Below are 100,665 nucleotides of genomic sequence, written 5' to 3'. Positions count from 1 at the left end.
CCGGCAGCAGGCTGCGCCGGAGGCTGCGGCCGTTAGCGAGGCTAGGCGCGCAACCCGTTTGCCGCAGCGCTGGTCCGAGATTATTCGCGCCAGCACTTACGAACCCATCGTGGTCGAACGCCATCGCTTACTGCCCGAAAGAACTAAAGAGTGCGACATGAACACCAAGCGCATTGTGGAAGCTATTTTATTTGCCGCCAACCGACCCATGACGATCCGGCAGATTCAGGAAACCTTTCCGGAACTGGAAAAACCCGATACCTTGTCGGTGCAAATGGCCTTGGACGACATTGCCCGTGACTATGCCGATCGGCCCATTGGTTTGCGGCAATTGGCCAGCGGTTACCGGTTTCAGGTGCGCGAAGGTCTGTCGCCTTACGTCACCCGCTTGTTCGAGGAAAAACCCGCTCGTTATTCGCGGGCGCTGCTCGAAACCCTGGCCATCATCGCCTACCGTCAGCCGGTGACGCGCGGCGAAATCGAGGATATTCGCGGCGTCAGCGTCAGCAGTTCCATCATTCAAACCCTATTGGAGCGCGAGTGGATTCGCGTCATCGCCCATAAGGAAGTCCCGGGCCGGCCGGCTTTGTTCGGCACCACCAAACAATTTCTGGATTATTTCAATTTAACCTCATTGAGCGAATTACCGACGCTGGAAGAAATCGTCAATTTCGATTTCGGCAACTCGCCTCAACCGCAACCCGAGCAGGACCACAGTGAAAGACCGCAAACCGCCGAGATCGAACAACCCGTCAGCCCCGCAGGACAAACGGACTCAGAAACCGCAGGCTCGGAAACCGAGTTCGACGCCCAAACCGAAGCCGGCCTCGGCGCCGAAAACCTCACCCTCCACTAAAGCCGCGCCCGCCGGCGGCGAGCGCATCCAGAAACTGCTGGCTCGGGCCGGTGTGGGTTCGCGCCGGGAAATCGAGCGCTGGATAGAAGAAGGCAAACTCACCGTCAACGGCAATCCGGTGCAACCGGGCTATCACTTAAAGCCTGACGATCATTTGCAAATCAATGGCAGGGTTGTCAAATGGGAAAAATACGCCGAGCAACCGACCCGCGTATTGGTGTACCACAAGCCGGTCGGCGAACTGGTCACCCGCCGCGACCCGGAAGGCCGCCCGGTAATCTTTACCCAATTGCCGCGCTTGCAAGTCGGCCGCTGGATCGCGGTCGGTCGCCTGGACATCAATACTTCCGGCTTGATTTTAGTCACCAATAACGGCGAACTGGCCAACCGCTTGATGCACCCTTCGCGGGAAGTGGAACGCGAATACGCGGTGCGGATATTGGGAGAAGTCGACGACGCGATGCTGGCCCGCCTGAAACAAGGCGTGGAACTGGAGGACGGCCCGGCGCATTTCGAAGACGTCAGCTTTTACGCTGGCGAAGGTGCCAACAAATGGTTTTACGCCACCGTGAAGCAGGGGCGTAATCGTTTGGTGCGGCGTTTATGGGAATCGCAAGGCGTCAAAGTCAGCCGCTTGATTCGGGTTCGTTATGGCGATGTCGGCTTGCCGGAGCGGGTTAGGGCGCATTCGTTTTATGAGCTTGAGGCTAAGGAATTGCAGGGGTTGATGGAGTTTGTGGGGTTGTGACAGTTTAAGATTTGAAAATTCTTATGAGCGCATAATTCATGTACTCATCTAATATCAAGGCTGATTGCCTATATCCAAAGGAGGAACCTTGAGTACATTTGTTGCCTTTTGTGAGAATGCATCATGTGGTGCAATTTTCCCTGTTACAAATATCATCGGTGGATCTGGGACTGTAGCAAAAATTGAGATGACGGGGTGTCGCTCAGGTTCATGTCCCAGTTGCGGTAGTTGGGGGCAAATACCGGATGGGGTTTATACCTATTCTAATAATGTCGTACAGTTTTTAACTGGTCCCCAAGAGTCATTGACAGCTTTGCGAAAAATAGAAGCCTTACTGAGGAGTTTTCGTAATCAACCCCTGACAAGGGATGAGGTACTGAACCAAGTTCGAGCGATTGCTCCACAGGTCGCCGGAGTGATGGAGACCGCTCCTACAGTAGGTGTGACACAGCAATGGATTCAAATACTTATAGCCTTTGTGACACTCGCGATTGCAATTCAAACGACATACTTTAAAGCCGATAGCGATAAGATTGAGAAGAAATTTATTGAACATCTTTTGCAAGAAAATAGGGAGTTACAAAGTTCGAAGCAAGGAGTTTTGAATTCCCAGCCTTATCGCAGAAGCACGCCAAAAATATCGAAAAACTCAAAATGTACTTGTGGTAGCGGAAAGAAATACAAGCGTTGTTGTGGAGCCTAGTTTCATAGGGTTAGCGCGTATTTTGTGCCCACGTTGAATTTCTGGTTGCATAAACAATGATTCGCTACCGCGAAGCTTAATTAAATGCCGGTTCTCGCACCGGCGGGCGAGATACTTTCTTTTGCGCCGCCAAAAGAAAGTATCCAAAGAAAAAGCGGCCCGGATGCCGCTTCTTCCCTGCGTTCCTCGCTTTTGCTAGGGGTTGCCGAAAGGGGCTTCCTGCCCCTCCGGGCTATTCCTATCAAAAGCTCCGGTACTCGGCGCGGCATACGGGATAAAACCGTCCCCAAATTTATATTGCGTAGGCTGGGTAGAAGCGATAGCGGAAACCCAGCTTGAACGCCTTCCAGCGTCAAGGGCATCTGATTTCGAACAAAAAACCCGGAAAAAACCAGGGCGCCGGTTATTTCGACATGGGCGGCTAGAGAGGAAAGTGGGGTTTTAAAGATACGTAACGCTATGGCGGTGAGCTTAAAATGTATTCCGCATCTGCAATCGTTACAATTGTCAGCAGATTGTTCGGCAATTTACTCGGAGGGCCCGGAACTATCTGGCGCCGATTGCTTTGCCGTTCGCCGTTTTTTTCTGACAGCATAGAAGTAAGTCATGCCGGAAATGGTGCCGCAGACTGTTGCTAATTTATCCATGATAGGCGCCACGGTTACGATCAGCGGTTCGTCCACCAATCCCAACCAGACGCCAAAAGCCGTAAGGCCCGTCGGTGTGGCAATGGTTGCCGCGACAGCGGATAGGCCGGCGATGATGCCCGTCGCCATGGCGATATGTTCTACCCTGGCGGCAACAACTTCGTGATTCATATGGATTGCGGGCGTTTATGGTGGATTAGTCTTACCCGGATTTACCGGCGGCTAAGTAGAAAATTGCCAGCATTTTAGTGAGTTTCGACGGACTTGTCAGCGGGTGGGGGTAGCGAATGTTGGTGAAGATTTTCGGCAATCGCTGGTGTTATCGGACTGAGGTTTTTTTGCCGGGCGGCGTGCGTTTCGCACTTAAAAAATAGCGTTTGACATTTTCTCCAACCGGGAGTAATACGGTGCCTAGCAGGGGTGAGCCCGCATGTTCATTCCGAAGCCTGCCGCAGGCCTGCGGTGTATTAAGGGAGTTTAGATTGCTATGTCTTCCCTATCTGTATCCAGTGTTAATCAATCCGGCTTTCAACAGTTGAGCGCGCTGACGGCCAAGAGAAATGCGGATCAGGCCGAGCAAATGGCGCAAGCGTTGCGAAAGCAGGCGGATGCCGTGCAAGCGCAGGCCGACCAATACGCAGCCAAAGCTCAGGATCTCGATTCTCAAGCCAGTAAAGCACAGGTCAACTCCGATGCCGCACACTTGAGATTGAATCTGTCCAACGCTTTTCAAGAAGCGGGCACACAGTTAACTAACACCATTCAGAACGCCGAGGTAAGACCGTCTACCTATTCGCAAGTAGTGGCGGGTATAAGCACATCGTCCGCGACCGATGACAATAAGGCCGTGGGGACCACTATAGACATCGTTGCTTAGCCTGTTTATCTTCTGGGACAGATAAGCCGTATGAGTTAGTCAAAAAATTGTAAGCGAGGTGACATCATGTTGTCGTCAATCAATAGTACCAACCTGGATAAATCCCAAAGTCTGCTCCAAACCAACATCCAGCGCCTTAGTTCCGCGAAGCGGGTCAATTCGGCCGCCGACAATCCGGCTGGGCTGGCAATTGCCGACGCGATAAGCAGCCGCTTGGGTGGTCAAAATCAAGCAATCGGCAATATCAGCAACGGTCTGTCGCTCACGGAAACAGCCGGTAGCGCGTTAACTCAGGTAACCGACAATCTGCAACGCATCCGCGAATTGACGGTGCAAGCCGGTAATGGCTCTTTGTCGGCCTCTGATAGGCAAAGTATTCAGGACGAGATAAACGGATTGGGCAAAAGCATCGATGGGATTGCCGGCAACACCCAGTTCAACGATCAAAAACTGTTGGACGGCAGTTTCTCCGGCCAATTGCAAATCGGCCCCAATGCCGGAGATACGCTCGGCTTAAGCTTGGGGAATGTATCCAGCGCCGCTTTGGGTGTGTCGGGATTGGATGTATCCAGCGCGACGAATGCGGCCAATGCGCTGGATACGATAGACAGCGCGATTAACAATGTCGGGAATGAGCAGAGTACTTTGGCGAGCACCGCTGCGGGCTTGAATTCAAACCTAGCCAATCTGAACAGCAGCTACCAGAATCTGGCCGAAACTCGCAGCCGAATTCAAGATACCGACTACGCGCAAACGGCTGCCGACTTGAACAAGGCAAAAGTGCAAAACCAGGTGGCTAACTATGCGCTTAAGCTATATCAAGACAATCAAAAAGCGGCATCGGCGCTGTTAACGGGCGTCTAACTAAGGCCGGGCGGAGCGCCGGTTTTTGATTTGCTGGATATCTCCGCCAGAACCGAATGCATGAGATTTAAAAGGCAGTTACGTATTCGGCACGCTTAGTTCTACTTTGTCAGATTTGCCCTAGGCCGTCATGTCCGCCGGGAGCGGACATCTAGTATCAGGGATGGTAGGCTCAAATCCGTCCATGGGGCCTGGATTCCGGCAATCCGTGCCGGAATGACGATGCTCTTGTTGCATTCTGACAAGGTAGAATTAGGGAAATGCTGATTAAATCGTCGTCGCCGCGAAATTGGCAATCCAACACTTTGAATTTTCCGGGGTTCCCGTTTTCACCGGACCGACGAAGATCAATAAATGAGCGCCACGCTGGCTGCGAATCATAAAACACCATTTGGGTTTAGCTTTTCAGCAATCGCTTACGCAACTTGAGCGGTTTTATTCGGATTGGGAAAAGGGCAAAGCGCCGCACCAGCCATTTTCTGAATTCTTCCAGCAGCAACATGCCGAGCACGAACGGCAAGGTAAACAGCCAAACAGTGGTGTCTATCGGCGCGGTGCCGAGCAGCTCGTTGCCCCATGGCGTGTAGACAATCGCCAGAATCAACGCAATTTCCAGAACAATGCCGGACAGGATTAGTTTATTGTCCAGGAACGATGTGGCTAACAGGCCGCGTTGCCGCTGTTTGCAGATAAAGACATTGACGATCTGCATCATGATGATGGCGGTCAGGCAGGCGGTAGTGGCTTGCAGGTAGAGCGGGTTATGGCGGGACAATATATCGCCATAGTCCCAGCCGCCGCGATGCAACACGAAGAAAAAGGCGGCCATCGCCGCGACGGCTTCCAGCAGCCCGAGAAAGCCGTAAGCTCTGGCCAACAAGCGCCAGTCGATCAAGGTTTCCTTGTAAGAGCGCGGGGGTTTGTTCATTGCTGATGCATCAGGTTTTTCCACGCCCAGGCCCAGAGCCGGCAGCATGTCAGTGCCCAAATCCACCGCCAGAATCTGGATGATGGTCAGCGGCAGCGGAATTTTGAATAACACAAAGGCCAGGTAAGGAATCAGTTCCGGAATATTGGAGCTGAGGATATAGGTGAGGAATTTACGGATGTTGTCGAACACCGCGCGGCCTTCCTCAATGGCGGCGACGATGCTGGCGAAGTTGTCGTCCAGCAAAATCATGTCGGCCGCTTCCTTGGCCACGTCGGTGCCGGCGATGCCCATGGCGATGCCAATGTCGGCTTTTTTCAAGGCAGGTGCATCGTTGACGCCGTCGCCGGTCACCGCGACCACATGCTTCTTGCGTTGCAAGGCATCGACGATGTGCATTTTCTGGTCGGCGCCGACCCTGGCGAAAATGATTTCCGGCGCATCCAATGCTACCTGCAACTGGCTGGGCGTGAGTTTTTTCAGTCTGTCGCCGGTAATCACCTTGGGATTGTCGGATTGCACCAGTTTGATCTGCCGGGCAATCGCCACGGCGGTATGCGGGTGGTCGCCGGTGATCATGATGACTTTAATACCGGCGATATGGCATTGGGCAATGGCATCCGCCACTTCCGGACGGGCTGGGTCTTCCAAACCTACCAGGCCGCTGAAAATCAAGGCTTGTTCCGGCTGGCCTTCGACTGAGTCCGATAACGGCCGATAGGCAAAGGCCAACACGCGTAAACCCTGGTCTGCCATGGTTTTTAGCGCATTCAACAGCTGTTGACGGCCGGCGTCGTCTAGCGTTTCTATTTTGTCGCGAATCAAAATGTGCTGGCACAGCGGCAGCACCATCTCCAACGCGCCTTTGCAAAACAACATCTTGCCTGATGGCGTGTTGTGGATGGTGGACATGCGCTTGCGGTCGGTATCGAACGGCACTTCGCCAATTTTCGGGTAATCGACGCGCATACCTTGCTCGTACGCCATGGACACCAGTGCCACTTCCATCGGGTCGCCCAGTAAATTCTTGCCTTCTACCCGCTTCAGGTTATGAGATAAAGCGGCATTCGCCAGAAAAGCGCTGTGATGTTGCAGGCTATCGCTGCCCAATTGCTCGGGTTGCCAGTAATTGTTGTCAAGAAACAGTTGCTTAACCGCCATACGGTTTTGCGTTAGCGTACCGGTCTTGTCGGTGCAAATGACTGTTGTGGAACCCAAGGTTTCCACCGACGGCAGATTGCGGATCAGCGCATTGCGCTTGGCCATGCGCTGGGTCGCCATCGCCAGCGACAGCGTGACTGTGGGTAGCAGGCCTTCCGGGACGTTGGCGACGATGATGCCGATCGCAAACATAAAGTTTTCCCAAAACGTCAGGCCGATGATTTGGCCTATACCGAAAAACACCACGCCCAACAGCAGGGCCAGCAAAGCCACAAATCGGCTCAGCCGGCTGATTTGCAATTGCAAAGGCGACTGGTTTTTCACGGTGGTTTTTAGGGTGTGGGCGATTTTGCCGAACTCGGTATGCATACCGGTAGCAAACACCAGCGCCTTGCCTTCGCCGGACACCACCGAGGTGCCGGCCAGTAGAATATTCCGGCTTTGACTAATGTCCTCAATGTCCGATGCTTGTGCGTCGCGGCCCTTGGGCAGCGATTCGCCGGTGATGGTGGCGTTATTGACACGTAGGTTAAACGCTTCTAGCAATCGGCAGTCGGCCGGCACGTTATCGCCTTCCTGCAATACCAGCAAATCGCCAGGCACCAGTTCGTCGGCAAATACCAAACTCAGCTCGCCGTCGCGGATCACTTTGACTTGATGCGGCAGCAACTTTTGCAAGGCTGCAATCGCCTGTTCGGCCTGATGCCGCTGCCAGAAGGAGAAACAGCCATTGATTGCAATCACACCGAGCACGGCATAACCCAAGGTCGCCATACCTTCGCCGGGTTGCTGAGATTCGGCGAAAAATGCCAATCCTGCCGCCAGCCATAAAATCAAGGCAAAAAAGTGCAGGAATTCTTGGACAAACGCTAGTAGTGCGGAGGTCTTTTGGCTTTCTTCGATACGGTTAAAACCGAACTCATGCAGGCGGCCTTCAATAGCGGCATCGGCCAGGCCGTCCATGCTGGAGCCTAAACTGTCCAGGGCTTCTGCGGGGGTGAGATGATGGATTTTCATGATTGCGGAAGAACGAAAAGCCGGGGTTTGCAGTGTAAACCCATTGAATGGACTCGGCGAAGGCTAGGCTTAATTTTTCCGGAAATTACGGACGACGGGGTTCTCTACGCATGCGCGATTGAGCGATGTAGTCGAGTTGCGGGCTATAATCCGCCCACTTGATTTAACCGGTCGCCAACCAGCAAGACGGAGATATTTTTGACTGAAACAATTGATAAAAACATGGTAATGCGCTGCGTGGCCTACCATAAAGGCGTGGGCATTGGCGACGTCACCATAGAAGACATTAGCGAAGTTTTACTCAAAGACGACACCTTTATTTGGCTGGGCTTGCGCGAGGCTAACACCGAGATTTTGAGAAAAATTCAGTTGGAATTCGGCTTGCACGAATTGGCGATCGAAGATGCCTGTGCCGCGCACCAACGGCCGAAGATCGAGGAATATGGCGATTCGCTGTTTATCGTGCTGCATACTGCGGAATTGATCGAGAAAAAAGTGGAATTCGGCGAGACCCATATTTTTATGGGGCCGCGTTTTGTGGTCACCGTACGCCACGGAGCATCGCAGAGTCTGAGCAAGGTGCGCGAGCGCTGTCAGGCCATGCCGCACCAACTCAGCAAGGGACCGGGCTTTGCCTTGTACTCGATTATGGATTTCATCGTCGATAATTACATGGTGGCGATTGCAGGCTTGCAAGACCGCTTCGATGTGTTGGAATCGGCGATATTTCAATATCGGCCCAGCCGGCAAACCATGGAAGACCTATACGAATTAAAGCGCGAGTTATTGCTGTTGGAAGGCGCTATCAATCCGGTGATAGACATTTGCAACGAATTGATGCGCTTTCATGGCGGCCTGATACACAAGGATGTCAGAGTGTATTTTCGCGACATTGCCGATCATATCAAACGCGTCGATCAGGCTATCCATGGCATGCGCGAGATGCTGCTGGCGGCGATGCAAGTGCATTTGACCTTCGAAACCGTGCGCCAAAATGAAGTAGTCAAACGTCTGGCCGGCTGGGGGGCGATTTTGGCGATACCGACCATGGTATTCAGTTTGTACGGTATGAACTTCCGGCACATGCCGGAGCTGGATTGGGTGTACAGCTACCCCTTAGTCGTTGGCAGCGTGGTCCTGTGCAGCCTGGCCTTGTATTTACGTTTGAAGCGGTCCGGGTGGTTGTGACCGGTCTGTTGTTAACCCAGCCCTTAAATTACCTGTGGCCGTGATTCCCGCAAAAGCGGGAATCTAGAATTATTAAAGAGCTGATCCCGCCTGCAACTGCTTCAGCATTTCCGCGACGCGTTTGGCATCCAATGCGGGATCTACATCGTCATCGATACGCCGTATGGTTAAATTGGGATCGACTATAAAGGTCCAGCGTTTGGCCATATTCAATATCGGCATTTTTACGCCGTAGGCTTCGCTGACCTTGGCATCCTGATCGGACAACAGCGAGAATGTGAGTTTATGTTGCTGATGAAACGCCAACAGATTCTTAACGTCATCGGTGCTAATCCCGTAAACCTCGGCATTTTGCTCGCGGATCAGTTTGATGGCGTCGCGAAAAGCGCAGGCTTGCGTGGTACAGCCGGGTGTGCCGGCTTTGGGATAAAAATATAATACCGTCCAACCTTTACCGCGCCGAGCAGCTAAACTTATCGGGTCGCCATCGTGCGCTTGCAATTGAAATAACGGTGCCGATTGACCGACTTGTAAAGGGGCCGCGTTTGCCGTCTGCGAAAACGTCAGCAAGGCGAACAGCATGAAGACCAAGAGTCTGAACGTAAGAGTGAATTTTGGCATACATGATCTCCCTTAAGCGGTATGCGATGATGAAGTGCCGAATGTTTTTGTATTTATTAGCGTCGCAGTATTCCGCAAAAAGCCGGTTACACAATGGTGATACAGACATTCATGGTGATTCGCTTGGATTTGCCCGACATCCATTTTGAACAGATAATTCCAAGGGTTTGGATGTCCGGACCGAAGGCCGGAAAACTTTAGTGGTATGGTTTACCTAAAATATCACTTATATTGCTCGTGGTTTTTGGCCGGTTGCATCTAAGTTTTTTTACAGGCTAGTGTCTATTTTGGAGTCGAATAACGGAATAAGCAAAATGACGCGTCCGTATTACTTTTCCCGGTTTTCTCGAATTTTGTGGCTGAACCTGGCCGTGTTTGTGATTTTCGCAATCGCATTCGCGATTTACGTGCGCGCGGAGAAGCAAATTGATCGCGCCAACGAAATCCGCTTAGAGTCACATTTACTGGCCGACGAGTTTCGGCAATCTTCCAACGATCTCTCCCATGTGGCGCGCAGTTATGTCGCCACCGGCGATCCCATCTTCAAACACTATTTTCAAGACATTATCGACATTCGCGACGGCAAATTGCCCAGGCCCGAAAATTATCACGATATGTATTGGGACTTGGCGATTGCCAATGGTCATGCTGCGCCGCCATCCAGCGGTCAAGCAGTTGCCTTGCTGGAGTTGATGCGACGAGCCGGGTTTTCCGAGCAAGAAATGGCGAAAATGGCCGAAGCCACCGCCGATTCCGCTGCGCTCATTCAAATAGAGCGCGCGGCGATGAACATGATTGATGCGAATCAGTTACTGACCGATGCGATCCGGCATCAGGCCAATCTAATGCTGCACAATGCGGCTTACCATCAGGCCAAAGCGAAAGTCATGCAGTCCATCATTGCAGCCTTCGACTTGATGGACAGTCGCACTCAACAGAGCGTCATTGTCAGAGCGCGTATTGCCTTTTGGTTACGGTTGGTGTTCGTGCTGTTCGGGGTAATGTTAATAATGATGCTCTGGCGAGCCTATCGGACTTTACATGCGATATTGGGCGCTTCGGTCGATGAATTGCACGATCAGATAGTCCGTTTGGGTAGCGGTGATTTCTCCGAAAATATTTCGGTTGGCGAGGGCATGCGCAATAGCGTGTTGGGCTGGCTGGCGGAAACGCAGTCAAGTTTGGCAACTGTTGAAGCCGCTCGCCGCAGTGCCGAGGCAAAAAATCTGCGACTGACACAATTGTATGCTGCGTTAAGTCAATGTAATCAAGCCATCGTTCGCTGTACCAGCGAAGCCGAATTGTTCCCGCAAATCTGCCGCGACGCGGTGGTCTTTGGCGGCATGAAAATGGCCTGGATCGGTATGCTGGACGAAACCAGTCAATCGATTAAGCCGGTTGCCTGTTACGGCAGCGGCATTGAATATCTGGATGGGATTGACATAACGATAGACGAAAATCTGCCGGCCGGACGCGGACCAACCGGGACAGCGGTGAGGGAAGACCGGCCATACTGGTGCCCTGATTTTCAACACGACCCGGCCACCATAGCCTGGCACGCGCGTGGTGCGAAATTCAATTGGCAGGCTTCAGCTGCCTTACCTTTGCATCGAAATGGTAAGCCCGCTGGCGCGTTTATGTTGTACGGCGATGAAATAAATGTGTTTGACGATGCCGCGCGTAATCTGTTGTTGGAAATGGCCATGGACATCGATCATGCCATCGGCGGCTTCGAGCGTGAGGCCGAACGCCGGCAAGCTCAGCAGATGGAAAGTTTGCGGGTGTTTATGCTTGAACGACTCAACGGTAACGTGCAACTGATGGATATTTTGCAGGATGTGGTTACAGAACTTGAAACCTTGCTGGTAGGCAGTCTTTGTTCCATTTTACTCGTAGATGAGGAGCAGCGTTTACGGATAGGCGCCGCGCCTAGTCTCCCGGATTTTTACAATCAGGCGATCGATGGTCTAAAAATAGGCGCCGGGCTTGGATCGTGCGGCAATACCGCATACACCGGGCAAAGAACTATCGCTGAAAATCTTGCCGAGCATCCATATTGGCAGCCTTTTCTGCCGCTGGCCGAACGAGCGGGCTTGGCGGCATGCTGGTCGGAACCCGTACTCTCTGCCGGCAAAAAAGTGCTGGGCACGTTTGCGATCTATCATCGCCATCCCGCTGTTCCTAACAAACATGAATTGCGCTTGCTGGAAATGGTGGCGCATTTCGTAGCCCTGGCTATCGAACGCAAGCAGGCGGAGGAACACATTTATTACTTGGCCAATTACGATTCGCTCACCGGCTTGCCGAATCGCAGTCAATTGGACGATCACTTGAAGTATGCATTGAGTTTGGCCAAACGGAGTAACGGCCACTTAGCGCTAATGTTTCTTGATCTCGATCATTTCAAAAATGTTAACGATACCTTGGGGCATAGCGTCGGCGACGCGCTGTTGGTGGAATTAGCCAATCGGCTCTGTGCGGTGCTGCGCGAGGAAGATACCGTGACGCGTTTGGGCGGCGACGAATTTATTTTCCTGTTACCGGGCACCGATGCCGATGGGGCGGCGAATGTTGCCCAGAAACTGCTTGATGCGATAGCCGAACCTTACCGGATTGAGGACTTCGATTTGACGATGAGCGCATCGATTGGCATAGCCTTGTATCCGGATGATGGCGAGGATTTGGAAAGCCTGTCCAAAAGTGCCGATGTCGCGATGTACCGCGTCAAAACCGATGGCCGGCACGGTTACCGCTTTTTTACGCCGGAAATGCAAGCTCGCGCCCAGCGCAATCTGCAACTCGTCAATGCCTTATGCCATGCCTTGGATCGCCAACAACTGCATGTCTATTATCAACCGCAGGCGGATATTCAGAGTGGACGCGTGATCGGTGCGGAAGCCTTGTTACGCTGGCGGCATCCCGAGTTTGGCATGGTTTCGCCGGCCGAATTTATTCCGGTAGCGGAAGACAGCGGGCTGATACTGCCAATAGGCGAATGGGTGTTGCAAACTGCGGTGCGGCAAGCAAAAACCTGCCTGGAGCAGGGGCTGGGGCCTTTAATCATGGCGGTTAATCTATCTGCGGCTCAATTTAGTCATCCGGCCTTGCCGGAGTTGGTGTCACGCATACTGGAAGAAGAAGGTTTGCCGCCCGAGTATTTGGAGTTGGAATTGACCGAAGGGGTGTCGATGCAAAACCCCGAAGCGGCGGTGGCGGTGATGAATAATTTGCATCAACGCGGGGTGCGCATGTCTATCGACGATTTTGGCACCGGTTATTCGTCGTTAAGTTATCTGAAGAAATTTAAAGTATACAAATTGAAGATCGACCAATCTTTTGTTCGCGACATCAGTACCGATTCGGAGGATAAAGCCATCGTCAGTGCGGTGATCAGTCTGGCCGGCAGCCTGGGTTTGCGGACCATAGCCGAAGGTGTGGAAACGGTCGAGCAGCGGGAGTTTCTGCGCGAACAGGGCTGCCAGGAGATTCAAGGCTATTTATTCGGTAAGCCGATGCCCAGCGACCAATTTGAGCTGTTTTTGCGGCAAAGCCTCGTCGATTCGACTAATGCGTCTTGAAGGATATTTCCGGGCTTGCGGCCGAGTTAAGCGCAGCGGACAAATTGACGAAACAGTCCACTGCGTGCATGCTTGCTTAACGAATGCGGCGCTTGTGATTTGTGATTCCACTCATCTTGGTTTTTCGCCGACTTAACCGGAGCCAGTCCTTGAACGACGTCAATCCTATTTTTAAAAACCTGCCCGATTCGCTGCCGATTTCGCCATTGGCGATACTGATTGTCGTCACCGTGCTGGTAGGCGCGACCATGTCGTTTTACACCATCCCCGCCGAGTCTGAAGGCATTGTGTTGCGCTTTGGCGAGTACATCGAAAAAGTGCCGTCCGGCTTGCATTTTAAACTGCCGTTTGGGGTGGACAGCGTGGTTACCGTGCCGACTCAGCGTCAGCAGAAGCTGGAGTTTGGCTTTGCTACCCCAGGCTTTACCAACCCGGATCAAACCGGCGAAGAGCCGGCGTTGGAAAAAACCATGGTGACCGGCGATCTGAACTCGGCGCTGGTGGAGTGGATCGTGCAATACCGGATCACCGATCCGGAAAAATATCTATTTGTGGTCCGCGATCCCGGGGTGACCTTGCGGGATATTTCCGAGGCGGTGATGCGGGAAGTGGTGGGTGATCGCACCGTTGATGAAATTATTACCATCGGTCGGCAGGAGATTGAGGATACAGTTTTAGCACGTGCCCGCTTACTCGCGGAGCGCTACCAGTTAGGGGTGTCGATCAATCAAGTACAGCTGAAAAACGTCAATCCGCCGGAACCGGTACAGTCCTCGTTTAATGAAGTGAATCGTGCTCAGCAAGACCGAGAGAATGTCATCAACCTGGCGAATGGCGAGTACAACAAAGCAGTGCCGCGCGCGCGTGGCGAAGCGGACCAGAAAATTCGCGCTGCCGAGGGTTATCGCTTCAAGCGGATTAACGAAGCGGAAGGGGATGTGACCGCTTTCAATCAGGTGTTGGAACAATACCTGAAAGCGCCGGACGTGACGCGTGCGCGGATTTATCTGGAAACGATGGGCGAGGTATTACCGCAAGCCCGCCAGCAGATTATCGTCGACGATACTGTGCAGCAAATCTTGCCGATGCTGCCGTTTCCAGGGCAAACTGCGGGAGTGGTGAAATGAGTTTATCCATAAGAACCTGGTTGTTACTTGTCGTCTCGGCGTTTTTGCTGCTGCAATCGGTGTTTACCGTCGATCAAACCGAGCAAGTCATCATCACCCAATTCGGCAAACCGGTCGGCGAGCCGATTACCAGTCCCGGTTTGCATTTCAAGGTCCCATTTACCCAGCAGATCAATAGCTTCGATAAGCGCTATCTGGCCTGGGATGGGCCGATGGTGGAGATGTCCACCAAAGACAAGACTTACGTACAGGTCGACACCTTCGCGCGCTGGCGCATAACCCAGCCGATGCAATATTACTTGCGCTTGCGCGACGAACGCAGCGCGCAATCGCGCTTGGAAGATATTTTGGGCAGCGAAACCCGCACAGCAATCGCTCGTCACGAATTGATTGAAGTGGTGCGCTCGGATAAGGATCGTAAACCTTTACAGGATGAAAGTTTGGGGCCATTAACCGGCGAGGGCACCATCGGCGTATTGCGGCCAATCCGGGTGGGCCGGGCGGCCATCGAAAAAGATGTGTTCGATGCCGCAGCCCCAAAATTGGCTGAATTTGGTATCGAGTTGCTGGATGTACGCTTCAAGCGCATCAATTATAACCATCAGGTGTTGGAACGGATCCATCAGCGGATGATCAGCGAACGCTTGCAAATTGCCCAGCGTTTTCGTTCGGAAGGCGAGGGCGAAGCGGCCAGGATTAACGGTAATCGGGACCGGGATCTCAACGAAATCGAATCCACCGCCTACAAACGTGTGCAAGAAATCCAGGGTGAAGCGGATGCCAAGGCCACCGAAATTTATGCCAAAGCCTATGGACAAAAATCCGAGTCCGCCGAGTTTTACAAGTTCTTGAAGAGCATGGAAACCTATCGAAAAGTGATAGACGGCGACGCCACCATTGTGTTGTCCACCAACAGCGATTTATTTGGTTTGTTGAAGCGGGTGGAGCAAAAGAATCGTTGATAGGCTGAAAATAATGTCGTTGCCGTGATTCCTTAGATCTTAAGTTTTTAAGCAGTTTATCTTTTAATAATTCCACTGAAATATTTTTTATAAATGTCAAAAAATTTTGTTTATCGTCCCGATATAGATGGGCTGCGAGCAGTTGCTGTGTTGCTGGTTGTTTTTTACCATGCTGGGTTTACAACGATAAAAGGTGGTTTTATAGGGGTCGATGTTTTTTTTGTCTTATCCGGTTTTTTGATTACGTTGATATTGGATAGGGAAATTCGATCCGGTGAATTTAGTTTCAAAAAATTTTATCTACGGCGCATCCGGCGTTTATTACCCGCTCTCTTATTTGTGCTAGTAGTCACTAGCGTATTTTGTTTCTATTACTTGGTGCCTGGTGACTTTATTGCTTACGGTAATAGTTTGAGATATACATTGCTATCGTTGAGTAATGTGTATTTTTGGTTAAATACCGGTAGTTATTTCTCTAAAAACGTCGATGAGTTACCTTTGCTGCACACTTGGTCTTTGTCTGTCGAAGAGCAGTTTTACTTTGTGTGGCCGGTTTTTTTACTGGCTATGAGCCGGTTTTTCTCGCGTACTACAACCTGGGTATTATTTATATTAGGTTTTTTTGCCGCATTTGGCATTGCGGATTGGGCCGCTGTGAATAAAGCCAGTGCCGCCTATTATTTCTTGCCCACGCGTGCGTATGAATTAATGCTGGGCGCCGGCTTGGCATTGGCTTGGGATGACTTTCCAAGATTAAATGCACGACAAAACAATCTGCTTTCCTTGGTGGGCTTGAGCATGATAATCGGCACCAGTCTGCTCTTAAATAAGTCCCGGGTATTTCCCGGTGTGAACGCCTTATGGCCTTGTTTGGGCGCGGCGTTATTGATTGCGTCCGGCAAACATCAAGAACAGGCTGGAATTGTAAACAGGATATTGGCGATCAAGCCCGTGGTGGCAATCGGATTAATATCCTATGCCCTGTATTTATGGCACTGGCCAATTTTGGCGCTGATTAATTATCAAGGTATAGAGTTAACTAAGCCGGTAGCTTCGTTTGCGATTGGTGCGTCGGTTATTATGGCAGTGTTAAGTTATTTTTTTATAGAAAAACCATTTAGAACTAAATTAATTTTTTCTTTTGAAAAATCATTCGTTATTTGGTTGTTAATTCCTCTTGTCATGTCGGTTTTTGGCTATCAATATGTGCAAGGCAAGGATGGCTTTAAAGAAAGGTTTGAGAACTTGTTCAACCCGAGCAATAAAGTCCTGCCCGATCTTGAGAAAGCTAACTTGGGTAAGTTGTCGGGTAGTTATCTTGGCGTTAAAAAAGAAAAGTTGGATGGTTTGTTTATCGGCGATTCAATGGCCGGCGCTTATCTTGATTTTGTCAATGTGTTAGCCGTCGATGCACGCTTGTTTATTTATGGCTCTCACTTATCCGGTCTACCGCCTTTTTTCGGACAATTCGATTATCCTCGGGAGGATGCGCTGGAGACTAGAACTCCCGATAAATTGGAACAGAACGAGCTAAGAATTAAAGAGGCAGGAAACTATCGGTTTGTGATTTTGAGTGCGAGCTGGGCAAATGGTTTTCCTTATTTGGGGCACAGCGAAGACGATATAAATCGTACTATCGAATATTATCTTAATAATAAAGTCAAAGTAATTGTATTATGGAAGCCGAATTTTTTCGGCGGTGCACGAATATATAATCAATCGGTAGCGCAATTGATGCGGACTAAAACCTTAGTTGATTTTAAAATAAAAGATCAGCCGACTAAAATCGTTGCGGATTTAAAAGAAAAATACCCGGATATTATTCTTATTAATCCTAACGATGTGCTATGTAGAGACGGGGAGTGCGATGTACAAATCGACGGCACGTTCATTTACAGTGATCAAGCTCATCTAAATAGACTGGGGTCGTTTCTTTTGGGCGAAAAATATCTAAAAATCAACGGCAATCCTTTGTCCGGTCTATAGCACTAGATAGAATGATGTAATCAACACAAGGGGCACAATTCGACTTCCCGGCTATTAAGCAAAAATTAAGCTGTAATCGCCAAACTTTATCGCAAGCAAATAATTGTCTAACAGGAGGTTTGCGATGTTAAAAAGAACAACAGTCATCGTGTTTGGTTTATTGGTGTCGTCGGCTGCATGGGCCGACCATGAGCATTGGGGACACCATCATGGTCACCATCATCACGGGCATTATCGGCCCATGTATCGGGAAGAAGTGATTTATTATCAACCCGCTCCGGTCGTCGAGTATGTGCCGGCTCCCCAGTATTACGCGCCGCCACCTCCACCGCCGACATATTACGGCTACGATCAACGCTCGTCGCAAGGTTTGTTGGGCGGTATGGTCGGCAGTGCGATGGGTTATCACTTGGGCGGTGGCGACCCGATAGCCGCCGGCATTGGCGCCGCCGCCGGGGCTTTGTTGGGTAACGGCATGTACTGAGGATGTCGGGTAGGTCAATATTCCAGTAATTTGAAAAAACTTTTCGGCGCGCCGCAAATCGGACAATCCCAGTCGTCGGGGATGTCCTCCCAGCGGGTGCCGGGCGCGATGCCGCTGTCCGGGTCGCCCTTGGCTTCGTCGTAGATATGTTCGCATTCCATGCAGTGGTATTTTTTGTAATCACTCATCGGATTCTCCCTTGCTGCTAAGCGGCGCAATCGCCGAGAAATCGTTCAAAAGCCGTTACCATCATTGGCAATATGCTCAATAAGCGGTGGTCGGCGTCCAACATATGCAGACGCGCGCGATGTTCGCGGCAGAAGCGCCAGGCGTTTTCCGGCGGTACCACATCGTCTCGCCAGCCATGAAACACCTCGATATTGGCTGTCGTCGGTTGGAACTCGGTCCGCGCATATCCCGGTAAATAGAAGGCCGGCGCGATCAAAAACAACCCCTTCGGCTTGATGATTTCCGCCGCGACGGTCGAGACATAAGCACCCATGCTGGAGCCCACCAACACCAGCGTTTCGTATCCAGACACATTCTGCGCTAGTAGCTGTTGTACCCGCCAGTCCGGATCATTGCTGGCTTGATAATCCGGACTAATGAATTCAAAACCTAGGCGTTTGGTGACCTCCGCCAATGCCGAGGGCTTTTCGCCCCAGGGAATGCTGTCCTTGCCGTGACTGTATATCACCAGTTTGCTCATGATCTTTTTCTCGCTGTCGGAAAGATTATTTTCTGAAAAATAAATTGGCCAATAATGTGATTAGTACGCTGACCACAATCATCGACGTAATCGGTATAAACACGAAGCTGCTTTTACTCTGAATCTTGATATCCCCCGGTAGTTTCCCGAACCAATTGACCAGCCACGGGACATAGTGCAAAACCAGGCCTATCACCAGGATGGCCGAGCCGATAATGATTAGCGCTTTGCTGGGTTCCATTGCTTTTCTCTATAACGTTAATTCCAGAAGTGTTAGGGAACCACTACCACTTGCGCGAAACCGCCGCCCGGCGTGCGGAAATTGGTGGTTTGGCCTTGGTAAAGGCGGGCGCAGACCAATTGAGTTTGGCCTTGATAGACATAATGGCGTAGATCCAGTTTTAACTCGCCGGCATCGAGATGCCGTTCGCTGGGTTTTACGAGGGTCTGTGCCACATAATCGTGTTGCAGAATATCCTCGAAAACGCGCCGGGTCAGTTTGTCGCCCCGATACGCCGCCTTGCTGCCGTAGCCTCTGGCTGGTTTGAAAAATAGCTGTTTGCGCTCGGCCCAAAACCACTCGGCATGTTGCGCATCGACCAGCACAGTGTGAGCGATGCCCTCTTGCAATAGGGTTCGGGTATGCGCATCGACGCCGATTGCTCGCAGAAAGTCGTCGTTGCCCAGCCAGACCAGATTCCTTTTATCGGCATATAGCGCATGATTTCTGGGGTGCGGTGTCAGCACTACCGCACCGGCAAGATAGGCTTCGCGTAAAGTCCGGCATTCCAGCGATTCCAAGCCAAAGTCGGTCAAGCGGTTATAAACCAGATCGATTTGCAGATCGCCGTGCCAGAGTCCGCCATCGTGATAGTTTAAGGCCTGCGGATCGCAGATTACGGTTTGGATTTTATGGTGTTCGAACAGGTGTTTAAACAACAGAAATTCAGGCCACATGTATTGCTGTTGCGGGTCATCGTCGACGATGGCGATGCTGCGCAGCGGCTCCGCATCGCGCTCTGATCGCCATTCCCGGTAAAACATCTCCATGAATAGCGTTTCAGCCCGCTGAGTATCTTGCCTAGGCAACTTGAGTTTGCCGGGCTGCTGATTACCGGCGGTTTCGCAACAGCTGTTTTGCGCCCGAATCAATAACGCGTTAATCATTGCGCCGCCGGCATTGGAATTGATTTCGATCAGTTTCGGGCCGTCAGTGCTCAGATGAAAGTCGTAGCCTAGAAATACGCCGTGGGCTTTGGTTAAAAACCGCGCCGCGTCCGGTGCGTATTTAAGTACCTGTTGTTGATACGCCGGCAGTGCAATCACCCGTTCCAGTGCGGCGATGATCTCCAGTTGTTGGTCCAGGCAAGCTTGATCGATGAACACCGCCGACTCCGCGAACAAATTCGGCCGCTCCTCCGCGATCAGCCGATACAAATCGTCGTTTCCGTCCAGCCTATTCAGTTCGCTGCGCAGCGCTTTGCGATTTAAAGACGAGCAGCGGCAATCGCTATTTAGCTGTTTGGCGTTAGGTGTTTGCTCGGGTTCTGGATGGGGATGCATGAAAAACGATAGGCGTGGATTATGGGTCAAACAGGATTTACGCCCGCTATTCTAGCGCGATACGCTTGCCCACAAATCGGTAAATTCTTATACAGATGTCTGCAAGATCGGCAAAAATAATTTACAAACAGGCGGTTAAGCTTGTTTGTTATCGGTTAGCCGATATGCTGATTGGAATTTTCCGAACAGCTGGATACAAACTTGTTAAACCAGGGCCTGCACGGTATTTTTATGATGGTGGTATCGCTTTTGCAGAAATTACGGCGAATTTATATAGGGCGCAGCAATGATCACTTAACTTAACGGGATTAAGCGCTTTTTATCCGGTGCAGCTAGAACTTGAGCGCGTATTTTGTCAATATGACAACCTTTGTCCGAATTTGAACTTGCAAAAATCATGACGCAGCAAGCCGTATCAAGCAGTACTCAAACAACATGGCGCAACTCTCCACCGTATTTGCTGACGGTACTGGTGCTGCTGTATTTTTTTTCGCAATCCGCAAACAGCCAAAGTCCCGAGCCTGGTGTTAGGCAAGCCATAGAGTCTTTGCTGGCTAGCAAACAGCAGCCTTTGCTGTCGCAAGCGGATTTTTCGCCGTATAGCGACGCGCTGAAACAGTTGTATCGGATGAATGCCAACCAGCCGATTTGGCTGGGCGAAGGTCGTAGCACGAAAAATCGCGAAGACGCTTTGAGCTTGTTAAGCAATGCCAAGGCCGACGGGTTGAACGCGGACGCATACGAAATCGAGCGTTTGCGCGGCTATTTGCAACAGGCCGCTACGCTATCGCAAAGTGCGACGACGGAGTTGGTCTCTTACGACGTGGCCTTGTCGATAGCGCTGGTTCATTACGCGCGTGATCTGCATGTCGGCCGGGTCGATCCGCGTGACTTCGATTATCCCGCACAGTTCGCTGCTAAATCGGCAAGCGATGTCGCTGTGTTGCTTAATCAACATATTCAACAACAAACGCTTGCCGAGCTGCCGACGGCGCTGGCACCCAAATTCAAGCAATATCAGCAGTTAAAGACTTTGTTGGCCGCTTATCGCCAGCAAAATACCGCCGCGCAGATGCCAAAACTGCTTTTGGCGAAATCGCTGCGCCCCGGCGAGCAAGACGCGCAATTGCCCGAGTTGCGCCGACGTTTGCTGGAATTCGGTGAGCTGAAAGCGGAAGACGTCGTAGGCGCCGGCAACACGGAGACAATGTACGACGTAGCGGCGACCGAAGCAGTGAAACGTTTGCAGCAACAGCAGGGTTTAAAAGCCGACGGGGTGATCGGTAAGCAAACCTTGGCCTTATTGAATCAAACGCCGGCCGATAAAATCGCCATGCTTGAATTGGCCATGGAGCGTTTGCGTTGGATGCCGGAGTTGCCAGAAGGACCGAGGATATTTGTGAATATCCCGGCGTTTCAGCTGTGGGCCTTCAATTCTCGCGACGATGAACAGCCCTTAACTATGAAAGTCATCGTCGGCAAAGCTGAAAAGAACCAGACCCCGGTGCTCTGGGAAGAAATGAAATATCTGGAGTTCATGCCGTATTGGAATATTCCGAAAAGTATCATGGACAAGGAAATGCTGCCTAAGCTATTGAGCGATGAAGAGTTTCTGGCCAATCAGGATATAGAATTGGTGGGACGCTATGCCGAAGACGAAGAAGAGGAAAATCAGGACAGTATCGTCGACGAAATCAAGAGCGGCCGCGTGCGCGGCAGGCAGCGCCCCGGCAGTAACAATCCCTTGGGGCGGGTGAAATTTATTTTTCCGAACAAGGCCGATGTGTATTTACACGATACGCCGGGCAAAGCGGCGTTTAACCGGGATCGCCGCGATCTCAGCCACGGCTGCGTTAGAGTGGCGGAGGCTGAAAAGCTGGCGGAATTTGTGCTCGGCGGCCAAAGCGAGTGGGATCAACAAACCATACAGCAAGCCATGGCCGGGCCTAAAACCCAGCGGGTCACGCTGAAAAAATCGATACCTGTGTTGTTTTTTTATACCACTGTTTTTGTGGGCCTCGATGATAAACCGCGATTTTACCCGGACATTTATGGTCAAGATGAACTGTTGCAAACTGCATTGAGTAAGGCGGCCGATCTGAATGCTAAACAGCAGTTAGTCAGTAAAACTGTGAATAGTGCCGGCGGCGGTTAACAGGGTTCAGTTTTGCGAGTTTTGGATTATGCTGTTAGTTGGCGTGTTGATTTTTAGGAGACAGGGATATGGCGCAAGCAAAATTAGCAAACCAAGCTGTTGCCGAGAAAGTTAAGAAGTCGCCGACGCGCAAAGTCAAGAAAGCCAGAATGGCGCCGCCGACCAATGGCGAGATTCTGGTCAAAGGTGTGGTGATGGGTATCGTTATTTCCGGATTGACGCACGCCAGCAAAAGCATCACGCGCGCGCTGATCCGGCATCCGCTCGCCTTGTTCTCAGGTGGTGTGCTGGCGGGTTATCTGGCACATAAACATCGTAAAGACATCATCGTGCTGGGTAGTCGCACCGCCGAGGAAAGCCGGAATTTTGTGCTGAGACAGCGCGAAAACCTCGGCGATTTGATCGCTGAAATCAAGGAAGAAAGCGGAAAGACTAAATAATCACCGGCTCGTTTGGTTTTATTCGACATGTTGTTACACCGCCGGGCGCTCTGATTTACGGACCGGCGAGTTTGCGTTGCCGACGTGCATAAGCAGTAGCACTACCGCAAAATTTTTTTTACGGTAGATTGCTTGCCATCGCAGTAGTCCTGCATTATCGCGTGCAAGTATTATGAAAATTTATCACATCCACCGGCAGCAGCGCTTGGCCCTCAGCCAACAGCAAGCCTGGGCGTTCTTCTCGTCTCCGCACTATCTAAACCAAATCACGCCTGAGTTTTTTCATGTCGATATTAATTCGCCGGTGCCCGAGGACATTTACCCCGGCTTGCTGATCCGTTATCGGATGAAGGCAGTGCTTGGCGTGCCCATGTCCTGGTTATCGGAAGTCAGTCACTGCGACAAGCCGAACCGGTTTGTCTATCAACAGGCCGTAGGACCGTTCGGATTCTGGAGCCATGAAGTGTGCCTAAGTCATTGCGATGGTGGCGTCGTGTTGGAAGACATCGTGTTTTACACGATGCCCTTAGGTTGGCTGGGACAATTGCTGCATGGGTTTATCGGTAAAAAGTTGCAGCGCATATTCGATACGCGCCGCGATTACCTGCAAGCAAAATGGGGCGTTGCCGAGCCGTGACCGATTGAACCGGGATCGGTCAGACAGTTGACATTTTTCATCCGCAGGCATCTAATCAAGGGCCTGCACATTCAACCTGAAGGAGACGAATATGGCTCAAGACAAAGGTTATTTGGATCAGTCCGGCAATCAAGTGGTTGCTATCGTTAAAAATCTGGATCGCGATGTCGAACGCGGCGAAGACACAGTGATGTTGGGTTATGGTTTGGTTTTGTTGGCGCCGGCTTTTGCACCGTTACTGCCGCCCAGCATTCTGTTACCGTTGATGGCTATCACCTTTGCGGTATCGGCCATCACTGCACGTCTGCATTTTTATAAAATGGCCCGCAAGCTCTCGGTATCCTTGGACGAGTTGGAAAGCCGGGATAAACACACGTTTAAACCGATAACCGACGTATTCGATGAGCATCCTCAGCAAACTCTGGCTGTAGCGTTTAACCCCTTGAAAAATTTGCAACGGACCGGGAAGAGCATACTCGGCGGTTTGATGATCAACCCGTTTTGGGGGCCGATTTTTTATATGTTGGGTGTGCAGTTTGTTGAGGACAAGCAGCTGGTGGTGCTTAACAAGGCAGTGATTGAAGTCGAAGACAAAGTGATGCCTATTGTGCTGCGCGACGACTGGACTGAATAAACTAAGGGTTCGCGAATTTTAGGTGGCCGATAAGCTGCCGGGGGAGGATTAATTAGCTTGATTTATGGGTTGGAGGCCTTTGTTTTCGGCGGCAGCCATTGTCCAAAAGTACAGTTATACACAGAAGCTGTGGATAAACTTGTGATCAAATCGTGAGCAAACAAGCCAATCGCCCGTCCCGTTTGGGACATCTTTAAATTGACTAAAAATTAGTCAGTCGTTTTTGACTATGCTTAGAGCATCATAGAAAAACAGCCGCCGGCAGTTGCCCGACGGCTCCCCCGTTTTATCTCCTGAAAAGGTTATTCCATGCAAAAGCAAACTCTCACCATCGACGGCAATCAGGCTGCGGCCACTATTGCCTATAAACTCAATGAAGTGATTGCGATTTATCCCATCACCCCGTCTTCGGCGATGGGCGAATGGGCCGACGAATGGGCGTCTCGCGATCAACCCAACCTTTGGGGCACCGTGCCCCGCGTCGTCGAATTGCAAAGCGAGGCTGGTGCGGCCGGCACCATTCATGGCGCGCTGCAAGCCGGTACCTTGGCAACCACATTCACAGCCTCGCAAGGCCTGTTATTGATGCTGCCGAATATGTACAAAATCGCCGGCGAGCTCAGCCCCACCGTGTTTCATATTGCCGCCCGCTCGCTGGCTTGCCAGGGCTTGTCTATCTTCGGCGATCACAGCGATGTGATGTCGGCGCGGATGACCGGCTACGCCATGTTGTGCTCCAATTCGCCGCAAGAAGTGCAGGATTTGGCACTGGTAGCGCATGCCGTTGCCTTGCAAAGCCGCATACCGTTCATGCATTTTTTCGACGGTTTCCGCACCTCGCACGAGGTTGCCAAAATTGTCGAGATCGACGACGGCGTGATCCGGGCGATGATAGACGACAGCTGGGTTAGCCAGCATCGCGGCCGGGCCCTGACGCCGGATAATCCGGTGCTGCGCGGTACCGCGCAAAATCCGGATGTATATTTCCAGGGCCGGGAATCGGTCAATCCTTACTACGCTGCGTTACCTGAGATTGCCCAACAAACCATGGACCGGCTTGCCGGTTTAACCGGTCGCCAATATCGCTTGTTCGAATACGTTGGCTCGGCGCAAGCAGAGCGAGTGATCGTGATTATGGGGTCCGGCGCTGAGGCGGTGGAAGAGACTCTGGACTATCTGAATCGTCAGGGAGAAGCGGTTGGTCTGTTGAAAGTGCGTTTATTCCGGCCGTTCGCGCCGGAGCGTTTGATAGAAGCCTTGCCGGCCAGCTGCCGAAAAATCGCGGTACTGGATCGCACCAAGGAACCGGGCGCCGATGGTGAGCCTTTATACAAAGATGTTTTGGGTGCAGTGGCGCAAGCCTTCAGCGACGGCGAAAAGTTTACCAGCCTGCCCAAAGTGGTGGGTGGCCGTTACGGCTTGTCGTCCAAGGAGTTTACGCCGGGCATGATCAAGGCGGTTTACGACGAACTGAAAAACGATAAACCGAAGAATCACTTCACGGTGGGGATCAACGACGATGTCAGCCACACCAGCTTAGATTGGAACTCCGCTTACCGCACCGATACCCACGATCAAACCTTTCAAGCTATGTTTTACGGTTTGGGTAGTGACGGCACCGTTGGCGCGAACAAAAACACCATCAAAATCATCGGCGAAGAAACCGATTTATTTGCCCAGGGTTATTTCGTTTACGACTCGAAAAAGTCCGGGGCGATTACCGTGTCGCATCTGCGCTTTGGTCCCAAGCCGATTCGCTCCACCTATTTGATCGGCGAGAACGATGCGCAATTCATCGGCTGTCATCAAACTGTATTTCTGGAACGCTACGACATGCTGGCCAATGCCGCCGACAAAGCGGTGTTTCTATTAAACAGCCCCGCATCACCGGATGAAGTTTGGGAAACCTTGCCGCGCAAGATGCAACAGCAAATGCTGGATAAGAAAATTAGGTTTTATCTGATCGACGGCAACGCGGTTGCGGAAAAGTCCGGCATGGGCAAACGTATCAATACCATCATGCAGACTTGTTTTTTCGCGATTTCCGGCGTGTTGCCGCAGGAACAGGCGATTGCCGCGATTAAACACGCCGTCGAAAAAACCTACGGTAAAAAAGGCCAACGCATCGTCGATCTAAACTTCAAAGCCATCGACGAAACGCTGGCCGGCTTGCGGCATGTGACCTTACCGAAACAGGCCGACAGCGGTTTCGATGTCGCCGCGTTGATCGCCGATAGTGCGCCCGAATTTATCCGCCGCGTCACCGGCGAAATCATCGCCGGCCGTGGTGACGCCTTGCCGGTCAGTGCGATGCCGGTGGACGGCACCTTCCCGACCGGCACCGCCGCTTACGAAAAACGCAATCTGGCGCTGGAGATTCCTGTTTGGGAAACCGATCTGTGTACCCAATGCGGCAAATGCCCGATGGTGTGTCCGCATGCGGCGATTCGCAGCAAAATCGTCGCAAACGACGCGTTGAGTGACGCGCCGGAGACCTTTAAACACGCGGCCATGCTGGGTAAGGACTTTCCGGCTGGTTTGTCGATCAGTTATCAGGTGGCGCCGGAAGATTGCACCGGTTGTGGTTTGTGTGTGGACATCTGCCCAATCCGCGATAAATCCAACGCCAGCCGCAAGGCCTTGAACATGCAACCGCAAGCGCCGCTGCGCGAGCCGGAAAGTCAAAACTGGGATTACTTTTTATCCTTGCCGGAATATGATCGCCGCTTATTAAAAACCAATACCATCAAGGGATCGATGGTGTTGCAGCCATTGTTCGAGTTCTCCGGCGCTTGCGTCGGTTGCGGCGAAACGCCTTACGTCAAACTGGCATCGCAACTGTTCGGCGACCGGATGGTGGTAGCCAACGCCACCGGTTGCTCGTCGATATACGGCGGTAACTTGCCGACCACGCCTTGGACTAAAAACCCTGAGGGCAGGGGGCCGGCCTGGAATAATTCCTTGTTTGAAGACAATGCCGAGTTCGGCTTGGGCATGCGAGTGGCGATCGATAAGCAAGCCGAGCATGCGGCCGAATTATTGGTGTCGCTGCGCGAAACTCTGGGCGGCGAGCTGGTGGATGCCATTCTGCAAGCCGACCAATCCGATGAAGCCGGCCTTTACGAACAACGTCAACGCGTCGCCGAATTGAAACAGCATTTACCCTCGCTGAAACAGCCAGCAGCGCAAGCCTTGCTACCCCTCGCCGATTATCTGTGCAAGAAAAGCGTCTGGATCATCGGCGGCGATGGTTGGGCTTACGACATTGGTTACGGCGGTCTGGACCATGTATTGGCCAGCGGCCGTAACGTTAATATCCTGGTTTTGGATACCGAAGTGTATTCCAACACTGGCGGTCAAACCTCCAAATCCACCCCACTGGGGGCAGTGGCCAAGTTCGCGGCCGGCGGCAAGGCTACCGCGAAAAAAGACCTAGCTTTGCTGGCGATGGATTACGGCAATGTTTACGTTGCCCATGTAGCCTACGCCGGCAAGGACACGCAAACCCTGAATGCCTTCCTGGAAGCGGAAGCGCACAATGGTCCGTCCATTATCATCGCCTACGCGCCTTGTATTGCCCATGGTGTGGATTTATCCAACAACCATAGACAGCAAAATCTGGCGGTGAAAAGCGGGCACTGGCCCTTGTTCAGGTTTAATCCCGGTCGCATCCAGCAAGGCAAGAATCCGATGCAACTGGATTCCGCGGAGCCGTCGGTGCCGCTACGCGAGTTCGTGATGAGTGAAACTCGCTTCAGCATGCTCTGGCAAAGCCATCCCGACCACGCCGAAGCCTTTTTGAAACAGGCGCAGCAGGACGTGAAAAATCGCTACCGCTACTATCAACAATTGGCCGCGCTGGAATGGAGCGATGCCACCAGCGTCGCGGCAGCCAAAGCCGCACTGAAAGCCGATCTTGCCCAGGAGAGCCAACATGGTTGATTTAACGACAAATTATTTGGGCCTGAAACTGGCGCATCCCCTGGTACCTTCGGCGTCACCGCTGAGCAAGGATTTAGACAGCGCCCGGCGTTTGGAAGATGCCGGCGCGGCGGCCATCGTCATGTCTTCCTTGTTTGAAGAAAAAATCGAAGCGGAACAACAACAGATGGAACGATTTTTTTTCGGACAGGGCATCGGTTACGGCGAGGCGGATTCCTTTCATCCGGTGCCGGATCATATTTTGACCTATCAGGAGCAATATCTGGAACATCTGCAACGCTTGAAAAGCAGCTTGCAGATTCCAGTGATTGCCAGCTTGAACGGTATCTCCCAAGGAGGCTGGATCGAATACGGCCAAGCCTTGCAGCAAGCTGGGGCCGACGCTCTGGAACTGAATATCTACCATCTGGCGGCTAACGCGGATGAAAGCAGCGAAACCGTGGAAAACCGCTATCTCGACATTCTGCGCGAGTTGAAAAGCCGGGTGAGCGTGCCGCTGACCTTAAAACTCGGGCCGCAATTCAGCTCGCCGATTCATTTTGCCCAACGCCTGGAAGCAGCCGGTGCCGATGGCATTGCCATATTCAACCGCTTTTACCAGCCGGATATCGATCTGGAAACTCTGGAAGTAGTGCCGAAATTGCAGTTGTCTACCCAAGCCGAAGCCTTGTTGCGCATTCGCTGGACCGCGCTACTGTATGGCCGGGTGAAATTGTCCCTGGCGGTAACCGGCGGTTTTCATCACAGCGCGGATGTGATCAAAGCCCTGTTGGTGGGCGCGGACGTGGTGCATCTGTGCAGCGTACTGCTGGCGCAGGGTGTGGGCAAACTCAGCGAAATTCGCGCGGAACTGGAGCAATGGCTTATCGAGCACGAATACGAGTCCATCAATCAATTGAAAGGTAGCGTCAGCCAGCAACATGCCATCGACCCCAGTGCATATGAGCGCGCCAATTACATTCATGTGTTGGACAGTTACACGCCGTCCGCCGGCGTGTTGAGATAGCCTTAAAGCCGTGCGCGATTTGGACGAACTGTTTGCCGGCTTGGCTAAATCCAAGTTTCGCAGCCAGTTTCGTCTGCACGGCAAGGATCTGGATTATTTGCGCAACAAAGGCCTGGAAACGGTATTAAGCCATGCCCGAGATTTCATCGGCAAACGCCTGGCCGCCGCCGAGCCGCGCAACGACGGCAAACAGACCCCGTTTCGTGGCCATCCGGTATTTGTCGCGCAACACGCCACCGCCTGCTGCTGCCGGGGATGTCTGGAAAAGTGGCATAAAATTCCGCAGGGCAGGGAGTTGAATGATGCAGAACAAGCCTATGTTTGTAAGATCCTGGAGCGGTGGTTTAGCAGCCAAGCCATCGATATGCCAAACTGAATTAGTGTAATTATTCAGCGCGAAGCACATTAATCCCTCTCCAGCGGGAGAGGGTGGGGTGAGGGGGTAAAAGTCAATAAACTATTGTTTTATATACCCTCATCCTAGCCTTCTCCCGGAGGGAGAAGGGACTGTTTCGTCTTTTACGACATCCTCCATCAGGAGAGGAAGTAATTTCTCGGCGATTTGCAGAGTTTTGCGATTTGCTAAATTGTTAAGAATCAGCTAACAACGGCAAATCAACAATCTGCTCGCTTAGACTAAATTCGAGCTTTACCTATAACGATCTTACCATTTCCCCCAGTTCCGCCGGATTACGAGCACACATGTCATGGGTCAAGAAATTCATGCCGCAGTCTATCAGGATGCCGATTTTCAGCGCTTTCGGGAACGCCTATCCACAGAAACAGAACTACTCGGCCGACTAATTAAAGGCCGAGCTTGCTCGGAAGCCGGGCCGGTGGCCGGCTTTGAAATCGAAGCCTGGCTGCTGGACGGCAATATGCGACCGGCAGCGATGAATCAGGTATATCTGCAATCTTTTGCCCATCCCCTGGCCGGACCGGAACTGGCCAAATTCAATATCGAGCTGAACACCCCGCCGTTGCCGTTGACCGGCGATGCGTTCAGCCGTATGCATACCGATTTGCAAAACACCTGGCGCCAAGCCGAACAACATGCCCGGCTGATGGGCTTGAATCTGCTGACGATAGGCACCCTGCCGACCTTGCAGCAAAGCGATCTGCATTTGGGGAACATGTCCGATATGAACCGCTACCGGGCCTTGAATCAAGAAATTTTGCGCTGCCGGGGGCGGCCTATAGTGCTGGATATTTGCGGCCACGAACATTTGAAAGTAGAACACCACGACGTGATGTTGGAGGCTGCCACCACCTCGTTTCAATTGCACATTCAGTGTCCGCTCAGCATTGCTCATCACGTTTATAACGCTTCGATCATTGCCTCGGCGGCGATGGTGGCTTTGGCCGCAAATGCGCCGTTTTTGTTCGGTAAGGATTTGTGGGCGGAAACCCGCATCCCCTTATTCGAGCAGGCTATTGCCACCGGCGGCTACGCCGACGCCGCCGACGGACCTTTGCACCGGGTCAGTTTCGGTTCCGACTTTGCCCGGCAGTCTATCCTGGAATGCTTTGTCGAGAACCAGCAGCATTTCCCGATCCTGTTGCCGGAGTTTTTTGACGACCCGCCGGAAGCGTTTCAACACTTACGCTTGCATAATGGCACAATCTGGCGCTGGAATCGGCCGCTGGTGGGTTTCGATGCTGACGGCGCCCCACATATCCGCATCGAACACCGCACGCCCGCCGCCGGGCCGACCGTGCTGGACATGATCGCCAATGCCGCGTTTTACTTCGGACTGGTTAAAAATTTGGCCGACGAACGCCAAGCGGGTAGGGCGAATTTAACGTTTGCTCAAGCCAAGGATAATTTTTATCAAGCCGCGCGGCATGGTTTGGATAGTCATGTTGTCTGGTTCGGCGAGCACAGATTACGGCTCGGCGCTTTGGTCGAGCAGGAGTTGTTGCCACGTGCCGCCCAGGGATTACAGGCTTTGGGTATTAGTGCCGCCGACCGAGATAATTATCTGGATGTGATTCGTCAGCGCCTCGCCAGCCAGCAAACCGGCAGCGTGTGGCAGCGGCGGTTTATTAAGGAAAATCCGGGCGAATTTACGGAGGTGACGCGGGTTTATTTGCAGCGGCAGCGGAGCGAGGAAGCGGTTGCCGGGTGGGAGATATGAACAATTGCTACATCATTGTTCCTGTGCTCAGGCTTGGGAGCTGGGATTCAACGGTCCGGCGTTCTAATACGTACCGCAGGAGCGGTGCGATATGAATTCCCACACAGGAGCGTGGGAACAATAAAATTTAGTCTTTCCTATGTTCATTCCGCGCAATGTTTTTGATTCTTTGAACAAGTTCGTCAAGCGTAACAGAGCCGAAGGCCCAACGAACCGTATACAGGAGCCATACGGTTGCACCTAATGAAGTAAACATAAAGAATGCCTTCCACGTAGTTTTTTCTATTGACCATACATCCTTGAAGTCACTAGTTAAGAATACAGGTACTAATGCCAACAAAACGCCAAGTGGCACATGCCAACGTCGTTTGGATTCTAGTTTGCTTAAGTGCTCCATGAGAACTAGACGGAGCTTGTCTTCTGTGATTTGGATCAGTGTTAGTTCCGTATTAGTGTGGATTGCGCTAACCGGGATTTGATTTTGCTGAACTTCTCCATGTGAATTCACGCCGCCTCCCTGTTATGCATGAGTTGAAGCGAAAACAGATTTGTCTCCCCTATGCGGTAATTTGCGGCAAGGAAGTCTAATGTTCCACCAACATTTAGGATAGCGAGACGGGCTGGAACTTTTAAGGCGATCCCGATTGAATTTGACCAATTATTGAAAACTAGACGGACGCCATCTGGCGTGGGCAGTATTTCTACGCCCTGTTCAGGACCTATGTCTTTAAATTGAACTGTAATCTTGAGTTTCCAACCATATACGTCGATATCGATTTTAGCTTCCTCGTCTTTTGGGATTTGGAGTTGGGGAAAGTTGGCAATAAGTTCTCGATTTCCAATGGTGATCATGGTTCTCCTCTACAGTTAAATATGCTTCTGGTTAATATTTATCCTGATTAGTAAGAATCTTCATCTAGCGCCAAAAAGACCGTCATTCCGGCAGGGATTGCTGGAATTCAGGCTTCATGGATGATTCAAAGCTTACCATGGCACTGGATACCCGCTTCGATACGGGTATAACGCTCAGCTGAAGATTCTTGCTAATCAGGTATTTAATTGGCGAGGTTGGAATGTTAGAAATAACCCTTCTTATCCCACGCTTTGCTTTTGCCAACTTACGATCAAGCCCGCGTTAATCTGGAGTCTAAATAAGAGATAGAATTAGGCAAAATCAATTCCTGAAGTCAATCATGCAACCGATTCTACCTGTTAACACCGCCTTAAAACAATCTGACAGCCTACCCAAAGATCTACTGGGTATTTCAGTCGAAGCCCTACACACCCTAATTCCCGAACCAGCACTATTCCACCTCCCCGGCAAACGCCCCGAAACCTTATTCGTCTCGGTCCTGCTGCACGGCAACGAATCCACCGGCTTCCTGGCTGTGCAAAAGCTGCTGCAAAAATATCATGGCCAAACCTTGCCGCGTGGCTTGACCTTGTTTTTCGGCAATACCCAGGCCGCCCGCTTTAACCTAAGACGGTTGGACGGTCAGCCGGATTTCAACCGCATCTGGCCCGGCACTGCGTTACCCGAGTCGCCGGAAACCGTTTGGGCGGCGCAGATTTGCCAGATCATGCGCCAGCGCGGCGTATTTGCCAGCGTTGATGTGCACAACAACACTGGTCTGAATCCGCATTACGCCTGCATCAACAAGCTGGATAAGGACTTCCTGCATCTGGGCGCGCTGTTCGGCCGTTTGCTGGTGTATTTCACTCATCCCAAGGGCACGCAGTCCAGCGCGTTTGCCGAGTTTTGTCCGGCGGTGACTTTGGAATGCGGCCGGCCCGGCCAGCCGCACGGTACCGAACACGCCTTTCAGTTTCTGGACAGTTGCCTGCATTTGCACGAGTTTCCGGCCCAGCCGATTGCGAAGCAGGATGTGGATATTTATCACACCGTTGCCCAAGTCACCGTTGCCGAAGAAATCAGTTATAGCTTTAGTGATGCTGCGGTCGACCTGCGTCTTGATCCGGAACTGGAAAGTCTGAATTTCACTGAGATTCCTGCTGGCACCGTGCTGGGCACAACCGATTCCGCGCTGATGCCGTTGATCGCCAAGGACAACGACGGTAAGCCGGTTACCGAACAATTCCTGACGGTTGCCGATGGCCAAGTGCAAATTACTCGGCCGACGATGCCGTCGATGCTAACGCTGGACGAACGGGGCATCCGCCAGGATTGTTTGTGTTATTTGATGGAGCGCTTGGCTGTGGAGACGGGTATTTGAGTTTTCGCTGCGGCGGGAAGCGGTAAAAACCAAAAGTCTGGACGCCGCTTTAGCGAGGATGGTAGATTCGTTCCGCCGCAACGGTTTTCCGAAGGAGAATAATGATGTTGAAGTCACTGGATGTGTTACTGGGTTTATCGGTGGTGATGTTGATCATCAGCATGGCGGTGACCTTAATCAGCCAGGGAATCCTGAATTTATTGGCCAGCCGCGGCCGCAATCTGCGCACCGGCTTGGCGGACTTACTGGAATTGCTGGATGCCAGGTTTTCCAGAGCCGAGGCCGAGGCCATCGCCGCGTTAACGCTGACGCAACGGACTATCGGCGGCCGCTGTCGGTGCCGATTGCCGGACGGGTTACAGTATTTTCAGTATGGTGAAGTGATCCATCGCGAAGAATTCATCAAGATTCTGTTGGATTTGGCGGCTTGCTACGATGTGTCTATCAAAACCGAATTCGAACAGATCAAAGCCAGGCTAGCCAATAAAGCCATCAATGTTGCACAAGCCACGGAAGCACTGGAAACCAAACTATTGGAATATCCGCTGTTTTTTAAGCGCCTAGGTATTGAAAGCTTGCTTGCGAAGATCAAAAAAGAAAAGGCCGAATCCAAAAAGCAGCAGTATCACGAGCTGGAGAAAATCGTTGCCGGGCAAATCGCTTTGCTGGATAAATTGAAATCCGTGCTGCACGACAACGGCATCGAAGATCCGGCCGCTACCTTAAAAAACGCCCGGATGTTGGCGCTGGAGTTTGAAAAATCCAATCCGGAACTGGCGCATAACGTGCGCGAGGCCAACGCCTTATTGCAGGAGGCCTCCAGCGAATTTTTGGCGAAAATTTGTTTGAATTTCGATCATTTGATCGATCGCGTCAGCGTCAGGTTCACCGCCACCACTCGTGTGGTGAGCGTGGTCAGTGCGGCCCTGGTAGCCATCGCGTTGCAGTTGGACACGGTGTATTTGATCAACCGTTTGTCCATGGACGAGCAAATGCGGTCGGCCTTCGTGGAATTGGCGCCCAAACTGACGGAAGATCCGCAAATAAAGGGTGCGGTTCAAGCCTCGCATGAAGAAACTATCGAAGAGGAGGGAGGCGGCGCGGCGACGGAAGAAACCGGTAAAGCCAAGAAAGGCATCGATCAGGAAAAGCAAAAGTATTATCTTAATTTTCTAGCGGAACAGGGCCTGATTAGCCTGCCCGTTGACCGGGAAAACTGGTGCAAGCATTGGAAGCTGGTGAGCATTCCCGGTTTGATCTTGTCGATTTTTCTACTCAGTTTGGGTGGCCCGTTTTGGTATAACGCGCTGAGCAAACTGGTGCAATTGCGCTCCGGCCTGGCACGCAAGGACGATGAGCAGAAGGCTATTCGCCAAACCACGCAGGCGGTGGGTGGCGATCCGCAAAACCCGGATAATCCGTCAGCCTCAAATCCTTTGCAAGGCGAGCGTGGCGATCTGAAGGCGCAGGGTTGAGGAGGCCTTATGGACAAGCAATGGATAGGCTGCGCGCAGGGTAATTTTCGGGCCGGTCGCCCTGCTGGTTTCAAACCGGACATCATTGTGCTGCACTCGGCGGATGGCAGTCTGGCAGAGGCCAGTATGCGCTACAACAAGCCGGGTGCTTTACAGTCCATGCATTACGCCATCGGCAACAACGGCGAGATTTATCAATATGTCCAGGAAGCGGACACCGCCTTTCACGCCGGTTTGGTGGTCAATCCGTCTGCCGGTTTTATCAAGCAAAGACCCAATACCAACCCCAATTTTTTCTCGATTGGCATTGCCCTGGAAGAACCGGTGATCGGCTCATCTAAGGCAACGCAATTGGCAGCGTGCTCGAAATTGATCAGAGAGATTGCCGACCGCTGGAGGATTAACGTCGATGCGGATCATGTGCTGTCGCATAGCGCGATTCGCGCCTCGGTAAATTGTCCCGGTTCCAGTATCGATATTGCCAACCTGATCGCGGCTGCTTTGCCCGATCCGGCAGTCAATTCAGTGGCCGGCAAACAAGTCGGTCTGCTGAGCAGGGCAAATTTGCGCAGCCGCCCCTCTGTCAGCGCGCCGGTAGTGCAAGTCATGGAAGCCAACAGCAAAGTCGAGATCGTCAGCTTTACAGTGGGGGATGTCGTGTCCGGCAACGGCTTTTGGTATCAGGATAAGGATGGTTGTTTTTTCTGGGCAGGCGCCACTGATAGGCCTAATCCGCAGGTGTTGGCAATGCCGAAAGAAAGCGAGGCCAGTACTGATACCATGGTGCTCGGTGACCGACCCGCTGCCGTGGTAACGGGTTTGACGATTAATCATTCCCGGTTTCGCTTGCCGGCAGGGCAGTTTTTTACTGAGACGCCGAAAAAAGATTTAATTGTGTTGCATTTTACAGCCGGCTCATCCGCCAAGTCGGCATTCGATACCTGGATCGGCGATGCCCAACATGTTGCCGCCGCCTATTTGATCGATGTGGACGGCGCAGTGTATGAAGTGTTCGATCCGACGCAGTGGGCTTATCATCTGGGTGTGAAGGGTTTTAACGGCAGGCTGGATCAGCGTTCGATAGCGATAGAAATTGCCAATGTCGGGCCGTTGCGGCCGGCGGCGGATAATCCGGAGGTTTTGAATTGGTGGCCGCCGCGCCGGGGCCAAACCCAGCCATTCGGCAGCAAATACTGCGACAAAACTCAAATAGATAAATACATGCAAACCAGCTATCGGGGCGAGCAGTATTTCGCCACCTTTCCAGCCCAACAGGTGCAGGCGATTCGCTTATTGCTGAACGATTTATGCGGGCGGTTCGCAATCCCTAAGACCTTACCCCCCAAGCCTAAGCAATTTGAGCGCGATCTGGCGTTTTTCCAACACTATTCCGGCATCGCCAGTCATGTGAATTTTCGCACTGACAAATGGGACATAGGCCCGGCCTTCGACTGGGCGGCCTTGGGTATTGCCAATGCGCACGGCACCTGATTCGCGCTTGTAAACTCAGATGCGTGGTTTTCGATAAGGAATTTGTCGCGCGCTATCACAAGGTTATTTTTACAACCGATGCTGCCGTCACAGTTCTGCCCAGCCGCCGGGATGGATGTTCGCTGCGGCTGTTAAGATGGTTTAATTGAGCGGTCAGGCAATTTTTGCCCTGACCGCTATGCTTATTTGGCAATCAATATTGCTTCATCCGCAAATCTCGCAACCCAGGAAATAATATGCCCGAAAAGCCTTTCTGTATTTTTGTAGTGGATGATGATGCTTTATTGCGCTTGGTAATAACCGATCAATTGCAGGGGCATGACTATCAAATCCACGAGTTTACCAATGGCGAGGAATGTTTGGCGGCTATGGATTTGGCCCCCAATCTGATTTTATTGGATATCGAAATGCCGGGCCTCAGCGGTATCGAGGTATGTCGGCAGATTCGGGCCGATGGTAATGACGATGTGCAGGTAATGTTCGTGTCCGCTCACGACGATCTGGAGATTTTGCTGACCGCGTTCGATGCCGGCGGTAACGATTTTATTCCGAAAAACGCCAAAAAAGACGTACTCCTGCGCAAGGTCGATTTGGCAATCGAAGCCGAGCAGCAGAAGCGGCAATTGCAATCGCAACTGTCTTACGCGCAAAAAACCGCATTTACCGCCATGTCCAGTTTGGGCGAAACCGGCACCGTATTGCAGTTTCTGCGCACATCGTTTCAATGCGTTACGTTTCAGCAATTGGGTAATTTGTTGATCGAGACCTTGCAGCAATACAGCCTAAACGGTTTGGTGAAATTGACCGATACCGAGAAGGAATACGACTTTAGTCCGGAAAAAATCTGTACTCCGCTGGAAGAATCCATTCTTACTTATGTGGCTAAGCTGGGCCGGATTTATCAGGCCGGTGATCGCTTGGTGTTTAATTTCCCGCATGTAACGCTATTGGTGACCGGCTTGGATACTGACGATCCGGATGGCATCGGCCGATTACGCGATCATTTGGCGATACTTGCCGAAGGTGCCGGTGCCCGGGTCGAAGCCATGATAAGCGAACAGCAGCGCTTGCGGGAAGCGAATGCCCGCCTGGAAGGTGTGAAAGAACTGACCGATTTATTGATCGAGATCGAGTCCAACCAACAAGCCAATCACGCCCAAATGGTGAATTTGGCCGAGCAGCATAAAATGAACATGGAAAGTGCCTTTATTCATCTGGGCTTAACCGATAGTCAGGAGTTTTTGCTGCACGGTTATGTCGATGAATTGACCACGCAGATGGACAATCTGTTCGAGAACGACAACAGGCTGGCCTTACGTTTGAACAAAATTGTCGAAAAGCAAAAAGCCTTGCTGCTATCGGCCCAAGATAGCCGCTAAGTACCCGCCTGAATCCCTACCGATCTAATAATCGCACCGAGTATTGCCTATGCAAGCTTTGTTTTCGCCCGCTGTGGCGCTGATGAATCGATTAAGTTTCAGCAAGAAGTTTGTGGTGATAGGTTTTCTGTCACTGCTGGCTGTTGTCGTGGTGTTTTACAGCCTTTATCAAAGTCTGAGTCGGGTGATTCTGGATTCCGAGCGCGAGCTGCAAGGACTGGTACAAATCAAACATATTACGCAGACCATGCAATCTGTGCAGCAGCATCGGGGTTTGTCCGCTGCTGTACTTGGCGGCATAGATGGCTTGCGCGAGAAACGCGACCTGTCTGAAGCCAAAGTCGACTCAGCCTTATCCGTTTTGAGGCAAACACTATCGGCGGATTCGTTTACGGTTGCGGCATACACAGACATAAAAAACGATTGGGAACAACTACGGCAAAACGCCGCCACTCAAAACATTCAAGACAGTTATCGTTTACATAGTCGCTTGGTGGAGAAGTTATTAGATTTGGAGGAACTGATTGGCGAAGAATATTTGTTGTTCACCGATTCCAATCTGGATTCCTACCATTTGATTATGTTGGTAACCGAACAAATGCCGAAGGCCTTTGAAGGCATTGCGCAATTGCGCGCGTATGGTATCGGGATACTGACCAAAAAGCAGATTAGCGATCAGGAAAAAATCCAGATTTACCTCATTAAGGACAGAATCGAGACCGGCATTGGGGTCATTGAAGAAACTACGCATGATTTTCAGCGTTACAAACCGGAGTTACACCCTATCTTGACGACTACCCGGGAAAATATCGTCAATGCAGCCAGTCTGATTACTGAGCATGTGATTGCCGATATTGTTCAGGAAAAATTCTCCATTAATCCGGAATACTTTTATTCGACGGTGACTCTAGCCTTGGATACGGCGTACTCGGAGATTTACGACAGCTTTATCCCGGCAGCCGAACAACTGATCAGGGCGAGAGTCGCTGCCGCCAAAACCACGCTGGCACTAAGCATCGGCATCCCCGGCTTTATATTTATGCTGATCATTTATTTTGCGATTGGCGCCCATCTTGCGGTTAGCCGATACGTGGAGAGGCTGGCGAAAACCGCAAAAGCCTTTTCCGCTGGCGATTTTCAGCAAAGAATGTCCTTGACCATGCGCGATGAAATCGGGCAAGTCGCGGAGAGTTTTAACGAAATGGCCGACGGCTTTGCGGCACTGTTGGCCGCAAGGCGCGAGGATGAGATCCGCATCCGCAGCATTGTCGATACTGCTTTGGATGCCTTGGTGCAGATGGACGCCGATGGTTTTATCAATGGTTGGAATCGTCAGGCCGAATTGATATTCGGTTGGCCGGCCGCTGAAGTCTTGGGCCGCTTGTTGCACGATGTGATTATTCCGGAGCGCTACCGGCAGGCCCATCAGCAAGGCATGCGGCGCTATTTGGATACCGGACATGTTTCGGTGTTGAACCAGCGCATAGAAGTGGTGGCGCTGCACCGCGATGGGCATGAGTTCCCGATTGAATTGGCCATTACACCCAATAAATTGGCAAACGCTGTCGAATTCAGCGCCTTTATCAGAGACATTTCCGCGCAAAAACAGGCGATACAGACTTTGCAAGCCAGCGAACAGCGCCATCGCGCCCTGTTCGAATCGTCGCGGGATGCCTTGATGACCCTCAGTGCCAGGCGCGGATTTATCTCGGCTAATACGGCGGCAATCAGTCTGTTTGCTTGCCGGGATGAACAAGAGTTTTTGGCGCAAACGCCGGCCTCATTGTCGCCGGAATACCAGCCGGATGGCCGATCATCCAGCGAATTGGCAAATGAAAAGCTTGAGATGGCTATTGCCGATGGCTCGGTTGTCTTCGAATGGTTGCATAAACGTTTAAACGGCGAGACTTTTTATGCCGAAGTGCAACTCAGCAGGGTAGAAATTGACAGCGAAATTGTTGTGCAGGCTACGGTGCGCGATATTAGCGAAAACAAACGCGCCAAGGCGGCATTAATCACCAGCGAAGCCAGGACCAGGGCGGTACTGCGGACCATGTCCGATGCAGTGGTGTTGATTGATAGCAAAGGCATCATGCTTCTCGTTAACGATGCAATCGGCGATTTGTTCGGCTACGAAGAAGACGAATTATTGGGGCAGAATGTGAAGATGTTGATGCCGGAGCCTTACCATTCCGAGCATGACGGTTATTTGAGCCGGCATCTGGATAACACCAAGGAAAGAGTCATTATCGGCCGGAGGATCGAAGTGGAGGGCAAACGTAAGGATGGGCTACTGGTGCCGATAGAGTTGAGCGTCAATGAATTAATGGATGATTTCGGCAGTACTTACATCGGCGTGATGCGCGACATCAGCCATCGCAAGGCGGTAGAGCAGGCGCACGAAGCCGCGCGTTTGGAGGCAGAACATCTGGTACATATGAAAAGCGAGTTTCTTGCCAATATGAGCCATGAAATTCGTACTCCATTAAATGCGATTATCGGCTTGGCCAAAATTAGCCTGCGCGATAATGCCGGGCGGAACATGCAGGAAAACAGCGTCCGTATTTACGATGCCGGCATGCATTTGCTGAGTGTGGTCAACGACATCCTAGATTTTTCTAAAATTGAGGCCGGCAAGATGACTTTAGACGAGCATCCGTTTCGCCTGGATGCTTTGATTCAAGATGCTATCAGTCTGGTGGATATGCGTGCCAAGGAAAAGCAACTCGACCTGATAGTGCATCGCCCCCAAGATTTGCCGGAATGGGTGAATGGCGACCCCTTGCGATTGAGGCAGATTTTGGTCAATTTATTGTCTAATGCAGTGAAGTTTACCGAGCATGGCTATGTCAGCCTGGACATTTCCCGGCAGAAAGATATGACTGAAATCAGCGTGACGGACAGCGGCATCGGCATGACCGCCGAGCAGATTGGTCGTCTGTTTACCGCTTTTGAGCAAGCGGATAACTCTACCACCCGCAAATTCGGCGGCAGCGGTTTGGGATTGGCGATAAGCCGGGATCTTGCCAACTTGATGGGCGGCGATATTGTCGTCAAAAGCACGCTGGGAGCGGGTAGCAAATTCACACTGAGTGTGCCGCTGCCGGCGACGGATGCCGGTGTCGAGCATTCGGCCGATTATCATCAGGACCACGGTGGACGCTTGCGTGGTTTTAGAATATTGGCTGCGGAAGACGTGGCTTTAAATCGATTGGTGCTGGAGGATTTACTGATCCACGAAGGTGCGCAGGTGACGTTTGCGGAAAACGGCCAACAGGCGCTGGATCGCTTGGAGGAAGCCGGCTATGCCGGTTTCGACGCGGTGTTGATGGATATTCAGATGCCGGTGATGGATGGCTATCAGGCGGCGCGGCGTATTCTGGAAATTGCGCCGGATTTGCCGATCATTGGATTGACTGCTCACGCCATGCCCGAAGAGCGGCAGCGCTGCCTGGAAATGGGGATGCGTGATCGCGTTACTAAACCGATCGATGCCAATGCCCTGGTCGGCGCGTTGCGGCAGCATGTGTCCATCAACAAAGTGTCTGATGAAACTGGTAGTAAGGGCAGTGCCGCAGCGGTACTCGAAATGCCGGAAACGGTAAATGACGCTGTGGCGGAAGTAGCTACCGAAGGCTTGATCAATTGGGCGGCGTTGCAACAACGTTTTGATGGCCGTCAGGCATTTATAGACAAGTTGATCGACAACGCCTTGGATGGCGCGCAGCAAGCTAATGTCGATAAACTAAGACTGGCTGCCGAGCAGGGCGACTATGCCGCCATTAAGTTTGTGGCGCATAACTTGAAGGGCTTTGCCGGTATTTTCGAGATTCAGCAAATACAGAGTTTGGCGCAGCAAGCCGAAGCGGCCGCTAAGGATCAAGCCGATGACGCGATTGAACTAGCCGAGAGTTTGGCCAATACGCTGGAAACTATTCTGGTGGAGTTGCAGAGTAAACGGTCTGTCGCTAGCTAGCATAAATCTACTTATCATTTTTTTGCGGCTGCAAATTCGTCATTCCCGCGCATGCGGGAATCCAGTCAGAAGTTACCATCAGGAAAATCTTTGTCGAAGGAATAGACAATGCCAAGATTAACCGTTCGTCCTCAGCCGCACGCAGGACTTAAGCAGCGATTTATTAACGCTATCCTGATTAGTAAATTGCTTCAGCTAATTCAAAGGTACGTCGCGTAAGTCGTCATTTCGGCAGGGATTGCCGAAATCCAGACTGCATGGATAGCTCGAAGCTCGCCATCCATGGCACTGGCTCTTGTGCCCTTTGGGTATTACGGCGAGCATGACGGACTTTTTTGGTTTAGCTGACGCATCTTGCTAATCAGGAACGCTATTGTGGCTAGACTAGCGGCGAAAAAAATGGCGGGTTTATGCAACCCGCCATCAAAACATCCCTGTCGCTAGGAGGAGGTCTGCCTCTCACTAACAAAAGCCGACGAAATCACCTGGTCGATTTGTCATGTTAATGAACGGAACCTCTAAAATAAAACGATATAATGTGATTTTTATATCGAAAGAATAGATTCTCATCGCAACGTCGAATTACAGTATAGGTTAGTAATAAAATTTTGCTTTGAATCCCGAAATTTTTTTAGGAGCAAGCCTATGAATCTTAATCAATTGGAATTGCTGCGAGTTTTGCAGGAAACCGATTTCAATTTGAGTAAAGCCGCAGAAAAAATGCACGTGGTGCAATCGGCGGTTAGTCGGCAACTCCAGTTGTTTGAAATAGAAGTGGGCTCGCCGCTGTTTGTCAGACAAGGGAAAAAACTCACCGGTCTGACGCCTTTGGGCGAAAAGATCATGGAAGAAGTTGATTTAATCAATCAGGCAAAAAAAAATATCCAACTGATTGCCGACGACTTTCTGGAGAATAGTAACGGTACTTTGCGGATCGCCACCACTCATACCCAGGCCAAATATTTACTACCCGAACCGATAGGTCGGTTTCGGCGCAAATATCCGGGCATTAAAATCTACATGGTGCAATCGTCGCCGGATAATCTGATTAACTTGTTACACCGGCATCAGGCCGACATCGCCATCTGCACCGAAAAACTGGATGAAGACGACAAATTAGTGGTCAAGCCCTGTTATCAATGGCATCACGTCGCCGTGGTTCCACTCGGCAATCCGCTGGCGGAAGGCGAAATAAGCCTGCAACGCTTATCGGCCCAGCCGATTCTGACTTACACCCCAGGCTTTACCGGCCGAACAACCATAGAAAAAGCCTTTTATAACGCGCATTTGCCGCTGGATATTACGTTGGCGGCGGCCGATTCCGACGTGATTAAAACCTATGTGCGCTTGGGAATGGGCGTCGGGATTATTGCCGGCACGGCATACGAAGCAGTCAAGGATAGCGATCTGCTTGCCATAGACCTGTCCGGCTTGATACCCAGTTCCACCACCAAAATTGCGTATCTGAAGCAATTGTACGTACCCAATTACTGCCGTTATTTTATCGACGAATTGCTGGCGGAAGCTGCGCGGAAAAGTCGGGAAAGAGGCGAAGGCTTTGACGCTTGATAATATGGGCGGACGATGACTCCCAGCGCCAGTCCCTGAGGCTTGTGTGCCGCGGATGTGCGTGAGATCAGGTATCGGCCTGAATTATTTAACATAGTTTAATAAAAAGCTGCCCGGTTTGGCTGCTTGCCAGTCTGCTAGTGGCTTGATTGCGCAGAAAATTCTTCGTCCGGCTCTAAATTTGCTGGCAATTTTTGGTTTAAGCCTCGATACGTAAACCATTAAGACGGCATGACTTTTCAAGCCCATCAGTCGCTACAGGAGTTATACGTCAGTTGCCACGGCGAACTGGAGGCCGTGCTATATTCGCGCCTGCGCTGCCGGGAAACCGCCGCCGACATTTGCCAGGAAGCTTTTGTGCGCTTATGTCGTAGCGAGGACTTGAGCGGCGTCGGCAATCTGAAAGCTTATCTGTTTCGCACCGCGCAAAATTTAGTAATCGATCACTATCGCAGTCAGACCGTGCGGAATGCGGCAATAGTCGCATGGCCGGATGACGCGCCGCCCGAAGCCGAAGACTCGCGGTGCGCGGAGACTGTGATTTTGGGAGAGCAGGATTTGGACCGGCTTATCGAGGGTATGAATAGTTTGTCCCCTTTGTGTCAGCGGATTTTTTATCTAAACCGCTTCGAGGGCTTGAAGCAGCGTGAAATTGCCGAAACCCTGAACATCTCCATCCGCACCGTGGAAGAAAATATCAAAAAGGCACTGGTGCATTGCGCTAAAACCCTGGATGAATTCCAATAGCGACTGTGGTTTAGGCCAAGGGCCTCGTCTATGATATATCTCCCCCACCGCTCAAGCAGGAATTGACCATGTCCACCGAACCGATGCCAGACGATGCCGAGCGTTTGCTGGAGCAGGCTTGCGCTTGGTTAAGCCAATTGCATTCCGGTGAGTTTTCTCAGTCTGCGCGGCAAGAACTGAATGCCTGGCGGGCCGCTGACAGCGCTCACGAACAAGCATGGCAACGCGCCGAAAAACTGTGGGCGGGCTTGGGGCAACTGCGTGGTCGCCGCGGCATACCCGGTGCGCAGCCCTTACCGCGCGAGGGAGGTCGGCAGGCGCACGATGCTGATCTACTCGCAAGCAGTCCGGTTGGCGCGGCGGATTCCCGCCTGAGCGGGAATGACGGCCTTCGCAGTCTTAAAGGCCGCGTCACAACCAGAACCCGTCGCCGCAGCAGGTCCCTGAGTGTGGCGGTAGCCTGCTGCGCACTGCTGGCGCTCACGTTGACGATGTTGTATCCACCGGCATTCTGGCGGGCTGATTATCTTACCGGCAAGGGCGAGCAACGCACCATAACCTTGGCAGACGGCTCGCGAGTAATGCTCAACACTGCCACCGCGCTGGCGATTCATTTCGACGATAACGTGCGCCGGGTGGAGTTGTTGTCGGGCGAGGCCTTTTTCGACGTGGCTAAAAATGCGCAAAGACCGTTTGTGGTCAGCAGCGCCGGCAGCGAAGTCCGGGCAATCGGTACCGCTTTCAGCGTCCAGCGCCAGTCTGCGCAAACCCAGGTCGAACTCGTCGAAGGCATCGTCGAAATATTGGATGCCCAGAGGCACCGCGAACGGCTGACCGCCGGCCAATCCGCACTGATCGGCGTCAACAATATCGCCTTGCAAGCCGTAAGCCGGCCGGAAAGCATGGCGCTTTGGCGCGAGGGTTATTTGCAATTCGATGGCTTGCCGCTACACCAAGCCGTCGCGCAAATCAATCAATACCGGCCCGGACGAGTGGTGTTGCTGAATACGGCGCTGGCCGACAAACGGATCAGCGGCCTGTTTCGGCTGGATGCGTTGGATCAAGCGCTTGCCAGTTTAAAAGCTGCCGTGCCGGAGCTGCAGATTGTCAGCGTCACGCCGTATTTGGTCGTGCTGCGCTAGGCGCTGTTACTTCCCCCTTTGAAAAAGGGGGATTGAGGGGGATTTATCTAAAAAATCTCCCCTGGCCCCTCTTTTTCAAAGAGGGGCAATAAAACCATCGAATCCGAGCCTGGGCGACGTTCACTTCCCCCTTTGAAAAAGTACCCACAAGGGGCATACAGGGGATCGAGGGGATTTATCCTAAACTAGTCAAGCAAACACCGCCCCGAATAAATATCACCATCTCAATTTGGCATTGCCAATTTCCCCCGATAAAAAAATTCCCTGATCGCCTGATGTGGGTTTTCAAAAAGTTTCCGTCTTAACTAACACCAGCCTAAATGCTGCCGTGTAACCAGACCGAAACAGGAGAATCCATGTCCAACGCAAAGCATTGCAAACCTTTCTCAGCCGGCAAGGGCCGGCGCCATGCCGCCAAAGCCGCCTTGCTCGCGGCGCTGATCTCGCAAACCGCCCTTGGCGATGCCGCCGGCAACAAACACCATTTCGATATCCCCGCCCAATCGCTGAATCAAGCCTTACTGATGTTCGGCAGGCAAAGCCAGCAACAACTGATGTACGGCACCGACATTGCCGACAACCTGCGCAGCCGCCCAGTGCAAGGCGACTACACCGCCGACGAAGCGATCAGGATTTTATTGGGAGACGCGCCGTTGCAAGGCGTGACGACCGGGGAGGGGGCTATCACCTTGCAGCCGCGGGCGGCGGAACTGCACAACAATCTGGGGCCGCAGACCATGCCGGCGGTGCAAGTGGTTGGCAAGGCGGTTTATGATGCCACCGATCCTTATAATCCGGATTACAGTTTGCCGAACGCTACGACGGCGACGAAGACGGATACGCCGATTATCGAAACACCGTTTTCGGTGCAGGTGGTGCCGAAGCAGGTGATGAAAGATCAACAAGTGGTGCGCATTGATAAAGCCTTGCAAAACGTCAGCGGTGTATTCGCAACGGCTCAAGACGGTCACCAGCAAACCCCGTTCGTGATTCGCGGATTTAGAACCTACGACTACTATCGAGACGGCGTTAGAACCAATCCGTCTTGGTTGACAGATGGCTTTCGCGAAACCGCGAATTTAGAACGCATCGAAGTGTTGAAAGGACCTGCATCAATTTTATACGGCCGCATCGAACCGGGCGGCATGGTGAATGTAGTGACCAAGCAGCCATTAGCCACCCCTTTCTATTCGCTGCAACAGCAATTCGGTTCGTACGATTTTTACCGGACGACAGTTGATGCAACGGGACCGGTTACGCAAGACAAGAGTTGGTTATATCGGATGAACTTCGCCTATGAAGACGCGAATTCGTTTCGGGATTTTGTAAAAAATGATCGCGTATTTTTCGCCCCGAAACTGCAATGGAAGATTAGTGATCAGACCCAGGCAACTTTCGAATTAGAGTATAAACACAGTAATGACACTTACGACAATGGGATTCCCATTGTAAATGGACAAGTTCCAAACCTACCGATCAGCCGGAATTTGAGCGAGCCCGGATCGGGACAACAGGAGTCGGACGCCACTTGGCTGGGCTTCAACTGGTCGCATGCGTTCAATGACAATTGGACCCTGAGCCAAAACTTCAATGCCTATAACTATGCAGCCCCAATGCGGACGCCATTCGTGACATTTTGGGGAGGCTTGACAGACCCATGCACGGCGTCGTCCTGTCAGGTTGCTCGGGGAGCCATGAAGAATAATTGGAGCGGTCAACAGTTTTATACCTCGCTTAATCTGACCGGAAAATTTCAAACCGGCCCGCTTGGTCATACGTTAATGTTGGGCTGGGATTTCATGAACATGGCAGCGGATAGCGGCGATGCGCGGTCCTGGAGTTTGAATGCCTTGGACATTTATCACCCCCTTTATACCGGGATCGACGGGGCTGTGCCGTCGAATGCATCGTTGGACAGATACCAGATCAACGAAGACTGGCACGGCTTGTATTTACAAGATCAAATTAAACTGCCTTACGGGCTACAGATACTCGGCGGGTTTCGTTACGACATGGCGACAATGAGTGATCTTTCAAGCGGTGGTTATAGTGGCAGTAACCAACTGGACGAAACTGCGATCAAACCTCGCGTTGGCTTGCTTTGGCAAGCCCTACCTGAGTTAAGTTTCTATGCAAATTACGTGGAAAATTTTGGTGGGGTTAATCTCTATAGTCGTAACAGGAATGGCGGTGCGCTAAAACCACAAACAGCGGAACAGAAAGAAATTGGCTTGAAATATGAACTCTTCGACAAACGCTTGACAGGCAGTGTCGCCTGGTTCGATTTAACCAAGCAGAATATCCAATCGCCCGATCCCGATCCTTATTATCGAAGCCTCGGTTTTTCAGTAACCACTGGAGAGGTGAATAACGACGGCTTGGAGGTTGACATTGCGGGTGAAGTTTACTCCGGCCTAAAACTGATCGGCAATTATTCGTACACAAACTCGCGCGTTACCAAGGACACTGGCGGTGCGGATGATCGAGGCAACGAGGGGAAACGCTATTTTGGTGTGCCGCGCCACGGCGGGAATCTGTGGGCTACCTATGAGATTCAGGAAGGTGATTTGCAAGGTTGGAAATTCGGAGCCGGATCGAATATTCGCGGCGAAGTCGAAGGCGACAATGCCAACAGTTACCAACTACCGGGTTATGCAACGTTGGCGCTAATGACCGGCTATAGTTGGAAAATGGGACCATCGACCGTAACGGCTCAATTAAACGCGGATAATTTATTGGATAAGCATTACTACAACACATCGAATTCAAACTTTATTATGCCGGCGGCACCTCGGACTTTTTTAGGTACTGTAAAAGTGGAGTTTTAAATTTGACTGAAGTTCTTACCACGTAAGTTACGCTCGCATAGGTTGAGGCAACGCCCCCAATATTCATGGTGTTTGATATTATTGGTAACGTTGATCTTGCATTATCGATGGCTTGCTGGAGATGTTATTGGCTGCGGTCTTTCGCTGTCGCGGTGGGTTGGTGGCGGAACGGTTTTTGACTTGGTTTTCCTGTCGTATCCGCAATCGCTCCCAGTCTTGCCCTATCTGCTTTATGACTCACAGGGATGTGAGGAATGCAGATATTGCAGGAGCAGCCACCGGTCCATGCAGCCGACCCCCATCTTGTTTACAGCAAGTCATTCCTGCCAAGTTCTTGACAGTTGGGCAATGTCGGGCCCGAATGTTCGCGGGGACAGATCGACATCAAGCCTTATAGCCTGCCGGTAAGAGTATTTTGCTATTTGCGAAAGCTTCGTAGGCTTGGGGGTAAACCAAAATACCATGGCTGCAAGGCTTTTAGCCTGATTCGGAATGCTGTAGTAGTTCGCTCCCAAGCTTAAATGCCTGGCGAGGATAGCAAATGACCGCGTGCGCGAACTTAGTTGCCTTGCCCGCAAGGCTTTGAGCTTGATTCGCATGGCTATGGAGGCTAGGGCCCAAGCTCAAACGCCTAGCGAGGATAGCAAAACACCAAGTGCGCAGGCTTAATTGCCTTGCCCGCGAGGCTTTGAGCTCAATTCGTAAGCTTATGCAGGTTCACTCGCAAGCTTCAAAGCCTGGCGAGGATAGCGAAAAACTTTGTGCGCCAGTCTGAATGACTTGCGCACGAGGCTAAAAGCCGAAGCGGAATACCAATGTGCATCGGCGACTAGATCACGTTGCGTAAATCCCTGGCGCCATGAATGACGCGAACTATCGACACGCCATTGGTGAGAGTTCTTTGCAGAATAAGGTATTTGCCCGATATAAATACTGTAGCGCTGGTGTAGTATCAGGACGGTAACTACCGCTCTGGGGATGTCTGCCAGGATCATGAAACCTTGTTCCAAGTCATGAGCCTACGCTCACGCCGTCACGGTGTTTTGATCGGGGTAGAAAACATTGTTAGACGGAAGGTGATCCTGTTGTCAATCGCGCAAAGGCAGGGGGAATGCAACGAGTCCCAGACTTAAAAAGGGTTAACAATTCGCAACTGGTTGTCGATCAACTGATTGTTTTGCATGTCTTCGCTGTAAAGAATCGGGCAGTGGTTTTCCAGCGCGGTGCTGGCAATTAACGCATCGTAATAGGAAAAACAATGTACTTCGCATAACTGTAGGGCTCTTAGCTGAGTGGCTAAAGAGAAGCCAACTACATGGGTGACGCTGGTAATTTCATGGATAGCGCCAATAACAGCATTTTCCTTTAGCTTTAGTTTTTTTAGGCAAATGTTGGAAAATTCATTGATGACTTGCGAGGAAATGATAGATTCGCCTTCAAACAGCATTGAATTGGCGATGTCTGCCTTGTGCGGCTCGCTGTTTGAGTAGGCGTAGATCAAGATATCGGTATCAAGAAAATACCTATCGGGCATTTGCGTCTTCGCGATCAAATTGAAACGAGCGTGTATCGATAGATAGTGCGGAAAGTCGTTTGGCGGGTTTTGTCGAGGTTGAATCCGCTGCTTCCTCTATCGATAATTTGATTTTAAGGTGCTTGGAGGCAAAGGCAGTAAACTGTATGGGAATTTCAATCATCCGGCCTTTTGCATCTGCTTCAAATTCTACGACTTGCATAACTAAAGTCCTCCCGAAGACTATTTGGCGTTAAACTCGATTCTACCAAGGCTGCTTGATGTTACAAACCTCGACGTTGTTGGTCAAATGACTTTGTCTGGTAACGGAAGTAATGTTGTCATGATGGGTGGCAACTGCGCATCAATCCAATGTGCTTCTTACGAATTTACTATACTGGTTTAGAGCTGTTGTGAAGCTGCTACGGATGTTAGGCCCTAACCGAATTGCAGTCAAAGTTTAAAGCTGGCCTTTAAATACAACACTGCCAGCAGTAAATACACCACAAAGCTCAAACCCAACAGCCAGGGCCTGCCTTTGGGTCTGGCCCATGCCGGCAAATGCGGCGGCAGCATTTTGTGGTTGATCAAATAAAGCGCCACCGGAAACATGATGGTGCCGACAAAGCCGATGATGGCGCTGGTGAGGATCAGCGGGCCGGGGGCGTCGAGTTGCATGGTTAGCGAGGTGATGACGGTCAGCAAGCCCAAAAAGATGTAATACCAGCGCCGGGCCGGCAGACGGCGGCTTTTCGGGAACAAGGTCAAGACGATGTCGGTCTGGATGCGGCTCACCGCGTCGGCAGTGGCTAGCCAGGTGTCGGTTAAGAAGGCCGCTGCGACCACTAAAAACAGTAACCGGCCGATTTCGCCCCAACTTACCGCAAAAAACTGGCTTTGCACCACCGCCAATTCGTATTCCTGCGGCAGTAAGCCCTTGGGGAACAGCAGGGCATAAGCCAGCAAACAGGTCATCAGCGTGGTGAACAGGTTGCCGATAATCCCGACCAAAATATCCGCGCTTAAAAAGCGCCGCCAAGTGGACCAGTTTTTCGCGCTTTCTGGCTCGTCAGCCGGTAGAAAGCCATCGCTCAACACCGCTTCTTCCGCGCCGCCCAATCCAGTAATGCGGCCCACCAAGCCGGCCATGCCGGCACCTTTGTCGCGCAACCAGTAGGAATAAAACAAGATCCAGAAGCCGCCGAGGCCGGCAAACGTAATCGCGGTTAATAGTTTGCTGGCGTCGCCGCTGTCCCAAGGGCGGGGCATCTCGCCGACCGGCCCGAGCAGGCCTTGGCTAAACGTCGGCAGGGCCTTGAGTACATCGCTTTGCAGGCAGGCCGACAATAAACCGACCACGGTGACCACCGCGACCAGTTTCATGAAACGTTCTATCAGCGTGTAAACCACGCCGCTGGCCAGAATAGCGGTGACGAACACCGCAATCGAGGCATAGCCCCAAAACAGGCTTTGGCCGCGCTGGGTCCAGTCTGTCGGCCAATGCGTCAGTTCCGCCATCGCGGTGCCGCCAGCCGAGGCAAAGGCGCCGAACCACAAAAACGACACCGTCATCAGTAGCCACAGGAAAATACCGAAGCCGCGATGCAAGCGGATAAATCCGTGGAAGATACTTTCGCCCGTCAACATCGTGTAGCGACCGATTTCCAGGTTCAAGGGATATTGCAGTAAACAGGCCGGCACCAGCAGCCACAAAAAGGTCAGGCCGTATTTGGCAATCATATAGGGCCACCAGATCAGCTCGCCACTGCCTTGCGCCAACGCCATCCACACCACGCCAGGCCCAAGTGCCGCCCACCAGCCGGGGAAAGCGGGGACATTGTGACGGGGGAGGGAGTGCAAGTCGGTGTTGTTCATATTGAAAAAAGCAAGCCGCTGTTGAAAAAGCCGTCATATGCGCAAATTTGCCCGGTTTTGGCAAATCCTCTCCTGATTATAAAAGGTGCTTAAGCCATATCAAGAATCGTCATCTCGGCATGGATTGCCGAGATCCAGGAGCCAAGGATGGCAAGCGTCGAATACATCCATGTAGTCTGGATTCCGGCAATCCATGCCGGAACGACGTTGTTGCTGAAGCAGCTTTATAATCAGGAATCCGCTTAACGATGCACTGATGGTTACAGGTGGGCTCTCGATTTGTGGGAAGGCAGTGTTTTTTAACGTTTCTTGGAAATTTGTTTGGGCGATACGCCAAAATATTTACTAAAAGCCAGACTGAAGTTACTTGCATGTCTGTAACCCACCATCTCCGCCACCAAACTGATAGGTTGCCGAGTTGACGCCAGTGCGCGATAGGCATGCTGCATCCTGATCTCGGTCACTACGCCGTGAGGGGTGTTATTAAAATAATGTTGGAACAGATTTTTTAACTTGAATGGGGTGATGCCTAGGGTTTTTGCCAGGTTTTCCAGCGATGGAGGATCTTGGTAATGCAGTTCGAGGATCTCTCTGGCTTGGTCAGCCATGTGCCGGCTGGCTTGATCGAATCTGGAATAGCCGTATTTTTCAGGTCGGCAGAGTGCGCTAAGTTCGTTAGCCAGTATGGTCATGACATGGCCGTTTAGGGTTAGCGGTGCTAAAGGGGCACTGAGGTCGCAGCCGAGCAATTGCCGGGCAGCAATCACACTTTGACTATGGCTTGGCCGGCAGCTTAAAAGTTGTAAGGCATTTTTCCGGAAGAAACACGCCGATTCATTTTCACCCAAATAGCGGTCCATCCAGCCTTTGCCGATTGAAAAACGCAATTGCTTTATGGGCTTATTCGCTTGGTACTGGCGTTCGCCGCTACTGCTGTCGAAACTGGTAATCGTGGTATTGCCTTCGCTGAATGTCAGCTCATGCTTCTCGCTGTCGATGAAGCGGGTGTGACCGGTTATTCCAAGAGTTACTACCAGACGTGGTTCGCCGAAATCGATTTTGCTGGTGATCACCAGATCGTGCAGCGGTTGATAGGTCGTTTCTATGTAACTTAGGGAGGGATCGAGCTGAAAAATCAGCGATCTACCCACGCCGAGCTGAGCGGGTAAGGATTGATGCCAGCAATGTTGCTGCGGAATGGGCTGCATAGTCAGTTCGTCACTGTTCAACCTTTTGTATCCCGCCTTTTTTGTGTCAGTCATGTCCTGAAGATTCCTTGGCCTGGAGGGATTGCCCACCTCGGTTGGGCATACGACTTACTTTTACAATAATTTGTGACATAACACTAACTTTTATCATAAATCAGTTTGAAATGGCCTGCTTTACCGGACCAATTGAACGGACATGTCTTCATATCTTCTTGTTTTATATGTTTTATTAAGTCTGTGGCATAAGGATTGAGTGTTATTTTTTGGGTCGCCTCCCTATTTAAATCTTAGCTGGTGCGGAATCGGATTCTGCAGGAATGGTTAGGGGGTAATTCACCAATCACAAAATAACTATCAAGATCTTCGAGAGGACACGATGAAAAACCTTAAATATCTATTGCTCGCCGCCACGCTAGGGCTGTCTAGCCAAATTCAAGCCGCGCCAGGTTGTAGTGCCGCGAATTTGAACGGCAGTTATGTTCTATATCAAAACAGCGTAGCTCTGGCTAATCTGCATACCGGACGTTGTGAAATTACTGTTCTGAATGGCGTAGTTGGCGGTTCCTGCGCGTTCACTACCACGCAAAGTGGAGTGATCACGCCGGGTTTCGCCGGCCCGGTCAGCGGCACCGCCACCATGAACACCGATTGCTCGGCCGTCGCGCAATTAGATTTCTCGCCGGCGCCTAATGTCACCGTACAATCATTCTTTGATTTGCAATTTACCCCGGACAAACAATCGTTTATCGGGCAATGGACCAATAATTTCGGCTTGCTGGGCACTTCCGCCGGTACCCGTTTCTCCCCGTTCCTTCCCTCCACGCCCGCGCAATAAGGTTTGCTTATCATGACAACTAATTCTTTAAAGCTGGCCTTGGCAGTCGCTGCCGTGCTATTGACACCCGGCGCTAACGCGGCGGTTTACAATTTTGTGCAAACCGGTTTCGACGACGGGGCGACTATTTCCGGTAGTTTTACCGTCAATGACGCCAATAACTCAGGGCAGATTAACGTGGGAAGCGCGAATTTTGGTATGAATTTCAATGAAATATCGGCATTTTCTTTATCGTTCTCGGGTAACTCTATCGTCGCAGCGTTTACTCACAACTTGGCCGATTTGTCGGCGATGGTTTACAACCTCGGCAGCCCGTATCTGGGTGACGAGATTCATGGTGCTCAACAGGAACTGATCGCAACCAACTACTTCGGCACCACCGGCTTTGATTATTACAGTGGCATGGGTTTTGGCGGTTTCGGCGGCGCGGTATTCGATAAAGCCGCCAATGCGACCTCTTATAGCTACGAATTGGTGTCCGTGACACCGGCCGCCGTGCCGGTGCCTGGCGCGGTCTGGTTGTTTGGATCGGTGCTGGCGGGGTTTGTTGGTATGAAGAAGCGTAAAGCTTGATTGTCAGTTGCAATAAGCCTGTATAGCAAAAACGCCCGCTAAGGGCGTTTTTTTAGTTATTGATCGGTTTGACGAAGTGGATCGCGATCAATTTGCAACTGTCAGGCGGGTTTTTGCAGCTTTTTCAAAATGCTTTTGCTAATGCGCTCTACAAAGTCTTCGGGGTTTTCGTAGTCATGCTCCCGGATAAACTCCACGACCGAGGTCACCAGTTTTTTGGTGTCGGTGATTTCCTGGTGCGATCTGCCGCAACCTTCGCAGTGGGTGCCTTCGGATGTGCATTGGTCGATACAAGGTTGATATTTCATAGAGTGTTCTCGAAGGTTAATGGCTAAATGATGATTATTGTAAGTTGCGGCAGCGAGTTACCGCAAAACTTAACGCCTACTTCGGGTCTTTCGATTCTGACGTTTGGCAAATTGCTGCTGACGCTGCTTTGATAATTTTCGTCATTACAAGGTAACAGATTGAAATTCATCAACTATTCAGTTAAATGACATAGTTCAATAACTTGAATTAAATAATTCTAATATTACAATATAGTTCGCTTTAATTTGTTATAGCTAATTGAGCAGCTGAGGCCTACGGCCTGAGTCGATCTTAAAACTGTTTCATGACTTCAGAGAATTCCAGCTTTTTTGATCGTTTCAAGGGCGGAAAAGCCTTAATGATCGTTGCTCTGAGCAATAGCAAATTGATTTATTTTTGACTTTCGAAAGGCGAACTATGAAAAAAATCTGCGCAGACAATCAGCAAAAGGTCCGGCATGCTCACACTTCAGCAAAAACAGAACTTGGACTGCTTTGCTTGCTGGGCACTGGTGTGCTTTTCGGTTTTACTACGGTGGTTAACGCCGATGAGGAGATCCCGGATACATTGAGCGGCGATGTGGTTTTGGAAAAAATCATCGTCACCGACAAGTTTCCTGGGGTAAAGGCATTAAATGCTTCGGACATGGAAGCGGATATTCTCACCAGCAAACGCGCGGCAGTCAGCGATACCGCCAAACTGCTGGAGGACACGCCGGGGGTGAGTTTATACGGTGCCGGCGGCGTATCCAGTTTGCCGGTGATCCATGGCCTGAACGACGACCGGGTGAAGATCGACATCAACGGCATGACCTTGACTTCGGCTTGCGCCAACCACATGAATCCGCCGTTGTCGTATATCGACCGCAGCAATATCGGCAAGATCACCATCTTGACCGGGGTGACGCCGGTGAGTTTGGGCGGAGACAGCATCGGCGGCACGATTTCGGTACAAACACCCGATCCGGTGTTTGCGGAGCCGGGCAAGGATATTTTGTTGGATGGCAGCGTCTCGTCGTTTTACCGCAGCAACGGCGACGCCTTTGGTGGCAGCATCGCCGCCGGCGTGGCAACGCAAAACGTGCGGCTGGACTACACCGGTTCGCACACCGAAAGCATGAATTACAACGACGGCAACGGCCAGATCGTCAAATCCACCGCTTACGAAAATCAAAACCATTCGGCGGCTTTGTCCTTTAAATCCGATAAACATTTGGTGGTGATCCGTGGCGGGCAGCAGCATATCCCGTTTCAAGGTTTTCCGAATCAGCGGATGGACTTGACCAATAACGACAGCATCTTCGGCAACATCATGCACAAAGGCAGTTTCGATTGGGGTTCGCTGGAGAGCAAATTCTATTTCGAAAGCACGCAGCACAGCATGGATATTGGTGAGGACAAACATAGCCAGTTTCTGGACGGCACCGCCAGCGGCGGCACATTTGCGTCGCCCAACGATCAAATGCCGATGGAAACCCGCGGCCGTAACCTGGGTTATAAACTCCAAGCAGAAATTCCGTTCAATAAGCGCGACACATTTCGTGTCGGCAACGAATATCACAGCAATAAAATCAACGATTACTGGCCGGCGGTACACACCAATACCAGCATTGCCGCCAACAACCTCGATGCGCGCCTTGCTTACTGGATGATGGCCCCTGAAGCCTATCTGAACATCAACAATGGCGAGCGCGACCGGGTAGGATTTTTTGGCGAATGGGAAGCCAATTGGGACGCCAAATGGCGCAGCTTGTTGGGTCTACGCTACGACCACACCACTACCAACACCGGCAACGTCCAGCCATATAACCCCGATTTAATCAACACCGGTCCGGCACGTACGGTGGATAGAGCCGGGGCGATTACCGCCCTAAACGCCGCTAATGCCTTCAATGCCCGCGACCGCGAGCGCAGCAACGACACCTTCGACGTCACTGCCCTAGTGCAATTCACCCCCAATGATATGAGCCAATACGAACTGGGTTACGCGCGGAAAAACCGTGCCCCCAACTTATACGAGCGCTATGTCTGGGGCGCACGCAATATGGATATGGCCATGATAGGCTGGCATGGCGACGGCAACGGCTACGTTGGTAATATGGACTTGACCGAGGAAACCGCACACACCGTCAGCTTGACTGCCGCGTTTCACGAGCCGAAAAACAATCTGTGGGAAATGAATGTCACCCCGTATTTCACCTACGTGAACAACTTCATCGACGCCGACCGCTGCGTTAGCGCCTCGAATGCAGCAGCCAGCGGTTGCAAAGCCACACCGCAAACCGCCACTAACACTTTCGTCTATCTGCAATATGCCAATCACGACGCCAGATTGTGGGGCATGGATGTGTCCGGTCGAGCGCGGATTTATAAAGACCAAACCGTCGGTGAGTTTGCGGCCCATACCACGATGAGTTATGTGCGCGGCGAGCGCATGGACGGCGGCAATCTCTATCACATCATGCCGTTTAACATGAAACTGAGTTTGGATCATCGCCTGAGCACTTGGCAAAGCGCCATAGAAATGCAATTTGTCGACGGCAAGGACGATGTGCAGGCCATCCGCAACGAGACCGAGACTGCGGCTTATATCCTGTTAAATGCCCGAACCGGCTACGAGTGGGGCAAAGTGCGTTTTGATGTGGGTTTGGATAACGTGCTGGATAAGCAGTATTACCACCCCCTGGCTGGCGCGTATTTGGGAGACCGCTACGGCATGAATCCAACTGCGCCGGCCAATGTTACAGTGCCCTGGGGCAGAAATATTGCCGGTATGGGGCGCTCGGCGTTTGTGGGTTTGACGATCAAGTTCTAATGTCGATTGCCAAAATTAGTAAAAATTGGTTGATCAAAGCTATTTCATTGTTGTGTCAAGACCAAGGTAGGTTTTGACACAATGATTGAAAAATGCCGGGTTTTCTGCCTGAACGGGTGACATATCTTGGTGACATAACTTTAGGTTAGGGCAAATATCGGCCAAAAAGCGACATTCAATGCTTTGCGCTCAATGTCGGCTAGATGCAATAAGCTGCCATTCAACGGGGGCATATTGCTTGGATGGTCAAATTTCAACCGGTATCAATATTAAAAAAAAATCAATGAGTTGTACTTTAGTCAAGATCGGCTACTTATCAAGCTGGTGCGATCATGTAAGTGCCATAGCAATATCAGGCACTCGGTAAAAGCCCTAACGCGATTAAACCTTTACGGACCAGTTTCACAGCTTGATGTGGATTTGAAGTGGTGAGAAGCTGAATTGCATCTTCAGTACTTAACCCTGTGTTAAGGGTACTAACAACATCGGAGTTGGCTTTATCTAAATAATTAACCAATTTTTTGAATGCTCGCTCAGACGAGTCTACGTTTGTTGGCAAATTGAAATTTTTGGTTTCATCCAGAAAACGGGCAAAATTCATAGATTTTTCTTTATGCCACTCTAAACCCAATTCCGAGGGATAATTCCCTGAAGAGCGTAGTATTCCGTCAGCTAAAATCTGGGCACCACCACCAAAGCCTCCAAGAATAAACAGCGGTTTATTGTGTTCTAAGGTCACCAGGGCCTCCTCGAATAAACCGGGCATGAAACCAGAAAATCCTTCGACTTTCCCACCCATAATTATTCGAGCTTCTATTGCTGGAATTAGGATTGAAGGTGCATCTGGAATATCAAGCACCAAAGGCGACATGGTTAACCGACGCATGGCGCTCAAACATATTGCGCCATTGAATTTCGATCTTGCTGACTCAGTGGTTGCTTCCTGATCTGGTACAAAATCTGGATCGCATATACCTGCCATTTGTTGCGTTATGCGAACAATACGACAACAATTGATCCACTGGGCTTCAATTCGGGCTGTAACTTTCAGGTAGTGGGGCCATGCAGAATGATTATACAGTAGCCCCAACTGAATATTAGTATCAGGGCCGCCTAAGCTGTTATCCTCTTGTTCGGCACTGATCAGGCGCAACAGATCAAACGTAAAGTTTCCTTCATCTTCTAACCAGTTCCCAGCATAGGCTAGGGATGCCCCTGTTCTTAAAATTGGCCTTGCCAGTTGCAAAAGTAAATCTCGCAGATGCTCCAATCCTAAACCTCTTGCCAATAAGTTTTCACGTTGCCAAGATATGCTTAGGGCAATAACCTTATTAATATTCGTCCGAGTACGTAATTTGTCACTCATGATAGTATCTCCTCGAATGAATAAAACCAAATCTGTGGAAAAAACTCGTATAGAATGTCTAGTTCCGCACCAGCAAGACCTTGGCCAGGATAGATGATTTGTAATTCCTGATCGGGATGGTTTCGGATTACATGGAGGAGCGTTGTCGGATCCGGCAACCAGTTAAGAATAAGCCGAAGCTTTCCCGGTTCTGCAGGAATTGAAGCGGCCAGAGCAGAATGATAAGTCCCTAACAAGGCGTCTCGAATAACCCGAGTTACAATCTGTTCCTCGATGTCAGGAATATCAGTACTCCAACGCACTGTCGGCGCGTTTCCAAACTCTGGCACACCTAAAGACTTGCAACCATCATCCATCGCCTCTACAACTATCAATGGATGTAAGCGCCATTGTTCATTTGTTCCGACGCCGACCGATAGATTATCAACTTTTTGAGGTTTACGGAACAGCGAAACTTCCCTTCGACACCACGGACGCTCTGCATAACGAGCGCTTCTAACTGCAATCATCGCCGCAGTTGTTGGTGAATCAAGGCTATAGTTAAGAACCTTTGAAAAAACAGAGCTAATGGCAATGTCGTTTTCGTCGAAGAACGCTGCCATCTGTGTTTGGCTGTATATATAATCACGCAATCTTTGAGCCGGCACTCGCCCGTCTGCTTTTGCGTGACTGAGAAATATTGATACCTTTGGAGGAGCTATGTCAACTGCATTTAGTTGTGAAGGTATTACTTCATTTTTTGAACGCGGCAACAATAAACGGGTCAAGGTTTCCGTCAGTTGTTTTAAAAGCGAACGCACCACTGAATCAACTGTCTCAGCCTGCTGATGCTCCTCTAAGGAGGTTTTTTGGTTGAGACGATGTTTTTCATATGCAACCAACAAATCATTTAGGTTAGTTAAAGGCAATCCAGCTGGGCGTAGAAAATTAAGTTCGCGAAGTTCATTTGGGGTATTGTAGGCAGTAGCATCAAGCGCTACAGGTATTATGGCTCGGCGCTTGGACGATCCTTGTGTGCGCAATTGTGATAGCCAATGACGCCATGTTGGGTCTGACACCATGTGTTCGTCCACCAGAGCAATAACAATCTGCAAATTCGTAATCTTAGTTGAGGCGCTTTCTTCACCGATTTGTGTCGGTGTACGATATTCGCCATGCAGAGGCGGGGGTAAACCGTTCTTGGGTGCGCCTGGTGCTGGCAGACTTCTATAATAGACTTGTGGCCCAAGTCCATTTCCAGGCCTAAGCCATGAGTTTATCCTGCGGGCGAAAATCTCTCCTAGGGGACAGGATGGGTGCCACAGAACAAAGATTTCAGGAATATTCATAGCAGATATCCTTTTGCAATTAAGTGACTATGCTGATCAACCCAGTATTATCAGCATCGGTTGCCGCTGGTAAGATGCGGCAGCCTTCTAGTCGGGAAGCAGCAGATTTTGTCCCATTTTTCTGAACCAGTCCTCGATCGAGGTGGGACAAGGGCCGTTATTCAGCAAGGCCTTAGAGAATAGACCTTCCGTCACGTGAACTCCTAGCTGTCGGTAAGCTTCAAATTGCTCTTCGTCAAAAAATTGATCCAGCGTGGTTTGATGCGGAAATTCGGGATTGTTGGTCCGATAACGCTTGATGAGTTCGGATTCATTTCCGGTGACCGAAAGCTTTATATAAAGTAACAAGCCCCAACCGGCGGTAGTATCGGGGCTAGGACCTGGATATCTAATGCGACATAAATGCGAGTGAGTCTTACTGAGGCCGGTTTTTGGGTCAGGACGCAAGCCGCTCAGTTCAGGTCTGATTTCTACACCAAAGTCAATCTGGGCATGGCGAACAAGGGTTAGTAAACCTTCAAAGGCAAAATTTGGATCGGCTTCCCCATCGACGCAAATAATGTATTTTGCGCGACGCCGAAGCAGTTCGTAAACTGCCATGTTTTCGATGTGGCCGCCGTCAGACAGATTAAACCAGTCTTCCTTCTCGGACATGGGGCTGGCGATCATTTCGCGGAGCAAGCAACGGAAGCCGGGGTGTTGCTCACCGGCGCCGTTGTCGGGTTTCTTTATCCAATATCCCAAACGCAAGTTGAGTAGAGTCAGAATGGCTGTGAGGAAGGGTTTGGATCCCAAGCCCATATGTGAGGAAAGCGCTGCGCCTGACACTGCAATGGCTGTTGCTAAATCCACAGGGTTGCCACTGGCTCGCCACTGATCTGTTTTAGCATACCCGGTGGTTGTGGAACCTATCCAGTGCTTAGAGAACAAGAAGAAATCTGATCGGCGGTCTCGCAGAGCTGGAGACTCGCTGGTTGGAAGGTTTACTGTCGTGTTGATGAGATGATATGGAGCCTTTTTATTTGGATTAATCTTTGTTAGTTCGACAGTTGCCGTTTCATCGTCGGTTTTATGGATAAAGGTTCTGGCTAGTTTGTCTCGATAAAACCTATGAGGTGCTGTTAGGTTGATGTCGAGGACAAAAAAAGCGATAAATCCCAAGCCGCCTGCGATACCTGCTAGGAGCCAAAAACCCGCGTCGAATGCCGGCTCGCCAAGCAACCAGAAAATATAGAATGCGGCGAGACCGATTGCTGGTGCAATAAGGCCAGCTAACACGAGAAAAAGCTTTGAAGCGATGATTTTGAATTTGGGGTTCTTTAATAAGGGGAAGAACTCCATGATGGACGGTGCAATTGTTGTAAGCACACCCATTACACCGGCTAGCCCTGTTATCTTCCAGCTGTTAGCATCAAACTTCGCTAACTCGTCATGACCCATCTTGACGAGCCAGAGCGCGCCGCAGCCCAAAGTCAGCAATGTTAGCCACCAAAGCGCTTGACCCGCCATCTTGGGGCTTATGCCCGAGCGGCGTAGCGACCATCCATAGGCAACAAAGGCCAAACCGGTCAGGGTGGTTAGCACCGGAAAAATTACGGAGATGCTGAGCACTTTCGAATCTGTAGCGAACTGGCTTAGCAACACGGCCACAATTGATAACAATGCAATAATAAACAGCGGCGCGGTCCAATTTAGTACCATGCCGGCGACCGTCGTAGCAACCGTTTCCCAGTTTTCCCGTGCATTGCGAGCCGCTAGGAATTTGGCATTTTGTCGTATGAAACGGATCGGTTCGGGATCAGGCCCATGAGGCCACGCCATCTCGGTAAAATCAGCGCCCTCACCCAGTCGGCGAGTCAGAAAACTGCCAGTGTAACCGCCGCCGGAAACCGTGGAAAGAACATCGACCTGTTCGAGCATTCCGCGTTCAGCCAAGACTTGAACAACGCCAAACCCAAATGTAGCGGAGCGAATTCCACCACCCGACAATGCCAGTCCCACTGCGTTGGTCACATCGCTGTTATCGCTTGCCTGTTTACCTCGCCGTTCATTTATTTCCCGCTTTTCGTCATTGTTGATAGCCTCGATCATGCTAGCGTCCAATTTAGCGAGTTTCTGATGTATACCAAAAGGAATATCTTCAAATAACGGATCGAGAATCGCCGAATCAAAAGGGGGTGGTGTTAGTTGATCTGCTGAAGGTTTGCCATAAGCCAATTGGTGGAGTTGATCTGCGAATACTCGAAGCTTTACCTGCACGCCCTCTAAATCAGCCCTGAACTCGTCGGCCCCATCACGGGAGTTGAGTTGCCCTTCTTCGTATGGACGATGCCATTTGGCAGTTAAAGGACGCAATTCCAGGTTGAGAGTATCGGCTACCAAAGAGGCAAATTTCTGACATCCTGGGTATTTCTTTATCGAAGCCCTTGCAAATTCAAATACCGAATAAATACTTTTTAGGGCGCTTGCTTCGATGCCGTACTGATAAGGCAAAGGCTGAGTGGTAATTCTTGTGCGCAACTCGGTCAGAAGTTCATGCGCGGCAAGTTGGTCGGCTGTTAAGTCTTTTGGATCAGACATTTCGTACTCCCTATTCTGAATGAAAAGATGGTTATTTTTGAATTTACCAAATTATGCTCTTAACCCATATTTAACGCTTTACGGATGTAAGCTCGTGCCTACTACCATTAAGTTCAAAAGTTAGGTTTACAAAATTCCAAACACATAAAAGAACAAGACCCACCCCAAGAAACTGACCGAAATCAGAACAAATAATACTTTCCAAAGCGGTTGAAGAGCAGTTTTATGCTTGAGAGCCTGCCTTATTTCTTCCCCGCTTAACTGGCGCCACCCCCAATAACTAACATATGGAGTGATCAAAAACGCCGTAATCCATAGTGGTACTATCTCAAATTCACCTGCCTGCTCACTGAGGGTAAGTATCATGCTATAGCCGCTAGCCAAGACGTATAATATGAACGGGACGATGAGACCAATAAATGCCGCTCGCTTCCGTCCGACGCGCCAAAGGTTACTAAACATCATTACACCGGCCGGAACCCCCCAACCAAAGAAATAAAACGACGATATACTGATTGCACGGTCGCTGTAGAGCCTAATTTGTGAGTTAACAAAAGCCTGGGACCTATGGTAGCCACTTTGGTCGGCCGGGAGGACAAGGGTTTCTTTGTCCAAGGCGCATTTTTTCTTACTCAGAATAAATAAAGTAAATGCCAAGATTAACAACGCCACCGGATTATCTACTAGCAGCAGGCCTGGATTCCAGTTGGATTTATTTTCTGAAAACAGCCATAGACTTCCTATTAATGTATAACTACCGTAAAGCCTCAGGAGAAAGACTTGAACTTCTTTGACGCGATTTTCCCAAGATGGCCCAACCAGCCTGTCGACCGGGGTCAACAGGAATAACAGCGTTCCGACTGGAACCCCGAATATTAGAATCGACGCTTCTGCACGATCAGCTCGAACAAAGCTTAACAATCCGACACTCAATAAAATCAAGCCTAAAAGTGGCAATGTGAAAGAGAAAACAGATATAGCCCGGGGTGATTGGAAAATCTCAAACACTAACCAGTGCCAACCTATTTTTACAACCCAAACAAGCACTAAACCAGATATCACAAATAAAAGTACATGCACTACTTTGTGACCACTCACCAAAATCTGCGGATTTTTCAGGAAATTCTCGCTAAGAATAGGAATTTCTAAAAGGCTTTTTACCACAGTATTATTCAGATTAAAGAGCGGTTTAACGACTTCAATCATTTCAGGCAAGGCATAAATATCAACCAGATCATATCCCTCATTACTTATTAACTCTATGTCCTCATCAGATACGAATACAATACCGCTTTTCTCCAAACTTTCCGTTAAACCCGGCGGATCTTTGATAATGCTATCCTTTTTGAAGGCATAAATTGGCTGTGGCGGCTCAATGTTTTTTTTCTTAAAACTATCGTGGACTTTCCTTGAAAGCTGTCCAAGCCCACTTTTCGATCTCAATTCGGGATTTGTATTTTGTTCCGATGAATTCGAATTATTTATAATAATTGCGTCATGTAACTTAATAATCTTCGTTTCTAACGCCTTTTCTAAGTGTAAAGTATCGTACTTCCCTGATTTGTCGCCTTCAGATTTTTTTATAATCCGAGTAATTTCTTTGGCGAGTTGCCCGGCGTTATCGACACCACGCAAATCGCTTCTGGAAAAAATGGGTTTAAATCGCTCCTCCGTCTCAACAATAACGTTTTTTATATCTATAAAACTATCTTTTGGGAAAACCAAAATTCGTTTGTCCCGTAGTTTGTCTTTAACGTGCAACAATTGGTACTCATCTATCATATCTTTGTGATCAAATTCTAATTGGGCACGAATAAATAACCCCAGTAAGAGAAGAAAGAAAATGACCGATACAGTGCGAAATTTATGCGCAAACTCATCTTCCAACTTGCTTTTTTTGATCAAGTTCAAACAAGCTGGCAGCATGCTCTGCTCGGGTGTTTGCGCGTTGTCGTAACGCATCGCCCAAGCGAGAGTACGAGGAGTCCTGCTCCAATCCAAGGCCTGAACCAGCTCGATATCCGCAAGAATTTTTACATTTTGCTCGACCTTATCGACGAGTCGTCTGTATTGCCGAGCCGCTTCGGCTTCTTGCGCGAGCCATTTCTTTGCCTCATCCCATTGACGGAGAAGAGTTTCATGACTTATATCTAACTCCGATTCTGCAGTTAAGTCTCCGTGTGGCGAGGCCATAATGAAGTTGTTTCCTTCTTTCTGAAAGACGTTTACCACTCTAATTACCGCATCAATCTCAGCGTTAACCACAGAAGCAACCTCGCCGAGTTTTACTATGCGTCGTGTCAGTGGCCCCTGGGAGGGTTTATCACTTAAGCAAATAAAAAGCGCCCTGGCAATTTGCCGATCTTGTTCACTCTCCAGCGATTCCAATACTTCATTCAGATGTTCCGATAAGGCACCGGAAAGTTGCTTCGCATTTTTGTAGTCATCAAGGATCAGTTTATTCTCTGTGCTGAGAAAAACATCCTGATTGATGTCTAACTCCGATTCTGTGGTTACCTTTTTACACTCGATTCGTTTCTGGGCTTCGCACCAAGTTCTCATCAACACATGTTGCATCAAAGGGAGTTGGTCTGGATCGGTGCCAACGTCGTTGAGTATTTGATTAACCAAGGTTTCGTCAATATTGGCGACGAACTGCGGTAATTCCAGCGGTCGCCTGATCGCTTCCGCCAATTGTGGTCGCGTCATGCGGGGTGTCAGGTACTGGCTAAGGCTGACGGCTTCAGGCAACCCCAAGAAGGCATCACAGTATCCTAAGAAATCAGATCGCATGGTGATCACAATATAAATCGGCACGTCAGCCTGCCTAGCAGCGGTTAACAACAGTTCCACAAACGCGGCGGCTTCGTTGCGTTGTTGTTCTGCAATTAAAGCTTTGTCAGTCGTATTGTTTTCATCTAGCGATTTGGCCTGAAGTGAGTTTGTCGTAGACCGACCGGTTTGATCCCTGCTAGCAAACCGAAACAATTCTTCAAACTGATCAATGAGAATCAGAACACCGCCTCCTTGGGCCTCCTTTTCGCCGCGGTAAGCCCGCACTAGACCAAGTGGCCCGGATCTAAACTGCGCGGACGCGAACTCATACCTTACGGACTCGCCTTCGTCCGACAGAGACATCTGAGGATAAAATGTGTCGATCCAGGCATTGGCAAGATTTTGCAGCGGAGCACCGCCGGGACGTGCTGTCACGAATTTCCATTTAGCTGGTGCATCCAGTAAGAAACCCTGATCTAATGCTGGTAATAAACCAGCTCTGACTAGTGACGATTTTCCGCTTCCACTGGCACCAAGCACCGCAAGAAACCGAAAATCCCGGTGGGTCTCAAGCCGTGAGAGCATCTCGTCGATTTGGTTCTCCCGCCCAAAGAACAGTGCGGCCTCGTTCTGCTGGAACGGCCTAAGCCCGGGATACGGTTCAGTAATATTCCCATTAGCTGAGTTCATTACCTCCTCCCTAAGAGTTTTCCCACAAACAGTTTCATTGACTTTGTGTCGCCATCAATTATTACATCAATGCCACTAGTACTTAGAAGGTCTCGGGGTGAATTATCTCGATAGACGCCAATACAAAGCCGATTCCCAGTTCGATCTCCAAGTCGGAATGGCCGAGTGGCTTTGAATCTCTCTTTCGCCCATTCTTCAGGGCAATCTCCGTATGTGAATGTGACTCCAGTGAATTTGCCCGAATGAACCATATCGCAGAAATCCTGCGCATCCATTGCGGGCTCATACTGAATCTTATAATGGCTCAATTGCTTCCTCAGATTCTTAACAAGGAGGGCATCTTGCGCTTCTGAATCAATAAGAACGGTGACTGATCCCTCGTTTGTCTGAGTAACTCCTCCCTCGTCTACAGGTGTATCAAGCCGTCGTTGTGCTTCCCTTTTGCGGTCAATGTCCTCGATATGCTTTGCAAGTAAGGGTTGGAACTCGGAAAGATCGCAGGAAATGACTTGGTATTGTTCGCTGAAAACCAAGGCGCGATGGGTGTCGCTCTTGATACTGTCCGAGGTTAGCAATTGGGATCGCCAAAGTAACAGATCTTTTCCAGGTATCTTACCTGCAGCTATAGCGCGTTTGCAGAGCCAGGATTCGTAGTCCTCGTCGTCACCTTTCCTACCAAGAAGTTGCACAAAGATAATAGCTTCATTGAGAAGCTTGTCTACTTTGGCTTCACATTGTGTTCGGTTACTGTAGAAAGCTTCATACAACGCATTGTTATTATTGGTAAGCACCACCGCGCCTTGATCTGTTAGCCAGCTACGAACTGCACTACGTGCTTCTTCTAGGTCTTTTACCGGTGGTCCTGAGATTCCGTCGGCAAGGAACACTTTCGAGTCCGTTAGTCTCGATCGAACTGCCGCGTTAGGCCTTACTTCATTAGAGTATTCAGTTTTGACATTAAAGAGGTGTTCTGCAATCGCCTTCGCTAACTCACGAATCCTGGCGTCGAAGCTGGTTCCTTCCAACGGTAACGGCCAATTAATTTCTTTATTTCTACTCGCTGGGTGAGGTTCCCAAAACTGGAAGCCAAGGACATCCATTTTCTCAATCTCCGGGGGACGTTCTTCTATTTTTAAGTCTTCAATGAACATTACAAATGCTTTTTTGCCACCCCTCCCTAAATCGTTGAAGAACTGTTCACGCTCCAATTTACACCAAGGCCGGTTTAAGTAAGCTCGCGACAGGACGATCAACAGCGCCGCTGTCCCGCTGAGCGCCTGCGTGATTTCAGATGTAAGACTACTGGCACCATCCAACTCAGCACGATCCCAAAAAATTGAAGCTGTTCCGGTGCCTTCTAGATTTTCATCCAGATGTTTTTGCAGTTTAGCGACAAAGCCCAGAATCCATTCCTTTGCTACAACCTGGGCGTAACTGATGAAAACGTCATATTGACATTGCGGCACGAATGCGGGCATAAATTACTCCGTAATGTAGATTAACCTTCGCCTGCTAGATAAAACATGGGTGAATTGAGGCTTACTTAATACCGACACTCAATTATGTAATCATTCACGAGATCACTCAACGTTACATTTGTAGCAGTACAAAAGTACTGGAACAACGGACTTTCAAGCCAGAAACGAAATACTTGCTTCCATAAACTCTGGCAGGCAGCAATGTGGCATATTGCTGACATTAATATTTTAGAAATGACAGTCTCTTTTGGGTCGATTGCGTTCAAAAAGCCCCTTGTTGGAATAAACCTTTTTTCCCAACAAGATTCGTCGATATTAAAAACCGCTAGTTATAGGTTTTTTCGGCCGGTGAAATTAACTTACAGACACCAAAGCCCGGTTTATAAACACGCGAAGCGCGTCTTCTATTCCGGATTTGGGCCGAGGAAGCTTCAGTGGCGATTACGCCATTGGTTGGTCGGACGCAGGCGATTCAACTTGCGCTAAACGATATACATAAATCGTCGCACCAATTACCGCCGCCTGACCCATCAATAAATTGACGATGGGCAAGGTCAGACCTAAGCCGGTCAAGCCGCCTAAGCTTATCACCCCCCAGCGTGTCTGTTTCATGAATTGCTTCTGCTCGGGAAACGGCATTCCGCGTTCTTCCAGCGGGTATGCTAAAAATTCCATCGCGATACCCCATGCCGCAAACACCGCCCAAAGCAAAGGTGCGATTAGATTGACCACCGGAATCAAAAACAGCAGCAGTAAAGGCAGTACCCGCAGCAATAGATAGCCAACCCGGCGCAATTCGCCGAAAAACACCTTATCCCAAGGCAGATCGGCTTTCACCACGCTGCCGCCGCTAATCAACTGCAAGGTCTTGGCGGCTAACTGGCTGTAGTATGGCGCGGCAATCAGGTTGGCGAACAGGGTAAAGGTAAAGAAGCCGATCACTAAAAAACTGATAAAAAATAGCGGCCATAAAATCCAATTCAGCCACGATAACCAGTCGGGGATAAAGGAATGAATCAAAGCCGATACGGAATGGTAGCCCAGCACGAAAGCGCCGGTGTACAACACCATATTGATAAATAACGGAATCAACAGATATTTACGCAACTCGGGGTGGGTAAGCATTTTTGCACCCTCCCACAAGCAGCCAATTGCGAACAAGGGGTTGTTGCCGCGTGGTAAATTTAACATGTTGCCAAACTCCTTACCCCGTGTAGACCGGGATCGATGACCACGCCACGTTCGGTGACGATGGCGCTAATTAAGGCCGCTGGCGTGACGTCGAACACTGGGTTCCAGGCGTTCACCAACGAGCCGTCGTTTAAGTAACAATTTGGAAGCAGTTCCTTGGGGTTGCGTTGTTCTATTTCGATGCTGTCGCCGTTTTCCATGCTGAAATCGAAAGTGGAAGAGGGCGCTGCCACCATCATTTTTACGCCATGTTGTTTCGCCAACACCGCCAGCGAATACGTGCCGATCTTATTGGCCACGTCGCCGTTGGCGGCGATCCGGTCGGCACCGACGATGATCCAGTCTAGCTTGCCCGATTTCATCAGCCAAGCCGCCGCCGAATCGGCGATTAGAGTGGCCGGAATGCCGTCCTGCGCTAACTCCCACACCGTCAAGCGCGCGCCCTGTAGCCAAGGCCGGGTTTCATCGGCATAGACGTTTTGCAATTGACCGCGCTTGTGCAAACTGCGAATCACGCCCAACGCGGTGCCGTAACCGCCGGTGGCTAAGGCGCCGGCATTGCAATGGGTTAGCACAGCCTTGGCATTGCCGATCACATCGGCGCCGCGTTCGCCCATGGCGTGGTTGGCGGCGATGTCTTCGGCGTGAATTTGCTCGGCTAATTGAGTTAGTGCCGCGAGGGGTTCCGCTGGGTTTTCCGCTAAAAGAGCGCGCATTTTATCCAGCGCCCAGAACAGGTTTACCGCAGTCGGCCGGGATGCCGCCAGTTGCTGAATATCTTGTGCTACCGCCGATTGCCAATCGGCATTTGGATAGTGCCGCATGGCCGATAGCACGACACCGTAAGCGGCGGCGATGCCGATGGCAGGGGCACCGCGCACCCGCATCGAAGCGATGGCTTCGGTGACGCCGGCGGCGTCGTTATATTCATCGTAGGCTATGGTTTCCGGCAAGACGCGTTGGTCCAGCACTTTTAAGCTGTGTCCGCTCCATTGCAAAGCTTGTACGGAAAGTGTTTGGCTTGTACTCATCGTGGTTCCGTTTAAATCTAAAGAATAAATGATTGAGGTGGCTCGAATTCCTGCAACTGGCACTTCCCCGATGCTCTAAGTGGGCACCAGAGCGGTCAATTTGCGTTGAAAAGACTAGCTAGACGCGGCCGTAGTCCGGTATATAAGAGTTATTTTAAGGTGTTTTTGTGCTTACTGCTGTGCTTGTCGATATTGGTCCGGTTAATAGTCTTTAACCTTTGGTAAATTCCGCAAATTCCGTGTGTTGTCCGAGCAACTGCCGCAAGCTTGCCAGCGCACCCGGCAGATCGTAATTTTCAATTTGTCTGGTAATTGTCTCTACCTGTTGTGCTTCCTCCAGCAGACTGGTCAATGTGGGCGCTATCTTGTGCCAATTATCGACAGCGTTAATATTGTCGCTCGCCAGCATGGTCAGAAGCTTGGGTATTAGCGCCTTGAGCTGGTTGATGTCGAGCGTGGCAGCTATTTCCTCGCTAGTAGTCGGATGAACCAATAACTCGCGAATTTCCGTCGCAGCCTCTGTCAAGGCCAAGCTCAGAGGGTCGCAGCTGGCGGCAATAGCCGAACGCTCCTCGGCCGATTTTATGCGTTGCTCCAAAATCGCCGCTAAGGCCCGCACTTGCTCCAGCCCCAGTGTTGCCGCCACACTCTTCAATGTGTGGGCTAGACGCCGGGCGGTCTCCACGTCGTCAGCTTCAGCTGCTTCGACTATTTTCCGCGCATCGTCGAGATGTGAATCAATAAAACGCCGCAACATCTTTTCATAGCTGTGGTGCTTGCCGGCAAAGCTACGCAGCCCGATGGCAGTATCCAGAACCAATGACTTGCCCGTACTTACTTTTTCTGCGGCTAGATGTTTGAGGTTGCTGCTCTTGTCCGGCAGCCAACGGCTTAACATGGCGAATAAAATGTCAGGGTCAACCGGCTTAGCCAGAAAATCGTTCATACCGGCAGTCAGCCAATCCTGGCGATCTTCTTGAAAGGCATTGGCGGTCATCGCAATAATCGGTAAAGTCTGACAATTGGGCAATTGCCGAATCAGCCGGGTGGCTTCAAGTCCGTCCATTATCGGCATATGCATGTCCATCAAGATTAGATCGTAGCGTCGGTTGTTTACCATGTTTAATGCCTCGGCACCGTGATTGGCGAGTTCGACCGTCAAGCCGGTGGTTTCCAATAGTTCTTTTGCTACCTCTTGATTGATTTCATTGTCTTCGACCAGCAAGATGGTTGCCTCACGGCGAAAGTCAGCGGTATCGGCTGCCAGCACGGCGCTAGGCGGATTGCGGTCGGATTTTAGTCTGACGGTAAACCAAAAAGTGCTGCCCGAGCCCTTGGTGCTAATGACGCCCACCGTGCCGCCCATCATGTTGGCAAGGTGGCGGCTAATCGTCAGGCCCAGACCGGTGCCTCCATATTTGCGGGTGGTGGAACTTTGGCCTTGTTCGAAGGCTTCGAACACGCGGGCTTGTTGCTCGTCGTCCAGACCTATGCCGGTGTCTCGCACTTCGAAACGGACTTCAACTCGTTCAGCCGATTGTGTCAGCAAGCAGGCTTTCAGCGAGATCTCGCCGGCATCGGTGAATTTGATGGCGTTGCCCAGATAATTGATCAAAATCTGGCCGATACGCAAAGGATCGCCGAGTAAAGGCATAGCAGCTAGAGAATCATCGAGTTCTTTTGAAAATCTAAGGCCCTTGCCGCGCGCCCGCTCCGCCATAATGCTGTAGGCATGGTCCAATAAGGCCGCCACGTTAATAGGCGTTTCTTCTATCTGCAAGCGCTCTGCTTCGATTTTTGACAGATCCAGAATATCGTTGATCAGACTCAATAGATGCTTGCTGGCATAGGTGATTTTAGCGAGTTTGTCCAGTTGGTCGGGTTGATTCAGTTCGCGCTGCAACAGATGAGACATGCCCAAAATAGCATTCATCGGCGTACGTATTTCATGGCTCATATTGGCTAGAAAGGTACTTTTCGACAGGTTGGCGGCTTCGGCTTGTTCCTTGGCAGCGAGCAGGGCAAGTTCCAGTTCCAGTTCCTTGCGGGCCGTTAGGTCGGTATGGGTGCCCACCGCGCGAACAGGCTGACCGTTCGTGTCTCGCTCAACTACTTTGGCGCGGCTTAATATCCATTTGTAGCTGCCGTCCTTGGCACGCATTTGAAACTCCATTTCGTAAAATCCTTTATTTTGGAGTTCTTTCTGCGCCTGCGTAACTATGCTTTCCCTATGCTCAGGATGCAGCAATTGTATCCAATGGCTGTTTGCATCTTGCGGGAATTCGCCTAGTTTATAACCCAGCATTTGAAAATAAGCATTATTGCAATAAGTGGAATTGTCCCGAAGATTCCAGTCCCAGATGCCGTCGTTACTGGCGGCGAGCGCAAAGCCCAAGCGCTCTTCGCTGATTTTCAATTGCTCGTTAGCAGTTTTCAACTCGCCAGTACGCTCGGCGACCAGCGCTTCCAGATGCTGGCGATAATTGGCTAATTCTGCTTCCGCCTTTTTCTTTTCGGCTATATCGCGCCAGACGGTATGCAGTAAAGCCTTGCCATTGCGGCGGATAGCGGTAAGCAAAATTTCGACGGGGAAACATTCGCCGTTGGCGCGCACATGGGTCCACTCGAATTGGTGGCTACCGGTTTCCAGGGCTATGCGCATCATCTCGTTTGCCTTGTCCGAGGATAGCTGTCCGTCGAGCTGGTATGGAGGCGACAGCTGCGCGGGGCCGAGGTTCTTCAGGGTGTTCATACTGTCCATCCCAAGCATTTCCAGACAGGCACGATTGGCGTTAACGAAGCGGCCATCCTCAATAATGCTGATAGCTTCCTTAGTATCCTCGAAAAGCGTCCGAAACTGCTCTTCGCTCTCACGTATTTGTTGTTCGGCTTCGCGGCGCTCGGTGATGTCCATGTGCGTGCCGCTGATGATTAAGGGTTCACCGTTTGCCGTGCGCTGAGTGATTCTGCCGCGATCGGCAATCCATACCCAGCGACCGTCCTTATGCCGCATGCGCAGATCACACTGGTAGTAATCGCTATGACCGGCCAGATGCTGTTCCAGTAAGCTGTTGGCAAGCTTCAGGTCGTCCGGATGAACGAATTGTTCCCAGCTATGCGAAGTAAAAGGCTCAAGTCCACTGAGTCGGTAACCGAACATCTCCGCCCAGCGTTCGTTGAAAATGGCTTGGCCGGTTTGCATATTCCATTCCCAGGTGCCGGCGTGGGTGGCTTCGATTATATCTGCTAGTCTGCGGCGTTCGTCAGCCAGTTGATGGGTGATTTGCTTACGGGCGGTAATGTCGCGGCACACACAAAATACCAGATTGTTACTGCCCCAATTGACGCCGCTCATGCTGACTTCTACGTCGAAGCAATTGCCGTCCTGTCGGCGATGGCGGGTTTCAATGACCTTGTCGGTATGCGTCAGGTCGGAAAAGTTTTCGCGTATTTGTTGTTCGGTTAATTCAGCTTCGAAGTCCCAGGTGTAAAGTTGCAATACTTGTTCGAGTTTGTAACCCAGCATCTCGCAGAAGCGTTTGTTGGCTTCCATCACCCGGTGGCTTTGGTCGATGATGACGATGCCGTCCGAGCTGTTGTCAACCAGTACGCGATGCAGTTCGGCTTTCTCCGATAACTCCTGTAGCAGCTGTTTTTGCTCGGTGGTATCAGTCCAGATAGCGGCAAAATAATTGTGTTCCCGGAATGTGACCCGTTTGATACGGACGTTTACGTCCCGCAAGCTACCGTCTTTGCGGCGGTGCAAGGTATCGAAGCTGGCGCTGCCTTGCCTGATCAATGCCCGCAATTGTTGGCGAATCTTGATGCGGTTTTGATCGGCCAGAATATCGCGCACCGTCAGTCGCGCAAACTCTTCGCGGCTATAGCCCAGGCTATTGCAGGCCGTGTCGTTGAATTCGACAAAACCTAAGCTGCCGGAGGCAATCAGTGCGATTGAATCGAGCGCCTGAGCAACGATAGTGCGATGAATCTCTTCGCGTTCCTTGAGTTGCAAATGCACCAAGTGCTGATCGAGAACCGTGGACAGTCGTTCGGCTACTGTGTCGAGTAAAGCGCGCTCCTCCCGCAGAAACGGACCTTCCTGTTCCGTTGGCCTTGATTCCAGGTAAAAAATACTGATACGGCCGGGCGCGCCGGTTTGGGTGTTGAGCCGAGCGCTGAGTTGGTAAGGGGTTTCGCGGAAATTGGCGCTGCTTACTAAAACGCCTTCCCATTCGATAAGGGCGGCGGTAATTTCCGGGTATTGCCAGCCGCTCGGCAGAATGTCGGCTACCGACTGGAGCATGGTGAAGGGGCTCTGGTCCTTGTCCTCCGTTGCGCTAAAAATTGCAAACAGGCATTGCCGTTCCTTGATTCTTTCTTGCAATTGCCTTTGGACATGGTGAGCTTGGGTGATGTCTCTGGCGACACCCAATATGCCGAGCAGTTTGCCGTCGCTGGTTTTGACCGGGGTTTTGATGGTTTCGTAAAGGGCTGTATGTTTACCGTCGGCAGTTGTCAGCCACTCTTTGTTCAAACAGGGCTTGCCGGCGGCAACCGCCGTAAAATCGCGTTCGCGGAAAAAGTCGGCTAATTCTTGGTTGACGAAGTCGTAATCGGTCTTGCCGACTACCTGTTCCTCGGTTGCGCCGCATAAGGGCTCGAAACTGGGATTGCAGAGCAAATAAACCCCGTTGGGATCTTTAAGCCAGACCATGTCGGGCATGGCTTTTATCAAGGTGCGGAACAGTTCTTCCTTTTCGCTGAGTGTTTCCAGGGTCTGCTGTCGCTCGGAAAAGTAACTAGCCAGCGCCATGCCGACTATCGACAACACCGAGATGAAAGTCCAGTAATTCAATTCGTGTTGATTGCCCAGGTCATGCTCGAAAAATCCCCAGCGATGTTGGCTGCTGCCGAGCATGGCCTGCACGGCGGTGATGGTCAGGGCCAGCGTGGTGGCACGCGTGCCAAACCGCACAGCTATCCAGGTGATCGATAAAAATAGCCAATGGCTTTTGGCGTAGCTCCCAACATGGGCATGTAACCAGTCGAGAAACACGATTTGCCCGAGTAAGCCATTCAAGACCAGCATCGCCAGTACTCCGCCGATATATCTGGCTTTTGTTAAACGGCGGCTACTTGTTACTAATATTCCGTTCGGAATAGGCCCTTCGGCAGCGCTCGGGACAGGCCTGTCCAAGCCTGATTTGCCTTCCCGTGTTAAAGGTTCCGGGGGGGCGGTATCAAAAAAATCGGTTAACAGTTGCAATGCGGTGTCGCGCCAGACCAGGATTAACGGTGTGACTAAAATAATCCCCAAACTGTCGCCCATCCACCAGTTCAGAAGGCTACCGGCAAAGGCGCTCTGCTCGATAAGACCCGCTTTGACCAGGGCCAGCGCGCCGACCAGCGCCGGCAACGCACAGGCAACAAATCCGCCCAGGAAAATCAGCAGCAAATAGTCGCGTAAGGTAGCCAGCGTTGCATCGAACCGCTGATTTTGCCGGACCAGCCAGGCGCCTAACCAGGCAGCGGCGACGCTGCCCAAAGATATGATGCTTGCCGTAAGCAGGGCTTTACCTTGTAAAAGGTTGAGTGTCAGCGCGCCCAGCAAAACGGCCCAGAGATAGTCTTTGCCACCTATTAAAATTGCGGCCAGCGCTACCCCACTGGCAGCAAAAAAAATGCTGGCGCTACCGTCAGGGTTAAAGTAAAGCAGCGAAATTCGGCCGGTCAGCGCATAAACACTGGCAACCGCGAGGAGCTTTAGGTATGTCAGCGCGGGCCGGCTAGGCATAAAACCGGTTTGAATTGGCAATGCACGTTTGCTCTCTAAAGGCTGGAGGCAATTGACATGTCATCGACTTTGGCAAATTTTGCATATGTCTTTATTCAGCATTCTCAAATTCCGTATCGGCGTAACGCAGCGCAATGGAAATAAATTGCTCCAGGCAGTTGCTGAATGCATCCACGATCATCGGATCGAAGTGCTTGCCTTTGCCTTCTTGAATCACGGAAACCGCCAGTTCCAGCGGCATGGCCTTTTTGTAACAGCGGCGATTGATCAGGGCGTCGAATACATCCGCCAGTGCCATCAGTCGTGCCGGTAACGGGATGTTTTCGCCGGCCAGTCCGGCAGGATAACCGCTGCCGTCCCATTTCTCATGATGATAGTGGGCGATTTTCATCGCTACGTGCAGAAAATCGAATACGGATTGATCCGCTTCGTCTTGAATGGCGCGGCTGATCGCTTCGGCACCCAAAGCCGAGTGGGTACGCATGATGGTCCATTCGTCTTCGGTCAATTTGCCTGGTTTAAGCAAGATCTGGTCTGGGATGCCGACTTTACCTATATCGTGTAATGGCGCGGCTTTGGTGATTAGCTCGATGCTATGTTTATCGCGAATTTCCGGGTGGTGCATGCGCACCAATTCCTGGCACAACACCTCAACGTAGCCCTGGGTGCGTAAAATGTGATTGCCGGTTTCGTTGTCGCGGGTTTCCGCAAGGCTGGCCAGGGCGCGCATGCTGGCATCTTGAATCAGTTGATTTTGCTTCATGCGTCTGGCAACTTCGGCTTCCAGCCAGAGGTTTTGATCGCGCATCCGGTCGCGGGCCTGCTTCAATTCCAGTTGGCTGCGCACTCTTGCCAGCACAATGGCGGGCCGCAGGGGCTTGGTGATGTAATCAGCAGCGCCTAGTGCTAGGCCCAGAGTTTCATCGTCCGTGGCGTCCAAAGCAGTGACAAAAATGACGGGGATGTCGGCGGTATACGGGGTTTCGCGCAGTCTAGTGAGAACCGTGTAGCCGTCCATCTCCGGCATCATGACGTCCAGTAAAATCAAATCGGGGCGCGGGTCGGAATTGGCCGAGGCCAGCGCGCGGGCGCCGTTGATGGCAACGCGCAGGGAATAGTAGGGCTGAAGCAGATTGCCGAGGGTAGCGATGTTTTCCGGCGTGTTGTCCACAATGAGGATAGTCGCCGATGTGACCGTTTGGTTGCTGCTCATAAAGATGTGGCCGTCCATAGGGTGCAGGTGAAATAGCCTGGGCTGCAACAAGTTTCTCCGCAGGCGAGCAAGCCGGCTAACGAGGTATAATCGCCGTTTTGCATAGCGGGAGCACCCATGCTGGTCGACCTTCTCATTCAAGCCCGTTGGATTATACCGGTTGAGCCGGTGTCCGCAATCCATGAGCACGCCAGTCTTGTGATAGACGACGGCAGAATTGTCGATTTGTTACCGACCGAGCAGGCAATTTCAAAGTACCAAGCGCGGCATGTCGAAGTGCTGGAGCGGCACGCGCTGATTCCGGGATTGATTAACTGTCATACGCATGCGGCGATGTCCTTGCTGCGCGGCATTGCCGACGACCTGCATCTGATGGACTGGCTGCAAAACCATATCTGGCCGGCCGAGCAAAAATGGGTCAGCGAGGCGTTTGTCAGAGATGGCACCGACTTGGCGATTGCCGAAATGCTGCGCTGCGGCACCACCTGCTTTAACGATATGTACTTTTTTCCGGAAATCGTCGCCCAACAAGCCTTGCAACACGGCATGCGCGCCAATATCGGTTTGATCGTGTTTGATTTTCCGACCGTATGGGCGGAAAACGCGGACGCCTATCTGACCAAGGGCTTGGCGCTGCACGAGCAACTCCGGCATGAAACATTGATCAGCACCTCGTTTGCGCCCCATGCGCCGTATACCGTGTCGGACGGGCCTTTACGTAATGTAATTACCTATGCCGATGAGATGAATCTGACCGTGCATATGCATTTGCACGAAACCGCGCACGAAGTCGACGAGCAAAAAAGTAAAAACGGCCAAACGCCGCTACAGCGTTTGCACGAGTTGGGTTTGCTGACACCGTCATTTATCGCGGTGCATATGACGCAATTGTCTAGTGAAGACATCCGGTTTTACGCGGAGACCGGCGGCCACATCGTACATTGTCCGGAATCCAATTTGAAACTGGCCAGCGGCTTTTGTCCTGTGGCTGAATGTCTGGCGGCCGGCATCAATGTGGCCTTGGGCACCGACGGCGCCGCAAGCAATAACGATCTGGATATGCTCTCGGAAATGCGTACAGCGGCCTTGCTGGGGAAGGGTGTGGCCGGCGATGCCAGCGCGGTGTCCGCGACGACGGCATTGCAAATGGCGACCATTAACGGCGCCAAGGCCTTAGGCTTGGACGCTGAAATCGGTTCGCTGCTTATCGGTAAAGCCGCGGACGTGGTGGCAATAGATCTGGGCGAACTGGAAACTCAACCCTTGTTCAATCCACTGGCGCAGATCGTCTATGCCGCCGGTCGGCACCAAGTCACCGATGTGTGGGTAAACGGTAAGCAATTGCTGCGCAAACGCGAGTTGACGTCTTTCGATGTGCCGGGCCTCAGACAAAAAATCAAGCTTTGGCAAGAGCGTTTGCAGGAGCACCCCACTAGCTAAGTGGCGTATTGGCGCCGAAACAGCAGCCTCGATACCGATCTTCGTACCTAACACAGCGATGAAGAGTTTGGAGCAGAAAGTTGGCGCATGACGAATAACCTAGTAATACAGTAAACTATAGCCCTATGAGCAGGTTGGCATTATGACAGCGACAGAAAACGTACATCCTCACGAAATTCATAAGTTCGGCTCCCAGGCCGAGCGTTGGTGGGACCCGAACGGCGAGTTTAAAACCTTGCATGACGTCAATCCCCTGCGCTTGCAGTTCATACAGCAATACGCTGATTTGCAAGGCAAGAGAGTAGTGGATGTCGGCTGCGGCGGCGGGATTCTTACCGAAGGCTTGGCGAAAGCTGGTGCGGACGCGTTGGGTGTCGATTTAAGCGAAGATTTGCTGGATATTGCCGATTTGCATGGTCTGGAAACCGGTGTGAATGCCAGTTACCGGAAAATCAGCGCTGAACAACTGGCCGAGGAACAACCGGCAGGTTTCGACCATGTCACGTGCATGGAAATGTTGGAGCACGTGCCCGATCCCGCTTCCGTTATAGCCGCTTGTGCGAGGTTGGTAAAACCGGGCGGCATGGTGTTCTTTTCGACCTTGAATCGGGTGCCGAAAGCCTGGCTGCTGGCAATCGTCGCTGCCGAGCACGTGCTAAAAATGGTACCCAAAGGCACGCACGACTATAAAACCTTTATCAAGCCATCCGAGCTCGGACAAATGGCCAGAAGCGCGGGGCTTGAGTTGCAAGGGATGGTCGGTATTGAATATAGCCCATTTAACAAGCGCTTTAATTTGGGTAAAGATATCGGCGTCAACTATATAGCAGCGTTTCAGCGCCCCGAGTAAGGCAGCATGAGCGGATTTAAACTGGATTGCGTATTGTTCGATCTCGACGGGACCCTGGTCGATACCGCGCCGGATCTGATTGCCTGTTTGAACAAGACGTTGCTTGCCCACGGCTTTTCCGAAGCGCCTGCCGAGACGGTGCGGCCCTTCATTTCCCACGGCGCCTTGCCGATGATCAAGCATTGTGTGAGCGTAGACGACAGTCTGGCGCAACAGATGCTGGCGTTTATGCTGGACACCTACGAACAGAATATCGCCGAACACAGCCGCTTCTTTCAGGGTATCGCCGATAGCTTGGCCGCCATAGAGCAACTTGGTTTGAAGTGGGGTGTAGTCACCAATAAAAAATCCCGTTTTACCGTGCCCTTGATGGATGCGATGCAACTTAGCGAACGGGCGGCCTGCATTGTTAGCGGCGATACCACACCCAACAGCAAACCGCATCCGGAACCGATGCTGGCTGCCTGCCGCCAAGCCGGCGTGTCGCCGCAAAATTGCGTGTATATAGGCGATGCCGTACACGACATTATTGCCGGTAAGCGAGCTAATATGAAAACCCTGGCGGCCTTGTACGGCTATTTGCAAAGCGATGACCAACCCCACAGCTGGGGCGCAGACGCCCTAATCGAACAACCGCCACAATTGATGGAATGGATACACGCTAATTTATGTCATTAAGCAATAAAGTTTTACTTATCACCGGTGCCGGTGGTGGTCTGGGCGGTACGGCGGCGCTGGCTTTAGCCGGGCAGGGTGCGCAAATCATTCTGCTGGATAAAAGCATTCCCAAGCTGGAAAAAGTCTACGATGCCATTGTCGCTGCCGGTGGTCCGGAACCGGTGATGTATCCCTTCGATCTGGCCGGCGCCAGCGAAGCACAATATGAAGAAATGGCGGAGGCGATAGCGCAACGCTACGGTGTTTTGCATGGTGTATTGCATGCGGCGGTGGAGTTTAGCGCCTACAGCCCCATCGCCAACTACAAAACCAAGGATTGGGGGCATGCGTTAAACGTCAATCTCAGCGCACCTTTCCTACTATGCCGGGTGTTGTTGCCCTTGCTCCAACGTAGCGAGCATGCGTCCATCGTCTTTATTTCCGATTCGTCAGCGCGCAAAGTCCAGGCCTATTCCGGCGCTTACGGCGTAGCGAAAATCGCGCTGGAAGGTTTCGCCGGCATTCTGGCCGCAGAACTGGAAGCAGGACAAAAAATCCGTGTTAATACTTTGGTACCAGGGCCGGTGGATTCGCCGTTGCGGAAGAGAGCTTACCCGGCCGAAGATAAAACCAGGCTGCCAAGCATGATTAGCCTGAATCCGCTGTATGTTTACCTATTTAGCGATGCCAGTATCGGCAACACCGGTCAAATTATTGACGCCCAAACTTTTAAACCTTAAGAAACTTATGGCAGACAGAGAAGTTGTATTTTTAACCCGCGACGTCAACATCGTCACCATTCCGGACGGTAACCACGGCACCTTGAATAAGGGCCAGGAAGTCACGATACATCAGGCTTTGGGCAGCAACTATACCGTGGTCACCGATTACGGGCACATGGTGCGCATCGCCGGTATCGATGCCGATGCTCTGGGTAAAGAAACCCAGCATTTGCACACCTTGGTATCGGAAACCGACAGCAAAGCGGTGGAAAAAAATTGCTGGGAAGTGATGAAAACCGTCTACGACCCGGAAATTCCGGTGAATATCGTCGATTTGGGTTTGGTCTACCAATGCAGTGCCAGCCCCAATGCCGATGGCGGCAACGATGTGCATGTGCAGATGACCTTGACCGCGCCGGGTTGCGGCATGGGCCCGGTTATCCAAAGCGATGTCGAGAAATGCATTCGCGCCTTGCCTGGCGTCAGTTCGGTTGATGTCGAAGTAGTTTTGGACCCGCCTTGGTCGCGGGAAATGATGTCGGAAGTGGCGCAAGTGCAGTTGGGCTTGTTTTAACAGTCGGCAAAGTTAAACGGCGGCAGGTAAGCGGCGGAAAATTGCCGCTTGCGAAGAAAAGTTGGTGTTGTTTGTTTATAAGTGTATGTATTTTAATATAAAAAAATAATTGGCACGCTCTTGGCTTTATTTCCCTTGAAGTTTGATTCAAGACTCGGGGAACCGTCATGAAAGATAAAGCAGCCGATTTAGCGATAGTCAGTAATAAAACCTTTGAAGCCTCCACAGCGGTTAATTTGCATCACTACGACATTAGTAGTGCTTTGCAGACCACATTGGAATTCAATGAGCTGATCAGCATTTTCTGCAATAAAATTCAAAATACCATTCCGCACAACGGCGTTGAATATATCAACGAAGAGTTCGATTTAGAGTTCAAACGCGGCGTGATGGCTCGTCATTCGTGCAATTATGCCTTGAAAGTCGAAGAGCAACAGCTGGGTGAGTTGAAATTGACCCGCAGCAATCGTTTCAACAAAGACGAGTTGAAAATGCTGGAAAGCCTGTTGTGCTGCCTAATTTACCCATTAAGAAATGCCACCTTGTTTCAGCAAGCTCTGAAAATGGCGTTTACCGATCCTTTGACCAAAACCAACAACCGCACAGCGTTTAACGATTGTTTGATGCGTGAAATCAAACGCGCGCATCGCAATTCGCAGCATTTGTCGGTGATTTTCGTCGATGTCGATCACTTCAAGCATATCAACGACGATTACGGGCACGGTTGCGGCGATTTGGCGCTGTCTTCATTGGCGGGATGGTTGAAAGACAGCGTGCGCGGCAGCGACGCGGTGTTTCGTTACGGTGGTGAAGAGTTTGTGATTTTGCTGAGTGATACCGACATCGACGGTGCCATGGTGATAGGCGAACGCATACGCGCGGATATTGAATCGCATACCCTGGCCTATGGCATGGACGTGTTGAATCTGACCGCAAGTTTGGGTGTTGCCGCGTTAAAAGGCAGCGATAGCCCAGAATCCTTGATCAAACGTGCCGACGCCGCAATGTACCAAGCTAAACAACACGGCAGAAACCGGGTAGAAGTTGGATATTGATTCGGTTTTCCAGACCTCAATCATCAGGCTCAGCCCACTTTAAATCGATACCCCACGCCCGACTCGGTCAGCAGATATTTGGGCTGAGTCGGATCGTCTTCCAGCTTTTGCCGCAATTGACTCATGTAAATCCGCAAATAATGCGGGTTTTCCTGATACGACGGCCCCCAAACTTCCTTCAAAATCTGCTGATGCGTCAAAACTTTGCCGGCGTGTTTGATCAGCACGCACAGCAAGCGATATTGAATCGGCGTCAGATGAATTTCGCTGTCTTTCACGCTCACTACCCGATTGCGTAAATCCACTTTCAGCGCGTCGACGATAAACACATCGTCCTGCGTATGTTCCGTCGGCCGGCTCGCATGCCGCAACGCTACCCGAATCCGCGCCAACAGCTCGCCAAAGCCGAACGGTTTGGTTAAATAATCGTCCGCGCCGGCGTCCAATGCGTCGATTTTTTGTTGTTCGTTGCTACGCGCCGACAGCACGATGATGGGCACGGCCGACCAGCCCCGCACGCTCTTGATCACATCGACGCCGTCCATATCCGGCAAGCCTAAATCCAGGATCAGCAAATCCGGTTTACGCACGCCGGCTTCGATCAGACCTTGTTTACCGGTCTCCGCTTCGAATACGGCAAAGTCGTGCGTCGCCAGACTGGTGCGCAAAAAGCGCCTGATCGGCGGATCGTCTTCGATGACGACAATGACGGGATGAGTTTTAGCCATGGCCTAAAGCTAGCATAAGTAGGTTCATTCCTCCGCGTCCAAGCTGGGCGGTAGTTCGTCTATCGGCAAAGTGAAGGTAAATATCGCGCCGCCCCCCGGTTTGTTTTTGGCACGAATCCGGCCGCCATGCACTTCAACAATGGCCCGGCAAATCGCCAGTCCCAAGCCGACGCCGCTTTGTGCCGATTCATGACGGGCTTGGTAAAATTTTTCGAACAATCTATCCTCCAGACCTTTGGGAATACCGGGGCCGTGATCGGCGACCGAGACTTCCATCGTCGTGCCCACGTTTTGAGCAAACACTTCAAGCTCAGATTCCGCCGCGGTATAGCGTAAGGCGTTTTCCAATAGATTGATCAGTACCTGCTCTATCATCACCGCATCGACAAACACCATTGCAATGCCCGGCGGCAGGCTGACGCTGACTTTTCGTCCCGCCAGGTGTTTCTGCAAACGGGTCAGCACGGTGCCTATGATTTCTTCGACCGGATGCCACTGTTTGTTTAATTCCACCACGCCGGCGTCGAGTCTGGCCATGTCCAGAATGTTGTTCACCAAATTGACCATACGTTCGGCTTCATCATAGATGGCCCGGCTGAGTTCCAGCCTGTGCCCGGATTGTAAATGGCCTTCGTCTTCGACCAGGGCGCTTGCCGAGCCTATGATGGTGGCCAGCGGCGTGCGTAAATCATGTGAGATGGCACTGAGCAGGGAGTTGCGCAATTGTTCCGCCTCGATTTGCATCTGCGACAGCTTGGCCTGTTCGGCAAACCGTAAACGCGCGACGGCTTGGCCGATTTGCCGCAAAAAGGTTTCCAGCAATTTTTGCTGTTCCGGCAAGAACACCCGGCGTAAATTGACCGGTAGCAAGGCCAGCACGCCAATGGCCTTGTGTTCATCTTGAATCGGAAAATAAATCGCGGCGCTGCCGGGTAAGGTATGGGTGCCATGGCCCGCCATCTCGTTATGATCATAAACCCACTGCGCCACGCTCAAATCCGTGCCGCGCAAAGACTGGGGCAGGCTGTGTTGTTTGGGATAGATCAGACGTCCGGCGGCGTTGGCGAACAGGATGACATTCCTACTGCTGAATTCGGCGTATAGATGTTTAACCGCTGTCGCGACGATTTGCTGTTCGCTTTGCGCCACCGCCAGCTCTTTACTCATCGCGTATAAAGCAGCGGCGCGGCGTTCGCGATGCGCGGCAACCTTGGCCTGCGCGCGCACGTTAACCATCAGATTACTGATCACGATAGCCACCACCAGCATTGCCAGCAGAGTGATCAGATACTGGCTATCAGCTACCGACAGACTGTAGAAAGGCTGCACGAAAAGCACATCGAATACCACAACGCTCAATAACGACGCTAAAATCGACGGCCCGCGCCCGAAGTGGGTGGCGACAAACACCACGCCAAGTAAATACACCATCACTACGTTGGCCAGTTCCACCTTGCCGAACAACATTTTGCCCACTGCCGTGCAGAGCAAGGTCACTGCTATCGCCCAAAGATAGCCGAGATAGCGTCGGCGAGTTTTACTGGGGATGCGTTGCCGCAGGCCGGGCAGGGGTGTTTTCTTGAATAAAGACAGCTCGGCTTCCAGTTCCTCCCGTTCGCCCAGCTGCGGGCTGCCCAGCAGGTAAATATTAATATTGTGGGCATGGCTGATCAGCACATCCACCACGGAGCCCAGCAGCCAACGCCGCCAGCCGCGTCGGCTGGGTTTGCCAACCACAATCTTGTTGATATTCCGTTCGCGGGCGAAGCGGATCAGCGCTTCGCTCATTTCCGGCGCGCTGAGGGTGACGGTTTCGGCCCCGAGCTGTTCCGCCAGCCGTAATACCCGCAAAATGCCGTCGCGCTTTTCCGCGGGCAAGCGCGCCAATTCCGGGGTTTCCACATACACCACAATCCACGCCGAACGCAGACTGGTCGCCAAACGCTTGCCGGCTCTGACCAGGCGCTCGGCCAGCACATTCGGGCCTATGCACACCATCAGCCGCTCGTTAACCTGCCAGACTTCGCGGATGGCATTGTCTTCCCGGTAATCCAGCATCTGTGCATCGACGCGGTTGGTGGTTTGCCGCAAAGCCAGTTCCCGCAGGGCAATCAGATTCCCTTTACGAAAAAAATTCTGAATCGCGTGTTGGGCTTGCTGAGGTAGATAAACCTTGCCTTCTCGGAGCCTCAGCAGCAATTCGTCCGGCGGCAAATCGACCAGCTCGACTTCGTCGGCATCTTCAAATACCGTGTCCGGGACGGTTTCCCAGATGCGGACGCCGGCAATTTGCCCGACATCGTCATTCAGACTTTCCAGGTGTTGCACATTCAGCGCGGTATATACATCAATCCCGGCTTCCAGTAATTCGCGAATATCTTGCCAGCGTTTCGGGTGGCGCGAGCCAGGGGCGTTGGTGTGCGCCAACTCGTCAACCAGTATGATGGCGGGCCGGCGTTTTAAGGCCGCATCAATATCAAACTCCTGCAACACGGCGCCTTTGTAATCGATTTTCCGCATCGGCAATATTTCCAGACCCTGCAAGAGTGCCTGGGTTTCGCTGCGGCCGTGGGTTTCGATCAAGCCGACCACCACGTCGAGATTTTCCGCGCGCCGCTCTCTGGCCGCCAGCAACATGGCGTAGCTTTTACCGACTCCAGCTGCCGCGCCGAAAAAAATCTTCAGCCGGCCGCGTTTGGCCTTGGCTTTATCGCGTTCCACGCGTGCCAGCAGTTGGTCAGGATCCAGGCGTTGCTCGTTCATGGCCGAGCAGTTTGCGCAGCTGCGTCCAATGCCAGATTCAAGCCTAAGACATTCACTCTAGCTTCCCCGAATACCCGCCATTGTCTTGGCTCGATATGCGAATCGACCAAATCCCGAACTTTACTCTCCGGCAACTGGCGTGCTTCGGCCACTCGCTTGACTTGGTAATTGGCTGCTGCGATGCTAATGTGCGGATCCAGGCCACTGGCGGATGCGGTGACCAAATCCACCGGCACCGGCGCATGATTATCCAGATCAAGTTGTTGCAATGCCTGAATGCGTTGCGCTACCGCGTCGCGCAAAGCCGGATTGGTCGGGCCGAGATTCGAGCCGCCGGAAGCCGTCGCATTGTAAGGGTATGGCGCGGTTGCCGATGGCCGGCCCCAAAAATAGCGGGCCTGGCTAAAGCCTTGACCTATCTGGGTGGAGCCAATCGCTTGGCCTTGTTTATCGCGTATCAGGCTGCCGTTGGCTTGGGCCGGAAAAACGCTTTGCGCCAGCAAAGTGACCAGCGCCGGATAGAAGCCGCCGGTGATGATGGTCATCAACAGCAGTAGTGTTACAGCAGGTCTGAAGTAGCTCGTCATATTATTCTCCCTAGACCAGATTCATCGTTACCAATACTAAATCAATCGCCTTGATGCCTATGAACGGCACTATTAAGCCACCCACACCGTAGACCAGCAAATTATTTTGCAGCAGTTTTTCGGCGCCCAATGGCTGATATTTGATGCCTTTCAAAGCCAGCGGGATCAAGGCGATGATGATCAGCGCATTAAAAATGACCGCCGATAAGATCGCGCTGGCCGGGGTTGCTAAGCCCATCACATTCAACACGTTCAACGCCGGATAGGTGGTAGCAAACGCTGCCGGGATGATGGCGAAATATTTTGCCACATCGTTGGCTACGCTAAAGGTGGTCAGTGCCCCGCGCGTCATCAACATCTGCTTGCCGGTTTCGACGATCTCGATCAGTTTGGTGGGGTTGGAATCCAGATCGACCATATTGCCGGCTTCCTTGGCGGCCTGGGTGCCGCTATTCATTGCCACCGCGACGTCGGCTTGCGCCAGTGCTGGTGCGTCATTGGTGCCGTCGCCGGTCATGGCGACCAATCGGCCGTCCGCTTGATGCTGCCGAATCAAAGCCAACTTGGCTTCCGGGGTGGCTTCGGCTAAGAAATCGTCGACGCCGGCTTCGGCAGCAATGGCCGCAGCGGTCAAACGGTTATCGCCGGTGATCATGATGGTTTTGATGCCCATTTGCCTTAGTTCGATGAAACGTTCCTTGATGCCGCCTTTGACGATGTCTTTCAGTTCGATCACGCCCAAAGCCTGTTTGCTGTCGGCGACCACCAACGGCGTACTGCCGCGTCGGGCGACATCGACCACCATTTTTTGCATCTGGTCCGGAAAGCGACCGCCTTGTTCGATAACATACTGCTTGATCGCGTCCTCGGCGCCCTTTCGAATTTGCCGGCCTTGCAGATTGACGCCGCTCATCCGCGTTTGGGCACTGAAGTGGATGAAGGTGGCGCCCAGAGATTGCACATCGCGCTCACGCAAGCCAAACTTTTGTTTGGCCAGCACAACGATGCTGCGGCCCTCCGGGGTTTCGTCGGTCAGCGAGGCCAGTTGCGCGGCATCGGCCAGCTGCTTTTCGCTGATGCCCTTGGCTGGTATGAAAGCCGCGGCTTGGCGATTGCCCAAGGTAATGGTGCCGGTTTTGTCCAGCAACAACACATCCACATCGCCGGCCGCTTCCACTGCCCGTCCGGACGTGGCAATCACATTTTTCTGCATCATCCTGCCGATACCCGCTACGCCGATCGCCGACAATAAGCCGCCTATGGTGGTGGGTATCAAGCAAACCAGCAAGGCCACCAGCACGGTGATCGAAATTGGGTGGCCCGAGCCGGACGTTTCCACGCTATACAGCGAGAAGGGCAGCAGGGTCACCGTCGCCATCAAAAACACCAGCGTCAGCGCCACCAGCAAGATGGTCAAGGCAATCTCATTCGGAGTTTTCTGCCGCTTTGCGCCTTCCACCATGGAAATCATCCGGTCCAGGAAAGTCTCGCCGGGGTTAGCGGAAATCCGTACTACCAGCCAATCGGACAATACCCGGGTGCCGCCGGTGACCGAGCTGAAATCGCCGCCCGATTCGCGGATCACCGGCGCGCTTTCGCCGGTGATAGCGCTTTCATCCACCGAGGCCACACCTTCGATGACATCGCCATCGCCGGGCACAAAATCCCCGGCTTCGATCAGCACTACATCGCCTTTCACCAGGCTGGAGCCGGCTATTTTCGAATAATCGCTGCCGTAGCGCGGTTCATCCAGCTTCTTGGCGGCAATATCGCGTTTGGCGGTGCGCAAGAAGGCGGCCTGCGCTTTGCTGCGGCCTTCCGCTGCCGCTTCGGCGAAGTTGGCAAACAGCACGGTAAACCATAACCAGACCGTGATGGTTAAAATAAATCCGGCCGATTCTTCGCCTGCGCCCGCCAAGGTTTGCAGCCACAAGCATGTGGTTAACAGGCTGCCCAGATAGACCACAAACATCACCGGATTTTTCCACTGTTGTTGCGGTGTCAATTTTTTAAAGGCTTCCCAGACCGCTTGCTTGAGCAGGTCGGAGTCGAATAAGGAAGCTGAGAGCGCTTTGTGAGTCATAAACTTACCTGCTTGGAAATCAAGGATGAGCGAGCATGTGTAGCTGCTCGACGATAGGACCCAAGGCCAGCGCCGGCACAAAGGTCAGCGCGCCGACCATTAGCACCGTGATAATCAGCAACACCGCGAACAAGGGGGTATGGGTTGGCAAGGTGCCGGGGCCAACAGGTACATGTTTTTTGGCGGCTAGCGAACCGGCGATAGCTAATACCGGAATCATCAACCCATAGCGCGATACCAGCATGGCCAAGCCGAGCAGGTAGTTATAAAACGGTACGTTGGCCGATAAACCCGCAAAGGCGCTGCCGTTGTTATTGCCTGCGGAAGACAGGGCATATAACACTTCGCTAAAGCCATGAGCGCCGGGGTTGAGGATAGATGCCTTGCCGGCCTCGGTCATCACCGCCAATGCCGTACCGCCCAACACCAATAGCGGGGGAATCAGAATAATCACCGCCGCCATCTGCATTTCAAAGGCTTCGATCTTTTTGCCTAGATATTCCGGGGTGCGGCCTATCATCAGGCCGGCGATAAATACCGCCACCAGCGCGAACACAATCATGCCGTACAGGCCGGAGCCGACGCCGCCGAATATCACTTCGCCAAGCTGTATCAACCACATCGGTATCATACCGCCGATAGGCGTGAACGAGTCGTGCATGGCGTTCACGGAGCCGTTGGAGGCGGCGGTAGTGGCTACTGCCCACAGCGCGGAATTGACGATGCCGAAGCGAGCTTCCTTACCTTCCATATTGCCGCCAGGTTGTTGAATGGAAGAAGCTTGATCCACGCCCAAACTTGTTAGTGCCGGATTGCCGTGTTGTTCGGCGGACACGGTTACAAATACTAAAGCCACAAACACTAGCGTCATCGCCGCCAACAGCGTCCAGCCTTGCCGGCTATCGCCGACCAAAAACCCAAAGGTATGGCAGAGCGCGGCCGGAATTAACAGGATGGCGAGCATTTCCAAAAAATTGCTCAGCGGTGTGGGGTTTTCGTAAGGATGGGCCGAGTTGGCATTAAAAAAACCGCCGCCGTTAGTGCCAAGCTGCTTAATGGCGATTTGCGAGGCCGCCGGTCCCAATGCCAAGGTTTGCTCCTGGCTTTGTTGCGTTTGGGTGATGGGGTGACCTTGCGCATCCAGCACGGCGTGACCGACGGCGTCGACGGTTGGGGTGGAGTAAGTCAGCGGTTCTTGCAGTTTGACGGTGGCGTAGCGATCAAAGGTCTGAACCACGCCTTGTCCCACCAGGGCGATGGCCAGCAGCAATGATAGCGGCAGCAAGATATACAAAGTGGTACGGGTCATATCCACCCAGAAATTGCCGATGCTGCTGGTGTTGCGCCGGCTGAAACCGCGGATCAATGCCACCAGCACCGCCATGCCGCTGGCTGCCGATAAAAAGTTCTGCACAGTCAAACCCAGCATTTGCGTGAGATAACTCATGCTGGCTTCGCCGGCATAGCCTTGCCAATTGGTATTGGTGGCAAAACTGATGGCGGTATTTAAAGCAGAGTCCGGGGCTATCGCCGGCAAGGTCTGTGGATTGAGCGGCAACCAGTCTTGGCAGGTTTGCAACGCATAAACCACCAGCAGACCCAGTAAGTTAAAGACCAGCAAAGCACCCGCATATTGCTGCCAGCGCATGTCTTGCTTGTCTTGGATGCCGCACAGTCGATACAGCCCGCGCTCAAGTCCGGCAAACCAGGTGTTGGCCACGATGGATTCGTCTTGATACACCCGTGCCATGTATACGCCTAGCGGCTTGCTGAGCACCAGCAATGCAATGAGGTAAATCAGGATTTGCAAAAAGCCGGCTTCGTTCATCAGAATTTCTCCGGATAGAACAAAGCGGCGACCAGATAGATAAACACCAGCAGCGCCAAGCCGCCGCTCAATAGATACAGTCCACTCATAACTATCTCCTACAAGATTGTGCAAGTATTCTTTCGAATTAGCGTTTACGCGGATCAGGCCGAGTTGGTGGCCGATGCGTCGCAGATCGCCTGGGACACAATCTACAGAGTGGCAGATAAAAAAGTCGTAAAAATTCTTGGGCTGTTCGTTAAGAAAACATAAAGCTCAATGGAATTTGTCGCTCAAGATTATTTTTATGTTTGGAAGCTCGCGACTGCTTTGGCCAAGCTAATCCGAGATTTATGCGGCTGGCCGGCTTCGACTAGCAATTGTCAGCGGTGGTTCGTGGTCAAGGGAACGGTATTGCACCGAATGTTAACCACGCTGCCAATGGGCGCAATATGCTTTTGCCTATTGTCGCCCATTGGATTTGGCCTTACTGCCTTGGAATAAGTCCGATTTGATAAGTCAGATAAATAAGGTGGAGGTTAACGGGGCCAGCGTAGTGTCTTGGCAATATTGCGTCGACTAATGAATCCCAAACCACCCATCAGCATCCATGCCGCGCCGGGAAGGGGCACTGACGAAATAGACGACGCAATACCCAGTTTGATATTGTCAACCTGAGCATACGTCGAGCTGAAGATAATTTTATTCAGGTTTTTGAAGGAATCGTTGAAGTAAAGCGTTTCCAGTGTATTTGTGGTCGCGTCAAGTAAGAATGATTGGCTGACGAAGCTTCCGGCTTGCGGGTAGCCATAGACAGAGAATTGCCTGCCGCTGCTTATAGTCCAAAACGAAGCTGCGTCCATACTGAGCAAGTCAAATGTGCCGCCATCCTGTTTTTCCAGCAAAAAGGCGCTACCGTAATTTGTGACTACCCCGGAATATAAGCCGACACTACCCGTCCAATAAGGGCTGGAAGGCATGATCGCGTAAATGGTTCCACCACTTAACTGGAATGATACCCCGGCCAGCGTGGTCAATTTGAAACCGTCTTCCAGATAAGGTTTGGATACCGAAATCTCGTGGTTGCTGGGATGCAAAGGAATGCTGTTGAAATCTAGCGTGGTGACGGCGGCATTGCCTGAGTTTGCAAAACCGGCAAATAACATTGCGAAAGCACAAAACCGTGTTTCTTTCATTCAATTCTCCTAATTAATTGACGTGTGGATTTCATAAAGGCTTCAGTCTAACGAAACAGCTTTTTTGTAGACACTGCACAAAGGGGTAAGGAGAAGGAGATTTTTAGATATTCCCATGACTTGCCGCCCGATATGAGCAACGGGCGCAATCTTTATCAAGCGGGGTACAACAATATGGAGGGCTCAGCACTTGTCGGGCGGTTCAGCAGATTTCGGCGTTTTTTCACCAAGCAGGCGGATCCAAAACCACAATTCGAACAGACCACCCACAATAAACGCCAGATTGCCGGCCCCGGAGTATCCAGCAAAATATAACGCCAAAGCAAGGATCAAGATGATGACTGTAACCACATGATTTTGCATATGCCTTTCACTCCTGTACTCAATTTAATCATTATCTATCCCCGGCAAATGCCTATTCGGAAACGGCTTTGGCCAGCTCCAAAGCCCGGTCCAATTCCGTCAATGTGTTGTAAAAATGTGGGGAGAATCTTATCCCACCACCCCGCAGCGCGCAGACCACGCCATTTTTCTGCAGATGTTTATACAGCACTTCGTTGTCTATACGCCGGTGCTTGAAGTTGACGATGCCGGATTTCAAACGGCTGTGCCGCTCCGATAACAAAATCAGTTCGTCGTTGGCGCTGATGGCGTTGCGCAGATAGTCGCTGCGTTCCAGGACCAGGGCTTCGACTGTCGCCATGCCGGTTTCCAGCAGCAAAGATAAGCTGGCGGACAAGGCGTGTATCCCCAGCATATTCGGACTGCCGCACTCGAAGCGGCGGGCACCGGGGTGGATCTCCCAGGGCAGGTTTTCGTAGTTATGCGTGTCTTTCATCATATGCCAGCCGTATTGGCTGAGTTTGAGGCGGTCGCGGGCTGCCGGGTTGGTATAAAACACCCCCAGGCCTTCCGGGCCGAATAGCCATTTATGCCCGTCGGCCATGACGAAGTCGGCGTGATAGGCTTGTACGTCGAACTGCACAGCGCCCAAGCTTTGAATCGCGTCGATGCAAAATAGAATATCGCGCTGCCGGCAAAACTCCCCGATGCGTTCCAGGTCCATGCGCAAGCCTGAGGCGAATTGGATGGAACTGATGGTGAGCAAACGGGTATTGCCGTCCACCAGCGCAAACAAGGCATCTTCCGGCGTTTTGGCACTATGCAAATCGGCTTCTCTAAATTCCACGCCGCGTTCGGCCAAGGCTTGCCAGGGTAGGCGGTTAGAGGGAAATTCCTCGTTGCTGGAAACGATGTTGTCGCCGGCCTGCCAGGGCAAGCCAAAAGCCACGAACGACAAGGCCTCCGAGGTGTTTTTTACCAGTGCAATGTCATTGGCCGAGGGCGCGTTTAGTAAAGCCTGCAATTGGCGGCGAATTTCGTTTTCCTTTTTCAACCAGTCTAAATAGTAATGTGAGCCGAACTGGCAGTTTTGTTCGGCAAACTGGATCACCGCCGTGCTGGTACGTTTCGGCCAAGGGGCCACGGCAGCGTGGTTGAGGTAGATCAAGTCGTCGATTAAAGGGAATTCCGGATGTCTCATAGGTTTTACCGCGCCGCAATTTGAAGTGGGATCAGTATAATTTATCGACTGTTTCCCGGCTTGGCCGTTTTAGGCCTGATCGTCATCGGGACGAAGGCTATGTTTTTTAGGTGGCAACGCGAACGAAGCCAAAGGGAACCTACAAAAAACCCCCTCATCCCAAGTTTCTCGCGGCGGGAGAAGGTGTTTTCAATGTTTGGAAGTCCCTAAAAATAACTAAATCGCTTGGTTTGGCGTTTGTAAAGTCAGGACTGTCTGGGTTGTATCAGCATCCTGCGCGCCAGTGTGTACCATTGCTTGTTCTCTATGGCATCCAGTTCGGCGGATGTCGGGAGATTGTCGGTATCAAGATATTGCGCGGTGTAGCGGTGCGGTTTGCCGACGCAAAGATCCAGGGCTTTTCTGCAAGGATTTAGCCGGTAATGACCACAGTGCAACATTTGCGCGTCAAAAATCAAAATATCTCCCGGCTCCAGGCGGAGTAGCACTGAATTCGGCAGTGACTCGCTGTTGGTATGGCCGTTAAGTTCCAGTCTGACATTTCTTTCCAGTTCGGTATCCCAGCGTTGGTGGGAACCGGGTATCAGCTCGATGCCGGTTTCCGGCAACAGCGGTATCCGAATATGCAAAGCCAGCATATTAGGCTGCTCGGCTTGCAAATCGGCGTCGTCAATCGGGCTGTATTGCATATCCCGGTGCCAATAGGGCTGGCGGCTATTTTGGTGGGGGTTGAAGAAAAGCTGGGTATTGTGAAAATAAATCTCCTCGCCAAATAGGTTACCTATCAATGTCGTGAGTTGTTTGGCGCTAAGAAGTTGAAAGAAGTGCAGCCTTTCGGCGGGATGCTGCTCGAAATAACGCGGATGGGTCAGCGAATGCATGTTGACCAACCTTTGTTCGATGTAACTGCTATGGTTTTCGTTTAGCCATTGCCCATGAATTCGATCAACGATTTTGCTCAAGGCATCGATTTCCAAGGGACTGAAAAGCGATTTGACGACTAGATATCCTTGCTGCCGGTAGGTTTCCGCTGATTCCATGTTTTTACCGTTCATTGCTGGGAATGATTTAATCACGGCAATCTACTTTGAGGCTTATGCCGATAAGCCATTCGCCGGTTTTTGGCTACAAATTGCATTGATCACCTATTTTATAACGCCATATCGCCGGCAATTCGATATTTCAATTGGGTTGTCAGTCTAGCCGCCCGTCTTTAGTGCTATCAACTGGTGAGCGTCAGCCGACAGTGCTGTGCTGGTTCAGCCTATTCGGCCAGAGTAATAAACCCAAAGGGCAGCGTCTATCCGCCGCAGCCGGAAAAAATGACCGGAAAGCTTTTAAAACAGGTTACGATCCTAATATATTAAACGGTGTTTTTATTTTGGTTGATGGATATGATGGAATTAATCTGGATTGGTACGGCATATATCGCTGGTTTGGTGGCCAGCCGCCTGTCTTTTCCGCCGCTGGTCGGTTATCTGGTGGCCGGTTATGTGTTGCATGCTCTGGACATTGCGGTGCTCCCCGATCTGCACCATCTGGCTGAGATCGGTATCGAATTACTGCTGTTTTCGGTGGGCTTAAAACTCAAGCCCAGTTCGCTGATTCGCCGTGAGGTGCTTAGCGTCGGCGGCTCGCATTTGTTGTTAATGGCGATGACTTCCGCTTTGGTATTTTTTTGGCTGGACGAGCATATGACCGGCGGCTTGGTGCTGGGTATCAGTTTGGCGTTCTCCAGTACGGTGTTGGCTCTTAAGGTGCTGGAAGATAACGGCGAGTTGTCCTCGCTGCACGGCCGGGATGTGATGAGTATCCTGATCTTGCAGGACATCGTGGCTATCGGGCTGCTGGCGCTGGCCGAAGGCAAGCAGCCGACGCCTTGGGCCCTGGCTTTATTGTTATTACCGCTGTTACGGCCGATTGCTCATCGGGTGTTGTCGGTCAGCCGCTCCTCTGAACTGAAGCTGTTGCTGGGCGTGACGCTGGCATTGGCGGGCGGCGTCGCAGCGGAAAGGGTAGGCATTGCCGCCGATATTGGCGCCTTGTTAACCGGCATCATGTTGGCTAATCATCCCAGGATCAAGGAGTTAAGCGACAGGCTGTGGGGCTTGAAAGAGCTGTTTTTGGTCGCGTTTTTCTTGCAGATCGGCGTCAGCGATTTACCGAACCGCGAGCAGATCATCGACGCTTTGCAATTGCTGGCTTTGCTGCCGCTGCAAGGTGCACTGTTCTTTGGTTTATTTGTGGTGGCCGGACTCAGGGCGCGTACCGCCTTCGTTTCGTCCCTGGCTTTGATGACCTACAGCGAGTTTGCGCTGATTACCACCGGTGCGGTGGTAAAAGCCCAACTATTGCCGGCGGAATGGAACGCCATTATCAGTCTGGCGGTGGCCGGTTCGCTGGCGATTGCCGCGCCGTTAAACCGTTATTCGCATCGACTGTTCTCCTGGGCCGAGCCGGTATTGGTGCGCCTCGAACGAAAGTCCGACCATCCGGACCGCTTACCGGACTCGTTCGGCGCTGCCGAATGGCTGGTGATAGGTATGGGACGGACCGGTGGGGTGGTTTATAAAACCCTGTGTCAGCAGGAGCAGCGCGTGGTGGGTTTGGATGCCGACCCTACCGTGTTGGAATATCATCTTGCTGCCGGTCGGCGAGTAGTCTACGGCGATGCCGAAGATAGCGAGTTATGGACCGGTTTGCCCCTGCACAAAGTCAAAGGCATTTTCCTTACCGTACCCGCTTTTGAAGTACGCCTGACCGCCGTGGCTCAGCTTAGAAAGCGCGGCTTTACCGGGCAAATAAGCAGTATTTGTTATCACGGCGTGGAAGAGGGGCAATTAGTCAGTGCAGGGGCTAATTTTGTCATTCATCCCTTAATCGAAGCCGGCAATCGCTTGGCGCGTCTGATGTTGGAGAGTGACGAAGCAAGCCGGCTGAAATAAGCCAAAATAGAACTCTCTCCCCACGGGATAGGGTAGGGTGAGGGATGTAAATAATTGATTTTAATACCCTCATCCCAACCTTCTCCCGAAGTGAGAAGGGGTTTTTAAATTTTCAGAAGTCCCGTGTGCTTATTCCGGCCTGCCGGAATCGGGCATATCGCCCAGCCGCTTGCCGACTTTAAATAAACTCCAGGCCAGTACCAGTACCATCAAGCCAATCGCCAAACCAAGGAACAGGTGGCTATTCAATAGCTTGGCAAAATCGAACTTTTCCTCTTCAGGCGCCAGCGCGGTTTCCGGGCCCAAGCCGGCGGCCGTGCTTTGATAACCCCGGCGCAGCAACTCCTGGATCGGTGCGACATCGTAGCGCGGCGCCTCGACGTGATCGGCACCATACTGCAAGCGATAACTTACGCCGGCTTGCGGCAGAAACAATAATTGGTAACCAAGCCCGCTGCCGGTAATGGTGTTGATATGCAAGATAGGATTGTCTTGATTGCGGATCAGGATGCGGTAACGCGCCTGGCGTTGTTCCAGGAAGGAAATGCCGGTCTGATCGCGGTTGATGTCTTGATAATGCAAGGCTTCCAGCGTGGCGCTGCCTATGGTTTGCATTTGGGTGGTTATGCCTTGTTGCAGCGGGATTTGTACTTCCGCGCCCCGGCTGAAATTCGGCGTCATAATTTGCAGGTTAAAGCCGGTCAGCGGTTGCCGCAGGGTTTCGATGTCGACCACACTGGTTTTATGTTCCGCATCCTGGCTGATTTTAAAGCTGCTGACCGGGTAATCGAAGGCTTGGTTGTCCGCCGCCAGCGTTTCGCTGTTGAGATGCCATAGATCGATGCGCTCGACATGTAATGCTTCGGTTTGCAATTGTGTTGACTCTTCGCGCTGCACTTCCTCGTTACCGCGTAGCGTGCGGGTCAGTTCCAATAACTCGGCTACCCGGGTTTGATTGGCTTTGGCGACGACGATTTTGAACTGGCGGAAGCTGTTGCTGGGGATGGCAACATCGCGGTTGCCGACGCTCATGTAGCGCGAGTAATCGTAAATCAGCGCTTTATCTACCAATAGCTGCCAGTTTTCGCCGTCGTTGGAACCGTGGATTTGCAAGGCGTATTCAAAATCGTGTTGCGTGGTGACCAGACTCAAGCCATCGGCATTGGCCGCGTTTTTGTCCAGCTTTACGGTGATTACGAAGCCTTCGTTGCCGAATTTTTGCAAGTCCACCGTTTCGCTACGGGCCGGTTGGCGGCGGCTTACGGTTTTTTGGCCGGCGATTTTTTGCAGTAAATACGGGGTTTCTATGCCGTTTTGATCGGTCAGGCGCAGGTCGCGAAAATCGGTGGCGCTGTTGGCGTAAACCGCGCTGTCCAGCGGCACGGCCAATAAGCTTTGTTGCCCGCTATCGGGCGTTAGCACCGGCCTGCTAAACCGGTAAGCCGCTGCTTCGTTGGCCTGAGCCTGAGCAAATAATAGGCAACCCAATACTGCAAATTTGGCGATCATGATCATGTTTTTTGGTCGGTATTGCCGATAAAAGTTTGTTGATAACGCATGTAAAAAAACGCGCCGCCCAGCGCCAGCATGCCCAGCACGATAAAGGCGACGATCCGGTAAATTTGTTCCAGCCGGGCCAGGTCGATGAAAAACACCTTCCAGGCCACCAGCGCAAACAGCGCCAGACCGACTAGGCGCAAGCTGGAGATTTGCCGCTTGATGCCGTTAAACACCAGCGTCAAGGCAAATATCGACCACAAGATCGACACGCCGCCGGAGCGTAAACCCGGCACATATTGATACAGCAGCGAGTTAATTTCCAGACTTAAAAAGGTAAACAGCAATACCAAGGCCGCGCCGCCCAGCCATGAACGGATGTTGCCGGCACTCTCGCTGTCCGCCAGACGGCGCCAGGCAAACAGCAAAAAGCCTATGGTCGCGGCGAAATCCAGTAAACGCATCAAAGCCAGTTCGAACGAATAGCCGCCGCCGTAACGCAGGGTCCAAACGCTGTCGCCGACTGCGATATGGCCCAAAGTCAAATCCCAGGACGGTAGATCGAACAACAGCATTTTAACGAACACTCCGATCAGAAACAGCCTCATTGCCTGTAACAGCCAGCTGCCGGCGCCGGCCACGTAGCGGCTTAACAGCAGCCAGCACAGCGCTAGCCAGATCAGGGTCAGCACCGGCAATTGCAAGGGCGGATACAGATAAGCAAAACTGCGGAACAGCTCCAGTTGCAGCACGATAAACAACAGGCCGCCGCCGGCCAGCAGGATGATTTGCAACAGCAGATTGTCTTTTAGCCATAGCGGCACATCGTTGCCGGCAGCGCAAGCCAATGGCGAGGCGGGCGCCGGTTTTTCGATCAGCGTATAAGCCAACGCCAGCGATAATATCGGGATGCCGAAGCTGATTACTCGTTCCAGCAAGCCTAGCAAGAAGGTGCCGAACGATTGCTGGCTATCCATTTGCATGCCGTATTGGTCGGGCAAGTCGATGAAACAAAAACGCACCAGCACCAGGGCATACAGCAGATAAGCGACTTGCTGCAAAAACGCGCTACGCAACTTGCCGGCCATCCACAGCATCACCAGCGCTTGCAGCGACCAGCTGACGGTAATCCACTGATTGGACAACAGCAAGGGCAGGGTGATGGTCACAAAAAACGCCGCCAGGCCAATGAAGCTGATCAACAGTTCCTTATCTGCCACCTTCCGCGCCAGACAGTAATAGACATGACCTACATAAAATGCCGCTAGCGCCACGGTCAATAATGCAGTCCAGATTTGCTCGTAAGCATCGTCGATTAAATGATAAGCGGTGCCGAAGAAGATGGCGGCATTGACGATCAAGCCAATTAAATCCAGCAGAGTCGATTTGGTCTGGTTGACCAGGCAAAACAAAAACACCGTGGTGGAATACAGCGCAAAAAAGCCGGTCAAGAACGGCAAGACCTGCCAGAAATACTCGACCTGATAATTCTGCATAGAGCCGAAGAACAGCAGGTAATTAAAGAAAAAGCTCAGGAAATTTAATAAATGCCATTGCTTGTACCAATTGATGGCCAAGATGCCGACGCCCAGCAGCAACATGTAACTAAACAAACCGGGGAAATTGACCTGGCCGGTGGAGAGCATGATAGGCGTGCAATAGCCGCCGATGATCGCGAAGATGGCCACCAGCATGGAGTCCAGCTTGATGGCTAAAAACGCGGCGCAAGCGGTGACTAAAATCATCAACGCAAACGTGGGGTAAACGTCTAACAGATGATAAAAACTATGCGCGGCAAACACGCTGAAATACAGCACCGCGATGCCGCCGCCCAGCAAGCCCTGACTGAAAAGATGATAATTGCCGCCGACCAAACGCACGCCGCCGATGATCATGCCCACACCAGCCAGCACCGATAGCGCCACCCGCGCCTGCTCGCCGAGCATGCCATTGTCGATCGAGTACTTCAGGAAAAAACCGATGCCGGTGACCAGAATCAATACGCCGATACGCAACAACCAATTGCTGGCGACCGCATATTCCATCGCCACGCCTTCCGGCCGATGGCCTTCGCCGACGATGATCCAATTCCAGATTTCTTTGAGGATTTTCTGTGCCGCCAGCTCGAAACGGCTGGGCTCGGCGGGTTGCCAGCTGGCTTGATTCCAGGGATTTTCCGGGAGTGGCTCTACAATAGGGCTTAGCGCTATTTCGGGCGTTTGCGGAACCGGTCCGGCAGGGAGCTGGCTGGCGGTAATATCGAATATCACCTGTTCCGTTGCCGGCGTTTGCGATTCGAATAGCGCGGGTTGCGGCGGCGTTTCGGTAGTCGCAGTCGGCGCTGGTGGCGTTGCCAGCTCGCGCAGCAGTTTGCGGTCTTCGCGCAGCGCCGCTTCTATCTTACGCAAGGTTTGATTAATTTCATCCTGATTACGTTTTTGGCGACCCATTAAAACGGCCAACATCGCGATCATTACGATGGGTACCAAAATCAGGATAAACGCGATAAAACCGAAAAAATCGTCCACGGCAACTCTCCAAGGCTGGGCAAACGGCGGGTTATTTGGGTATTTAGCAGGCTTTTCAGGTTACGGCCACGTTTTCTGCACAAAACCGGCGACGCGCTAGGTTAAGCGTCAATTTGCAAAAGTAGTCGTATTCGTGAGCGGCGTCACTATTCAGGATAACCGCTTGTTACTCTGATTGCTATATATGGCCCGTGCGGCAAGGATTTGTTCTATGCTTGATGCATGGATTACAAGGGTAAGCTTAGGATTACATATAGATTTTCCAGGAGCTGCCGACAACCCAAGATGTATAACCACACACTCCAATACATTGGCTGATCTCATGAATAAGAATTCCACAATCCAATCCAAAATATTGCTGAGCATAGCCAGTGTGTTTTTATTGTTGATGTTTGTCAGTACGCTGTTTATGGCGGAAAGGCAAAAAGACATGATACAAACGCTGGCGACCGATAAAGCCCGGGATATTGCCAATAGTTATTTCGACGGCGTGAATACGCTGATGCTGACCGGGGCAATGGCGCAGGGTGAAGTATTGCGGGAAAAAGCCCTTTCGCATGCCAATGTCACGGAAGTGCGCTTAATTCGTGGCAAGGAGATTGCCGATTTTTACGGTCCCGGCAAAGCCGAGCAAAGACCCGTTGATAATCTGGATGATCGGGCGCTGGCGGGTGAAAGCATCATTCAACCGGGTAACGACAAAAACGGACGCCTGATCACCGTGCTGGAGCCGGTTAAGGCTAGCGCCAATTTTCGCGGCACCAACTGCCTGACTTGTCATGCGGTGAGCGAGGGGACGGTGTTGGGGGCGGTGCGGGTGAGTTTTTCACTGGCAAATCTCGATGCGCAGATCAATCGCGATTTGGTAATTGCGTCGGCTATCTCCTTGGTGATGTTTGCCGGCGGTCTGTTGCTGGTAAACATGTTGATGCGCAAGATTGTGGTCAATCCACTAGTGGCAATGCGCGATACGGTTAACGCCATTGCCGGTCAGTCGGATTTACGGCAACGGTTGCAAGTCGATTCCGGGGACGAAATCGGTCAGGTCAGTGTATCCTTCAATACCATGCTCACTAATTTTGCCGGTAGCTTGGGACAAGTATCGTCGGTCAGTCAGCAATTGGCTGCGGCGACCAACCAAATATCCGGTGTGGCCAGACAAACCTCGCAAGCGGCCACGCAACAACGTAGTGAAACCGAGACGGTGATTCAAGCGATTCACGAACTGGAAAATTCTGTACAGGACGTGCGCGGCGGGGCGACCGGTGCGGCGCAAGCCTCGGTGGAGGCCGATCAGCAGGC

The 100,665-nt window shown here is 51.6% G+C and carries 74 protein-coding genes; 40 read left to right on the top strand and 34 right to left on the bottom strand.

All coding sequences use genetic code 11. The features are described 5' to 3' along the window. From scpB to NP589_RS04225, 3 genes are all read left to right on the top strand, one after another. Positions 1-856, top strand: an 856-nt coding sequence (gene scpB, locus NP589_RS04235; RefSeq protein WP_371929640.1) for an SMC-Scp complex subunit ScpB, incomplete at its 5' end; no start/stop codon positions are given. 25 nt (positions 857-881) lie between these two features. Next, positions 882-1,604: a 23S rRNA pseudouridine(2605) synthase RluB gene (gene rluB / locus NP589_RS04230; protein WP_082880001.1), complete on the top strand. Its 723-nt coding sequence runs from the start codon at positions 882-884 to the stop codon at positions 1,602-1,604. An 88-nt stretch (positions 1,605-1,692) separates the two neighbouring features. Continuing rightward, on the top strand, positions 1,693-2,307 hold the full coding sequence (locus tag NP589_RS04225) for a YecA family protein (RefSeq protein WP_256605857.1): 615 nt from the start codon (positions 1,693-1,695) through the stop codon (positions 2,305-2,307). Between the two features lie 527 nt (positions 2,308-2,834). Here NP589_RS04225 and NP589_RS04220 read toward each other — a convergent pair. Further along, positions 2,835-3,125, bottom strand: coding sequence for a hypothetical protein (locus NP589_RS04220; protein WP_256605856.1), 291 nt, complete (start codon positions 3,123-3,125; stop codon positions 2,835-2,837). Between the two features lie 316 nt (positions 3,126-3,441). On the opposite strand from NP589_RS04220, the gene NP589_RS04215 reads away from it, so the two are divergent. Both NP589_RS04215 and NP589_RS04210 read left to right on the top strand, forming a co-directional pair. Further along, complete coding sequence (locus NP589_RS04215) at positions 3,442-3,831, top strand: hypothetical protein (RefSeq protein ID WP_256605855.1); 390 nt, start codon at positions 3,442-3,444, stop codon at positions 3,829-3,831. 66 nt (positions 3,832-3,897) lie between these two features. Further along, the gene (locus NP589_RS04210) at positions 3,898-4,695 is read left to right on the top strand and encodes a flagellin (RefSeq protein WP_256605854.1); all 798 of its coding nucleotides are present in this window, start codon (positions 3,898-3,900) and stop codon (positions 4,693-4,695) included. Positions 4,696-5,092: 397 nt separating this feature from the next. On the opposite strand, the gene NP589_RS04205 is transcribed toward NP589_RS04210, so the two are convergent. Continuing rightward, the gene (locus NP589_RS04205; RefSeq protein WP_256605853.1) at positions 5,093-7,801 is read right to left on the bottom strand and encodes a cation-translocating P-type ATPase; all 2,709 of its coding nucleotides are present in this window, start codon (positions 7,799-7,801) and stop codon (positions 5,093-5,095) included. A 198-nt stretch (positions 7,802-7,999) separates the two neighbouring features. Between NP589_RS04205 and corA the strand changes: the two genes are divergently transcribed. Further along, positions 8,000-8,989 (top strand): magnesium/cobalt transporter CorA, encoded by a 990-nt coding sequence (corA, locus tag NP589_RS04200; RefSeq protein WP_256605852.1) that lies wholly within the window; start codon positions 8,000-8,002, stop codon positions 8,987-8,989. A 72-nt stretch (positions 8,990-9,061) separates the two neighbouring features. On the opposite strand, the gene NP589_RS04195 is transcribed toward corA, so the two are convergent. Continuing rightward, a complete protein-coding gene (locus tag NP589_RS04195) occupies positions 9,062-9,610 on the bottom strand; it encodes a peroxiredoxin (RefSeq protein WP_256605851.1) in 549 nt (182 codons plus the stop codon). A gap of 314 nt (positions 9,611-9,924) precedes the next feature. Between NP589_RS04195 and NP589_RS04190 the strand changes: the two genes are divergently transcribed. The 5 genes from NP589_RS04190 to NP589_RS04170 all read left to right on the top strand — a co-directional run bounded on the left by NP589_RS04190 (position 9,925) and on the right by NP589_RS04170 (position 17,747). Further along, positions 9,925-13,188: a bifunctional diguanylate cyclase/phosphodiesterase gene (locus NP589_RS04190; RefSeq protein WP_256605850.1), complete on the top strand. Its 3,264-nt coding sequence runs from the start codon at positions 9,925-9,927 to the stop codon at positions 13,186-13,188. A gap of 149 nt (positions 13,189-13,337) precedes the next feature. Beyond that, entirely contained in the window at positions 13,338-14,315 is a 978-nt protein-coding gene (hflK, locus tag NP589_RS04185; protein ID WP_256605849.1) for an FtsH protease activity modulator HflK, read from the top strand. Further along, on the top strand, positions 14,312-15,277 hold the full coding sequence (gene hflC / locus NP589_RS04180) for a protease modulator HflC (protein ID WP_256605848.1): 966 nt from the start codon (positions 14,312-14,314) through the stop codon (positions 15,275-15,277). Before hflK ends, hflC begins: the two co-directional genes overlap by 4 nt. A 93-nt stretch (positions 15,278-15,370) precedes the next feature. Beyond that, positions 15,371-17,263, top strand: a complete 1,893-nt coding sequence (locus tag NP589_RS04175) for an acyltransferase family protein (protein ID WP_256605847.1) — start codon at positions 15,371-15,373, stop codon at positions 17,261-17,263. Between the two features lie 124 nt (positions 17,264-17,387). Continuing rightward, complete coding sequence (locus tag NP589_RS04170; RefSeq protein WP_256605846.1) at positions 17,388-17,747, top strand: hypothetical protein; 360 nt, start codon at positions 17,388-17,390, stop codon at positions 17,745-17,747. A gap of 14 nt (positions 17,748-17,761) precedes the next feature. On the opposite strand, the gene NP589_RS04165 is transcribed toward NP589_RS04170, so the two are convergent. Genes NP589_RS04165 through NP589_RS04150 form a run of 4 tightly spaced genes read right to left on the bottom strand, consistent with a single transcriptional unit; the run spans position 17,762 to position 20,019 of the window. Further along, positions 17,762-17,935: a rubredoxin gene (locus NP589_RS04165; RefSeq protein ID WP_192375392.1), complete on the bottom strand. Its 174-nt coding sequence runs from the start codon at positions 17,933-17,935 to the stop codon at positions 17,762-17,764. Between the two features lie 17 nt (positions 17,936-17,952). Further along, positions 17,953-18,456, bottom strand: a complete 504-nt coding sequence (locus NP589_RS04160) for a YqiA/YcfP family alpha/beta fold hydrolase (protein ID WP_256605845.1) — start codon at positions 18,454-18,456, stop codon at positions 17,953-17,955. A gap of 25 nt (positions 18,457-18,481) precedes the next feature. Continuing rightward, entirely contained in the window at positions 18,482-18,697 is a 216-nt protein-coding gene (locus tag NP589_RS04155) for a DUF2905 domain-containing protein (RefSeq protein WP_256605844.1), read from the bottom strand. A 32-nt stretch (positions 18,698-18,729) separates the two neighbouring features. Then, positions 18,730-20,019: a hypothetical protein gene (locus tag NP589_RS04150; protein ID WP_256605843.1), complete on the bottom strand. Its 1,290-nt coding sequence runs from the start codon at positions 20,017-20,019 to the stop codon at positions 18,730-18,732. A gap of 95 nt (positions 20,020-20,114) precedes the next feature. Between NP589_RS04150 and NP589_RS04145 the strand changes: the two genes are divergently transcribed. From NP589_RS04145 to NP589_RS04105, 9 genes are all read left to right on the top strand, one after another. After that, the gene (locus NP589_RS04145) at positions 20,115-20,309 is read left to right on the top strand and encodes a hypothetical protein (protein WP_256605842.1); all 195 of its coding nucleotides are present in this window, start codon (positions 20,115-20,117) and stop codon (positions 20,307-20,309) included. A 107-nt stretch (positions 20,310-20,416) separates the two neighbouring features. Next, positions 20,417-22,174: a L,D-transpeptidase family protein gene (locus NP589_RS04140; protein WP_256605841.1), complete on the top strand. Its 1,758-nt coding sequence runs from the start codon at positions 20,417-20,419 to the stop codon at positions 22,172-22,174. Between the two features lie 68 nt (positions 22,175-22,242). Then, positions 22,243-22,614 carry a hypothetical protein gene (locus tag NP589_RS04135; RefSeq protein ID WP_256605840.1) on the top strand — a complete coding sequence of 124 codons (372 nt, stop codon included), beginning with the start codon at positions 22,243-22,245 and terminating at the stop codon, positions 22,612-22,614. 172 nt (positions 22,615-22,786) lie between these two features. After that, entirely contained in the window at positions 22,787-23,251 is a 465-nt protein-coding gene (locus NP589_RS04130) for an SRPBCC family protein (RefSeq protein ID WP_256605839.1), read from the top strand. A gap of 91 nt (positions 23,252-23,342) precedes the next feature. Next, entirely contained in the window at positions 23,343-23,885 is a 543-nt protein-coding gene (locus NP589_RS04125; protein ID WP_256605838.1) for a hypothetical protein, read from the top strand. Positions 23,886-24,194: 309 nt separating this feature from the next. After that, positions 24,195-27,827: a pyruvate:ferredoxin (flavodoxin) oxidoreductase gene (nifJ, locus tag NP589_RS04120; RefSeq protein ID WP_256605837.1), complete on the top strand. Its 3,633-nt coding sequence runs from the start codon at positions 24,195-24,197 to the stop codon at positions 27,825-27,827. After that, positions 27,820-28,833: a dihydroorotate dehydrogenase-like protein gene (locus NP589_RS04115; RefSeq protein ID WP_256605836.1), complete on the top strand. Its 1,014-nt coding sequence runs from the start codon at positions 27,820-27,822 to the stop codon at positions 28,831-28,833. Before nifJ ends, NP589_RS04115 begins: the two co-directional genes overlap by 8 nt. Positions 28,834-28,843: 10 nt before the next feature. Then, positions 28,844-29,209 (top strand): DUF4186 domain-containing protein, encoded by a 366-nt coding sequence (locus NP589_RS04110; protein ID WP_256605835.1) that lies wholly within the window; start codon positions 28,844-28,846, stop codon positions 29,207-29,209. Positions 29,210-29,540: 331 nt separating this feature from the next. Then, on the top strand, positions 29,541-30,971 hold the full coding sequence (locus tag NP589_RS04105) for a glutamate-cysteine ligase family protein (protein WP_256605834.1): 1,431 nt from the start codon (positions 29,541-29,543) through the stop codon (positions 30,969-30,971). A 504-nt stretch (positions 30,972-31,475) separates the two neighbouring features. Here NP589_RS04105 and NP589_RS04100 read toward each other — a convergent pair. Beyond that, positions 31,476-31,823, bottom strand: a complete 348-nt coding sequence (locus NP589_RS04100; RefSeq protein ID WP_256605833.1) for a hypothetical protein — start codon at positions 31,821-31,823, stop codon at positions 31,476-31,478. 341 nt (positions 31,824-32,164) lie between these two features. Here NP589_RS04100 and NP589_RS04095 point away from each other — a divergent pair, with 341 nt between their 5' ends. From NP589_RS04095 to NP589_RS04055, 9 genes are all read left to right on the top strand, one after another. Continuing rightward, on the top strand, positions 32,165-33,205 hold the full coding sequence (locus NP589_RS04095; protein ID WP_256605832.1) for a M14 family metallopeptidase: 1,041 nt from the start codon (positions 32,165-32,167) through the stop codon (positions 33,203-33,205). Between the two features lie 104 nt (positions 33,206-33,309). Next, positions 33,310-34,680: a hypothetical protein gene (locus tag NP589_RS04090; RefSeq protein ID WP_256605831.1), complete on the top strand. Its 1,371-nt coding sequence runs from the start codon at positions 33,310-33,312 to the stop codon at positions 34,678-34,680. A gap of 9 nt (positions 34,681-34,689) precedes the next feature. Next, a complete protein-coding gene (locus NP589_RS04085; protein WP_256605830.1) occupies positions 34,690-36,171 on the top strand; it encodes an N-acetylmuramoyl-L-alanine amidase in 1,482 nt (493 codons plus the stop codon). A 236-nt stretch (positions 36,172-36,407) separates the two neighbouring features. Continuing rightward, positions 36,408-37,550 carry a response regulator gene (locus tag NP589_RS04080; RefSeq protein WP_256605829.1) on the top strand — a complete coding sequence of 381 codons (1,143 nt, stop codon included), beginning with the start codon at positions 36,408-36,410 and terminating at the stop codon, positions 37,548-37,550. A 49-nt stretch (positions 37,551-37,599) separates the two neighbouring features. Beyond that, positions 37,600-41,526, top strand: a complete 3,927-nt coding sequence (locus tag NP589_RS04075) for a PAS domain S-box protein (protein WP_256605828.1) — start codon at positions 37,600-37,602, stop codon at positions 41,524-41,526. 645 nt (positions 41,527-42,171) lie between these two features. After that, positions 42,172-43,095, top strand: a complete 924-nt coding sequence (locus tag NP589_RS04070; protein ID WP_256605827.1) for a LysR substrate-binding domain-containing protein — start codon at positions 42,172-42,174, stop codon at positions 43,093-43,095. Positions 43,096-43,326: 231 nt separating this feature from the next. After that, positions 43,327-43,842, top strand: coding sequence for an RNA polymerase sigma factor (locus NP589_RS04065; RefSeq protein ID WP_256605826.1), 516 nt, complete (start codon positions 43,327-43,329; stop codon positions 43,840-43,842). A gap of 68 nt (positions 43,843-43,910) precedes the next feature. Beyond that, positions 43,911-44,984 (top strand): FecR family protein, encoded by a 1,074-nt coding sequence (locus tag NP589_RS04060; RefSeq protein WP_256605825.1) that lies wholly within the window; start codon positions 43,911-43,913, stop codon positions 44,982-44,984. A gap of 356 nt (positions 44,985-45,340) precedes the next feature. Continuing rightward, the gene (locus NP589_RS04055; protein ID WP_256605824.1) at positions 45,341-47,812 is read left to right on the top strand and encodes a TonB-dependent siderophore receptor; all 2,472 of its coding nucleotides are present in this window, start codon (positions 45,341-45,343) and stop codon (positions 47,810-47,812) included. A 1,129-nt stretch (positions 47,813-48,941) separates the two neighbouring features. Here NP589_RS04055 and NP589_RS04050 read toward each other — a convergent pair. From NP589_RS04050 to NP589_RS04035, 4 genes are all read right to left on the bottom strand, one after another. Next, positions 48,942-49,346 carry a PIN domain-containing protein gene (locus NP589_RS04050; RefSeq protein WP_256605823.1) on the bottom strand — a complete coding sequence of 135 codons (405 nt, stop codon included), beginning with the start codon at positions 49,344-49,346 and terminating at the stop codon, positions 48,942-48,944. Next, a complete protein-coding gene (locus NP589_RS04045; RefSeq protein ID WP_256605822.1) occupies positions 49,336-49,548 on the bottom strand; it encodes a hypothetical protein in 213 nt (70 codons plus the stop codon). The genes NP589_RS04050 and NP589_RS04045 overlap by 11 nt, the downstream gene beginning before the upstream one ends. A gap of 230 nt (positions 49,549-49,778) precedes the next feature. Then, complete coding sequence (locus tag NP589_RS04040; RefSeq protein ID WP_256605821.1) at positions 49,779-51,200, bottom strand: Nramp family divalent metal transporter; 1,422 nt, start codon at positions 51,198-51,200, stop codon at positions 49,779-49,781. A 299-nt stretch (positions 51,201-51,499) separates the two neighbouring features. Next, the gene (locus NP589_RS04035) at positions 51,500-52,462 is read right to left on the bottom strand and encodes a helix-turn-helix transcriptional regulator (protein ID WP_256605820.1); all 963 of its coding nucleotides are present in this window, start codon (positions 52,460-52,462) and stop codon (positions 51,500-51,502) included. A 322-nt stretch (positions 52,463-52,784) separates the two neighbouring features. On the opposite strand from NP589_RS04035, the gene NP589_RS04030 reads away from it, so the two are divergent. Next, positions 52,785-53,243: a hypothetical protein gene (locus tag NP589_RS04030; RefSeq protein ID WP_256605819.1), complete on the top strand. Its 459-nt coding sequence runs from the start codon at positions 52,785-52,787 to the stop codon at positions 53,241-53,243. A 12-nt stretch (positions 53,244-53,255) separates the two neighbouring features. Beyond that, positions 53,256-53,816 carry a PEP-CTERM sorting domain-containing protein gene (locus NP589_RS04025; protein ID WP_256605818.1) on the top strand — a complete coding sequence of 187 codons (561 nt, stop codon included), beginning with the start codon at positions 53,256-53,258 and terminating at the stop codon, positions 53,814-53,816. A gap of 101 nt (positions 53,817-53,917) precedes the next feature. On the opposite strand, the gene NP589_RS04020 is transcribed toward NP589_RS04025, so the two are convergent. Then, a complete protein-coding gene (locus tag NP589_RS04020; protein ID WP_026604173.1) occupies positions 53,918-54,124 on the bottom strand; it encodes a DUF1289 domain-containing protein in 207 nt (68 codons plus the stop codon). Between the two features lie 418 nt (positions 54,125-54,542). Here NP589_RS04020 and NP589_RS04015 point away from each other — a divergent pair, with 418 nt between their 5' ends. Further along, entirely contained in the window at positions 54,543-56,939 is a 2,397-nt protein-coding gene (locus NP589_RS04015) for a TonB-dependent receptor plug domain-containing protein (RefSeq protein WP_256605817.1), read from the top strand. A gap of 352 nt (positions 56,940-57,291) precedes the next feature. Here NP589_RS04015 and NP589_RS04010 read toward each other — a convergent pair whose 3' ends face one another. The 9 genes from NP589_RS04010 to NP589_RS03970 form a co-directional block, all read right to left on the bottom strand. Next, entirely contained in the window at positions 57,292-58,305 is a 1,014-nt protein-coding gene (locus NP589_RS04010) for a hypothetical protein (protein WP_256605816.1), read from the bottom strand. After that, on the bottom strand, positions 58,302-59,633 hold the full coding sequence (locus NP589_RS04005; RefSeq protein WP_256605815.1) for a TIR domain-containing protein: 1,332 nt from the start codon (positions 59,631-59,633) through the stop codon (positions 58,302-58,304). Before NP589_RS04005 ends, NP589_RS04010 begins: the two co-directional genes overlap by 4 nt. A gap of 87 nt (positions 59,634-59,720) precedes the next feature. Beyond that, a complete protein-coding gene (locus NP589_RS04000; RefSeq protein WP_256605814.1) occupies positions 59,721-62,213 on the bottom strand; it encodes a patatin-like phospholipase family protein in 2,493 nt (830 codons plus the stop codon). A 126-nt stretch (positions 62,214-62,339) separates the two neighbouring features. Continuing rightward, positions 62,340-65,678 (bottom strand): ATP-binding protein, encoded by a 3,339-nt coding sequence (locus NP589_RS03995; RefSeq protein WP_256605813.1) that lies wholly within the window; start codon positions 65,676-65,678, stop codon positions 62,340-62,342. After that, positions 65,678-67,156, bottom strand: coding sequence for a toll/interleukin-1 receptor domain-containing protein (locus tag NP589_RS03990; protein WP_256605812.1), 1,479 nt, complete (start codon positions 67,154-67,156; stop codon positions 65,678-65,680). Before NP589_RS03990 ends, NP589_RS03995 begins: the two co-directional genes overlap by 1 nt. 441 nt (positions 67,157-67,597) lie before the next feature. Then, a complete protein-coding gene (gene cysZ, locus NP589_RS03985) occupies positions 67,598-68,347 on the bottom strand; it encodes a sulfate transporter CysZ (RefSeq protein WP_256605811.1) in 750 nt (249 codons plus the stop codon). Further along, positions 68,341-69,378 carry an S-methyl-5-thioribose-1-phosphate isomerase gene (gene mtnA / locus NP589_RS03980; protein WP_256605810.1) on the bottom strand — a complete coding sequence of 346 codons (1,038 nt, stop codon included), beginning with the start codon at positions 69,376-69,378 and terminating at the stop codon, positions 68,341-68,343. Before mtnA ends, cysZ begins: the two co-directional genes overlap by 7 nt. 211 nt (positions 69,379-69,589) lie before the next feature. Beyond that, the gene (locus tag NP589_RS03975) at positions 69,590-75,175 is read right to left on the bottom strand and encodes a PAS domain S-box protein (protein WP_256605809.1); all 5,586 of its coding nucleotides are present in this window, start codon (positions 75,173-75,175) and stop codon (positions 69,590-69,592) included. A gap of 91 nt (positions 75,176-75,266) precedes the next feature. Beyond that, positions 75,267-76,388, bottom strand: coding sequence for an HD-GYP domain-containing protein (locus NP589_RS03970; RefSeq protein ID WP_256605808.1), 1,122 nt, complete (start codon positions 76,386-76,388; stop codon positions 75,267-75,269). Positions 76,389-76,505: 117 nt separating this feature from the next. Between NP589_RS03970 and NP589_RS03965 the strand changes: the two genes are divergently transcribed. The 6 genes from NP589_RS03965 (at position 76,506) to NP589_RS03940 (ending at position 81,686) form a co-directional block, all read left to right on the top strand. Further along, the gene (locus NP589_RS03965) at positions 76,506-77,828 is read left to right on the top strand and encodes a TRZ/ATZ family hydrolase (RefSeq protein WP_256605807.1); all 1,323 of its coding nucleotides are present in this window, start codon (positions 76,506-76,508) and stop codon (positions 77,826-77,828) included. A gap of 142 nt (positions 77,829-77,970) precedes the next feature. Beyond that, positions 77,971-78,678, top strand: coding sequence for a bifunctional 2-polyprenyl-6-hydroxyphenol methylase/3-demethylubiquinol 3-O-methyltransferase UbiG (gene ubiG / locus NP589_RS03960; RefSeq protein WP_256605806.1), 708 nt, complete (start codon positions 77,971-77,973; stop codon positions 78,676-78,678). A 6-nt stretch (positions 78,679-78,684) separates the two neighbouring features. Beyond that, complete coding sequence (locus NP589_RS03955; protein ID WP_256605805.1) at positions 78,685-79,356, top strand: HAD family hydrolase; 672 nt, start codon at positions 78,685-78,687, stop codon at positions 79,354-79,356. Next, positions 79,347-80,075, top strand: a complete 729-nt coding sequence (locus tag NP589_RS03950) for an SDR family NAD(P)-dependent oxidoreductase (protein WP_256605804.1) — start codon at positions 79,347-79,349, stop codon at positions 80,073-80,075. The genes NP589_RS03955 and NP589_RS03950 overlap by 10 nt, the downstream gene beginning before the upstream one ends. A gap of 7 nt (positions 80,076-80,082) precedes the next feature. Then, positions 80,083-80,631: a putative Fe-S cluster assembly protein SufT gene (gene sufT / locus NP589_RS03945; RefSeq protein ID WP_064038571.1), complete on the top strand. Its 549-nt coding sequence runs from the start codon at positions 80,083-80,085 to the stop codon at positions 80,629-80,631. Between the two features lie 167 nt (positions 80,632-80,798). Beyond that, positions 80,799-81,686, top strand: a complete 888-nt coding sequence (locus NP589_RS03940) for a GGDEF domain-containing protein (RefSeq protein ID WP_064008349.1) — start codon at positions 80,799-80,801, stop codon at positions 81,684-81,686. A 29-nt stretch (positions 81,687-81,715) separates the two neighbouring features. Here NP589_RS03940 and NP589_RS03935 read toward each other — a convergent pair whose 3' ends face one another. The 10 genes from NP589_RS03935 to NP589_RS03890 all read right to left on the bottom strand — a co-directional run bounded on the left by NP589_RS03935 (position 81,716) and on the right by NP589_RS03890 (position 93,448). After that, on the bottom strand, positions 81,716-82,414 hold the full coding sequence (locus tag NP589_RS03935; RefSeq protein ID WP_256605803.1) for a response regulator: 699 nt from the start codon (positions 82,412-82,414) through the stop codon (positions 81,716-81,718). 24 nt (positions 82,415-82,438) lie between these two features. Beyond that, on the bottom strand, positions 82,439-85,177 hold the full coding sequence (locus NP589_RS03930; protein WP_256605802.1) for a DUF4118 domain-containing protein: 2,739 nt from the start codon (positions 85,175-85,177) through the stop codon (positions 82,439-82,441). Then, the gene (gene kdpC / locus NP589_RS03925; protein ID WP_256605801.1) at positions 85,174-85,764 is read right to left on the bottom strand and encodes a potassium-transporting ATPase subunit KdpC; all 591 of its coding nucleotides are present in this window, start codon (positions 85,762-85,764) and stop codon (positions 85,174-85,176) included. The genes NP589_RS03930 and kdpC overlap by 4 nt, the downstream gene beginning before the upstream one ends. A gap of 10 nt (positions 85,765-85,774) precedes the next feature. Continuing rightward, the gene (gene kdpB, locus NP589_RS03920; RefSeq protein ID WP_256605800.1) at positions 85,775-87,847 is read right to left on the bottom strand and encodes a potassium-transporting ATPase subunit KdpB; all 2,073 of its coding nucleotides are present in this window, start codon (positions 87,845-87,847) and stop codon (positions 85,775-85,777) included. Positions 87,848-87,866: 19 nt separating this feature from the next. After that, positions 87,867-89,675 (bottom strand): potassium-transporting ATPase subunit KdpA, encoded by a 1,809-nt coding sequence (gene kdpA, locus NP589_RS03915; protein ID WP_256605799.1) that lies wholly within the window; start codon positions 89,673-89,675, stop codon positions 87,867-87,869. Continuing rightward, positions 89,675-89,764: a potassium-transporting ATPase subunit F gene (locus NP589_RS03910; protein WP_064008355.1), complete on the bottom strand. Its 90-nt coding sequence runs from the start codon at positions 89,762-89,764 to the stop codon at positions 89,675-89,677. Before NP589_RS03910 ends, kdpA begins: the two co-directional genes overlap by 1 nt. 429 nt (positions 89,765-90,193) lie before the next feature. Then, positions 90,194-90,850 carry a VPLPA-CTERM sorting domain-containing protein gene (locus tag NP589_RS03905; RefSeq protein WP_256605798.1) on the bottom strand — a complete coding sequence of 219 codons (657 nt, stop codon included), beginning with the start codon at positions 90,848-90,850 and terminating at the stop codon, positions 90,194-90,196. Between the two features lie 183 nt (positions 90,851-91,033). Beyond that, positions 91,034-91,213 (bottom strand): hypothetical protein, encoded by a 180-nt coding sequence (locus NP589_RS03900; RefSeq protein ID WP_256605797.1) that lies wholly within the window; start codon positions 91,211-91,213, stop codon positions 91,034-91,036. Between the two features lie 52 nt (positions 91,214-91,265). Next, positions 91,266-92,393, bottom strand: a complete 1,128-nt coding sequence (locus NP589_RS03895; RefSeq protein WP_256605796.1) for an aminotransferase class V-fold PLP-dependent enzyme — start codon at positions 92,391-92,393, stop codon at positions 91,266-91,268. Between the two features lie 245 nt (positions 92,394-92,638). Next, complete coding sequence (locus tag NP589_RS03890; protein WP_256605795.1) at positions 92,639-93,448, bottom strand: phytanoyl-CoA dioxygenase family protein; 810 nt, start codon at positions 93,446-93,448, stop codon at positions 92,639-92,641. Between the two features lie 339 nt (positions 93,449-93,787). On the opposite strand from NP589_RS03890, the gene NP589_RS03885 reads away from it, so the two are divergent. Continuing rightward, positions 93,788-95,338: a cation:proton antiporter domain-containing protein gene (locus tag NP589_RS03885; protein ID WP_256605858.1), complete on the top strand. Its 1,551-nt coding sequence runs from the start codon at positions 93,788-93,790 to the stop codon at positions 95,336-95,338. 129 nt (positions 95,339-95,467) lie between these two features. Here the strand turns inward: NP589_RS03885 and NP589_RS03880 are convergent, their stop codons facing one another. Both NP589_RS03880 and NP589_RS03875 read right to left on the bottom strand, forming a co-directional pair. Next, complete coding sequence (locus NP589_RS03880) at positions 95,468-96,847, bottom strand: hypothetical protein (RefSeq protein ID WP_256605794.1); 1,380 nt, start codon at positions 96,845-96,847, stop codon at positions 95,468-95,470. Between the two features lie 2 nt (positions 96,848-96,849). Further along, positions 96,850-99,363 carry a DUF2339 domain-containing protein gene (locus NP589_RS03875; protein ID WP_256605793.1) on the bottom strand — a complete coding sequence of 838 codons (2,514 nt, stop codon included), beginning with the start codon at positions 99,361-99,363 and terminating at the stop codon, positions 96,850-96,852. A gap of 322 nt (positions 99,364-99,685) precedes the next feature. Here NP589_RS03875 and NP589_RS03870 point away from each other — a divergent pair. Beyond that, a partial coding sequence (locus NP589_RS03870) for a methyl-accepting chemotaxis protein (RefSeq protein ID WP_256605792.1) occupies positions 99,686-100,665 on the top strand: 980 nt, incomplete at its 3' end.

The sequence above is a fragment of the Methylomonas rosea genome (assembly GCF_024505055.1).
Lineage (GTDB): Bacteria > Pseudomonadota > Gammaproteobacteria > Methylococcales > Methylomonadaceae > Methylomonas > Methylomonas rosea.
This window is presented reverse-complemented; position numbering and strand designations above follow the sequence as displayed.

Coding starts and splice junctions, on each gene's coding strand:
- NP589_RS04220 (WP_256605856.1), bottom strand. CDS start 3,125: ATGAATCACGAAGTTGTTGCCGCCAGGGTAGAACATATCGCCATGGCG.
- NP589_RS04215 (WP_256605855.1), top strand. CDS start 3,442: ATGTCTTCCCTATCTGTATCCAGTGTTAATCAATCCGGCTTTCAACAG.
- NP589_RS04210 (WP_256605854.1), top strand. CDS start 3,898: ATGTTGTCGTCAATCAATAGTACCAACCTGGATAAATCCCAAAGTCTG.
- NP589_RS04205 (WP_256605853.1), bottom strand. CDS start 7,801: ATGAAAATCCATCATCTCACCCCCGCAGAAGCCCTGGACAGTTTAGGC.
- NP589_RS04195 (WP_256605851.1), bottom strand. CDS start 9,610: ATGCCAAAATTCACTCTTACGTTCAGACTCTTGGTCTTCATGCTGTTC.
- NP589_RS04190 (WP_256605850.1), top strand. CDS start 9,925: ATGACGCGTCCGTATTACTTTTCCCGGTTTTCTCGAATTTTGTGGCTG.
- hflC (WP_256605848.1), top strand. CDS start 14,312: ATGAGTTTATCCATAAGAACCTGGTTGTTACTTGTCGTCTCGGCGTTT.
- NP589_RS04175 (WP_256605847.1), top strand. CDS start 15,371: ATGTCAAAAAATTTTGTTTATCGTCCCGATATAGATGGGCTGCGAGCA.
- NP589_RS04170 (WP_256605846.1), top strand. CDS start 17,388: ATGTTAAAAAGAACAACAGTCATCGTGTTTGGTTTATTGGTGTCGTCG.
- NP589_RS04165 (WP_192375392.1), bottom strand. CDS start 17,935: ATGAGTGATTACAAAAAATACCACTGCATGGAATGCGAACATATCTAC.
- NP589_RS04160 (WP_256605845.1), bottom strand. CDS start 18,456: ATGAGCAAACTGGTGATATACAGTCACGGCAAGGACAGCATTCCCTGG.
- NP589_RS04155 (WP_256605844.1), bottom strand. CDS start 18,697: ATGGAACCCAGCAAAGCGCTAATCATTATCGGCTCGGCCATCCTGGTG.
- NP589_RS04150 (WP_256605843.1), bottom strand. CDS start 20,019: ATGCATCCCCATCCAGAACCCGAGCAAACACCTAACGCCAAACAGCTA.
- NP589_RS04145 (WP_256605842.1), top strand. CDS start 20,115: ATGTCTGCAAGATCGGCAAAAATAATTTACAAACAGGCGGTTAAGCTT.
- NP589_RS04140 (WP_256605841.1), top strand. CDS start 20,417: ATGACGCAGCAAGCCGTATCAAGCAGTACTCAAACAACATGGCGCAAC.
- NP589_RS04135 (WP_256605840.1), top strand. CDS start 22,243: ATGGCGCAAGCAAAATTAGCAAACCAAGCTGTTGCCGAGAAAGTTAAG.
- NP589_RS04130 (WP_256605839.1), top strand. CDS start 22,787: ATGAAAATTTATCACATCCACCGGCAGCAGCGCTTGGCCCTCAGCCAA.
- NP589_RS04125 (WP_256605838.1), top strand. CDS start 23,343: ATGGCTCAAGACAAAGGTTATTTGGATCAGTCCGGCAATCAAGTGGTT.
- nifJ (WP_256605837.1), top strand. CDS start 24,195: ATGCAAAAGCAAACTCTCACCATCGACGGCAATCAGGCTGCGGCCACT.
- NP589_RS04115 (WP_256605836.1), top strand. CDS start 27,820: ATGGTTGATTTAACGACAAATTATTTGGGCCTGAAACTGGCGCATCCC.
- NP589_RS04105 (WP_256605834.1), top strand. CDS start 29,541: ATGGGTCAAGAAATTCATGCCGCAGTCTATCAGGATGCCGATTTTCAG.
- NP589_RS04100 (WP_256605833.1), bottom strand. CDS start 31,823: ATGATCACCATTGGAAATCGAGAACTTATTGCCAACTTTCCCCAACTC.
- NP589_RS04095 (WP_256605832.1), top strand. CDS start 32,165: ATGCAACCGATTCTACCTGTTAACACCGCCTTAAAACAATCTGACAGC.
- NP589_RS04090 (WP_256605831.1), top strand. CDS start 33,310: ATGTTGAAGTCACTGGATGTGTTACTGGGTTTATCGGTGGTGATGTTG.
- NP589_RS04085 (WP_256605830.1), top strand. CDS start 34,690: ATGGACAAGCAATGGATAGGCTGCGCGCAGGGTAATTTTCGGGCCGGT.
- NP589_RS04080 (WP_256605829.1), top strand. CDS start 36,408: ATGCCCGAAAAGCCTTTCTGTATTTTTGTAGTGGATGATGATGCTTTA.
- NP589_RS04075 (WP_256605828.1), top strand. CDS start 37,600: ATGCAAGCTTTGTTTTCGCCCGCTGTGGCGCTGATGAATCGATTAAGT.
- NP589_RS04070 (WP_256605827.1), top strand. CDS start 42,172: ATGAATCTTAATCAATTGGAATTGCTGCGAGTTTTGCAGGAAACCGAT.
- NP589_RS04065 (WP_256605826.1), top strand. CDS start 43,327: ATGACTTTTCAAGCCCATCAGTCGCTACAGGAGTTATACGTCAGTTGC.
- NP589_RS04060 (WP_256605825.1), top strand. CDS start 43,911: ATGTCCACCGAACCGATGCCAGACGATGCCGAGCGTTTGCTGGAGCAG.
- NP589_RS04055 (WP_256605824.1), top strand. CDS start 45,341: ATGTCCAACGCAAAGCATTGCAAACCTTTCTCAGCCGGCAAGGGCCGG.
- NP589_RS04050 (WP_256605823.1), bottom strand. CDS start 49,346: ATGCCCGATAGGTATTTTCTTGATACCGATATCTTGATCTACGCCTAC.
- NP589_RS04045 (WP_256605822.1), bottom strand. CDS start 49,548: ATGCAAGTCGTAGAATTTGAAGCAGATGCAAAAGGCCGGATGATTGAA.
- NP589_RS04040 (WP_256605821.1), bottom strand. CDS start 51,200: ATGAACAACACCGACTTGCACTCCCTCCCCCGTCACAATGTCCCCGCT.
- NP589_RS04035 (WP_256605820.1), bottom strand. CDS start 52,462: ATGACTGACACAAAAAAGGCGGGATACAAAAGGTTGAACAGTGACGAA.
- NP589_RS04030 (WP_256605819.1), top strand. CDS start 52,785: ATGAAAAACCTTAAATATCTATTGCTCGCCGCCACGCTAGGGCTGTCT.
- NP589_RS04025 (WP_256605818.1), top strand. CDS start 53,256: ATGACAACTAATTCTTTAAAGCTGGCCTTGGCAGTCGCTGCCGTGCTA.
- NP589_RS04020 (WP_026604173.1), bottom strand. CDS start 54,124: ATGAAATATCAACCTTGTATCGACCAATGCACATCCGAAGGCACCCAC.
- NP589_RS04015 (WP_256605817.1), top strand. CDS start 54,543: ATGAAAAAAATCTGCGCAGACAATCAGCAAAAGGTCCGGCATGCTCAC.
- NP589_RS04010 (WP_256605816.1), bottom strand. CDS start 58,305: ATGAGTGACAAATTACGTACTCGGACGAATATTAATAAGGTTATTGCC.
- NP589_RS04005 (WP_256605815.1), bottom strand. CDS start 59,633: ATGAATATTCCTGAAATCTTTGTTCTGTGGCACCCATCCTGTCCCCTA.
- NP589_RS04000 (WP_256605814.1), bottom strand. CDS start 62,213: ATGTCTGATCCAAAAGACTTAACAGCCGACCAACTTGCCGCGCATGAA.
- NP589_RS03995 (WP_256605813.1), bottom strand. CDS start 65,678: ATGAACTCAGCTAATGGGAATATTACTGAACCGTATCCCGGGCTTAGG.
- NP589_RS03990 (WP_256605812.1), bottom strand. CDS start 67,156: ATGCCCGCATTCGTGCCGCAATGTCAATATGACGTTTTCATCAGTTAC.
- cysZ (WP_256605811.1), bottom strand. CDS start 68,347: ATGTTAAATTTACCACGCGGCAACAACCCCTTGTTCGCAATTGGCTGC.
- mtnA (WP_256605810.1), bottom strand. CDS start 69,378: ATGAGTACAAGCCAAACACTTTCCGTACAAGCTTTGCAATGGAGCGGA.
- NP589_RS03975 (WP_256605809.1), bottom strand. CDS start 75,175: ATGCCTAGCCGGCCCGCGCTGACATACCTAAAGCTCCTCGCGGTTGCC.
- NP589_RS03970 (WP_256605808.1), bottom strand. CDS start 76,388: ATGAGCAGCAACCAAACGGTCACATCGGCGACTATCCTCATTGTGGAC.
- NP589_RS03965 (WP_256605807.1), top strand. CDS start 76,506: ATGCTGGTCGACCTTCTCATTCAAGCCCGTTGGATTATACCGGTTGAG.
- ubiG (WP_256605806.1), top strand. CDS start 77,971: ATGACAGCGACAGAAAACGTACATCCTCACGAAATTCATAAGTTCGGC.
- NP589_RS03955 (WP_256605805.1), top strand. CDS start 78,685: ATGAGCGGATTTAAACTGGATTGCGTATTGTTCGATCTCGACGGGACC.
- NP589_RS03950 (WP_256605804.1), top strand. CDS start 79,347: ATGTCATTAAGCAATAAAGTTTTACTTATCACCGGTGCCGGTGGTGGT.
- sufT (WP_064038571.1), top strand. CDS start 80,083: ATGGCAGACAGAGAAGTTGTATTTTTAACCCGCGACGTCAACATCGTC.
- NP589_RS03940 (WP_064008349.1), top strand. CDS start 80,799: ATGAAAGATAAAGCAGCCGATTTAGCGATAGTCAGTAATAAAACCTTT.
- NP589_RS03935 (WP_256605803.1), bottom strand. CDS start 82,414: ATGGCTAAAACTCATCCCGTCATTGTCGTCATCGAAGACGATCCGCCG.
- NP589_RS03930 (WP_256605802.1), bottom strand. CDS start 85,177: ATGAACGAGCAACGCCTGGATCCTGACCAACTGCTGGCACGCGTGGAA.
- kdpC (WP_256605801.1), bottom strand. CDS start 85,764: ATGACGAGCTACTTCAGACCTGCTGTAACACTACTGCTGTTGATGACC.
- kdpB (WP_256605800.1), bottom strand. CDS start 87,847: ATGACTCACAAAGCGCTCTCAGCTTCCTTATTCGACTCCGACCTGCTC.
- kdpA (WP_256605799.1), bottom strand. CDS start 89,675: ATGAACGAAGCCGGCTTTTTGCAAATCCTGATTTACCTCATTGCATTG.
- NP589_RS03910 (WP_064008355.1), bottom strand. CDS start 89,764: ATGAGTGGACTGTATCTATTGAGCGGCGGCTTGGCGCTGCTGGTGTTT.
- NP589_RS03905 (WP_256605798.1), bottom strand. CDS start 90,850: ATGAAAGAAACACGGTTTTGTGCTTTCGCAATGTTATTTGCCGGTTTT.
- NP589_RS03900 (WP_256605797.1), bottom strand. CDS start 91,213: ATGCAAAATCATGTGGTTACAGTCATCATCTTGATCCTTGCTTTGGCG.
- NP589_RS03895 (WP_256605796.1), bottom strand. CDS start 92,393: ATGAGACATCCGGAATTCCCTTTAATCGACGACTTGATCTACCTCAAC.
- NP589_RS03890 (WP_256605795.1), bottom strand. CDS start 93,448: ATGAACGGTAAAAACATGGAATCAGCGGAAACCTACCGGCAGCAAGGA.
- NP589_RS03885 (WP_256605858.1), top strand. CDS start 93,788: ATGATGGAATTAATCTGGATTGGTACGGCATATATCGCTGGTTTGGTG.
- NP589_RS03880 (WP_256605794.1), bottom strand. CDS start 96,847: ATGATCGCCAAATTTGCAGTATTGGGTTGCCTATTATTTGCTCAGGCT.